Source organism: Streptomyces turgidiscabies Car8, assembly GCF_000331005.1.
Classification (GTDB): Bacteria; Actinomycetota; Actinomycetes; order Streptomycetales; family Streptomycetaceae; genus Streptomyces; species Streptomyces turgidiscabies.
On the sequence record NZ_AEJB01000361.1, the window covers coordinates 458,150 to 573,069 of the forward strand.

Here is a 114,920-nt window from a genome sequence, read left to right on the forward strand (position 1 = left end):
GCTGCTGGTCCGTGAGCTGGGCGCCCTGCCAGCAGGCGATGCCGCGAAGGCGATAGCTCAGGCGGCGGCCCCCGGTGCGAACCCCCTGCAGAATCGTTTGACCACTGGAAGTCGCAGTTACGACGCCACTGCTCCACCGAACGCTCGCTCACCCGCAGCTCCTTGGCGATGTCCGCAGTCCTGGCACCTCGTGCGAACATCTGCCCGACCTCCAGCCGGATCCCTTCACGCGCAGCCCGCCGCTCGGCGGCCAGGCCCCCACCATCCGCGTACCGCATAACAACGGAATACCGCAGGGATCACCCAACGTCACCACTCGAAGGCAAGCCGAAAAACTCAGTAATTGCCTCGTATCGATAGTTTTCGATGGCGCGGAACGACGGCCTGCTCCCCGCACAGCGCTCACTGTGCGGCGCACCAGCTGACACGGCTTCCGAGCTGGACAGCCGAACGGATACGCCCACGCGCCCCGGACCGCAGGGCCCCATGGTCAGCCGGGCGATCAACGCGTCCTTGTCCTCCGGCGTGGCCTTCTCGGCCCGCTTCGCCCGCGAGACCCAGCTCGCCAGCGTCGTCTCGTTGATCCCCAGGTCCTCCACGGCCTCCGGGACCGCTTCCCGGTCTTCGTCACGATGCGTACCGCCCCCTCACGAAACTCCGCCGTGACCTTCCGACGCTTCTCCCTACCCCGGGCGGGAGCACGAGCCGTCACCCGCATCGCTCGCGCCCGCCCCCGGAGATCCACCTGATCCAGGTGATAGCACGACGCCTCACACCCCAGGCGGTATCCGCGAACTCCGGTCGGATGATGCGCATTTCTGTTACGTTGCTCTACTTGCCCGATGGTGGTGGGAGCCGTGCGCGTGGACGCGCGGGCGATCGTCCGACCTGGGTTGCCGCCCGGCGCCAGGGCCACCGCCCCTCCCCCACCGCCGTCGGTTCACCTCCCGCGTCGGACCGGCACGGACCGGACATCCGAACGACGTCCGGTCCCGTTGCGGAGGAACTGTGTGGCATAAGAGGGACACGACCGGCCCCGTCCTGGCCGGTGACGTCACGAAGGAGGGGACAGTCGCCGGTTTCGGCTACGCCCCTTCCTCACAGCCGAAGGCGACGTGCGATCGGCTGCTGCTGAACGGCGACGAGACCCTCGCCGAACCGCCGGACCGGCCCGTCCCGAGGGCTGCGGTTCATCCGGATCGAGGCGTTCGACACCGACGCCGCCGTCACCGCCACCGGACTGCTACGGTTCGGGCACTCCTGGGCCGCCGTCCACGCCATCCACGCCGCGCCCGGCCCTCGGCCGCGCACCCGGCCGAGCGGTTCCTCCTCACGCTGACGCCCAAGGCGTACGCGGGCACCGGCGTCCATGCAGTCCACCCCAGCCAGTAACCGTGCGCCTGCCGAAAAACTCATCCGTCCTGGTGGGGGCTGGTGTACGGGTGGTGTCGAGCGCGGGCGCTCGGGCGGGTGCTCTGAGCGCCTGGTGAGTGCCCCGGCAGGATGATCTGTCGTGCTGCTTCGACTTGCCTGTCTGGGTGTGGCGAACGTGTTCGCCCTGCTGCGGCTGCTGCCGGTGAGCAACCAGGACAAGGACGCGGAGATCCTCGCGCTGCGTCAACAGATCACCGTGCTGAAACGCCGGCTCGGCCGGGATCGGGTGCGGTTCGCCCCGAGTGACCGGGTGTTCCTGGCCGCGCTGCTGCACCGGCTCCCGCGCGGTGTGCTGCGCCGGGCACGGCTGCTGGTGCGCCCGGACACTGTGCTGCACTGGCACCGTGACCTGGTCCCGCGCCGCCACGCGGCCCGTTCCCGGCCGGGCGTCGTCGCGATGATGTGCGGGTTCGCCTGTCGTCGCTTTGCGGACGTGCTACCACTGTCCTATGGCAGACGCAGCAGCGGCCGACGAGCGCTGGGCGAACCGGATCGTATGCCTCGAACGCGAGTCCCTCGCGCGGGAGAGCCGGAACGCGGGCCCCGATCTGGAACGGCTGTTTGACAGGATCCTGCAGGCGGCCAGGGACCGGCTCCCGGTGGCGGAGCTGCTGCGCGACCTGCTCGGCAAGATCGACACCGCCGACGCGCGTAGTGGGCTCTCGCTCCCGGGGCGGCCGGTGATTCCGACCGGAGTGACCGTCTACATATGCCCGCGCGACGCCTGTGACCGGATCAGCGGCCGACAGCGTCCCGGGGCGCCGAAGCAATCGTGCAATGTGCACAATCTCGACCTCAAGCATGCCCGGTTGTCGTGAACGTGTTCCTCGGCGAGGTCGCCAAGCACCTCGCCGGCCACTGGGCGCGGCTCGTCGTGCTCCCTGGCCTGCTCTACATCGCCGTGCTGGTGGCGGCGTACCCCTTGACCCCGTGGCGGAGCGACGTCGCCATGGCGGACGCACTGGACCTGGCGCTGGTGCCTGACCATCTCCGAGCGATCGCGGCGGACATCCGCGGTAGCGGCGCGGCCGCGATGGCCGCGGTCGCAGTGTTCCTCCTGGTGGGCGCGCTGCTGCTGGGGCAGGCAGCCGGAGGCATGGCGACCTTTGTCGAGAGGTTCTGGCTGGGCGTGTGGCCCTCACGGGCGGCGGAGGCGTCGGCACGTCGGCGCCGACAGGCTTGGGCCGCCTACGAGTCCCGGATCCACGCCCTTCTGACGCCGCCGACTTCGCCGATCCGTCTGGCGGCGGTCGCGGCGTACCGCATGCGCCAGTACAAGATCAGTCTGAGCCCACCGCAGCGGCCGACCTGGATGGGTGACCGTATGGCCTCCGTCGAGACGCAGATCGAGGACACGTACTCAGTGCCGCTGCGCTCGTGCTGGCCACATCTGTGGATGGTGATGCCGGACCGGGCGCGCCAGGACCTGCAAACCGCCGCACAGAGATTCCGCGAGCAGGCGGTGGTCGCGGGATGGGGATGCCTGGCGGTCGCCGCGGCTGTGTACTGGTGGCCCGTGGCGATTGTCGTCCCCGGGTTCCTCCTGGTCGCGTGGCGGAGGGGTCGGGACGGCCTCGACCAGTTCGCGCAACTCGTCGAAGCGGCATTCGACCTCTACGCGGCCGAACTCGCTCGCGCGCTCGGGATAGCGGTGCCCGGACAGATGACGGCCACCGAGGGCGCCGAGATGGCGGAGGTCGTGGTGAAGTACGAATGATCTTCCACAGGCCGCCCCGGACCTCGTACGGCTACGACCCGCCGCTCAGGGCGCGCGCGACAGGGTGGGAGTGCCGCCGGGAGGGATGCGGCGTATCCGGGGAGCCCGCTCCGCGCCGCTGGCCTGCGCGATGCCCGGAATGCGGAGAACCGGTCGACCCGGTCTTCGCGGAGCCGTGGTCGAAGGAGGCTCGGATTCGTCGGTGGGAACACGACGCTGTCCACGCGGAAAGAGAGTTCGACCGTCTCCTGAGCGAGGCCCTGCTCGCGGAGCGCGCGTACGAGGACGCCCTGCGAGCCGGAGACGCCGACGCGGAGGACGTCTGCGCGGACTTCGAGGCCGTCCTGAAGCGCATGGAAGCCGCTGGCCACGACACCGGCTATATGCGAGTCTCCTGCCTCTTCACGGTCATCCTGGAGTACGCGGACGCGACGCGCGCCGCGCAGGAACTACTCACCTGGCACCCGCTCATCAAGACGCACAACGTCAACGACGACAACAGCCAACGCACTGCGGCACGCCAGTTCGTCACGGGATGTCAGATGTTCTTGAAACGCTTGGACTCGATCGGCCATGAACACGAGGACGACGTCTGGGACGCGATGCGTGACGTCGCGCATCGGGCAGCCGACGTGATGACAGTCATGCACGAACAACTGGAACGCGAAGTTGCGGAGGCAAGGCAACAAGAGCGGGTGCAAAGCGACTTCGAACGGCAACAGCAGGAAGGCGCGGCGCCCGGGACGCCGACCGGCGAGGCGCGGCGGCGGCGCGGCATCAGAGGATGGCTGTCGCCTGCGGGTCGCCGGGCGCGGGCCGATGTCGGTGCCAATGCGCCACAAACTGCCGACGCAGCGCCGCAGAACGCCGATATCGCTGTACGGATGCGCACCTGGCAGGCCGCGGCACACGACGCGATCGGCTGGCCGGCCGCCGAGCGGATGCACGTGGCGAACGGCTGGGTGGCATGGGCAGTGGCCACTGGCGAACCGCAGTACGCCGCAGAGGCGTACTGGCACCTGATGTCGATAGTCCCCCTGGAAGCCGCAGCCGGCTACACCTCCGCCGACCGGGAGCGCGTGCTGAAGGCGGCGCAGCGGCAAACCGAGGACGCCGGCTACTGGCTGGCGCGTGCCCGGCGCTACCGGGACGCCGTGGTCGCGCTGGAGACCGGGCGAGCCATTGCGCTCAGCGAAGTCACCGGATGGGAGCGTGCCGACATCGCCACCGCGCTCGACCGATGCGACCGCGCTGACGTCGCCCTGGCATACCGTTCCGCGCTGGACGCGCTGCGCGCGGCCGAGCAAGCTTCCGCGGCCGCCCGTCCGAACAAGGGCGAAGCCAGGCTGCGCGCCGCCTGGGACACCCTCCGCGCGGCGCGTGCCGACGTCGTGGCGGCCACCGGGATCGACCCGCTGGAACCTGACATCCGCTACGAAGCCATCACCGCAGCCGCCAAGGACGGCGTGCTCGTGTACATCGCAGCGTCGGACGCGGGCGGCTACGCCCTCATCGTCGCGTCCAAGGGTGATCCTCAGTTCATGCAACTGCCCGGGTTCGACCGGGACAGTGTCGGCACGCTGCTGCTGCCCGACGCGGGCCTTGTGGCGGCAGGAAACCGGACGATGCCCGATGCGGCGATCCTCGACAGCCTCGAATGGCTGTGGAATCAAGGGCTCCGCAACATCTTCCCGTTCTACGTCGGTGGCCCGGTCGTGACACTCATCCCCGTGGGACTGCTGAGTCTGCTGCCGCTGCATGCCGCCGCGGCGCGCATCAAGGTCCCGTCTGGAATCGACGGCGGCGAATGGCTGCATCCCGGCCGCCTGTCGGCCATCCGCTACGCCCCCAACGCCCGTGTGCTGCGCCACTGCGACGAGACCGCGCACGCACTACGCGGTCAGCCGCCGTCCCTGCTGTCAGTGAACGTGCCCGAGACCCCCGGACAGCCGCCGCTCGACCACGTTGTACGCGAAACCGAGGCGATCACCCGTACCTGGCAGGCCGGAGGCCGTTCGGCCCGGATCCTGCCGTCCTGCACGTGGCGGCAGTTCCGGGACGCGCCGGGCGATGAGCAAGTCTGGCACCTGGCGTGCCACGGCTACGCGCTGCCCGCCTCGATCATGGACAGCGCGCTGCTCTTCGCGGACGGTCCGGCCACGCTGCAGCAATTGCAAGAGAGCCTGCACGCACAACCCCGCCGACTGGCCGTCCTGTCAGCCTGCCAATCACACGTGACCGGCAGCGACCTCCCGAACGAGGTCGTCGGGATGCCGTCGGCGCTGCTGCGTCTGGGGTTCGCCGGGGTGATCGCCACGGCCTGGAAGGTCGACGACACAGCCACCGCCTGCCTCATGGCGCGCTTCCATCAACTGTGGTGCCACGACGGGATGGAGCCCGTCGTGGCACTGAACCGCGCACAGGACTGGTTGGCCGGTGCGACGTGTGCCGACCTGGCCCCGTATCTGCCTGACGGGTGGACGGCGCCGAAGAACACCGTCCGTCCGTTCGCCGATCCGCGCTACTGGGCGGCGTTCGCCTACACGGGCGTCTGACCGCGCTGGGGTGCCTCACCAACGCTCGTCGCCGTGTGTCTCCCGCCATCGTTGGAACTCGAACATCGCGAGGCTCTCGGGAGGGAAGCCCCGGTCGCGCTTGAACGCGATCCCACCGTCGATCAGTGCCAGAGCATCCGGCAACCGGCAGTCCAGGCCGAGGAGTTCTGTGGTCAGCCGGGCCGCGCCGTAGGTGGCGAAACCGCCGTCGTCATCGGCGACGAAGGCCCGGAGGTCGGCCAGGAACCCTTCCGGGTCCTGAACCGCGTCGTCGTAGAACGGCAGGAGGCACCTGGAGCTGAGTTCGGTCGGGTCCACGTCCGATCTCGCCGGATCCAGCTGGAACCGGCCCATCATCTCCAGCCGTGCCATCATGTCTGCGGGGAAGCGACCGTGGCGCTTCCGCGAGAACCAACCCATCGTGTGGAACCTCCGCTGTACGCGTGATCGAAATACCGGGCAGGTCCGGCGGTCCACTGTTCAGTCGGCCAACTTCGTGGCGGGTCGCCCTTTCGCACGCCACACCAATTGCGCGTGACCGAGCAGGGAGTCGTACCTCGACACCCAGATCTGCACCTCGGAGCCGCCCTTCCCGGCGGCGATGTCGACCGAGATCGTGGGCGGTCCCCAGCGAGCCCGAGCCCACCTGCCCCTGTGGCTCGACCCGGTGCAGTATTTCGCGCCCAGGCATCCCCGGGAGCATCAGCGCGGTGGTCTCAGTCACTCCCCGACCTTACTCAGATTGAATCCGCGATGTCCGCTGTCTTGATCAGGCCTTCGAGGTCCAGGCCAGTGGTCGGCAGGCAGCCCTCGATCAGGTGCGGCCGGTACTGGATCTTCTTGAGCTTCCGTTTGACTGTTGACGACCCGGGTCAGGTGCACCAGATCAGCGGCGGCGAAGTCGGCCAGGGCGTACTTGAGTAAGCTCCAGATGCCTTCTTGCGGATTGATCTCGGGCGCGTAGGGCGGCAGATGGAAGATGACCAGCCAGTCCTGAAAAACTCATCCGTCCTGGTGGGGGCTGGTGTACGGGTCGTGTCGAGCGCGGGCGCTTGGGCGGGTGCTATGGGCACCTGGTGGTCGCCCCGGCATGATGGCCGGTCGTGCTGCGACTGGCCTGTCTGGGTGTGACGAACGTGTCCGCCCTGCAGCTGCGCCTACCGCCGATGAGCGACCACGACAAGGACGCCGAGATCCTCGCTCTTCGCCATCAGATCGGAGTACTGGAGCGCCAACTCGACGGCCGGAGAGTGCGGTTCGCCCCAGGCGATCGCGCGTTCCTGGCAGCATTGCTGCGCCGGTTGCCGATGGAGGCGCTGCGCGGGGTACGGCTGCACGCGGACACGATCGACGCGACCGTGGTCGGCTTCACCGGCACCGCCCGGCACCCGAAGGCGCTCGCCGTACAGATCCCTGACGGCCACGTGGCCCTGTCCCAGCGGCTGACAACCGGCACTCGCATCCGTCGTCGGCCCGCGGCTGGTCCCCCAGAACGGACAGGCGTTCAAGAAGGCTGGCGACTCCTACGCGCCCGCCGGAGGCGACGCGGTGGTGGAGGTCGTCGCGGGCACGACCCGGCACGCGGTCGTCACTGTGATGCGGTTGCGCTGACCTCCCGCACCGCGTCGGCTGGCGCCATGGGCTGGCGCAGGTCCAGGTAGACGCCTCACGGCGCCAAGCCGTCAAGGGACAGCTGAGAACCTCCTGTAGCTTTGCTGGCTGTTCGATTACGGGCGCGAGGGGGCCTTGGTGGACGTGGTGGAGTCGTTGGCCGAGCAGGGGGTCACGGTTCTGTTCAAGGTTGATGCCGAGCGCATGCGCGACGGGACGAAGCCGTGGACGCTCGTCGCGAGCGGGGCCCCGTTCCACGAGGACCTGCTGGTGCGCATGGACGCCATCTCTGCGGAGGCTTGTCTCGACGTCTGTCTGCCCCGGCTGCGTGAGTTCGGTCTGACCATCCCGGAGTGAGAGTTCTGGTCTTCTCGGCTATGCCGCGGCTGCCTCAAGTCCTTCCGACGGCGGCGGGAAGGCCAGTGTTTCGTCGTAGCGTTCACCGTGCTGCAGGCAGTAATAGATCTGGCCGACCAGGCGGTTGAACAAGTGACGCAGGGCGGCGGCATGCCAATCGCCGTGTTTGTCGCGTCGTCGCCGGTAGTGGACCTTGGCACCCGGCGAGGCGGTCAGGGCAGCGAAGGCCCACAGGTAGGCGGCGTGGTTGAGCCGGTCGTTCTTCACGCGGCGACGGGTGATGCTGGACTTCTTGCCGGAGGCTCTGGTGACGGGTGACGAGCCCGCATATGACTTCAGTCCGCGGGCGTCGGTAAAACGGGTGTGGTCGTCCCCGATCTCGGCCAGCACGCGGGCGCCGAGCTGGATGCCGAGACCCGGGAAACTCAAGATCACTTCAGCGTCCGGGTGCTGAGGGAAAGTCTCTTCCACTCCCTTGGCCAAGTCGTCGGCCGCAGTGCAGGCGGCTTCTAGCTGGACGAGGAGGGCGAGCATCTGCTGGCCGAGTGCGTCCTCGACGAGGGTGGGCTGGTGCGCATACTCGGCGCGGAAGACCTCGCGGAACCGCTCGGCCTCGGCCTCGATGCCCCGCTTGCGGCCAGCTCGCTTGAAGGCAGCGCTGACCTGCGTACGGCTCAGTCGCGCGGCCCTGGCCGGGGTTGGCGCGAGGCGGAGGACTTCGCGGGCTTCGGGGCGGCACAGGCCGTTGGTCCAGGTGGCGACGGCCTCCAGGGCAGCGGGGTAGTACTCGCGGAGCAGAGAGCGGAGCTGGTTGGCCTGCTGCTGCCGGTTCCAGATCGCGTCCTGTTGGGCCCGGGCCAGGACGGCGATGGCACGGGCCAGGTCGGAGTCGTCGGGCAGCGGCCGGTGCGCATGCATGTCGGTGCGCAGGACGTTCGCCAGGACCAGAGCGTCACCTGGGTCGGACTTCTTGCGCGAGACGGAGTGCCGGTCGCGGTAGCGGGCGGCGGCCAGCGGGTTGATCGCGAACACCTTCCGCTTGCCGGTCCGCAGGACCGCGACCAGCAGCCCGCGAGATGTCTCGATCGCGACCGGGATAGGATCTTCTTTGGTGTCGCCGTGCTCGGCGAGCAGGTTCAGCAGGATCTTGTATCCGGCCGCGTCATCGGTGATGTGTCGTTTGGCCAGTAACTGGCCGCTGTCGTCGACTAAGGCGACGTCGTGGGTCTTTTCCGCCCAGTCGATTCCGCAGTAGATCAAGGTGGTTCCCTCCCCAAGGTGCGGGTGTTTGCGCTGGTCACGAGCGCATGCGGGCCACGCGGCTCGCTAATTCAAGGTCTTGAGCACAAGGGTCGGACCGACGCCTCACTAGCCGTCTTCGTGGCACCAGCGCACCACGCGGGCCTCGGTCTATACGAGAGCTCAAAGGGCTCTGCAGCAACGAGAGGTCACCGTGTAGTGGGCTCGTCCCACCAACACCAACGAGGGATCAAGGCGGTCGGTATTGACGCTCACTCGGTGCTGCGCGGTGCCGATCTTCGAATACGCATCAGCGCCGGGCCGGTAAGCAGGCGTACGCCCAGAACCGATGAGCATCAACATCTGCACCGTGGTGGCGGCCGCGAGAACGCCGGGCGCTACCGGTCTACCTAGAGGCATCACAGCCAGCAGCGCAGTAGGCATCCGCCCGACGTCCACGCGACCGCCACCACAGTCAAGCGCGAGGCCCGCCCGCGCTCTAACCAGAGCCTTCACCAGCCCAGCTCTAAGGAGGCGAAACGGACCTCACCGCTCGAACAGCGGCAACCCCACCCGGAGCCGCCACCGTGCTTAGCCTCGCGCTTTCACGAGGTGGTCTGTCCGAGACTTGATCACGAACGCGAGAAGTGCTCCTGACCTGGAACGATAGGACTTGTCGAGGGTCCAGATCGTGCCGTGGAAAGAAGCACTTCTCAGGTGAAGAAGCGTATCGGGTCGTACCCGCGTGTCCGCGTCGAGGGCAGCGGTCGTGGAGTGGTCTCGCAGGCCGGGGCCGTGCTGCTGGTGGAGACGGTCCGCAAGACGGGCCTGGATACTGCGATATCTGCGGCTCTGGCGCCCTGGCGCAAGCCGCGGGCGGTGCACGATCCCGGCAAGATCCTGCTGGACGTGGCGCTCGCGGTCGCCCTCGGTGGCGACTGCCTGGCCGACATCGGCATGCTGCGGGCCGAGCCGGCCGTGTTCGGGCCGGTGGCCTCGGACCCGACAGTCTCCCGGCTGATCGACACGCTCGCAGCGGGCGGCCAACGCGCCCTGAACGCGATCCGCAGTGCCCGCTCCCAAGTGCGCCAACATGTATGGAAGTTGGCTGACACGTCGGCGCCGGATGCGACCGGTTCTGTGACCGTGGACCTGGACGGCGTTTTGGTGATCGCGCACTCCGACAAGGAAGACGCGGCTGCGACCTGGAAGAAGACCTTCGGCCATCACCCGCTGATGGGCTTCGTCGACCACGGCACGGGCGGGTCCGGTGAGCCGGTGGCCGCCCTGCTGCGGCCCGGCAACGCTGGCAGCAACACCGCCGCCGATCACATCACGACCACCCAACTGGCCCTGGCCCAGCTGCCCAAGTCCTATCGGCGCGGGCGCCGGACGCTGATCCGCACGGACTCCGCGGGCGGCACCCACGAGTTCGTGGCCTGGCTCGCGAAACGCGGGCGGTGGCTGTCGTATTCGGTCGGCATGACCATCACCGACGCAATCCACCAGGCCGTACTCACAGTGCCGCTCGCGGCATGGACGCCGGCCGTAGAGCCGGACGGAGAGATCCGCGACGGGGCCTGGGTCGCCGAACTCACCGGCGGCATGCTCGACGGCTGGCCGAAGGGCATGCGGCTGATCGTCCGGAAGGAACGACCGCACCCAGGCGCCCAGTTGAGGATCACGGATGCCGACGGCATGCGGATCACGTGCTTCGCCACCAACACCACCGGCCGGCCCATCGCCGAGCTCGAACTCCGCCACCGCCTGCGGGCACGGGCCGAGGACCGCGTCCGGGCTGCCCGCGCGACCGGCCTGCGGAACCTGCCCCTGCACGACACCGCGCAGAACAGGGTCTGGCTGGAGATCGTCCAGATCGCACTCGACCTGCTGGCCTGGATGCCGATGCTTGCGCTGAACGACCAGGCCCGGCTCTGGGAGCCCCGCCGCCTGCGGCTCCGCTTGTTCAGCTCGGCCGGACAGCTCGTCACCACCGGCCGCCGCCGGATCCTCCGCCTCGCTCACCACTGGCCCTGGGCCCATGTCGTCACCAGCGCCCTCGGACGGCTCGACCATCTGCCCAACCCAGTCTGACCAGTAGTTTTTCCGTCCCTGCGAGCAGCACCACGTCTCCGGAGCAGTGGAACTCCACGCCCACCCGACACGTCAGTCGGGCCACCGGCCTGCCCGCCAATGGCCACAGAACGCGAAACGGCCCGCCGACTCCGTCGGCAGACCGTCACGAAAGATCGAGGTTAGTAAGGAATTACTGACCTTTTCGAATTGGCTTCGGGGGGTCTGAAGCGAGGGTCAGTCCGGTTTCGGTGAGGCAGCCGTCGATGAGCTCGGGATGGCGCTGGATGTGGGCGAGTCCTCGGCGGAGGGTGCGGGTGAGGTGGTCGGGGTCGGTGAATGCGGTGTTGGCCATCGGCCCGCGCCGTAACCACGACCAGATGCCTTCCACGGGGTTCAAGTCCGGGCTGTAGGAGGGAAGTTGGATGATGGTGAGCCATTCGTGGTCGGCCGCGTACTTCCGCATTCCGGCGGCACGGTGGGTGTTCAAGTTGTCCCAGACGACGACGATCGGGGCGCCGAGTTGCAGGTGCGCGCGGACCAGGAGGTCACGGTAGTCCTGCCAGGCGAAACTCTTGCGTGCGCCTTTGAGGAGCAGGTGGAAGCGGGGCCGGTAGATCATCCGGGACCTTTCCCCGGGCCGGTAGCAGCACATCGCGGCGATCGAGATCCGTCGCCGGGACCGTCCCCGCACTCTCACTACGGGAGTCTGCCCGCGTCGACCCCATGTGCGGGCTCGTGGCGGCGTCATCGCGAAGCCGGCCTCGTCCTCGAAGAAGTTCCAGGCATCGAGCGCCGCCGCGGTCCTTCCACCTGCGGCCACACGTCCTTCTTCCAGAGCTCGACCGCGTGTTCGTCGCGTTCCAGTGCGCGACGGGCGGGGCTCTGCCAGGACCAGCCGTGGCGGTGCAGGAGCCGCCACACTCCCGCGATCGAGCAACTGACCTTGAACTGGCGGCCGATCAGCGTTCTGACGCGTTCCAGGGTCCACCGCTGATCTTCCCAGCCGTGCGCGGCCGGCCCTTTGGCCAGCTCCTTTTCCAGCAGGGCGAACCGTTCGTCCGACAGCTTCGGCAGTTTCGCGGGTCCCTTCGACCTCAGACCCTCCATGCCGCCCTCACGCCAGGCCCGGCGCCATTGCTCCACCGAACGCTCGCTCACCCGCAGGTCCTTGGCGATGTCCGACGTCCTGTCACCAAGTGCGAACCTCTGCCCGGCCTCCAGCCGGATCCCTTCACGCACGGCCCGCCGCTCAGCAGTCAGGCCCCCACCATCCGCGTACCGCATAACACCGGCATACCGCAGGGATCACCCACCGTCACCACCCGAAGGCAACCCGAAAAGGTCAGTAGCAGCGCAGCCGTACGCCGGGCTGGCCGACATCCCGCGTCGTCTGCTCCATGATCGACGTCGCCCAGTGTTCGGCGAGCAGTTGCTGAAAGGCGAGCGCGGTGGCGTCGTCTGCGGCCGCGACGTCGACGACAACCAGTCCAGGCTGACTTACGTGCGTCTTGTTGATCGGGTCCATGTACGTCACTACGCCCGGACTCCCAAGGGGAGTTCCGCCGACGCGGCGTCTTCACCCGACTGAGTCGGCCCTGGGCGTGGACCAGTGCGTCAGCCGAAACCAGGCGTGCCCTTACCGGTGCCGGGGTGGCCTGGGCTGCGGCCTCGATCCTCGAGCCACACCGCGGTGGCCACCCGTCAGGTGCCCGCCGGTCAGGGGCTGTCGCCGCCCCAGTCCCAGCGGGCCAGGTCACCGGGTCGCGGGTCGTACAGCGCCCGCCCGCCAGGCCCGAACTGCCCCAGCTCGGTCTGGAGGGAGACGCCGGTGTCGATCTCGTCCTGCGCCCAACCAGTAATGTCCAGCAGCAGCCCGTCCAGCGGGCCGCCGACCAATTCGACGTACCTCTGGCCAGGGCGCGGTCCCGGTTCGGGGTCATCGTGGTCGGTACCGTAGACCCGACCGCGCAACAGCTGCTCATCGTCGCCGTTCATGCGTTCCAGCCTTCCAGCCGCCACTGACATCAACGCACGCTTGCCCAGGAATACCGTGAGCTCGCCCGCGCCGCTGGCGAAACGGCTTACCCAGGTCAGGTCTCGAATTCGTCGTCATGCGGGACACGCTTCGAGCGCACCGACTGACTGTGGTCGGGGCGGGCGCGGCACAGCCGGATCCAATGGTCGGCCTCATGGCCGGACTCGTGGTCGCCCCGACAACGACGGCGCGGGCAGCGCTGGTCTTCTGGTGAGCGCGGCACGGGACGGCATCGCCTGACAGTCCGTGCAAAACGATTCGGCAGACTCAGCGGCGGCGGAGCTCCTCGGACCAGTCCCGGAGCTGGACTTCGAGGGTGAGGTTGTCGCCGCGGCTCACGGTCTGCAGCAGCTGGGCGCACACGGTCGCTTCGGCGGCGAGGCCGGCCGGGCTGCCCAGGACAGGGAAGGCACCGCGGACGCGGGCGGCGACGTCCTCCTGGAGCAGCGAGTAGGCATAGAGGGTGGCACCGTCGAAGCCCTTTGGAGCGCGCCCTCATCCCTCCCAGTCCAAGATCCGCAGAGGCGCACAGAGGTTCGCCCAGTGCACATCCCCATGCGCTGTGCTCCAGCAGGAGACGGCCGGGGCCGGGATGCCCACGAACTCGGGGATGGCCCGGTCCATGTAGTGCTGCCGTACGGCGACGCGGTCGGTGTCGACGGCCGCCACCTTCTCCAGCGTCCCGGTGAGGTCCTCCCACCAGGAGCCCGGCAGTTGGAGGTCGCGCTGGAGGACCGGGGCGTCGGACACGACCGGCTGGTCGACGCGGGCGGACAGCTCCGCCCGGTAGGCGGTGCCGTCGGCGTCGGCGTCGTGGACAGCCAGGAGGGCGGGTCGGCGCCCGTCGAGGTCGCCGAAGGCGTGCTGTGCGTCGAGGGCGCCGTCCCACAGCTTCCCCGACGCCTTGTCCTCCGGGGCGGACACCAGCCGCAGCCACGCCCGTTGCCCGGCAGCGGTGCGGGCCGGGGCACCCAGGGTGCGCCCGGCCCAACCCCAGAACTCCCCGCCCAGCTCGACTCGTACGTCCAGGGCCTTCGCGGCCCGGTCGTGGCGGGCGCGCATGCGCTGTTCGGTGTCCGAGTCAGGGGGAGGCGAGTACACCAGTGGTCTCCCGCAACTGGGCGGCGGTCAGGGAGGGTTGGGCGACGGCGTCCATCGCCTGTGTCACTTCCACGACGGGGTACGGCGCGCGTTGATCTCGGTGAGGCGGAGTGCCACCGTGATGACGAACTGGCGGCAGAAGTCGAACTCTTCCTGGTTGGGGGCGTATCCGGTCTCCACCGAGAAGCGGGGCTCCGGCGAATTGCCCCAGTAGCCGACAGACGGAGTGAGCTCGGTGAACCGCTGGTACTGGTGGAAGTCCACACCCAGCACCATCAGACGCATGCCCTCTTGCAGAGCTCGGGTGACGTCGCGGACCTGCGTGTACTCATCGGCAAGTCCTTGCGCACCGCGCGCGGGCACACCGCGGCGCGAGGCGTGGTCCGGCTGCCGCAGGATCGCGCGGACCTCATCGGTACGCAGGACGCGGCGTGGCAACCGCTCGCCGAAGCCGTAGACCGACAACCGGCGCGGCACGTCCTCGCCGTGGATCTGCGCGTCCATGAGGTCCTCGAACGCAACCGCCAGCGTGCCCATCGCCTCCATGCGGCTGCCCTGCGAGTCGAGTTGGGCCGCCGTCTTCAGATGTTCGCGGGTCCGGCCGTGCTGGACGACCTCGGCCAGGTCGATGTCGTCGAAGGCGAGACCGAACACGCGGGGCGTGTTCTCCTCGAAGAAGTGGGCGGTGTCGGCTTTGACGTCCGTGATGGCCACCGGGCCGGGGAAGCCGGCCGTGTGCTTGAACCCGTTGCGCAGATCGTTCAGACGCTTGATCCCGTACTGCCCCTGGAGTTCGACACCGTCGGCGAAGTTGCTCGGGTGCAGCCCCTCGAAGAACCGTTTGATGAACGGGTCCCGGTCCTTCACGACGGCGCCCAGATGCTCGGCCGTGACGATGAGGAACATCTCCACGGCGTCATGGAAGGTCAGCACCGAGGTGAAGGAGAGCGGCTCGGGCAGAAGCGACTGCTCGATGCCCTGGCGGTGCAACAGCCTGATGAAGGCCAGGTTCTTCATGTTCTGAGGCGAGATCGGCTTGCTGATGGCGGCTCTCCTTGGCATACGGGGACGACGTCCCAGGAGGGATTCTGGCCCGCGCGCCCGCTTCCACGCCCCCGGTTTCAGGCTGCTGCGGAGATTTAGCCCGCAGGGGTCTTCGGTCTTGGCTCGCATACTCATCGGTGGCTCTGAACGTCATCTCTCTCATCGGTGAAGCCACACGATCCCCGTCGGGCGGTGCGGGACGTTCGGGGTGCGCGAGCGGTGAAAGCCGAGCTCGGGCGACCAGCACCACGGGTCGCGCTTGTAGAGGAGCGGGAACTCGGGGGCGACCATGGCCGGTCAGCCGCGTTGCGGTACACGTGCGCGAGGCAATCACACGATGGAGCGGCCGAGTTGGACTGCCCGCCCATCGGCACGGAAGACTGCGGCACCAGGGGCCTCCTGCTGCTCTATGGATTCGACACCTGGGCTGTTCAGGAGGCCCCGTCTTCATGCTCTGGCCACGATAGGATCACCCGACCGGGAATCTGTGTTCGACCGCCACCGCTCAAGATCGAAAAGACACCAGCTACTTACCGGTCTGACTCTGTCGACTGCGCCATCTCGACCGCTCGGCGGAGCCTACGATCGTCGGCATGATCCGAGCCTTGGTCGTGGGAGCCGCAGGTTTCGCTGCGGATGGGACGCCGCGGGAATGGGATCCCGGGTCGGTTGCCGGCTTCTCGCCGCTGCCTTCCGTGCTTCCCGCCGTTCGCGCGCTGGCGCGGGCGCTCTCGCGGTTCGACGACATCGAGCTCGTCGGTGGCTCGCCAGTAGAGAATCCCGACCGGAACACACTGGACGAGCTTTGGCGGGCCCTACGGAGAGGCGGTGGAAAGGCATCGATCGTGTTCTTTACCGGCCACGGTGTCGCGAGGGGAAAGTCGCTGTACCTCCCGGTGTCGGGGACGGACCCGGCACGGCTGCCGGACACCGCGATCCCAGTCGCGCGATGGCTCGACGAAGTCGAGGACACAGACAACGCGGTCCCGACTCTTTTCGTGTTCGACGTCTGCCAGGCGGGTACGGCGGCCCTCTACCAGGCCATGCAGGAGACTTTCGGTCGTGACCGAAAGACGTGGGTCATCGCAGCCTGCGCGCCGGACGAGAACGCGTTCGGGGCTCGGTTCACCACCGCATTCGCCGGAGTGCTCGACCAGCTCCGCACGGGCGTGCTGAACACCTGGCCGCGCGCGGAACACGTTCCACTGTCGACTATCGCGCGGAAAGTCGACCAGGAAATGGCGCGTCTGTCCGGTGGATGCGCTGTGCCGCAGACCGTGTTCCGCACGCCTGAGTACACGACAGACCAGAACCAGCCGTTCTTCCCCGACACCGGCTTCACCGAAGACCGCTACGCGCGGATGCGCCAGCTTATGGACGCGGGTCTCCGCGAGATGACCGACGCGGTGCTTTCTCGGGCTCCAGGGCTGGACCCGGTCCACTTCTTCACCCGGGTCTCGGGCACACCGCCCGGAAAGCCATACTCCGGTTCCTGTTTCTTCACCGGGCGGACGGACGAGTTGCAGACTGTCGCCAGATGGATACGCGAAGGGCCTCCGCTGCTGACCGTTACAGGAAGCCCCGGCACCGGGAAGTCCGCCCTGCTTGGTGTGTTGACGTGTCTCTGCCACCCGCAGATGCGTGAACTCAGTGCCGCGGTGCGGTCCCGTGTCCCGTTCGAGGTCCGCCCGACGGTGGGGTCCGCCCGCTTCGCAGCGGTCCACGCGCGGTTCCGGGAACCGGCCGAGGTGATCGCGTCGCTGGCTGCTCAGCTGGGCTTCGACCACGACAGCAGTTGGACCGTAGAGAAGCTGGCCAAGCAACTTGCCGCTCTCTCCGAACCCGCTGTCTTGGTCATCGACGCGGTCGACGAGTCGTTGGATAGCCGCGGGCTTGTTCAGGACGTGATCCTCCCGCTACTGGACGCGAGCACCGAACCCGACCGGCCAGTGTGCCGGATCGCGATCGGCGTCCGGCCCTGGTGGGACCTGCCCGGATTGCGTCATGTGGCGTCGCGTGGACGGCTGATCGACCTCGACTCGTCGACACCCGCACCGCAGCTTGCCGCGGAACTCGCCACCTACATCAACGACCTCTTGGGCGCGACACCCGGGTACGACCAAACCATCGCCAAAGCCGTTGGCACACGGCTGGCGGAGGCGGACGGACGGTATCTCCTGGCCTCGCTGTTCGTCGACTACCTCGCGCGGAATCCATCGCTGTCCTTCGCGAGGGCGGTGGAACTGTTGCCCGTCGACCTTCCCGAAATGTTCCGTCTGCAGCTCGATTCCAGCTCGAACCCCTGGTTGCGGGCGGTCTTGTCCGTTGTGGCGCAAGCCAAAGGACAGGGCATGCCACTGGAGCTGATCCACCAGTGTGTCCAATCGGCAGAGACGACAGCCACGTTCGACGAGGTGCGTGATGCGCTTGCCGATGCCAGCTTCTACCTCCGCACCGACAACGGCCCCGAGGGCGGACTGCTCTACCGCCTGTACCACCAGAGTCTTGTCGACTACTTCCGTTCGGCGGCGGACAGCAGGTCTCTGCTGACTGGCCTCCTAGCCACGGTTCCCATGGATGGGGGGTGCCGCGCCTGGTGGGAGGCGCACGCCTACCTTCTGCGTCATGTGCTGGACCACGCGGTCGACGCGGGCAGCGCCGCAGCGGACGCACTGATCCTCGACGCGGGTCTCCTGGTGTACGCCGAACCTCGGAGTGCCATCAGGAGCTTGAACGCGATGGTGTCAACCTATGGTCAGCGGCAGGCTTCGATCTACGCGTCCTCCTGCCGCATGACCATCAGCCTGCCTCCAGAACAGCGCAAGCAGGTGCTCGCGCTCGACGCCGTCCGCCAAGGTCGTCGAGACCTCGCGCAGGCATTCTGGGACGTGCCCACCGGTGTCGAGAACCCACCACTCAGATTCCGGTGGGCCACCGGCCCCGAGCGCGTGCCCAATCTGCTGATCAGCATCGATCCGGCGACAGTCGAACACGTGTCGGCGCTAGCGGTCGGCCACAGCGAAGACCTTCCGGTCGTGCTCGTCGGTGGCTCCTGCGGTGTAGTGGACGTCCACGAGACCGTTCACGGCTCCTTACTGTTCAGTCTGCGTGGTCATGACAATCCGATCGTGGCGATCGAGACCGTCGACCTCGACGACATCACGCTCGCAGTGACTGCCAGCGCTGGCAAGGTGTGCGCGTGGAACCTGGCCGACGGGTCGCCGTACAGCGAATACGCCGACGCCGGCCTCGGCTTGACAGCGTTGCAGGTCGGGCAGGACGACGAAGACAACTCCGTAACCGCCTACCTCGCAACGGAATCAGGGGAGTTGCGGTATGTCGACCTCGACACAGGCGACCACCTTCACACCCTGACCGGGCTACGGTCTGACATCCGCGCCATGCACCTGCGCACCCAGGAGACCGAGCAGTACGCGCACTTCGTCTACGAATCCGATTTCACCGCGGAGGCGACGATGACTGCGGTAGCGCTCGGGACCGTGAGGGGGAAAAACGTCGAGATAGTCGGCGACCAGCGAGGCCATGTGTGCGTGTGGGAAAACGGTGGAGGCGAGAAGTTGCTGCATAGCCTTTCGAGTTACGACCGCGGGTACGTCAGGAAGTGGGACCGCTGGCCTACAGAGCAGGGCAGCGATCAGACCGTCAGGATGATCCGCGAACAAGGGAGCGGGATCTCGGCGGTAGCGCTTGGTCGCCTGCGCGGTCTTCCCGTCGCGGTCGCGGCGCAGGACAAAGAATACGTCCACGTCTGGGATATCGGATACAAGTCCATAATTAATCCCGCAGGCGTTGGAACAGAAGAGACTTTGCATTTGACCCGCATCGACGGGCAAGCGGTTGTCGCCGTTGAGGTTGGCGCCCTTAGGCGCCCAACTCTCAACACGCAGAAGAAGCAGTTTGAAATGGTCCGCCAAGAACCGCATGCAGTGGTGTGGGCCCGCGCGGACGGCGCGCTGGTCGAGGCTGACGATGCGCATCTGGCGGAACTGATCGCCCCAGCGGATGCCACGGGTGCGACCACCGGCACGAGACGCAGGGACGACTCTGCGGAGCGCGGCACCCTGGCCTTCTCGGTTTCAGTGACGATGAAGGGTGGCACATCGGTCCAAGTGACTTCCGACTTGGAGGGGATCATCCGTGTGCGGGAGGCGGTATCGGGGGAGCCCGTCGGTGGTCCGTTGTACTTGCCGAGTACCTACCCGCGTCCGGCGCTCTTGACGGCTGATGAGGACGGCTTAGCCGTGTACCGGGCACACGAGATCGCCGTGCTCGATTGGACCGGGGATGCCACCGCCGAAAACCCCGTTCCATCGCCTGAAGTCACACATGTAGTTGCTTGGTTCCCCGGGGATCTTCTCTCCGACTCTCCCGAATTGGAACTGTGGGACGTGCATTCGATGGACGACTGGGTTGCTGGCGAGCATGCGCCACACTACACGATCGGGGCTCCCGTCAATGTGGACCCCAAAGTCCTCGGGCGCCGTGTAGCTCAATTCCTGGATAAGAACGATGCGGACGTCATCGCTCTGGAAAGGAGTACGTACGGAGTACGCTTGGGCAACGGCGATAGCAGAGACCATGAATTTCCCCTTTTTCTCGTGACTACGCTTCCGCGGCCGGAGTCGGTGTGATGAAACCTGTTTTGGCAGTACACGGGATCCGCAACCTACGAGCGGCGGAGGAGCCGGATGTAGCAGCCACCACGCTGGCCGCACCTTGGCAGATGCGTCTCGCTGAGGGATTCCGGGCCGCGGGCCTCGACACCGCGCCGCCGCCAGTCGTGGTCGCCTACTACGCGCACCTGCTAACGGACCAGGAGATCCAGGGATCTCCGCAAAGGAACTTGGAACGTCTGACACCGCTGGAGGCCGTGGTTGTCCGAGAGTGGCTGCGGGCCGTTGGCGTTCCCGAGTCTGACGAGCGACAGGGGTGGAGTACCGCGCCGCTGCGCCAGTGGCTCGACTGGCTCGCGCGGCGGCAGGGCACCACGTTCGACGTGCTGGCCAGGATCGCGGTGGCCATGGCCCGCGAGGTGACCTGCTACCTGACCAGACCGCAACGGCGTCGCGCCGCCCGTGAGGTGGTCGCGTCGGCGATCGAGCGGCACAGACCTGCGGTGGTGGTCGCCCACTCGCTGGGCTCAGTCGTCACTTTCGAGGCGCTGCACGCCTATCCGGAGGTGCAGGTCGATCTGCTCGTGACCGTCGGGTCACCCCTTGGTCTGCCGGTGGCGATCTTCGACGCGTTGGAGCCGGAGCCGGTGCGGGGACAAGGGGCTCGTCCGCCCGGCGTCAAACACTGGATTAATCTGGCCGATCCCGGCGATGTCGTGGCCCTGCCCTTGCGGCTCGGAGACCGCTTCCCGGTTGACCGGCATGAACAGTGCGTTGTCGGCAAAATCGACTTCCACACCCTGGGCGCGTACCTCTCCCACCCGGTAACCGCACGCACCATCGCGTCGGCGACGCCCAGGTGATCAAGCGTGCCAGCGACCACCTCGACATACGACGACGCGACCGCCTCGGCGGCACCCTCCACGACTACCAGCATGTGGCCTGACCTGCACGGACGAGATTCTCGGCAGGAACAGCACTGTCGCGGCGCCGTATGCCTACCGGAACGGCGCCTGGGGCAATTCAGGCATCCTCAACCGTGGTGCCGCCGCTCGGAGATTGGAGGTACACGGTGACAGCGGCCGTTCCCGTGGGACTGCCGACGATGACGGCAGGGGCGGTGCTGCGGTTGGCGGAGCTGGCGGGGAGTACCGCGAGAGAGGTGATCGGTGCGCCGGTGACCAGGCGGAGAACTTCCTGGCCCGTGTGGTGGTCCCACACGCGGATGCTGGTGTCGTCCGAGCAGGCGCTGACGAGCATGTGGCGGTCGATGTCCGGGTGGGGCAAAGCGGCAAGGGCGGTGACGGGGCCCTGGTGCCCGGTCAGCGGTAGATGGGTTTCTGAGCGCGGGGCGAAGGGGTCCCACAGCCGGATCACGCCGTCCGATCCGCCGGTGGCCAAGAGGTGCCCGTCGGCCGTGGTCAGGCAGGTGAGGCTGCGCACGGCGCCGATGCGCTGGGGCAGACCCGTGTGCGGGTCGTGGCCGGGGTGCAGCAGGCGCACGGCACGGGTGGTGGCGATGGCCAGCAGCGGTGATCTGGTGCCGGGTAGGACGGCGAGCGCCCGAACGGTCGCCTCGGCACGCAGCGTCGGCAAGCGGGGGGTGTCGTCGTCGACGCGCAGGTACTCGATGCGGGAGTCGCTGATGGCGGCGGCGAGGAGGGACTGTCCGGTTTCCGGGTGGGGGAAGCGGGCCAGCGCCCGGACTCTGCTGTTGGAGTAGTACGAGGGAAGCAGGACGCGCCGTGCGCCTTCTTCCGTGGTGAGGTCGACGCTTCCATCCGCGTACCCGATGGCGATACGTGCGGTGGTGTCAGGTGTTGGTTCGAGAACGGTCAGTGCGGTGACGTCTTTGTAGGGGCGGTCGTCCGGCGGGGTCAGCACGTGTGTTTCCTGGCCGGTCTGTACGGAGCGCACGGCGATCTCGCCGGCTCGGCCACCGCTGATGAGACTGGGTGGCCCGGATGGATGCGTCAGGAGGGCGACCTGGTCTGCCGAGGGATGATCGGTATCGTCGTCGACGGCCGGCGCCTGGAGGTCCCACAGGCGGATGGTGCGGTCGAACGATGCGGAGGCCAGGAGGGGCTGGCCTTGTGAGCCGGTGAAGACCGTCAGGCCGCGGACCATCTTGGTGTGCTCGGCGGGGAGTTGGCGAACGAGTACACCGGTGTCGGTATCGAAGACGTGCAGAGCGCCGTCGACGCTGCTGCCGGTGACCAGCAGGGGATCGCCATAGGGGCCCGGGTGCAGGGCCAGGGATGCCACGGCCTGCCGGATCGGCTGGTGTGCCTGCTGGACGCGCGTCAGCGGGTTCCAGATGCGCACGGACTTCGTGGAGCGGGACGCAACGATCAGCCTCGGCTCGCCGCGGCGTGTGGCGAAGCCGACGACGGCGGAGGCGCCCCTGCCCGCGCATGGCAGTTCCCCGGCGTCGTCGAACGTCAGGGCATCCACGACGGGGACGTAACTGCCGTCCTGGGCAATGGCGAGCAGTGGACCGGCGCCTGGTACTGGGATGACGGCGAGTGCGTGGACGAGGGGGCCGCGGTACCTCCTGCCGACGTCCTGTTCCCTCTGGAGGCGGCCGATGCTGTCCAGAGGCCGGCGCGTCTGGACGTGGCCGGTCATGGGGTCCACCAGGAGGAGGTCTTCAGTGGTGGCGACGGCGAGGAGCGGCCATCCGTATGCGCTGCGGCGGCCCCGTCGGCGTGCACCATCGCTGAAGGTGGCGACGGCACGGATGCGGCCTTCGAGCAGGGGGGCGGCCTCGCCGGTCTGGGGGTCGCACTGCCACAGCCCTCGGTCGGTTCCGACGATGAGGGAGGGTTCCCCGGGGCGGCGGCCGTCCTCCAGGACGGTCAGGGCGCGGGCGTGGGGTCCCAGACCTTCCAGGGCGGTGCCGAAGGGGCTGCCGGAGAGCGGGTCCCACAGGGTGAGATTTCCCCTCTCGTCCGCCGCTGCCAGCACCGCGGAGTCGTCGGCGGTACGGAAGGCGGCCAGTGCATAGGGGTTGCCGGGGGTGCCCGCAAGGATGTTGGTGGGCAGATGAAGGTGGTTGAATCGCGGGCGCAGTTGTGGGTGCCGCGTCGGGGTGTGCGGCGGCGTGCTGCCGGTGTGCTGGGCAAGGGCCAGGCTGTCGGCGCGGGAGGCGGGGGGTGCGTCGCCGACGAAGGGCTCGATGCGGGCCCATGCTGCCAGGTGCCGGATGCGATCGGTGGTGGTGATGGGCAGGCCAAGGGATCCGCGGACGTTGTCACGGGTGGCCCAGGGCAGGAAGTGGGCTGGGATGTGGTCGTCGTCGACGGCGTTTCCCAGAGCGGCGTGGGTGATCAGGTGGCGACGCAGGTAGGGGTGCGGGGGTTGCTCAGGTGCCCGGTGTAGCAGCCGGGCAAAGGCCTGGGTGAGTTGCCGGTGGACGGGTGTGGTGTCGGCTGTCTCGGCGCCGCCCCCGGCAGGTGTGTCGGTGAGGGTCAGGAGTGTGTGGGGTGCGGTGCGCAGTGTCGCGCTGACGCGTTCGTGGATGGGGCGGTAGACGGTTCTGCCGTCTTCGTGGGCGGTTGTCAGATATCCGGTCAGGCGGCTGCCGCGCACCACTTGACGGATGGCGGCTGCCGCGTCGTCGCAGGGATGGAGGGCGTTCACTGCGGCCGGCCAGATGTCGGCCCAGGGCAGGCCCGCTCCCTGGGCGAAGGCGGTGGCGCGCAGAACGGCCAGGAGTTCTTCGGGAGTTGCGTCGCCGTGCAGGGCCACGTCGGCGAGGTCCTGACGGAGCAGTTCGTACGTTCCCTGCCTCAACTGGAGGCGCCAGCCCAGGTCGGTGGGATGAGGCAGGGCGGTGCGGGCGTGCAGTTGTTGGGCGGCGAGCCGGGCGTCCAGGAATGAGGGGGCCACCTCTTCGGCCACCGCTGTGGCGACTCGGCTGATGCGGTCGTCGTCGCGGTCTAGGAGGCGCGAGCCCTGGGGTTCGGCGTGCAGCAGTGAGGCGGTGTAGGCGGCGATGTCGTCCTGTGCGGTGAGGGCGTCGGTACGCAGTGTCGGGCCGGCGTCGGTTGCCCGCTGCAGCAGGGCCAGGAGATCGCTGCCGGTCGGGCCGGCGGGGTCGGAACCGGAGGGGTCGGGGCCTTCGGTGGTGGAGCTGCGGATGCCGAGGAGGAGTCGGATGAGGGGCTGGCCGTCGTCGGCGCGGAGGCCGGCCAGCGGGCGCAGGACGTCGGTGATGATGCGGCGCGGGTTGCGGGCTTCGTCGATGCCGTCGATCACTACGGTGAGAGGTGTGCCGTTGCGCAGCATGGAGGCGCGGACATGTGCGCGCAGTTCCTCAATCGGATCATGACCGGCCGGTGTCGGGTGGCCGGTGAGGGCCTCGTAGAGCGCGGCGGACAGCTCGTGCGGGTCGGTGTTGCGTGCCAGGACTGCTGCGTCGACAGCCCCTTCAGGGACTTGAAGGTGTTCGGGGATGGCGTCGAGGAGGGGGCGGTAGGCGTCGTCGGCACGGAATCGGGGATCGCTGAGCGTGACCAGGCGGGCCAGGAGGGCGCTCTTCCCGGAGCCGGCGGGCCCGGTCACGATGAGGACGCTGTCCTCACTGTCCAGAAACTCGATCATGCGAGTGATCAAGGCGGCACGTCCGGTGAAGTACCAGCCCGGGCTGCTGGCGGACATCTGGCCGGTGGCCCGGGAGATCCAGTACTCGTCCAGGTCGGCGCGGTTCCAGCCGACCTGGCTACGGGCGTCCTCAAGGAGGGTGGTGTCGGTGTAGCCGGGATTGGGCAGGCAGGGGCTCAGCGCGCGGGCGGCGAGTTGGAGGCTGACGCTGTCGCCCGGGGGCCAAATGCGGTGGATGTCCGCCATGGCGGTGCGGTCCCACACCGCGCCGCTGATGGCATGGAAGTCTTCCCAGCTCAGGTGGGAGCGCGCGTATCCATTGGTCTGGTCTTCGCAGTGCGCGCGGACCGCGGCCAGCAGCGAGGTGAACGCCTGAAGGCGGGGTCTGGCGTCTTCGTTGCCGGCGGTCAGCACCACCAGGGATCCCAACGCCCGGCGGTCCTCATCCAATGCTTTGAGAGTGTCTTGGAGTTCGTCCCTCAGGCGCCCGGAGAAACACGAGTCGACCATCACCAGGACATGCCCGGCACGGGAGTCGAGGACGGTGGCGATCAGTTCGGCCGTGGGGAACGCAGTGCCCAAGGGGCGGTTCTCATCCGTGTCGGGAAGCCGCAGAAAATGCTGCCGTCCGCGGGGGGCGAGACCGTGGCCGGTGATGTAGACGACAAGCGCTTCGTCGTCGTCGGCGTCGGCCAGGTCCTGGTCGATCAGGAAGCACCGCAGATCGTGCACGCCGAGCAGCGGCTTGGGTGGGGCCACAGGGGTGAAGCGCCGCTCGGCTTCGAGCCGTGCGTCAGCCCACCAGTCCTCCACGACCGATACCTGGGCGCTGATGCCGGCGCGGAAGGCCTCCCGGTCGGCCGGGGTGCCGTCGTCGTAGTCGCTGACGGCGACGACGACCAGGCGCCGGTGAAACGTGGACGGGACGTGTTCTTCGGTCATGACCAGTGATGGGTGGCTGCCTGCGCGACCGGGAGGGTACGCAGGTACGCCAAGGCGGCGTGGGGGTCGATGTTGCCGTTGTCGACTTCGACGTCGGTGACGTTGCGGGCGCCCAGGGCCAGACCGGCTGCGCCGGTGACGACATCGTCCGGGTCGTAGACGTTGAGCCACTTGATGTGCGCGGGCATGGCAAGCAGCTCCGGCTCCGGAATGTTCATGGCACGCCGCACGGCGGGGATGCCCAGGGGCGAGCCGCAGGTGACGAAGGTGTGCACGGCGGTGCCGGGAGCGGCGATCTTCTTCTGCCGGATGAGGTCGTAGGCGATCACGCTGCCCAGTGAGTGGCCGATGATGACGGTGGCGGTGTCATCGCTGAAGGCTTTGAGGACGTGATCGTGGACCTGGGAGGCGAGGTTGAGGTGCTTGAGATAGAAGCGGACCTCGCGCAGACCGGTGACCAACTTGCCGACGACGCTGTCAGGGGTGCGTCGGTCGTAGACCATGGCGCGGCGGGTGACGCTGGCCGGCCACAGCTTCGGCGGCCCGAGCGTCGTCGGGTCCAGTTCCGCAGCCAGAGCCCGCTCCTGCGGGGTCAGGAGATCGTCCAGTGCCTCGACGATGAAGGCCTCTTCGTCGGCGGTGAGGGCAGTGGAGTCGTCCGGGAAGAAGTCCGACGGGCCCAGCCGGTCCGCGCCTCGTGCCAGCAGCGAGGACCAGTGCGGAATCTCCAGAGTGGGTGTCAGACGGGGGTCGGTGCGCACCGCGTCCTGCCCGTGCAGGGCGGTGATGCCGCGGTTCAGTGCCTTGTTCCAGTCTTTAATCAGCTCGCGCTGCGACGTACGGCCCTGCTTGATGCCATGCACTCCGACGATGTGCTGCCGCACTCGTTCCCCCACCGCTTGCGCCTGCGTCCCTGCCCAACCACCAGCCTCAGCGGCATGGTTGGGACCCCACTCTACGGTGGGTGGCGCAGCCTCTCCATTCCGGCAGACTCACGGCGCATCGTCCCCATGGGCCCCGCCTCGCGGGCCGGGCGATGTTGCTCAGTCTCCCCCGGCAGCCTGGAGCCGCCTCGAACCTGTGGACGCGACGCCTGCCGGTGGGGGTTTGCGCTCAGGGCTTCCTGGATCGGCCCGCTGCACGCACTGTCAATGGCCTTGAAGTTCGGTTCTGATCCACTTCTTGTGGGCTTCCCCGGCGGCGGCGGACATATCCAACGGGGCGCGAGCAGGCCGTCCGCCGCTGTCCTGGGTGGGCCAGCGTGTCGGTTCAGGTGAGAGACTGCCTGTGGCCTGGTAACTCTCTGTGGCGAAGCCTCGGCGAGGCAACCCCCGTGTACGTACTGGTGCAGATCCGGCCGCCGAGAAGGCGCTGAGACCCTGACCCTTATACAAGCCCCGCGTTTCGCGGCTGCCCGTCGATCGGGAATTTGCTTTCGAGGTACGGCGACGCCGTCCTGACGGACAGCCACCCCGTGCCGACATCGGAAGATCCTCGAATCTGCATTCAACGGTCGGCACCTCAGTCGCTTTATACCGGGCGGGGCGTCATCCGCTGGGTGAGGTCCGAGGCATGGGCCCTCCAACCAGCAGGACGGGGAGCGCATTTGCGGTTGCATATCTCAGAGTGGGGTGTGCGCCGGAGTGTTCGAGGGGCGGAAAGTGTACCTCACGTTGAGGGCGTTTTCGGTGGGTGTTGCCAGGCGTGTGGAGCGGATGCGGCAACGTGCGTCACGGTGTTCGAGGCGCGCCGATTGGCGCGCTGGCCTGCCATATGATGCAGGCTTTGATGTTTTCGTGTCTCAATGTGACCAGTTCTGACAATTTCGCAGAGTCAGTTGAGAGCTGCGCAATTGCATGTACTGATCGCGGACTCCGGGGCATCGACTATTCGTCTTCCCGGACGCAGAAGCTTTGCTTATTGAACTGAACCGGATGGCGGTGGGGCCTAGTGAGGCGCTAGCGTCGCTTGGCATGAGAAGGACCCCGGGCGGCCTGGTAACCAACTCCGGGGTCCCTCATGTGCGTTGACCAATCAAGAGAAAGTGAGGTCTCTCCGTGATTGACCTATATCGCGCCACTGACTGGTTGAAGTCGGCGGCGGGCTACGACGCTAACATTCCGCGTAGTCTGCGCGGTGAAACCCGTACGCTGGTTGCCTGGGCTGTCACCGTGCAGCTCAGCTTCTTCCTGCTGCTGGTGGTCCTGCCCCTCATCCTCGTGACCGAGGCGTGGCAGGCACCGGCCGGCGTCGCGGCAGCGTCTCTGTCATGGGCCGCATCGCGCCACTCCAGCCTGCGCTACCTGCGCGTCCGCCTCGTCTGAATCATCTCGTGCCGGCCGGCGGCAGCAGTCGGGCCGTCGGCCGGCACAGCCTCTCGCACCTCCTGATCAAGATCCGGACTCGCTGGTTCCTCTTCACGGTGTGCCGAAGATCTGCGGTGATCCGGAGAGAAACCCGGACAGTGCGTTCCTGGAGGAACGATGCCATCCAACGGCCCTCAGTACGGCAAGTGCCGGTACTGCAAGCAGCGCTTCGAACGGCCCGATAAGCCTGGCCGGAAGCAGGAGTACTGCAACCCCGGCTGCCGTCGGCGTGCTCAGCGCGAACGCGGCCGCCAGGTCACGGAGCAGGGCAGCCCGCTGCCGCTCGGCCGGAACATCGCCGAGTCCGTGCAGGTGCTGGCGCAGGGGCTGCTGGCAGCGGAGTACGACGAACAGGGTCTCGAGGACCTGCTGCGCCGGGCCGGCGAGCTGACCAAGGAAGTGGAGTACTACGTCTGCGCCGCGGTCCATGACGCACGGATGAGCGGCGCCGGCTGGGAGACGGTGGCGGAAGCGGCCTCGGTGAGCGCCGCGACGGCGCGGGCTCGTTGGGGTGGGAAGACCGTGGAGCGGCGGCTCGAACTGCGGGCGAGTGAACGCGCGTCCGCCCGTCCACGCGAACTCGCGCCTCAGGCAGCGCAACTGCGCGGGGACGGCCAGGAGATCAGGCAGCCGTCCGAGCGCAGCTCGGGCAAGCTCGGTGCCGCCCTGTCACATCTGCACCGCTGCAGCCGGTTGACCATGCGCGAGGTCGCTGAGCAGACCGGGCTCTCGCCGTCCTATGTGTCGCGGATCCTGTCCGGCGACCGCGTGCCGGCCTGGCCGGTGGTGCAGGCGCTCACCGATCTCTTCGGGGGAGACCCTGACGAACTGACCGTGCTGTGGGAGAACGCCCAGGGAATCACCCCGGCTGCACGGCAGCCGATCCCGGATGCCATGGCCCGTCTCAAAACCGCCCTTCGGGGCCTGTACCTCGCGGCAGCCTCACCTCCGCATGCCCGCATCCACAAAGCGAGCGGCGGCGTGCTCAGCGTGGCCGTCGTCAAGGACATCCTCAGCGGCCAGCTCGTTCCGGACTGGAAGACCACGGTCGCCTTCGTCCGCGCGATCGGCGGGACCCCTGCCGATATCCGCCCCCTGTGGGAAGGCGTGCACTACGCCTTTCTGGTCTATATGGATCCGCCGACGGACGAGGACGCCGGACCACCGTCACCGGGACCGGGATGAGACACCGGCAGGCAGCAGAACGATCCGCCCAAGCCAGGACTGAAACACCCCATGAACCGGATCCGCTCAGCACCCGGGAGACCCGCGATGGCCAATCTCTTGGGCCCGCGCCGCAGTACCGCCCGCGCCCGCCCGCGACAGACCCATCAGGCACCGGAGCCGCCACGGCGGCCGGCGGGCCTGGTGATAGACCCGCCCCCGGAGTACACCGCCTTCTGCCTGCTCTACCAGGACAGCTACCTGCGCTACGCCCGGGCCCGCCTGACCGATCCGGGGCTGAGCCGCCGTCTGGTGGAGAGGGCTTTGGGCCTGGTGGCCACCAACTGGGCGAGCGTCCTGGCCAGCCACTGCCCCGCCGCGGAAGCCTGGGACATTCTCGTCTCGGTGATCACAACCGTCGTCCGGCAGCGCCCCGCCACCGGGGCCCGGCCCTGCAACGCTGTCTACCGGATGCTCTCGCCCCTGCAGGCGGATGTCGTCATCCTGCGCCACCGCCTGTCCCTCAACGACGAGCAGGCAGCCGACCTCATGGGCGTTGAGGAACCCGTCGTGGCCAGCCAGCTACGCATGGCGCACCGCAACCTCCCCCAGGGAGTGGCAAATTCACTGCCGGCCGCTCCCGGCGCGAAAACCTGACTCGCGCACGCGAAACCACTCGCCACGACCGCACTTCACACAAGCAGGAAATCTCTCACCATACCGCTCCCACCGCCGATTGCGCCTGATCCTGGCCCGCGGCACCGGTATTTCTCTACGATGGATATTCGTTGACCCGCGTGCCGTGTTGACACGGCAGTGAGGGGCTGGATGAACCACGCAGAGACGCCGCTTTCCCGCACCATCGATGTCACGCGGCCGAGCCTGGCCCGGATGCACAACTACTTGCTCGGCGGCAGGGACAACTACCCTGCGGACAGGGCAGTGTGCGAACAATTGCTCGACCGCGCCCCTGATGCGCAGGTCCTGACCATCGACAACCGCCGCTTCCTCGAACGTGCCGTCCACTGTCTGGCACTGGAGCACGGGGTACGCCAGTTCCTCGACTTCGGATCGGGCCTGCCAGCCCAGGACAACGTCCACGAAATCGCCCAGCGCACCGACGCAGCCTGCCGCGTGGTCTACATCGACAACGACCCCATGGTCCTGGCCTACGGCCGCGTCCTGCTGGAGGACAACGGCCAGACCGTCGTCGTCCAGGCAGACCTGCGCGATCCCGAAGCCATCATGGATACCCCTCGCGTCACCGGCCTCATCAACTTCACTCAGCCCGTGGCCTGCCTGCTCGTCTCCGTCCTGCACTGCATCCCCGACGACGACGACCCGTCCGGCCTGATACGCCGCGTGGCGGCCCGCCTCGCTCCTGGCAGCTTTCTTGTGATCAGCCAACTGGTCAGCCAGGACCGAGCAACCCGCTGCTCCCTCACCGATTTCATGCACGAGAGCACGGAGGGAAACTGGGGACGTGTCCGCAGCCCCGAGGAAACGAGCCGTTTCTTCACCGGCCTGGACGTCCTGGCCCCCGGACTCGGAGACGTGGCGAACTGGCGGGTCGGCGCCCGCTTCGCCTCCCGCCGGCGAACCCGTGAATGGATCGAATACGGAGGCGTCGGCCGTGTCCGCTGAGGCGCTCACATCGCTTCGCCGACAGCACGCTTGTGCCGCACTAGGGCCTGTTCCAGGTTCGGATCATTGGTTTGGGGATTCGCCGGTGCCGGGTGGCTGGGCCTGGTAGTTGTCGAGGGTGGCGCGTGGTGATCTCTCTGATGCCGAGTGGAAGTTGGTCGAGCCGTTCTTGCCGGTGGGCGAGCGCGGCCCGGTCCCTGACCTGCGGCGGCTGTTCAACGCCGTGATGTGGCGGTTCAGGGCCGGGTGTCCCTGGCGGGACGTGCCTGAGGAGTACGGCTCCTGGTCGACCGTCTACGGCGCGTTCCAGCGCTGGGCGGTGGCCGGGACCTTCCGGACGCTGATGGAGGGGATGATCGCCGAGGCGGCGGCCCGCGGACAGGTCGATCTCGACCTGGTCAGCGTGGATTCCACGGTCGCCCGCGCTCATCATCACGCGGCGGGAATGGCCGTCGATCCCGAACTGCTGGACGAGCTGGAGAAGGCCGTCACCGAGGAAAAGGGGCTTCTCGAAAGGGCCGAAGCACGTCGATAGTGCCGCCGGACGAGGACGGCGACGACGTGGTGCGTGAGGAGCGGCGGCGTTTGCGGCGGCGGCGCAGAGCCCGGCTCCGTGCGGCTGAACTGGGCCGTTCCCGGGGCGGACTGACCACCAAGACCCACCTCGCGGCGGAACGCCGGTGCCGGCCACTGTCGTTCATCGTCACACCGGGACAGGCCGCCGACAGCCCCCGCTTCGTCCCGGTCCTGGAGGGCATCAAGGTGCGTGGCCCGGTCGGACGCCCGCGCACCCGGCCCGGCGCCGTCGCGGCGGACAAGGCGTACTCTTCCCGCGCCAACCGCGCCTACCTGCGGCGACGCCGCATCCGCGGTGTCATCCCGGAGAAGACCGACCAGGCCGCCAACCGCAAGAAGAAGGGTTCTCGTGGCGGCCGCCCGGTCGGTCACGATCCGGATCTGTACAAGGACCGCAACACCGTCGAGATGAGCAAGCCTCAGTGCTGTCATACGTGCGGTTCGACGTCATCGCCGTGGCTTCCTTCCTCGTTTCGGATTATCGTCGCCTGCTGGTGGTCGAGCCAGGCTTGTCGTGGTCGGTGGCCGCGGGACTGCTGGTGGAGCTGGCGGAGTCGCTCGACTTCTGCGGGGTCGGCGTGGATGGTCCAGGACCGCCGCTGGTCGGTGAGCTGGTGGGCAGTGACCCAGTCGCGTTTGATCCATCCGAAGAGCGTCACCCGGGGCATGCCGAGCTCGCGGGCGAGGTCGGTCAGCCACCACTCGTGGCGGCCGAGTGGTGCGGCTCCCCGCCGGAGGGCTTGTTCCTGCTGGCTGACGCAGCCCAGTTCCTGCAGCAGCATGCGGACGCCCTGAGTGCCGAAGTGTTCGCGGCGTTTGGGCGGGCGGAAGCCCTCGGAGTTGAGGATTTTCGCGATGGCCGGGGCGGAGTGGCCGGCTTCGGCGAGTTCGCGGGCCCGCGCGGCCAGGCGGGGAAAGTAGCTGAGCTGGTCCAGGCGGGCGACCGGACGGACGAGTTCGCCGGCGGTGCAGTGTCCACCGGCCCAGGTGACCTGGACGGTGACGCGCTCGCTGTCGCCGACGACGGTGACGGCAACCCTCTCGATCAAGTGCCTGGTCAGCTGTTTTCGGTCCGCATCGGTCGTGGTGGGTGCCTGCCAGACGGAGGGGAGGTCGGCGGCCAGGGCCCGGATCTGGTCACGCTCGGTGACGGTGAGGATGCGGGGCCGGGCTGCGATGAAGCGGTCGTACTCCTCACCGAGCCGCCGCCGTTCGGCCAGCGCATGCTCCCACTCCTTCTCCAGTTCCCTCACCACCAGGCGGTTCTCGGGCTCGGCCAACTGATACTGGCGCCGGGCCCGGTCGGCCGCATAGCCCGCTCGTTCCAGACGCTGCTGCCAGATCCGGTCCACCTCTTTGCGCCGGTGCTGGGCCTGCTCGGCCGCCTGCAGCGAGACCTCCAGGGCGGCCGGCGCCATCGCTGCAAGCAGCAGACCGGTCACATAGCGGTCGACGCAGATCCCGGACAACTGCTGGCACAGCTCACCGCCGTAGTCGGCCTTCGCCCGGCTGCACTCGTATTTCGGCCACAGCTTTCCGCCCTGGCCGCGCTGGTAGTGCACGACCATACGGGTGTCGCACCGCCCGCAGAAGACCAGCCCGACCAGCAGGGCCGGCCCGTCGCGCAGGGCGCCCATGCTCTGGGAACGGGCCCGGTTCGCCTCGATCCGCGCAAGGTTGCGGTCATGCCGCTCGGCGCTGATATAGGCAGGCAGGACGTCGGGCAGATAGACCAGCCAGTCCTCGGGCGGCTTGCGGACGCGCCCGGTGAACGGGCGTCCGGCCACACGCCGGCGGGGATCGGTGCGGCTGCGGCCATAGACATAGACCCCGGCATAGGCGGGGTGGCGGAGCATGTTCTGGATCACTATCCGGCTGGGACGCCGCCAGGCCAGCGTCCCGCGTTCGGGGCCCTCCCGCACCCGGATGCCTATCTGGATGCCGTGGTCGACCAGGAACCGCAACACCGCGTTGATCGTGGCGAGTTCGTCGAACAGGTCGAAGACCAGACGGACCACGGCCTGCACCTGCTCGTCCGGATCACGCACGACCTGACCGTCCGGGCGGCGCAGATAGCCCACGGGCAGGGGCACGGCCAGCTCGCCGCGACGGGCCTTGCCGATCCGTCCGTTCCACATCCGCTGCTTGATCAGATGCAGTTCCGCCTCACTGATCGTGCCCTTCAGTCCCAGCAGCATCCGGTCGTTGTGCTCGGCGGGGTCATAGACCCCGTCCGGGTCTGCCAGCAGAGCACCCGACAGCGCGCACAGCTCCAGCAGTTGATGCCATTCGCGGCCGCTGCGGGCCAGACGCGACATTTCCATGCCCAGCACCAGGCCCACATGGTCCAGGCCGACCTCGGAGACCAGACGCTGGAAGCCGGCCCGCTCCACGACGCCGGATGCGGAGTGGCCCAGGTCCTCGTCGATCACCAGGACCCGGGAGGCAGCCCAGCCCAAGTCGACGGCCCGTTGCCTGAGTCCGTACTGCAGCCGGGTGGACTCGGCATGATCGAGGACCTGCTGGGGAGTCGACTGACGGACATAGATCACCGCGAGCCGGTCACGATGCCACGGCTGGATCTTGCCCTCAATCCGATCCCACGGCGCTGCAGCCGTCGTGCTCACCGAGGTCACCCCCGTCCTGCCCGACCGGGTCCGCCGCGGTCACCATCCGTGCAGCCAGCACTGCCAGCAACCGCACCACCAGCTGGCGGTTCAGTTCCGGAACAGCTCCCCACTGCGGAATCTGGGGAGCTCAGCGGCGACATGTCCGTCCACTGACCCTCACCGCCCTCTTCGTCATCAGCCAGCCGCTCACGCAACTGCCGAACAAAAGCAGCGGTGTTGAGCAGGCCATCAACCCCTACGACAGGCCTGTTCCCCGCCTCGGGCACATCTATGTCGGCATTACGGCTTGCTCCTTGAACGCTGCATCAACAAGATCAAGGAGTGGCGGGGCCTTGCCACCCGCTACGACAAGACCGCCACCAGCTACCTCGCTGGACTCCACTTACGCGGTGCCGTGATCTGGATCCGCAGCCTCCAACCCGCAACATGATCCGAACCTGGAACAGGCCCTAGCAGTAGCGGGTGATCGCCTCATGGATCCGCTTCAGCGAGGCTTCCGGGCACTCCGCCGCGTTCAACAGCCCGTCCAGGACCGACCTGTACCGCTCCGTCTCCCTTTCCTTGTCCAGGTAGAGAGCGCCAGACCCATGCTCCAGATACACGATCTCGGGCAGCGACGCCGGGTCGAACCGCAGATGCGTGAACGGAGAGCCGGTCGTGACCCCCTTCGGTGCGTCGGACGGAATGATCTGCACCTGTACGTTGGGCCGCTCGGCCAGCGCCGCCAGGTGCTGCAACTGGCGGTACATCACGGCCCGCTCGGCCACCTGCCGGCCCAGCACCGCCTCCTCCAGCACAGCCCATACCTTCGGCCCGCCGGGGTAGTCCAGGATTTCCTGCCGGGCCAGGCGCAGTTCGACCCGGCGCTCGATCGTCTGCCGGTCCGTCAGCCGGTCATCTCCCTGCACCACGGCCAGCGCGTACTCCGGCGTCTGCAACAGCCCCGGCATGAGCAGCACCTCGTAGGTGCGGATGAGGGACGCCGCCTCCTGCAGGCCGATGAACTTGTCGAACCATTTCGGCAGCACATCGTCGAACTCGTGCCACCAGCCGGACTGGTTGGACTGCCGGACCAGCTCGCGAGACTCGTCGATGTCCTCGACATCGACCCCGTAGAGGTACAGCAGATCGGCGACATCACGCCCCCTGAGCGGGACTTCCCCGCGCTCCAGACGGCTGATCTTGGACGCGGAACAGTCGAGACGTGCACTCGCCTCTTTCGGGCTCAGCCCGGCCTCGGCACGCAACCGCCGCAGCTGCGCGGCCAATATCAGACGCAGCGCCGTGGGATTGTGCCGGTGGGAAGGAAGAAACCGTTCCAGCTTCGGCAGCCTGTTCGGCCGGACAGCGGACATGCGGACTCCTGCAGGGGACCAAGAAACGGAGGCCAGTTTCCCACCACAGAGCCCGCAGTGTGCCCCAAGGGCGTTTTGTCCCCTCAGGGCTCAGCCGGCCAACGCGTCGAACTCGCCGTCCTGCGCCCCTGCGAGGAACGCAGTGAACTCGGCGCGGGTATAGATCAGAGCAGGCCCTTCGGGATCGCGCGAGTTGCGCACCGCGACCTCACCGCCGGGGAGTTCGGCCAGTTCGATACAGTTGCCCTCCACTGCACTGCGCCGGCTCCTGAGCCACGTGACACCCTGGAGTGTGCCGGCGCCGACACCATTGACGATCTGCTGCATTGTCGCCTTCTCTCGCTATCGTGTCCGAACGCTTCCTTGTTGACGATGTGATTGATAGTCACGGTGGGTACATGTGTTCCTTCCCTCCACCGGGGCATGCAATGCCGCGAAGCAATTGCATCGACGGGTGGGCAGCGAGGATACTGGCTTGCAGCAGGCATTCTTGACACCGCCCAACTGGGCATCTCGCGGGGGAGATGAGCAGTGTCGACACAAGTGACCACTACAGCGTGTCACGCAGAAAATGTTGACGATGCACCGGAATCGGTCGAATCTGCAACGGTCGGAGCGGGCCTTCCGGACCTCCCGGACGGCGGCGACTGGGGCCTGATGCTCGGAATCAGCGCAGCCGAATTCGCCGCCCGCAGCTTCAGCGCGGACTCGTCCGGCCTCCAGCATGCACGGAACTTCGCCCGAAATGTCCTGTGCGAATGGGGGCTTACCTCGCATATCGACGACGCGGTCATCGTAATCGGTGAGCTGACCGCCAATGCCGCCCAGCATGCACTGCCGGCACCCGGCCCAGAGGAAACCGCCCCCACTGCCTGGCTCGGGCTCGTCCGCAGGCACCAGGCTGTCATATGCGCCGTGGCAGATCCGAGCCCTTGCCTTCCTCGACCTCAGCAGCCAGAGCAGCTCAGCGAGGGCGGACGCGGACTGAGGATCATCGAAGCACTGAGTTCATCCTGGGGACACTCTCCGCCGCAGAGCTCCGGAAAAATGGTTTGGGCCAGGGTCTCGACCCGGCCGCAGTAGTAGTTCAGGCGACACCCGGATCCCTGTGCTTGCCGGAAACCTCATCCATGCAGGTGAGGGCGGTTCAGGGGGCAAGGTACTCGCGCGACTGGTGGTCGCCCCGGCATGATTGATGGCCGGTCGTGCTGCTGCGACTGGCCTATCTGGGTGTGACGAACGTGTTCGCCCGGCCGTGGGGTCACAGTGACCCAGGGCGCCGGACCACTCGGCAGCATCGGTTTCAACTGGGACTTCACCCCGATGACGGCGTGGACGTCGTGTGCCGTTCGGAAACTCGTCGCTGCTGGTCAGGCCGCGTATCTGTACTCGTTGATCACGCCGCCGAGCACTCGAGTGCGTAGGAGCCGGTGAGCGGTCGGAGCGGTCAGGGGCGCTGGGTGTTCTCGGGCGAGCGGAGGGAGCTGTCCCCTGGCCTGGTGTGAGCGATGACCGTTGTAGTGCCGGGCATAGGCATCGAGGACCTGCCGAGCGTGCGTCTCGTTCCATATCAGCAAGTGGTCGAGGGCCTCGCGGCGCAGGGTGCCGATAACCCGTTCACAGCGCGCGTTCATCCGGGGAGCCCGAGGCGCGGTCCGCACGACCTCGATGCTGTCGGCTGCGAAGACCGCGTCGAAGGACTCGGTGTACTTTCCGTCCCGGTCGCGGAGCAGGAAACGCAGCGACTCGACCCGCACACCCAACACGACGGCAAGATTTCTCGCCTGCTGCACCGCCCACGCCCCCGTGGGATGGGCGGTCACGCCGGCGATGTGCAGCCGGCGTGTGCCGTGCTCGAGGAACACCAGCGCGTACACCCGGCGCAGGTCGACCAAATCGATGTGCAGGAAGTCGCAGGCGATGATCCCTTCAGCCTGCGCGGTCAAGAACTCACGCCACGTCGGCCCGCTGCGTCTCGGGGCCGGATCGATGCCGGCCGCCGTCAGGATCTCCCAGACCGTCGTCGAGCCGACCAAATGCCCGAGCCGAGCCAGTTCGCCCTGGATCCGACGGCAGCCCCACCGCGGATTCTCCTTGGCCAGCCGCACCACCAGCGCCTTCACCGCTCTCGCCGTCGACGGTCTGCCAGACCGGGTCCGGCGCTTGCTGTAGTCCCACTTCCGGGCGATCAGCCTGCGGTGCCACGCCAACAGCGTCGCGGGCGTCACCGGGAGCACCTGCGCCCACCGGCGCCGCGGGATCAGTGAGGACAGTGCCGCGAACCACAGCCGATCCGCCGGCTCGTACCGCACCGGTGCCGATAGCTGTCTGCGCGGCACCGCATTCTCGTGGCGCAACACCAGCAATTCCGCGTCCTTGGCCATGTCCCGGCGCAGCAGCACCGCCGGGACCGCGAGCAGCTTGCGTACCACCCGATAGACCAGTGAAACGATCACCCAGGCAGGGCTCCAGCAGACCGCGATGCCGCGCCAGACCGCCTCCGAGCAGCAGCGATGAGTTTCCGAACGGCACAGGCCCGCCCTTCCCCTCGCCACAGGAATCGCCGTCGCTGGCTGGCGCCGAACCCGCACGACCACCGACACCTACGCCCAACTCCTCGAAGCCACCACCCGCCTCCACCTCACCACCCTCGCCACCCAACTCGGCATCACCCACACCGGTGCCCCCACCCCCGCTCTCGGCGATACCCTCACCCACCACCTCCACACACAACCCCCAGCACCCAACCCTCACTGACAGCCACCAGCATCCGACCCCACACACCGCCGACCAGGACACCGGAGACCGGCTCCCCGGCCTAACCAACATCAACGGCCCACCTGCCTCGCCCCTGCCAGCAGCGTCTGCCAGAAACGTTCAGGGCCCTAACCTCGGATGGAGGGCAGGACCCTTGTGGGCTCGGCGGGAGCCCGGGAGAGTGGGTCAGACGAGGGGACACACCCAAGGGCCCGCGGAATCCGCCAGGCCACCAGGCCCTTGCGCCCGGCATGGCGGATCGTCAGCCGACGCAGGAAATGGCCACGCTCCTGAGACAGAAGCATGGCCATCGGCGTGAGAAAGAGCAGAGAGCCGCAAGCCACAGCGTCGGCATATGACGAGCGTTCTGAAATCCCACAGTCAGCCTACGAGCCGACAGTGACACGGGCACCTCGACGCCGCGTGCGAGCGGGGGCACGCTGGAAAGCCAACAGCTCAGCTCCGAGGGGTGCCGATGGAATGGGTCTCGCTGGCCAGCACCATCGTGGGCGGAGGAATCGCTACTGCATCGGCCGGGATCCTGGATCAGCGCCGATGGAGACGAGAACGAGGCGACCAGAACACCGAAAGTCGCCGTTCGCTGTACGTCTCCTACCTCGCTGCTCTCGCATCGGCTCGACACGCGTGCCGTGTGGCCGTTCGCGAGCCAGATCCCGACCCTCAGCAGCACAGGCGCGCGGTGTGGGAAGCGCTCGAGGCCTGCACCAGCCTGCGATACGAGCTGTCGATCTGCGCGCCGCGCTACGTGGTCGAGAAGTCCGACGATTCGTTCCGGCGACTTCGAGACCTGCGCGATGTGGTTACTGACGGATTCAGCCAGGACAGCAACGAATACGTCACCGGGCGGCGTCGCTACGACCGGGCATACCAGGATCTTAGGGATGCCATGCGTAAAGACCTCGGCGCCGATACCTAAGGGCTTGCAGCTCATTAACACGTTGTCTTGATCATGCTACTGGAGTCGCTGCTCAGGGCTCGAACCCGAGCCTGGAGGGCCGTGAGGGCAGAGGGCGGAGTGGCTGCCGACGGAATGACGATGCTGTGCGCTTTCAGCAGCGTCCTGATCTTCAGCAGGGTGCGGTGCATGGCGGTCCTACTGCTGTCGAACAGCACGGCGCGGGGTTCCGCGGCCAGGGCGACCCGCAGGTGAAGGACGGCTGCCAGGACCTGGTCGGGGAAGGCGAGCCGGGGCGGGCGGCCGCGCTTGACGTCGCTGTGGAGGTCCAAAGTGTCGGTGAGATCGCTCAGTTGCTGCCGGGACATGCCGGCTCGATGAAACCCAGACCGCACACCGCGGACGATCCGTACGCTGGGCAGATGGCAAAGGGCAACAACTACGCAGCGGGCGTTACAGGTTGGCGAGACCTCGGTCCCCTGAACGCAGACCCGAAATCGAACAAGAAGTTCGTCCGGCGCGTTCAACGCCGGACAACCGGCGAAGAAGCGGTCCTCAAGCACCGGTCCGCCGCACCGGAAAGGGCCCGCGGAGCCCGGTTCCATGACGAAGCCACAATGATGCACCGGCTCACACGGGAAAGCGTCACCGGCGTCCTGCCCGTCCTCGACATCGACGCCGGCAGCCAGCCCGCCTGGTACGTCATGCCGAGGGCCCGCCTGCTCCAATCCGTCTTCACGGAGACGACGACACTCCAGGAAATCGTCGGCCACATCCACGCACTGACGAAGACACTGACTGAACTCGCAGCGCGAAAGTACTACCACCGGGACATCAAGCCTGACAACCTCTTCTGGCACGACGGCCGACCCGTCCTCGCCGATTTCGGCATCGCCTACTTCGGCAAGGCCAGCGTCACCGTCGAGGGGGAGAAACTGGGCCCCCTGTGGTTCATGGCCCCCGAGATGCGCAGCGTGACCCAGCAGGAACAGGGCAGCATGGCCGATGTCTACTCCCTGGCACAGACCCTCTCGGCGTTCATCCACCCCCTCGGCGAACTGCCACTCCCGGGAACCTTCCGGGCCGGCGCCACGGACTACGACCTCCACAAAGGCTGGAAGGGAGACGTCGGCTTCGTCCTGGACGGCCTGGCCCACGTTCTCGAAGCAGCCACGAGGAACAACCCCTCCGAGCGCCTCAGCATCGACGGCCTGGAGGAGGAGCTGCGCCTGTGGCTCGCCTCCGCAACCACCTGGCCCCTGACCAGGAACACCGGCTTCCGTAGGGGCTGGGGCCCAGAAGACGACGCTATCCGGGACGAGGCGGCCGTCCGCGCCGCTATTCGCCGGACGATGGACATCCTGATCAATGATTTCGACTTCCACAGCGAATACGAGGAGCATGCTTCCCAGGACGCGCACGCGCCGAACTCACTCGGAACGTATGGATGGGCGCCCAACTCGGACTACGGATTCAACCCCGATGGCACAGTGAAATTCTCGATCCCGTATCCCGATGGCGACCGCAGAATACTGCTCGGGGCGGTCATGCACGGCCGCGAAGTTTCCTTCATCGCCGAGATCCACAAAAAGGCAGACGACTACAGCTGGAACCTCGAACACAGCTGGCCCGAAACTGCCTGGGGCCGGATGCGGCTCCCCTCCGCCACACACGCCCTGCACGGACTCACGCAACGGGTCCGCAGCAGGATCGAGTACTAGGGCCTGTTCCAGGTTCGGATCATTGGTTTGGGGATTCGCCGGTGCCGGGTGGCTGGGCCTGGTAGTTGTCGAGGGTGGCGCGTGGTGATCTCTCTGATGCCGAGTGGAAGTTGGTCGAGCCGTTCTTGCCTGTGGGCGAGCGCGGCCCGGTCCCTGACCTGCGGAGGCTGTTCAACGCCGTGATGTGGCGGTTCAGGGCCGGGTGTCCCTGGCGGGACGTGCCTGAGGAGTACGGCTCCTGGTCGACCGTCTACGGCGCGTTCCAGCGCTGGGCGGTGGCCGGGACCTTCCGGACGCTGATGGAGGGGATGATCGCCGAGGCGGCGGCCCGCGGACAGGTCGATCTCGACCTGGTCAGCGTGGATTCCACGGTCGCCCGCGCTCATCATCACGCGGCGGGAATGGCCGTCGATCCCGAACTGCTGGACGAACTGGAGAAGGCCGTCACCGAGGAAAAGGGGCTTCTCGAAAGGGCCGAAGTACGTCGATAGTGCCGCTGGACGAGGACGGCGACGACGTGGCGCGCGAGGAGCGGCGGCGTTTGCGGCGACGGCGCAGAGCCCGGCTCCGCGCGGCTGAACTGGGCCGTTCCCGGGGCGGACTGACCACCAAGACCCACCTCGCGGCCGAACGCCGGTGCCGGCCGCTGTCGTTCATCGTCACACCGGGACAGGCCGCCGACAGCCCTCGCTTCGTCCCGGTACTGGAGGGCATCAAGGTGCGTGGCCCGGTCGGACGCCCGCGCACCCGGCCAGGCGCCGTCGCGGCGGACAAGGCTTACTCCTCCCGCGCCAACCGCGCCTACCTGCGGCGACGCCGCATCCGCGGCGTCATCCCGGAGAAGACCGACCAGGCCGCCAACCGCAAGAAGAAGGGCTCGCGTGGCGGCCGCCCGGTCGGTCACGATCCGGATCTGTACAAGGACCGCAACACCGTCGAACGCTGCATCAACAAGATCAAGGAGTGGCGGGGCCTTGCCACCCGCTATGACAAGACCGCCACCAGCTACCTCGCTGGACTCCACTTACGCGGTGCCGTGATCTGGATCCGCAGCCTCCAACCCGCAACATGATCCGAACCTAGAACAGGCCCTAGCCCGCTGGCGGCTGGTGCGGCCTGTGCTGCCGCAGCCGTCCACATCCGCCTACGCGCCGCTGCCACTGATCGCGGCCCGGCCGCCGCCGGAGCCCCGGACACCGCAGATCGTCGCTCTGGAGCGGGCCGAGATGACGGCCGCGCCGCCGACCCGGCTCCGGGTTCGGCCCTGCGGCTGACGATCTCTGAGAGGAGGGCCAAGCCCCCCTCCGCCCGCCGGGCCCGCGTCTCCGCAACTGGGGGCGAAGGCCAGACGATAGGATGATGTGGATCAAGAACGTGCGGGTGTGGTTCAAGCATGATGTGGACGTTTATGCGGCCAGCCTCAAAGAATGGGCGCGGTAACCCGCAGCCCCACTCCGTCGATTTCCCCTATCCGCTAGGAAGAGTCCTCGGGCCCTGACTGACTCCTAGTCGCGTGACGCAGGAAACTTGAGTCGACCACGAGGTCACCCGTCAGGTGCCATGCTCGCCGTTCGAAGCCCAGCATCCCAGTGACGGTGAACGGCAGCTTGCGCTGGTACGCGATGACGGCCCAATTGTGATCTTCGCCGGACAGGGTCATGTGGACCCTGCGCAGCTTGCCATGCACGTCGGCGGTCAGCACGACTGACGCAGTCTCTTCGTCATCAGTTGAGGCCTCATCGCGGCTCAGTGTCTTCACCAGCCCCACCAGGGTCCCTTGCCTGGGTGGCTCTTCCTGTCGGACGAGACGTTCCCGGACCCTGGGCAGTTCTGCCATGACGTCGCGATCAAGCACGATCGTGGCCAGCCCCACATCAGGCCGTGGTACGGCGGCAGCCCACTCGAAAGAGAGGTCTACGGAACGGAGGTGCGGCGCAGCGATGTCTTCTAGCGATTCGATCAGACTGGCGCTTACTCCCTGGCTCCCGGGGGCGTCGATCACCCGCTCATCCCACTGTCGGCTTAGCCGTTCGGTGGTCTCTAGTCCACGGGCCAGCGTTTCCATGACTCGCCTAGGAAACCGCTGGAGGCTGTCCGCTGGCTCAACGCCGACCTCGGCGTTGGTCGAGGGAGGGGACTCACCCAATCGAGTGACGATCGTGAAAACGAAGCTTCCGCTCTTGGTGTGCCCAAGTCGCACGTCTTCGTCCAAGAAGTCCGAGACACCAGAGGGCAGTCGGCCACGGTGTGGATGCGAGGGGGATGCAGCGGTGGTCGCTGCCGCCCTCATCATCTTGTACAGCGCTTGGATGGTCTTCTCGGCCTGATGGAACGGGATCGTTCCATCCGTCATGGTTTGGTCAAGCCGGACGAAGAAGAGATCCGCATGAGTACCGATGATGTGCTCGTGAAGCTCTTGAGCGTCCCAGTTGTGGATGTACCCCAGCGACTCCAGGGTCTCCTCGAACCGCTGTTGGAAGTCTGTGTACGCGGTGGCGAGCGGGACCATGATGCGACCTTCGAGGGCGCCGCTACTGGAAGTGAGGCGCCAGATCTCGCGGATCTGTGCCTGCCGAGTCTCAAGTTCCCAGTCGTGGGCCGCCAGGAACTGAGACACCGCGCTAGGCGTAAGCGTCGAGGCGACCTCTCGGTAACTGCTGAGCTCGGTAACGCTCACCTGGCACCTCCCTCGTTGTTCCCGATGTTCTCCATGATGCGGAGCAACTGCTCAACCGTGAACAGGTTACTTCTGGGGAGGTGGACTGTGTGGGTCGACTCCGACGTTGTCTCGCCCGGGAACTCTGACGCTGCCTGCCAGAACATGCGACTCTCGGTGATCAGACGGTTCTCATCGACGTCTACCCACCGAGTCGCGTCTTCTGGAAGTAGTAGCACTCCCAGATAGGCGGGGATGTGCCGTTTTCCGTCGTTCCCCCTCACGAGCTTGCGATAGGGCTTGACCTTCATTGGCCATGCCAGGTGCTCATCCGTGAGGCGACCGTGCTGGATCGTGGCCTTCAGTTGCAGATCAAACTGTGGGCCAAGAATCCTCTTGTACTCCACGGACGACGTGATGGTGAGATCTACGCCCTCGTAGTCCGTGTCGTGCGTTTTGACGGCACAGCCAGCTGCGTACGTGATCATCCGAGTGAACGCGAGGCTGATCTGCTCTTCGCGCGCACTCATGGGCAGCTGCCCGTCTACCAAGTCTCGCGCATCGCTCTTTCGGGCGTCGAGGCGCGCGAGACCTTCTGGGGTCGACGGGTCATCGGCGTCGCCTGCCATCTTCCCCCCCTGCCCTGTGGGGATGAATGTAGCGGGACAGCTGACGTAGGAGGAAGCTACTGGATCGTGTCGGAACTCGGCCGGGCGGATGTAATGCGCGGCGGCCAGTCACCTGGCGTAACCCCGGGGGCTTGCCTGAACCAGCCACTACATGCCGAGGTCCTTCGCGCGCTCCGGCCAGGACGCCTGAGCCGACATCATCGTCTTCGACATCCGTTGCATCGTGCCTGCTGTAGGGATCTGAAGGCAAACCTGCACCGGCCGACCGCGGTCCTGACCACCACTCGGGTCCAGGCCCCCTACTCCAGGTGAGCATTGCATAGATGAACGCAAAGCAAGTGAGAAACCGTATAGAGAATATTCAGGAAGAAATACCCATCGGGGACTCCGCGCGACGGAATCGCGGAAGCACGGCAACACTCTCGGCACCACCGGCCCATCCATGGCCGACCCCGCAGACACGCTCCGGCCCTCAGCCCAGGGACGACACACAGCGTTCGTCAGGACCGTTTCCCCTCCCGACCCTGCGACGCCTGCCGAGCGCCTGAGCAACTCACAGGCTGCAGCCGCGGCCGCTGTCGCCCTCCGTCCGATCCCCGCAACTGCGTGGACTGCGGCGAGCGGTGGCCGAGCCAGGCTTACAGTTCGAACAGAGCCATCGGCTCCTTCGCGTTGTAGAGCTGGCTGGCGATCGTGGACCGGGCCCGGTGGCTGGTGATGTTCCCACGCACATCGGCGGCGGGGGCGCCAGCCCTGCGGCAGAGCATGGGGATGACGGTGTTGTTGGTGTAGGCGGAGGAAAACCTTCCGGGCCCGGGTGGCGAACAGCAGGTCCACCAGCTCGCCGGTGCGGCGGTCGGTGAACTTCGGCTGCTCCGGACGGATCGCCTGCCACGCACCGAGGGCCTGACCGAGGATCGGATCGACCGGCTTGGTGAACGCGGTGCCGGTCTTGTGCATCGGCACGTCCAACAGGCAGACCGCGTCGCGGGCCAGGATCTGGCCAGGGGCACCGGAAGTCCCCCTGCGTCGCCAGATGGCGCAGGGGGGCTGCTATTTTTCCAGCTCACAGCCCTCTCCGCGAGGGTGATGCCAGGGAGTTCTCAGGGGGTGGGAGTCCGACGAGGGAGTTCTCAGGGGGGTCCCGAGCGAAAGACACTGGAACATCGGGAAACACCAAGAAACACGCTCTGGTCCTGTTCACAGCCCCATAAGAAGATCCCACCGCAGCTCAAGCCCGCTCCTTCAGTATGTACAAGAAGTGCGTCGGGCTCTACACCCACGACCCCGCCGTCGTCGTCCAGTTCGTCGCCGTCGAGGACGACGGGACGCGCCGGATCATCCGCAAGTGGGTCGTCGACCGGGAGGTCGTCACCGAGGAGGGCGATCCGCTGTAGAACCCCGCCCGGGCGCCGTCGCCGGGGTCAGCCCGTGAAGGCGAGGTAGGGGCCGACCGTGAGGCCGGAGAACGTCAGGAGCTGACGCGGCTTGAGGAGGGTGAACCCGGCGTGCAGGGTGATGCCTGCCGCGACGGCATACGGCGTGGTCCGCGGGATCAGCAGCACAATGGGCAGCACGATCTCGGCGGCGATGACGGTGACGGCGACCAGGCGCCACAGGCGGATGTCGCGGGGCGTGAGGTTGCCCGTGTGCCGGAGGACGACGCCGGGGATGGCGTTCTGGCGGCGGTACGGAAGCTGGTCCTTCAGCTGGGTGTAGGCATACATCCACTGGGCGAGGTAGAGGCCGGTGCGGAACTGGACGGAGCGGATCTTCTGCACGGCGCTGTTCCAGTAGAGGTCGGCGGTCACGAGCGCGAGAAGGATTTGGGCCGCCGGGATCGGTCGGGCTGCGGAAGCCGGACGCGAGGGCGTCAAAGAACCACACGGCTGTCCCTCACCTCGATGGGCTGCTCGCCGTTGACGGACAGGACCCGGCCGTCTCCCTCGATCCGGTCGTAGCGGCCGGTGCGCATCAGGTGGTCGATGACCGTCTGGAGCTGGGGCGGGGGCAGCAGGAACGGTCCCTGGTGAGAGGAACGCGTACGGATTGACGGACTCGGTCCGGTCGCCCTTGGTACCAGTGAGCGTGACGATCACGAACGTGGCCCGGGAGAACAGCGGGTAGCGCATCCAGCGGCCGGGCCTGCGGGTGAAGCCGGTAGCCATCCCAGCCACCACGGCTGCGGTGACGGCGAGTTGGGCAGCGGACAGTACGTCTGCGGGCATGACAGGGAAACCTCCGGGCGGGAGGGACAAGGTGGTGGCGGGCCGCTACTCGGGCTTGGGGGGCCGCTGCATCAGTGCGGCGGCGGCCTCGCCAAGCGTGGCCTTGCCGTGCAGGACGGCGGTGACCACGGTCGTGATCGGCATGTCGACGCCGTGGGCGCGGGCAAGCTCGAGGATCGCCTCAGCGCTCTTGACGCCCTCGGTGGTCTGCCTGGTCGCGTTGGCGGCCTCGGCGAGGCTCAGGCCGTTGCCGAGGTGGGTGCCGAAGGTGCGGTTGCGGGAGAGCGGTGAGGAGCAGGTGGCCACCAGGTCGCCCATGCCGGACAGCCCGGCGAGGGTGGTGGGCTGCGCGCCCATCGCGGCGGCCAGACGCATGCTCTCCGCGAGCCCCCTGGTCATGATCAGGGCGGTGGCGTTGTGGCCCAGGCCCATGCCGGTGGCGATGCCGACGGCGAGCGCGATGACGTTCTTCAGCGCGCCGCCCATCTCGCAGCCGATCACGTCGGTGGAGGTGTAGGGCCGGAAGTAGGGGGTGTGGCAGGCCGTCTGGAAACGCTGAGCGGCGTCTTCGTCGGAGCAGGCGATGGTGGCGGCCGCGGGCTGTCGGGCCATGATCTCCCGGGCCAGGTTCGGGCCGGACAGCACCACGACCCGCTCGGCGGGCACGCCGGTCACCTCGCGGATGATCTCGCTGGCCCGTAGGTGGGTGTGTGTCTCGATGCCCTTCATCAGCGAGACGATCACCGTCTGGGACTGAAGGTGCGGCGTCCACGTCGCCAGGCACTGGCGCAGGGACTGCGCGGGCACGGACAGCACGAGGAAGTCCGCGCCGTCCAGCGCGGCGGCCGGGTCGGTCGTGGCGGTGAGCGAGGCGGGCAGCTCGATGTCCGGGAAGTAGTCCGGGTTGCGGTGGCCACCGGTGATCGCTGCGGCGATCTCGGCGCGGCGGGCGTGCAGGACGGTGCTGGTGCCGGCGTCGGCGAGGATCGTCGCCGCGGCGGTGCCCCAGGAACCGGCGGAGAACACCGCTGCTCGGGCGGGGTACTGGCTCACGGCTCGGTCCTCTCGTCCATGGCGTGGCCGCCGTTCTGATGGCCGGGCCCGGTCATCGTATCGACGCCGGGCCGTGGTGAACGCTCTTCGGCGGGGCGGCGCAGCGTCAGCAGGACCGCGCGCCGTCCAGGCAGCAGGGGAAGGCTGCGGTGGGCCGTGGCCAGCATGTTCTGTGCCTCGGTGTCGCCGAGCTCGCGGACGAGGGTGGCCGCGTGGCGGATCCACAGCCGGAACACCCGCTCCCAGGTGGCGGGTTCGTCCGGGCGTTCGTCGACGTGTTCCAGGACGAGTCCGGCGGCCCGGGCAAGCCGCTTGTAAGCGGCGTTCTTCTCGTCGGTGAACTGAGAGCGGGACAGCCCATGTGGTCCAGCGTGATCCGGATGTGAGGGCGCATTTCAGCCGGGCGAATATTGTGCCGCCCGCCGCCGGGCGTGACGTAGCGGCCGGGCGTCACCGGGGCGTACGGATGGATCAGCGGTAGATCCTGATCCACCACGTGCAGGGCGGGCAGTCCGCCGTACTCGATGGGTAGGGGCCTGCGATGCCGTTGTGCTCGATTGCCAGGAAATGCGAGTGGGCGACGGCGCGGCGATACGTCGCGGTGAATCCGGTGCGTCTTCGCTCTGTACGTACGTGGGACGGCTCGATGGTGGAGGTCGCTGAGCTGGCCCCGGCGGACGTGCGGACGATGCCGCTGCCAGCGGGCAACCGTTGTTAGTCGGTGCTGCAACGTCCATAGAAGCAGCGATCCAGTCCCCTGTGCGGGCGACGCTAACGATCAGCGCCATGTCCTCGGCGTCTCGCCATTCGCCGATCACTCTCCACCCAGCATCGCTCAGAAGCCGCTCAGCCTCGCGCCTGCCGTCCTCAGGGTCTCCGCCTTTGGCGGCGATCGTGGTGCGCTCGCTGAACGCAGCAGGCGTGTCATAGTCGGGCGACCATGCCCGCTCGTCCCCCGGGTGCTCGCCGGTCAGCTTGTCCTGCCATACCGAAACATCCATGTGTGGCTGAGAGAGGTGACCGGTGCCGTAGGTCATCCAGGCACTGAAGTGTGGGCGGCTCGACCATTCGGCCTCACGCTCGTTCTCCAGGTCCCAACGCTTGAACAGCTCGCCGAGCTGAGCGTAGATATGACGGGCCTGCGTCTCGCTCAGAGTGAGTGTGCCGCCCCGGAGACTGCCGTCTTCGGTGGGGGCAATCGGTGCGTAGTACTCAATGCCTGCGCGGTACCGGGTGATGTCGCCGATGATCAGCTCATGGCGACCATGCAGCGACTGCTCCACCGGCAGCAGATGGTTGAGGTCGGCCTTGTAGTAAGGCGGAAGCTTGCGGACTTCGATGATGTCGCGTTCGGACATAAGGTTCCTCTTTCCTTTTGAGGTACTTTTCAGGTCATGCCTTCTTGTGCCGTGCCTGAGAGCACTTAGGCCAACCCCGGTAATGTCGTGCCATTCGGCGATGGACCGGGTCATTCCGAATGCGGTGAAGACTTCCGAGGGCTTCCTGGTATATATGCTGGGCCCTTCGACTAAATCGGGGGATTGAGTTCCCAAGCCCGACTCGCGCCGGGCTAGGAGACCTTGATGCCCCTCCAGGGCTGCTGGTTAGCGCGGCGCTTCGAACCGCAGCGTTAGTGTGGACGCTCGACCGCCGGTGTACGCATGGTCAGCCTTGTACTCGGTGATGGCAGTACCCCCGATGGTGAAATCATCACCTTCCAGCGGCCATGTGTACCGGCTCGGTGCTGCCTTGGTCGGATTCATCCTCACTTCTGATACACCGACTTCAGCAACGCTCAGTTGCCCCCGGAACTCGTTGGCCTCGTGACTGGTCCAGTGCACGGTCCAGCCCGATTGGACAAGCCCGATCAGTTTTTGGAGCCTTTCCATGTTTCCGGGGAAGATGACGTTTGCACCGGAGACCCTGGCGGATGTCTCTTTGACTCCCGGCTCAGCAAACAGCGGGCGATAGGACACACGACGATCCGGAAATTCCACGCCAGGCGGAATCTGATCGGCGTTCAGTCCCGGTTCGGCATCCCCGAACGGAACCAGAATCGGGGGAGCTGAGACACGCTCCACCTCGTAATGGCCAGCGTGCTTGTGGCCATCTCTGTAGCTGACCCTGGCGAGCCCATACACGGTCTCACCCTTCAAATGGACTCGTACGCGGAGACCCGTGAGAGGCCGCTTTTCGGTTGACATAACAGTTCCCCTTTCCAGATCCTTGCGGTTCAGCGCCCCATAAGGGGATCGAACGGTGTCGCAGATGCCGATGGATGTCAGCCGCAAGCCAGCTCTGTGGCTCGTGACCAACTGCCCATGCGGAAGCGGATGGTGGTGGCCGGCGGAACATCAGACTTCGGATTCGCCGGATCCGTGCGCCAGACCTCGTAGGCCGCCAGCGTCGTGGATCCTGTTTCCAGCAGACACCGACGGATCGCGGCGATCAGCTGCTCCTGGGTCCACTTCGTCGTCGCATCCCGCAGCTGTTCGGGCTGTGCGACCGCGTCGAGGCCCGCGAGCTCCAGCGCGCGGTTCCAGCTGCCGAAGCGGCGCTCGTAGAGCGGAGCCGACGGGTCGGCATCTCTGCGGCGCTGCTCGAACGTGCGACGTCCGAGGGTGCTCTCCCCCTGCGCCAGGCGGATGAGCACGCATAAGAGCTGCCGGTCGGTGTAGACGACCGGACCTGGCTTCATGGGCGCGGGGACGTGCGCAGCATGCATTGTCATGGCCGGTGCTCTCCTTCTGGAAGCGGGCGCGCGTCAGAGCGTGTGCACCTGCAGGAGCTGCTGGTCGCGGGTGATGGACGCGAACACCGCGTTGAAGGTCCGAGGGAACTGGCCGCAGCAGGTCGAGTCGTCCATCTCGACGGCGAGGTACGGCCGTTCCTTGAGCCAGGCTGCGGCCTGCTGGTCGACGTAGACCGGGTTCTCGCCCTCGAAGACGATCGGTACCAGGTCTTCTGGTCGTCACTCACGTGCAGCGTGAGCGTCAACAGGTCGACGTCAGTGGTGGTCCGAGCAGAAGCAAGAGCAGTCATGGCGAGCAGTCCTTCGTGGGGGGAGATGAGAAGCCCACGAACAGCCGCCCGGCAGGGGGCCACCCGCAGCTGACACGCGCACGACGTGTCACAGAGCCCTCCGGATCAACTCCGTTGATCGCCAAGCGCCAAACAGACCCGCAGGCACTCTGCGCGCCCGAGCCCCGCTCTGCCCATCCTCTGCATCCTCTGTCTCATGGCATTCCGACTCACCACAGGATGCCATTCAATAGGTATTCGAATAGGATGCCCTCAGAGACCAGTCGGTGCAATCGGACCGGTCGGCAACAGGAGATGCGAGGTGAGAAGCGATGAAGACCTGGAGGACGAGGAAGGCTGCACCCGCGGCCGCAGCACTCGCTGTGGCGGCGGGCGTTCTGCTCGCCGGATACTCCAGTGGCGACGGCACCACAACGCAGGCGCCGTCTGCGCCGAGTCCGACCACGAGCACCGCCAAGGTCACCGACAAGGCCCTCGACGAGGCGCTGAACAAGCTCGCCTTCCAGGGCACCGGGAGTTCCAGAGAGGACGGCGGGGCTTGCCTAGCCAGCGCAGCGCGGAAGGCGGGAATGCCGGAGGAGTCGCTGGACTACGTCGTCAAGGTCGACAGCGACGACATGGGTGCAGTCATCGACGGACTGAACAAGGTGAGCGAGGACGACGCTGCGCTCCTGGCGTCGCGGTCGCTGCGCGAGGACTTCGACGCGTGCATCGACAAGGCTGTACTTCCGAACGGCAGCAGCCTCAAGACCCAGAGCTACGTGCCGCCAAAGGGAGCCGCGAAGCCTGTAGCCGGTCAGCCGAACCTGGAGCCGGCTTACCCGGTCCGCGCGAATCAGCCGGTCAACTCGTCCATCGAGCTCAGCAAGGGCCTGGTCTCCATGTTCTCCTCCTACGCCCGGGACGAGGGCCAGAGGAAGACCTACGCGGCGGCCGGCCAGTGCCTGTCGACCTTGGTGTACAACGCGGGCTTCAGCCAGGAGGTGCTGCACTTCTTCGCCGGCGGAGCGCCCCTCGGCACCGGGTCGATCGTCGAACACCTGCCGAACGACAAGGACAAGGCGATCTGGCAGTCGCCGAGGTTCACCCAGGGACTCGTCGACTGCACGACGAATGCGACGCCGACTCCCATGCCCGGCCCCTGAGCGGGAGTCCATCAGGCAGACGAAGGGCCCGGTGCGATGTGTCGCACTGGCCCTTTTCTCTTTTCGCCGCCACACGAAGGTGGGTGCGGTCCGCAGCAGGTGGCTCCGTCCGAGAGGAAAGGAATCGAGCAGGGCCACCTGCTGCGGCGATGCGCCGCCAGGGGGGGACTGACTGGGCGCGGCTGCGACTCTACTGGCATTCGCGCCGAAACACAAAGATCGCAGATGGCTTATAGCTTGGCATTGATAAGATGGCTTGATAGATCAGTCGAACAAATCAAGGAGAAGCCGCGCATGACCGTCGCACAGGAGTTGGAGAAGACGACGCAGCCCGTGCGCGGCACGAAGAAGAAGCCGCCGGGCGCGACGCAGAGCAGCAGTAGTGGCCGCCAGGGCATGTTCGTCCGGCTGGATCCGGACGACAAGCAGCGCGCGGAGTACTGGGCTGACAAGCGCGGGTTCTCCTCGGTGAACGAGTACGTGGCCGAGGCGGTGGTCGAGAAGATCCGGCGCGAGAACCTCGACTACGACCTGCCGACCCTGGAGATCGCGCGACTCAACGAGCTTGTCGACCAGGTCGCGGCGCTGGCGAAGAACTCGGCGAACCTCGAACGCGTCGTCACCACAGGCTTCGACTCCCTAATCGGGCTCACCCGCGGCGACAACTACCTCCTGGATGACGAGGACGGTGAGCTCGGATGAGCCGGGACTTCGCAGAGATGCTGGAAGCGGCCACACCCACCGCCGAGGTGATGGAGGTGGACACGTCCTTCCTGGACGCCTACCGACGCGGCGGGAGCGAGGAGCTCAAGCGCGTCCAGGCCCAGGCGGCACAGTCTGAGCCTGGGGTGGCAACGCCCGAGCCGGAGGCGCAGCTTGATGAGGCCGGCGACGCCGACTCTCAACCCGAGGTTGAAGGTCTGCAGGCTGATCTCGATGAGGACGTCGAAGAGGATCGCCTGGACCTGGAGCCGGACTACGAGCCCGGCGCCGGCGACTCCGAGCGGGCCAGCGGATCCAACCTGCGTGGTGGTGGTGACGGTGGTGGACAGGGAGGAACTGCCGGGGTGCTCCCGGGCGGTGCGGCCGATGCTGTTCCGGCTCCCGGGGCACAGCCGGACGTCGAGGACGCTGCCGCGGCGGAAGTCACTTCTCACGACGTTGTCGCCACACCGGATGAATCCGGGCATGTAACGCCCAGCTCGCTCCAGCTCACCGACCATCAGGACGCCGTGCAGAGTGCGGCATCGAAGGGTGGATCGGGCAGCACAGCCGAGACCGCCACGCTCCCCCAGTCGGGCTTCCGGCTCGCCGGCGTGCAGAGCCAGCCGCACATCAAGGCGCTGCCCGAGAGCATCATGAACGCACTGCGGGAGCAGCTGCGAGCAGCCGCAGTCCGTGAGCTGGGCGTGAGCGACGGCGCTGCTCGGGAGTTCAGCCAGCGGCTGAGCCAGGGCACGCTGGTGACGGCGTTTCTGCTGGCGCAGCTCGACTTGCGCCTTGATGCCGACCCGGCCACCGAGCGCGCCGTCGAGCTGTTCCGCTCCCGCGACCCGCTGCTGGGCAGCGTGGTGGCACGCCTGGCGAACATCGAGACCGCTGAACGCGAGCGGGACGGGTTACTGCGCAAGCTGCGCGACGAGTTGGGCGAGGTGCGCCAGACCAGCGCGGTGGTCGAGCAGGCGCTGGCGTACTCCATCGCCGATCGTACGGAGAACTTCCTGCGGGGCTCGCACAACCTCCACGACGCGCCGATCACGCACAAGGAGGCGATCTACCTCCGGGACATGGCCCGCGAGGCGACCAGGAAGCAGCTGAGGCTCGAACGCGAGCGGGAAGGACGGCCGATTCGATGACCACGACGAGCAAGGAGAAGCTCTTCCCCGCCCGGCAGCGCTGCAAGACGTGCGGCAAGGGTCTGGGCCTCCACGCCCAGGACCCGGTGTACCTCGGCCTGTACTGCACTCCGCGGTGTGCGGGTATGGCCGCGCCGGCCTCGCGCCCCGAGGACGCTCCGCGCGGATGCCGGACGCAGCGCGAAGGGACGTGGGCCTTCAAGCGCCGCTACCGGAGTGAGCAGGAGATCCCCGCGAAGCTCCGGGAAGATGCGTCGACGAGCTGGTATTGGTGCGAAGAGAGTTGTGGCGCGATCCATGTCGGCCACACGCGCATGGGCGAGCGGGAGAAGTTCCGGATGTTCGAGGACCTGACCGCGGACCTGCCGGATCTACTGATCAAGCTTAGGGGTGAGGCCACACGCAAGCAGGTCGCCGAGGTGGCCGGCGTGCGGCCCGTCCGACTGAAAGAGCTGGAGGAAGGCCTGAAGCACCCTGAGGGTCTCGAGACGCTCGGCAAGGTGCTGCGGGTGTACCGCGTCCGGCTCGGAGTGGCGATGCCGACTCGGTAGGAGCGCTCGACAGACGACGGCCCCGAGAAGCACAGCTTCTCGGGGTCTTCTCTTTTTTTCACAAGCGGTGATTGCTCGAGCAGCGTGCCGGAGCTGCCTTTCGCTGCATGACGCTCACGCCATTCAAAGCCTTTTAGTGCCCCTTTTGACTCCCATTCGGTATGCCCTTTCAAGTAGGCTCGTACTCGTTTCTGAGTCATGATGAGAAGGAGTCGACATGGTCGCGATCGTGGTCGCAGAGAAGCCGAGCGCAGCGAGGAACATGGCCAGCGCCCTCGGCGGGACGAAGGGCAGCTACAAGGGCACGGCCTACGAGGTGGCGAGCCTCAGGGGTCATCTCTACGAGTTCGCCCAACCGCACGCGATGGTGGACTCCTCGCTCGCGGACGCCTATCTGAAGTGGGACCTGAGCAATCTGCCCTGGGATCCGGATGACCTGACGTGGAAGCGAGAGCCGCAGAAGAACGTCGCGGACGTCATCAAGACTCTGCGTTCTGCGCTCAGCCGCGGCGACGAAATCGTCATCGCCACGGATCTGGATCCGTCCGGTGAGGGTGATCTGCTCTTCTGGGAGGCGATCGACGAACTCGGCTTCCACGGCAAGCGGTTCAGCCGCATGGAGTTCACCGACGAGTCGAAGGCCTCGATCCAGAAGGCGTTCGAACAGCGCCGGCCGGTGAAGTCCATGCAGAACGAGGGCGACTACCGCAAGGCGATGTACCGCTCCCAGTGGGACTTCCTGTCCATGCAGTTCACGCGTATCGCCACGGCGATGGGACGCCAGTCCGGCCAGGACCTCGTGCTGCGCCAGGGCCGGCTGAAGTCGGCGATGGTCTCTCTCGTCGGCGACCAGCAGAAGGCTTATGACGCGTACGTCAAGAAGCCGTTCTTCCAGAACCGCTTCCGCGACGAGAACGACGTCATGTACACGAACCCTGATGAACCGCGGTTCGACCAGAAGGGCCAGGTGCCGCAGCAGTACGGCCCCTCCCCTGTCGTCCTGGACAGCAAGGCGGGCAAGAAGACCGCGCCGCCGAAGCTGCTCGACCTCGCTTCCTTGTCCTCGATGCTCGTCGGCAAGGGTGTGAAGGCGAACCTGACGCTCTCGACCTACCAGAAGATGTACGAGGACCAGGTCGTTTCCTACCCGCGCACGGAGGACAAGACGATCACGCCCGAGCAGTTCAAGGACCTCGCGCCGCTGATCGACAAGATCGCCGCCGTGGTCGGCGTCGACGCTGGGCTTCTGACGCATCGCCAGCCCCGGTCCACACACGTGAAGCCCGAGGGCGCGCACGGCGCGAATCGTCCGGGGCCGAAGGTGCCCTTCTCGCTGGACGAGGTCGAGCACAAGTACGGCAAGGCCGGACGGCTCATCTACGAGATGCTCGCGAAGAACTACCTGGCCATGCTCGCCGAGGACTACCTCTACGAGCAGCAGAAGGGCCACGTGGAGAAGTACCCGGACTTCGTCGGCATCGCCAATGTGCCCAAGAGCCCCGGCTGGCGGGCCGTGTTCGATCCGGACGCCGGCGACGACACGGCCGAAGGCGACGAGAACGAGTCCGGCAAGGGCCTGGGCCAGACCGCGGAGCCGTTCATCTTCGAGGGCGCGAACAAGCGCCCCGAGCATCCGACGATGAAATGGCTGATGAAGCAGCTGGAGAAGCGCGACGTGGGCACGGGCGCGACCCGCACCTCGACGTATTCCGAGGTCACCAACGGCAAGGCGAAGTACCCGCTGCTGACGGAGAAGGGCCGGAAACTCAGGCTGGCGCAGGCCGGCGAGATGAGCTGGCGGCTCCTGCCGGGCACACGCATCGGCGACCTCGGGCTCACCGAGAAGGTCTACGCCGACATGCGCGACATCGCCGCCGGGACGGCGACGGCCGAGGAGCGCCTGGCCGTCGTCGCCGACTGGGTGCGCGAGGACATCGCCACGATGACGAAGAACGCCACCTCTATGCGCGCCGAGCTGGGCCTGAAGAAGCAGGTGGTCGCCGCCCGCGCCGAGGGTGTGTGGCAGGCCGCTCCGGGTGGGCCGAAGAAGGTCGCCTTGAAGAAGATCTGGTCGGGCCACGAGTTCAGTGACGACGAGGTGGCGAAGCTGCTGGCGGGCGAGACGATCTCGTTCGAGGCCACGAACAAGGCGGGCAAGCCCTACACGGCCACCGGAGCGCTCGGCGTCGGCGACTTCAAGGGCCGCAAGTTCGTCGGGTTCCAGCTGGAGGTGCCGGACAAGCCGACGAAGTGGTCCGGCCGGACGTTCACGCCTGCGGAGGTCACGGCACTCTTGGCGGGCCAGGCGCTGGAGATCGACGACTTCGTCAGCGCGAGGACCGGTAAGACCTTCGGCTGCAAGGTCAGCTGGGACGCGAAGGCCAAGAAGATCGTCCCCGACTTCGGCTCCGGCGACGAGCCGCCGCGGTCCTGGTGTCAGGTGACCTTCACCGACGCGCAGCGCAAGGACCTGGCAGCCGGCAAGACCATCCAGGGCACGGGGTTCGTCTCGTCGAAGGGCAAGACCTTTGACGCGAAGGTCGCCTGGAAGGAAGAGGGCGGCAAGAAGAAGATCGTGCCGTTGTTCGGCTGATGCCCGGACAGGCGCTGACGAGCAGCAGCGGGTCCCGGACCTCGGGACCCGCTGCTGCCTTTTCACGACAGCGACAACAGAAGGATGTGATGAGGACGATGAACGACATCGTGCAGCTGGGAGATCAGGTGGGCCTGATCGGCGATGTCCAGGGCGACACCAGGTCCCTGTACGACGTTTGGTTGCGATCGCATCTGTCGCTCTTTTCCCGAGTGCCCGCAGAGCCGTCGTAAAGGCTGTGAGATCAGCCCTTGGGGAGCATGGGGCCACGCGTCATGTGGCTGTGCACGGCGGCTGCCACCGGCTGCTGTTCCAGGTAGCGCCCTGCCGCATGCGGGTCGTCTTGATTGTCCACGGCCACGTCGGTCACGCCTGGTGCGATTGCGGAGAGTCCCACACCGGCGGTGACGGGATCGTTGGGGTCGAAGACGTTCAACCAGCGCACGTTTGAGGGTAGTTGAAGCTCGTCAGATGCGCGTACCCCGAGTTTGCGCCGCAATGGAAGCCATGCCAGGGGCGATCCGCAGGTGATGAGCATGCTCACGCCGCCATCAACGTCCGAGGGAATCCGGCCCCGTTGGAACATGTCGTACACGATGACGCTGCCCAGGGAGTGAGCGATGATCAGGCTGGCGCCGCTCTGTTCCACCGCCTCGCGCACGCGGTCGCGGACGGTGTCCGCCATGCCTTCGTACTTGGATTTGGCGCTGAAGTAGCCGTACACCTCACTGACCCTGCTGAGCAGCGCCTTCCCCACTCCAGGGCCGCATCTGCGGTCGATACGCGCGAGCGCCGCCGTGATGCGGGGCGAGACAGGCGGAGGTGCGCCCAAAGTGCCGGCCGCCGGCCGCTCTCCCAGCACGGGTGGCGTGTGGGCCTCCAAGGCCTGCGCCAGCAGTTCCAGCTGTTCCTCGTCGGTTTCGGCCAACCACTCGGACGGGTCGTCGTCGCCGAGCTGGAAGCGCCCTTTGGGGAAGACGTCGCCGTAGTACGGGGTGATGACCGACGGTGTGGGGGACGTGGGGCCGCAGTGCAGGGATATGCCTTCCGCCAGAGCCAGGTTCCAGTCCTCGGCCAGCTTGAGGGAGTTGGTGTCGCGCTGGCGGATTCCGTGGACTCCCACCACATGCAGATCGCTCACTGGACCGGCCCCCTCTCTCCTCCGCCTCCCCTGGCGGCACGCCGATGATGCTACCGGTGGCCCGCCGCGCCGCGCCGTACGAGCGCGAAGGCGATCGTTCCCGGCGGTAGAGTGCCGCTTTCGAGCCGTAGGACATGGGCAAGCTGGGGGGCTTGATGAGCGGGGTGGCGCGTGCGTCCCGTCGGCTGATCGTCATCGCGGTGGACGACTACGCGGACGGCAACGCCGAGTTCACCAAGGGAATCAACGAGCAAGTGGGCGTCGTCACGGGCTGGTTGGCCGACTCCGCGCTGGGACCGGAGCGGCAGTTCTCGCTCCGGAGACCGGACGTGACGCTGCACTCGGTGCAGCAGGTACACCGGTTCCTGAACGTCCAGGACATCGCCGGTGCCAGGCGCAGGGAAGCGATCGTCATCTACATCACCGGTCACGGTCAGCGGGGACCGTCCTCGGGCCGGCACTACCTGCGCTTCGCCCGCACCGACGACGGCCGGCTTCCGGGCACCGCGCTGACCACCAGCGAGGTCATCAGCGCCGCGCTGGGCAGCTCGGCCGAGCATGTGCTGGTCCTTGTGGACTCCTGCTTCGCTGGGGCACTCGCCAACGATGTCCAGCCCGTACTGCGCGATCTGACATCCCGTCGCAAGCTGGCCTCGCTCGCCGTGGTCACGTCGGGCGACTTCGACGAACAGCCTCTTGTCGGGTCGTTCACCGAACTCCTCAGGCGCACCCTGGAGAAGATCGGAGCCGAGGAGACCGGGTTCGCGAAGCCATATCTGTCGCTTCGTGAGTGGCGGGAGGCCCTGGAGTCCGTACAGCGCGAGGACCACGGGCTGGTCGAAGCCAGGTGGGTGTGGCCGGAGCAGCAGCTCTCCGACGAGGCGAGCCTGTGCCTGCCGAACCCACGTTTCGAGGCTCCGCAGGATCTGGGGACCGCGGTGCGTGAACTGCCCGACGCCGCCGGGCTGTTCGACGGCTACTGGCGTGATCGCGCCTCGGGCCGGATCCACTCGGAGGACATGGGCTGGTACTTCAGCGGGCGCCATCACGAAATGCGCACGCTGACTGAGTTCGTCACCCGCGGCAGTGGTGTGCTCGTGGTGACGGGAGCGGCGGGCTCGGGGAAGTCCGCCCTGCTGGCCCGCCTGGTGACGCTCACTGATCCGGTTTTCCTCGACCAGCCCGACCTGTCCCGAGTGGCGGCGGCGGTCCCCGCGGACGAACGTCCTGCTGCCGGTTCGGTGGACGCCGCCGTCCTGGCGCGGAACAAGACCTCGCTGGGCCTGATCGAGGATCTCCTGCGGGTGCTGGAGGCAGAGGCCGCCCCCGACGGGACAGCGCCCCTCCAGGCTCTGCTGGAGTGCCTCACCGCGCGTGCCCGCGAGAACCGGGTGCCGACCCTCGTCATCGACGCGCTGGACGAGGCCCAGGACAGCCTCGCCTGCCTCAACGACGTCGTCCTGCCGATCGCACGGTTGCGGGTGGAGCGTCATAAGCCGTTGGTGCGGATGGTGGTGGGGGTGCGCAGCTCTCCTCACGACTCGCCCGACGTCGCGGAGCACCTCGTGGACGCGGACGCCGACGAGCTGCTGCATCGGCTGTGCTGGGCATTGGAGGGCGATCGTCTGCCGGTCCCGGTCACCGTGCAGCGCACGGACGGTCCCGGCGTCGCCGACGACATCGCCGCCTACGTCGAGGCCCTGCTCGCCGGAGACGAGGCCGGGCCCTACGCCGACAGGCGCGAGCAGGCCGGGATCGCTGCGCGTGCCGTGGCGCGTGCGGTGGCGCCGTCATTCCTGGACGGGCGGTTGGCCGCGGACCAGTTGCGGACCGCCCAGCATGTTCAGGAGGTGACCGCGCGGACTTGGCAGGAGCGTCTGAGCCGGGGCACGGTGGCGTTGCTCCACGAGGACCTCCACGAAGTGGCCCGTCAGCAGGGTCTGCCGGTGACCGTGCTGGTCAGAGTCCTGCGTGCCACGGCGTTCGGGGCCGGTTCCGGACTGCCCTGGGCGGAGGTCTGGCCCGGTGTCGCCCACGCGCTCGTAGCTCCTGGTGACAGCGGGGCGTCGGTGGAGGAACTTGCCGCCGCCATCCGCACCGTGCAGACGACTCGACTGACCGGCTATCTCGCCAGGAGCGAGGAGGATGGGCGCCTCACGTACCGGCCGGTGCACCAGCAGGTCGCCAAGGTTCTCCTGGAACAGCCCTCCTCTCTCGCCGGTACCTCACCCGTCGCACCCGGCGGTGATGAGGTGCCCCCGCCGCTCGCGGAGGAGCACGCCCGCATCACCCGTGAGCTGGCGCTTCTCCTCCCCGCGGAGCGCGCCACCGCGCACCCCTACGTCCGGCGGCATCTCGTGGCACACGCCACCGCCGGACACGTCCTGGACGACGAACACGTTCCCCTGCGACTGCTGTCCCAGGAGACCTCGCACACCCTGCGCGAACGACTGGGCCTACCGCTGCCCGAGGACCCGGAGGAGACCCACCGGACCCACGTCGCCGCGGCGGCACTGATCGAGCCCTATCTCACGGACGCCGTCGACCCGGCCTCCCGGCACAGCAGCATCGCTCTGCACGCACTGGCACTCCGGCACCGCGAGGAACCGCAGGAGCCGGGCGCCACGGTCTTGAGCCCGCGCATGGTGTGGTGGCGGTCCGCCACCAACGTCCTGGCCACCCCGGGACAGTATGTGCGCGCTCTCCTCACGATCGACGTGTCAACGGGACGCACCCTCGTCGTTGCCGGAACCAAGCAAGGGGCCCACGTCTGGGACGCGGCCGACGGCCAGCACCTGGCGGATCTCCCTGCCGGTCTCGTCGACGACCTGTGCGTCGTACGCGGGAACAGCAGAGCCTTCCTCGCCACCGCCGGACCTCGGGGTGTCGCGATCTGGGACCCGCTGTCCGGACTGCGGATCCACCACTCCAGTACGCCCGCCAGTGCGGTTCACGTCGTCACTGACGGTGAAGACCGGTGGCAGCTTCTCTCACGCTACGGCCACGGCCTCACCCGCTGGAAACCGGACCAGAACCGTTCCGAGACAGTGCCGTTCCCCACGGACGAAGCAGGTGGCCAGCGCCGTCCCGCGCACACCGTAATCCGCGACCGGAGAGGGCGACCGCTGCTCGTGTCGGCGGTCTCGGACGGACTGGTCCTGCAAAGTCTCGACGACGACGCGATCCACTCACGCGCGCGCATCGCTTGCCGTGACGTGCGCAGACTCCTGTGCCTGCGGCGCCCGGGGCGTACGGACATGGTGCTGGTGGCAAGTACCGGCCGCGTCCTGAGCTGGGATCCCGACACGGGGCAGGTGCTGCCGGTGGGCAAGGGGCCTGCCGCGTTTCCCGCACAGTTCGATCTCCCGGACGGCCGCGTGGTCATCGCTCTGGAGAGACGTCGACACCGGAGCGTGGAGGTGTGGGAACTCGGCGAGGGCGGCTGGGACTTGGTCGCCGACGTCACCGTGGGAGAGATCACCGGGCTGACGACGCTGCCGGCGGCGGACCGATGGCTCGTGGCCACGTCCGGCGAGGAAGGTCTGCGCCTGTGGCAGCCAAAACCGGCCACCCCCCGTACGCCGCCCGGAATGTCGGTGGGACCGGTCACCGCGCTGACGGCGCTTCGGATGCCTGCGGCGGACGGCCGGGGCCACCACCGATGGATCGTCGGCAACCTCGCCGGCGCCGTAGCCATGGATCTGGACGGCGGCAACAGCACCGATCTGGCCGTCGGCATGGTCGACGCGCTCCATCCGGTTTCTCCGGGGCGCGTGGCCGTCCGGGCCGGCACCGGCACCGGCACACGGATCTGGCAGCCTTGGACAGCGGGAGACCAGCAGGGTCCGCGGCCCGCCCCGGGAGGAAGCCACCTCGCGGTCTTCCAGCGACGCGAAAGCTCTTCGGACTCGTGTGTCGTCAACTGGCCACCAGGCTCGACCCACTTGGCCCGCGCAAGCTACAGCGGCATTTTTCTGGAGGATGTCGAGGGCGGACCAAGCGAGCTCATCACCAGTGTGGCCTTCCCAAGGTCCCGCGCGGTCGTGGCCCTGCCTGCGAGCGACGGAGTCACTCCGTGGCTTGCGATCGGCACGGACCGTGGTGTCAGCATCTGGGATCTGGAAGGCGCGAGAGAAGTCGTACATCTGCGGGTACGGGGGAGGCGACGCTCGGACACCTTGGCGCTGGCGGTCCTTCGATCGGCCGGCTCCGTTCTCCTGGCCGCGGCCGACCGCGAGGGCATTCACACGTGGGACACGGCCGACTGGGAACCGCGGGCGCGGATCACGACCCCCTGGACCAAGTCGCTGGCTTCCGTCACGCTCTCCCCCACCCGCGATGTACTCGCCAGCGGGAGTGGTCACGCCCTTCACCTGTGGGACCCGGTTTCCGGCGAGCTGTTGCACAGTCTGATCACCGCCGCGCCCGTCGACTCCATCGCCTCGGTGTACGAGGACGGCCAGGTCTCCCTCGCGATCGGCGGACCCGCGGGCCTGGCCGCTTTCCGCGTGAACCTGCCGTCTCCTGAGCCGTGGGCTCGGCGCGAAACAGGGGGAAGCGGAGGGTAGGTGCTCAGGCCCGGCCGGTGGCGCCGGTGTCCGGGTGATGAGTAAGAGGTGTGTGGGTTTCCAGGCTGCTGCGGGCCGGTACAGGGTGCGGTCCGAGGCTGTCGCCCGACTGCAGGGCCACCGGACCATCGGGCACAAGAGCAGCCATCTATTCTTGGTGACCTCACATCAGGAGGCGGCGGCATCGCCTGGCAAGTAGGGTCCGTCGGCGTAGTGACTCGTGGGTGGGTAGGCCGAGTCGGGCCCACTGCGAGGCGATCCCTCAGATGCGCGCGACGGAATTGACAGACGGTACCGACCTGGCGAAGGACTCCGAGCCGGTGACAGTCGGCCAGGAACATCCGCGGCTGCCAGTGCAGCCTCCCGCCGCCATGAGACAGAGCGTGACGGTGTAGCGAGGCCATGAGTAGGGGATGACGGCGAGTACCACGCCGAAGGCGCAGACGCTCCGGGGGTGGTCGTCGAAGCTCCCCAGGAACGTTGTCGCCGCGCTGGACTCTTGATGTTCGACGACATCCAGGGCTGTGCGGGACCGGAGGAACAGGAGGGAGCCGATGACGCAGCTGATCACCTTGACGAGCCGATCGCCGCAAACAAGCTTGGCCTGGGTGCTCAGGTCGTCCCTGGAGTCCGCGGCGTTCACCCATCGCAGTGTCGACTGGCCCAGCACCAGCACGGTGCCGATGAAGATGCCGTAGAGCCAGATCCTCGGTGGCGTGTGCCCGTCCACCATGAACGAGAACGTGGACGGGCCACAGCCGCCCAGAACCGCGGCGACAGCCACCGTAGTCGCCGTACGGCGCAGCCTGCAGCCCAGGTTGGCCAGGATGAGGGTTTCACGGCTCGGTGTTCGGGGCGAGGCAGGCAGTCCCGTGCGGAGGAGCACCATGAGCGACGTGAATCCGAGCCAGACGAGCGCGGAGAAGAAGACGTCCCACCTGAGCAGGTCGGGAAAGAGCGCCCACACGGACCCCGCGACTCCCACCAGCCCGCCGCAGGTACGCGCGACCGCCGCCGCAAGGACAGCGTGCTCCCTACACCACGTCCTGGCGCCGAGCCAGGCCGCGGCAAGGTGCATGACGATCAGAGCCACCACCCAGGGAAAGTCGAACCACAGGAACGCATTGGCGTAGGCCCGCAGGGGGACGCCGGAGGTGACCGCCCACGGTGCGCCGCCGAGGACGTAGAGCAGGCACGCGACGGTTCCCCACAGCAGGGACCCTGCCCACGGACGGGCGAGCGGCTGACACCAGCGGCAGAGCTGCCACCAGGCGAGATCATGCGTGCCCAGGCGGCGCAGGTCGCAGGCGAGGTGTGTGAGGCACCGGTGGGCGTCGTCCGGATCCAGCGGCCCGCGGACGGATCATGCCAGCCGCTCAGACGACACCCGATAACCCGGACTCGCCAGTCCGAGCCATCGAACGTCTCCATTCAAGCCCCTTTCATTCTCGATTCAAATGACCTATCTGAGATAGGATGCCATCTACACACCTCACGTATGAGGACTTTTCGATAGAACGAGCAATGGCCATTAAGGCTGCAGGGGGGAGATGAGAGATTCATGGCGAAACTGTCCTATAAGGTGCCGAGTTCGCTGAACAGGAGCTTCCTCGACCACGAGATCACGCTGAGCAAGGGAGGGTGGGCGGCCAAGCCCTCCCCGATCAAGCAACTGCTCTTCTTCGGCGGCGGCATCCTCGCCCTGCTGTGGTTCAGCACGTCGACGTTCGTCGCGAGCTCGGGCCCAGTCGCCATCACGTTCTTCGTCCTCTGGGGACTGGCGGCGATCGCCTACTTCGGCGGGCTGATGAAGACGAAGGAGCTGCGCATCATGCGCGTACCAGCCTTCCTGGCTTACCTGCCGCTGAAGGCCCGCCATGTCTTCACCCGTCGCGGCTCGAACCCCACGGACTTCTACTCGATCGTCGGCATCGACGGGATCGACGAGGACGGGCTGATCCACTTCTCCGACGGCGGCGAAGGTCGGGTCTACCTGGTCGTCGGCTCGGCTAGCTACCTGCTCTTCGACGAGGACCGGGTCGGGATCCTCGATCGGGTCGACTCCTTCTGGCGCAAGGTCGAGACGGCCTGCGAGCACAGCTTCATCACGACAAAGGAGCCGCAGCGGGTCTACCACCAGGTGGCGAACCTGGAACGGCGCAACCAGGCCCTGCAGGTCCGCGATCCCGATCTGATCGAGCTGCAGAACGAGCAATACGACATTCTCACGCAGCACGTGGGCGGGAAGTTCACCTCGATCCACCAGTACCTGCTGCTCAAGGGCAAGAACACCGACGCACTGCGCAAGGGGCACCAGGTCCTCCAGGCCGAGGTCGGCGGCTCGACTCTGATGATCAAGGAAGCCACGATGCTCGACCGCGAGGAGGCCCTGCCGATGCTCCGGGTCTTCTACCAGGGCATCGACGACGAACTGCTCGATCTCAAGGCGTCGCTGAACTGACCAGCGCCAGGCCAGCCACCACGACGAGGAACGAACGAAGGACACCATGGCGCTGATGACGAAAGTCCGGGCACAGCTCGGCATTCCGGGAAAGAAGCCTGACGAGACGAATGAGACCGCGGAGCTTGTGGTCGATGATCTGCGCGCGGACGGTGCTGCTCAGGCTGAGGGCGTGCAGGACGCTGCGCCGGCGGACGGCGCAGCCGATGAGGCCGCCGAGCCGAAGAAGAACTGGTGGCAGCGCCGCCGGGAGGTGAAGCACCTCCAGGGTACGTTCGACGCCTACCCTCACCTGCTCGCGCTGAAGCCGAAGGAGAAGTACCTCTTCCGCTCCGACTACTTCGAGGTCGACGGCTCGGTCGCCTGCATCCTGGCGTACTTCCACGACGACGCCGCGCACGACAACTTCGCCGCCTTCTGGGGTATCGACCGGATCCCGGACGGCCTGGACGAGCGGGTCACCGCCGTCGTGCTTGAGCAGGTCAAGCGGATGGATGAGAAGTGGATCGACTCGTACACCAAGCAGTCGGAGAAGCTGGACCGGCTGGATGCGAACGAGCAGGAGGAGACGGGCACGACCTCCTCCAAGCGCAAGGCCGCGAAGATCTCCGGTGACCTCGGGATCACGATCGGCGAGATCCAGGACGGTGCGAGCTACCTCTCGGTGCACAACCGGCTCTTCCTCAAGGCCCCCGATCTGGCGACCCTGGACGACACGATCGACCGGGTCACGCGTCTGTACATCGACCGATTCGGCACGCTGAAGGCTGCGCCCTACGCCGGCGAGCAGCGTCAGGAGCTCTCGGGCCTTTGGAAGAACAACGAGAAGAAGAAGGGCAAGGGCTTCCACTTCACCTCGACCGAGCTGGCCGGCTCGTACTCGCTGGTGACCAACGGCCTGAACGACAAGGGCGGCGAGTACGTCGGCTACATGGTCGGCGACGTCAACAACAGCGCCGTGCTCATGGACGTCAACGCCTACGACCACCACGCGATCGTCGCCGATGCCACGCTCAGCGAGTACCTCGACCGCCAGCGGGTGGCCAATATGTGGTGCTCGAAGATCTCTCAGGCGGCGCTGCTGAACAACGGCCAGGTCGTCCACCTCATCCTCGACGGGGCGAACCTCGACAAGCTCGGCCCGAAGTTCGAGCGGCTCACCTCGCGCGTGGACCTGAATCAGGGTGATGTGAACATGTTCGAGATGTTCGGCGAGGAGGAGGACGAGCTCATGGTCTTCTCCGCCCAGATGGAGAAGCTCAAGCTGATGTTCGAGCAGCTCTACGAGACCAGCGACGGAGCGATCGGTTCGATCATCCGCAGCGCCCTCGAAGACACCGCGACCGACTTCTACATCGAGCAGGGCATGTGGCGGCACAACGCCAAGGAGCAGCGTTACCGCCTGCGCGTGGTGAACATCCCGCACACCCAGGTGCCGCGTCTTCAGATGTTCGTCTCCTACTTGGCAACCGCGCACAAGGCACTGCTGAACTCCAGCAAGACCGACCCGGACCAGCTGCGCGCCTACAACGTGCTCAGGGGCATCGCCAACGCGATGCTGAGCACCAACGGCGACCTGTTCAACAACCACACGGCCTCGGCCGTGGACGGGGTCCGGGATTCGCGGCGCGTGGTCTACGACTTCTCGCGGCTCATGCGCCGCGGCAAGGGCGTGGCGATGGCGCAACTGGTGAACATCGTCGGCTTCGCCGTTGGCAAGCTGGGGCTCGGCGACACGGTGATCATCCACGGCACCGAGCACATCGACGACCGGGTGAAGAAGTACATCAAGGACCAGTTCGACCATATGTACGAGCGTGGCGGCCGGGTGGTCTACAGCTACAACGACGTCGACACGATGCTGGCCGACAGCGACTTCAACAAGTTCGACGCCGCGGACTACACGCTCTTCGGCCCGATGCGCGACGGCACGGTGGCGGAGTACCAGAAGCAGCTGCACCAGCGGATTCCACCGGATCTCGCCCAGCTCATCACGACCAAGGGCGAGAACCTCACGTATCTGCGCCGGGGCGTCTCCAACGTGGTCTTCCACCTGGACCTGGCACTGGGGATCAACCCTTACCGCGAGGCCCAGCGCAGGCAGGTCCGCCTGGAGGCGGCAAGGACCGAAGAGGCGGCGCGGATGGACGCGATCATGCACGACAAGCCTGCACCGGGCGCGAACCTCACCAGCATCCGGAAGCACAGCGAGGGCGGCGACGGCGAGCCTGACGCGGGCCAGAGCGACGGGGGCAAGCGCCGCGACGGCAAGAAGAGCCTGCAGGAGCCTGAGGGCGGCGCAAGGCGGCCAGCGAGGAAGCCAAAGCCCAAGAAGCTGGTCAAGGCATGAACGAGGTCAGCGCTGATACGAAGGCGAGGAGCAGGGGAGAGACGATGAACGGGACGATCACGGCGGTGGCGCGGATGCGTGCCTGGGCCGGCCCCGGCGGTGGCGGAGCCCGCCAGGGCAGGCTCGCGCGCGGGCTCGCCCTCGTGCTCCTGGCCGCGCTGTTCGTGCCGGTCCTCATGATGGCTGCCTCTTCGCCAGCGTCCGCGGACGACCAGAAGGAGCGCGACAACTACAGCCTCTACCAGCTGGCTTCGAATGCGAGCTCGTACTTCAGCGAGGAGAACTCGCCGTCGAACGACAAGGGCATGCACGACAAGTGGAAGCCGGTCGTCGGCAGTCCGGCCTCGGGCGGCTCCATGCTCGGCTACGCCGACCCGGATTTCAGCTTGGGCAACATCGTGGGCTGGTTCTTCGCCGAGGTCTCGGGGTCCTCCCAGACCGTCACGTACGAGACTCTGGCCGCGAAAGACGACAAGGGCAACGCGAAGTACTCGGGCATGCTCGACTACGCGCACTTCGGGGCCGCGAACAACGACCTCGGCCTGGACACGATGTCCTCGGGCATCGGCGGCCAGATCGTCAGCGTGATCGGAGGCTCCATCATCTGGGTCCTCTACGCCCTGGCGCTGGCGGTCGGCACGCTGTTCTACGTCGTCCTCCAGTTCCTGAAGCTCATCAACCCCTTCATGTGGTTCTACGAGGCGGTCAGGGCGGTCAATCCGACCTTCGCCGACGGGATGACGGGAGGTGACACCGGAGGCGGCGCGCTCTCGGGCCTCCAGCACTGGATCAGTGGCTGGTATGGCCTGCTTGTCGATATCTCGTGGCAAGTGCTGGTGCCGATCTTCATCGGCTTCCTGCTCCTCGGCCTGGTCATGTTCAAGAAGATGGACCGGGGTTCGGCGATCAAGAAGCTCATCGTGCGCGTCGTCTTCATCGGCGTCGGTCTGCCGCTCATCGGTTCGATGTACACCAGCGTGCTCGACAAGTTCGACAACTCGGTTCTCGGCCAGCATGCCGGTCCGACGCGCGTCGTGCTGAGCACATACGTCGACTTCGAGGCGTGGATGATGAACGACCGCCTCGGGATCCCGGACCAGGCCACTGTCTCCTGGAACGGCGACCAAGCGAGCTCTGACGCGATGATGTCGGTGCGCACGAGCGCGCTGGCGATCAACAAGCAGTCCCACGGAGCGACGTTCAACGGCATCAGCATCGGCACGAAGGCCAACGACGCCGAGTCGGCCTGGAAGGACGGCACGGTCTCCGTCGGCACCGGTGCGTCGGACGACTTCAAGGCGGTGTTCTCGACCTTCGGGATCATCGGCAAGTACATCGGCAGCAACGAGATCGCAGCTTCCGACTTCGAGTCGGGGATCAAGAGCTCGATCACGCAGCTGGACGAGAGCGCGGATGTCAAGAAGAGCTGGTTCGTCGACAAGGACAGCTACGGCGACGTGGAGGATTTCGGTGAGGAGAAGGGGCCGAAGCCGGTGGATCACCCGGTGATCTCGACTGACGGCACGGGCCTGACCTCCTCTCGTCCCGGCAAGGACTCGACGGTCTTCACGACGACGGGGACCAAGGCCGGCTGCGGCTTCACGGTGGGCAAGACGCCCTCCTCGTGCAACCTGTCTCCCCTGGCGGCGTACAACTACCTCAACACCGGGTTCAGCCCCAGCTCGCTGAACATGTACAGCTCGAACAACGCCACGTCCGGCTTCACCCGCGAGAACCACATGGCCGTCAGCCAGGTGGGCACGGGGCCGGCGAAGTTCATGTACTGGTCCAACGCAGCCACGGTCCTGGGCTCCATCGTCCTGCTCGGCTTCTGGTACGCCATCGGCATGCTGGCCGGCTCGGTCAAGCGGATTTTCGGCCTCGTAGCGGCCGTGCCGTTCGCGACGCTGGGCGCGATGGCCGCGATCGCCAAGGTAATCGTCTACTCCATGGCGCTGATCCTGGAGGTCCTCGTCACGCTGTTCATCTACCAGTTCGTCTCGGAGTTCCTGATCTCGGTCCCGGACATCATGGCCGGGCCCGTGTCGAGCTTCATGAGCCCGGCCGGCCTGTGGGGCAGCGCTGCGCTCGGCGGGACCATCGTGGTGATCCTGACACTCATCTCCTCGCTGATGATCATGGGCATCACCTTCGCTCTGCTGCGGGTCCGCAAGACGGTGCTGCAGGCGATGGACGAGGTGGTCACCAAGCTCGTGGACAAGTTCCTGGAGACCAACTCCGCGCCGAAGCCGGACAAGGGTGGGCTGATGCCTGCTCTGGCCACAGGTGCAGGGGCCGGCGCGGGTATGGCCATGGGCAACAAGCTCGCCAACGGGTTCAACAGCAAGACCAGCGGCCCGGCGTCTCCGAGCACGGGCAAGTCCGCGGGCAAGACGGCGTCGACGAACGCCGGAGGTACGAACGGCGACCCGACGGCGCTGACCGCGGGCAACCAGGCGCTGGCCCTGGAGGGCGGCGGCGAGGGTGGCCCGGGCGATCCGAACAGCCCGGCACTGGACGGTGGTCCTGGCAGCGGTGGCGGCGGCGGTGACGCCAAGGCTCTGCCGGGCGGCAGCGGTCCTGCTGGTGCCCTGGGCGCGTCCGGCCAGAGTGACGGCCCCGACGACAAGGGTGGCCCGCTGCAGCTGACGAGTGGTGGAGCGGGCAGCTCGCACTCTGACAAGCAGACGGCGCTGGGCCTGAGCAACCAGGGCGGCCTGTCGAACCTCGGGTACACCTCGGACGGCAACAAGGTCATCCCCGGCGAGGTTCTGGCCTCGTCGACGGAGCCGTCGAGCTCTCGCGGTGGTGCTCAGGGGCAGAGAAGCGCTGGTTCTATTCCAACCAGCGGAGGCCGTAGGACCGTCGCTGGTCAGACGGGCCCGGCGCAGTTCGGCATGGGTGCCCAGGGTGCGCAGAGGCAGCAGGGCAGCAACCAGCAGGCTGCACCGCAGCGCTTCAGCGGCGGAGCTACTCCTGGTCTTGTGCCTGTCCCTGCTTCCGAGCAGCCAGCCTCGCCGAGCACGCGTCCGACGCGCTCCGCTCAGGGCACCCCGGCTCCGAGGCAGCTGGGAGCCGGAACGTCGGCTCCTCGTCCCGTGGCCGCTCCGGTTTCGGGTCAGACTCCGGCTGCGCCTGGTGCGCGGACTCCGGCTCGGACGCAGGCAGCGCGTCAGCCGGGTGCGATCCAGGCGGCGACGCCGACGCCGCGCCAGGCGCCCGCCCCGCGGGCTCAGACTCCGCGGACGTCGGCTCCTGCACCGGCTTCTTCGCCACGGCAGGCTCCGGTTCCGCGCCCTCGTCCCCGTCCGCGCCGGGTTGCCGATCCGGCTCCTCAGAGCGTGGAGACTCCGGAGCCGCAGCAGCGGCCGGCTGGTGGTCTTCGCCGGGGCCGACGCGAGAAGCCGCAGGACTGATCGGGCGAGCGTGGAGGGCTGACGCACCCGGTGAGGATGATCGCAATGGTCGTCCTCACCGGGTGCGTCGTCTTTGCGCGGCAGGAGGAGAAGGGGAAGAGCATGAGGCTGGGATCGAGGCTTCGCGGCGTTTTCCCGCGCGGCTGGTGTCGCTCGGCGCGATGGTGGATCACCGGGATCCGCGAACTGGCATTGAGCACTGCGGCGGCTGTGGCCACCGTGGTGTTCGTCGGCGAGATGATGCGCGCTGTGCGGCATCGCGACGAGCCGCGGACTCTGGCGCACCTGTCCGGCACGTTCGAGGGGTACGTGGCCAGCCTCTTGGGCAACAGCGCAGGCTTGGTCGTTCTGGTCACCATGGCGATCGAGGACGGTCTGCCTGTGGTGCTGACGGCGTTGCTGGCTGGGTGGTGTCTGCTCAACATCGCCATCAGTGCCACGGTGTTCGTCGTGGTCGCCCGGTCGAGGATCCGGCAGTCGGCAGCGTGGGCTGAGCTGGATTTCGCCGAGCAGCACGCGCCGAAGTACGGCCGGCCACCGGAGACGATTGAGGAGTACCGGGCGCAGCAGCTCCAGAAGTAGGTGTCAGAGAAAAGACAGAACCCCGTGGACGTGATGTCCAGGGGGTTCTGTGCTGCCTGGGGTGGTGCGGCAATCAGCTGTGCTGGTTGCAGTCCTTGGCCATCAAGGCCTTCGCCTGGTCGCTGTCGGCGGGGATGAGCTGGACCTGGTCGATCGAGTAGGCGAAGGTGTACCCGAGCGTGATCATGCTGTTCGACATCGAGATCGAGCCGGATCCCGGGTCAGTGCCTGTCTGGTCGGAGCCGTTGTCGTCGTCCCAGAGCACACTGGTCCGGCTGTCGTTGATCGTGCCGGTTGAGAGAACCTGGTACTGACCCTTGTCGGTCTTGCCGTCCTTGACGATCGAGCCGTGCTTGACGTCGTCGAGGGCCTTCGTGGTCAGCTGGCACTGCTGGTCGCCAGCGGTGACGTTGATGTACGTGATCTTGTGGCCGTCGATTGCGGCGATGCCGCCGCGCGCCCCGTCGGTGATGGAGATGTAGGCACCGTCGAAGCTGGAGGCCTGGCTGCTGCTGGGGCTCTGCGAGGAAGCAGCATTGCTGCTCCCGCTGCAGGCGGTGAGCATGAGAGCACCCGCGGCCAGGGCCGCGGCGGACACGGCGATCCTGGTCCGCGTCGCACGTGCGGTCCTGGTGGAGTTCATGGGGTTCTTCCTTCATTCGTTCTGGACAGTCGGTTTGGTTCAGCTCTGCGGAGGTTGGACCGGCGGCATGCTCGGCATCGGCGGAACCGCAGAGGCCTGACGCGGCGACAGCAGGATGAGGACTGCAGCAGCCAGCATCACGACCGACAGCAGCGCCAGGAGCACCACGCCCGCTCCGACGGAGGCGTAGCGGGTGCCGCTGACGGAGCCCATGGTCCCGAAGCCGTCGATCATGCCGATCAGGCCGGCGACGATGGACTCCGGCGGTGACGCGGGACCAGTTCGTCTTGCGGATGACTGCCACGACAGAGGCGGCGATGGCCACGAGCATGGTGAAGAGCAGGAAGCCGCCCTCGCCGCCGGCCTCGTCGCTGAAGTAGTTGACCGAGAAGCCCATGGCTGAAGCGACCGGCATGAACAGCGAGATGATCGCCAGGAACGCCGCGGCGGGAAGGACGAAGGTGGCCAGCCCTCTCAGCTTGGCCAGTCCGGGACGCGAGGTGCTCTGCTGCATCGAGCGCGCGGCGCTTTGCGCGGCGGGGGCAACGCGGTTGCTGAGGAACTCCTTGGCTCCAGAGTTCTCGACGGCCGGCGCGACCTTGGTGTTGAAGAAGTCCCGGGCACCGTTGACGACCTGCTTGGCTCCGTTGGTCATCTGCTGCATCGACGGATCACGGGGCCGGTGCTCGGGAGCGATCAGTCCAGCCTGAACGGCGGCCTGGTACTCGGGCATCGTCGGCTCGCGGAGATGCGTCTGCCGGAACCCGGCGGCCCACTGCTCGGCCGTGACAACTGGCGGAACCTGCGGTCGCGGCGGCACGGCCTGTGATGCTGTTGCGTGGCCCTGTGTCGGCTGCTCGGGTAACTGAGGCTGATCCTCAGTCATAATCGCCCCCGTTTTCTCTCGTTCAGTTCTGCGTGTCCAGGCGGTGCCATCTTCACAGGGACCAGCGTCTCGGCTCCGCAGTTCCACACTGCATCCCCGAGACCCCGATCCCGACCACGCCCGGGAGTCGAAGCTGGCCCCCTTGAGGACCACCCGACCGATTTCCGAGCTTTCTTCTCGTACATGAGCACTTGCGAAGGCATTCACAAGCGCACTGTCAGTATTGCAGATTGATGTACCAGATGTACCACCTAACGACAGACAGCCAGTCAAAGTCGCCTATAGATAGGTGACTTTGACTGGCCAGGACTTAGGCTGTCAGGCGCCTTCTCGGAGGTTGTCGAGTCGATGCTCAGTCAGCGCCAGTGCGACTTCGGACTGGTTGAGCGCGTGCTCGCCGTCCTGGATGCGCCACCGAAGACGCTGCACAGGCGGGGCGTCAGCTTCCTGGAGCGCCAGGTCACCGAGCTCGCGCAGCTCCGCGTACGCGCCCTGCAGCTGCTCCTCGTGGTGCGCCGACCGGACCCTGAGGCGGGCGACCCGCTCTTTCCACCAGCCCACCCGCGACTCGCGGTCGAGCGAGGTCTTCCCCTCGAGCCAGGCACGGAGCTCGGTCTGGTCGACGTCGCTCGGGAGCCCGGTAGCGAGGGGCCCTTCGGGTTCCGGCATGTCGATGGGGATGTGCGACAGCAGCACCGCGGGGGTCGTGTCGAGAGCGTAGGCGATCGCGACGAGGTCGTCGACGGTCACGGGGCGAGCACATCGCTCCATCTCCGCGAGGGCATCGGCTGAGATCGGGTGATCGAGCATCCGGAGCACATAGGCCAGCTCGTCGACGGTCAGCTCGCGCAGCTGGCGGTAGTGGGTGATGGCGTCGGACACAGCAAGGGACGTGGGAAGGGACGACGGCATGCACCGATCATAGGCACGCTCGGCGCGGTCCCCAGGTGGGTTGTCACATTACTCCCGGGCGTCGTCACACAGACCCGTAACCGGTCCCGAGAGAGGTGTTATCCGCGCCCCCTCGGGCCGAGGGCAGGCGCCAGAAGAGGCGCACCTGGCGAAGAAGTTCAGGTCGGTCTTGTCGTCGCAGCCAGTACTGCAGATGTCCCGCGCAGTGGCGCTCATCGAGTCGCAGTCGATCGCCTATTGAATGGCATTCCAAGTCGTGTTTCAATAGAGCGCAATAGGCACTCGGTCCACTCTATACAAGGCGGGCAACATGTTCGGGCGCGACTCTTCCGCTGATTGCGGTGTGGTTGCGACCGTGCGTGCCTCCTCGGCGAGTCGAGTGCGAGTCTCCACTGCCGCGTCTCGCGCAGTCTCGCTTCGCCCGATTCCCATGGAGGCCATTCAGGTCGGAGTCACTGCCGCTGCATCCATTGCCTTGCGGCGCGATGCCATGACGACAACTCAGGCCTCGGTCGCGCGCCGGAGGAAGGCCGCATAGAACCGCCGGCGCCTCGGACAGCCATGCCCACCGTCCATGCACTGACAGCGGCCCGTGCGGCCGGTGGGGCGTCTCGCCCCATCACCCATGTCACCCCATGAATTGAAGGGATCCCATGCGACTTCGTGCTCCCGCTCGAATTGCCGCCACGGCCATGCTTGCCCTGTCGGTGACCGCCGGCCTGGCCGCGACCACCGCCCCGGCCGCCACTGCGGCCGAGATGCCGTGCAAGCCGCGCGTCTACTACGAGATCAACACCAACGCGGTGAACTTCAGGACGGGGCCGTCGACCGCCTACAAGTCCAAGGGCCTGCTCTACAAGGGCGACTGGGGCAAGAAGGTCGCCACCAAGGGCTCCTGGATCAAGCTCAAGCTCGGCCAGAAGTCCAGGACCGGGCTGGCCAAGAACACCACCGGCTGGGTCGCCAAGAAGTACGCCTACGACTGCGTCCCCATGCAGCTCGACTGAGCCGGCCGCGGCTCGCCGATCCACGCCGGGCAACTCAAGGCGTCATCAGGCAGACATACGCCCCGCATCACTCACCAACGCACCACTCCGCACCCCCACACAGCGCCCAGCACCGGACGCGCCTCTTCCCATGCCCGACAGGGCGGCCTCACGCCGCACTTCTGACGCAGGGGCCCCGAGCAGTGGCTACGCCCTGGCCGGGGACGGGGCGACGCCGTGCCCCCTCCTCCCTTTCGGAAGGTTGTTTCCCGATGATCCGCAATCTCGCCCTCCGGTCGGTTGCGCCCGCCGCCCTCGCACTCGCGGCCGCTGCCACCCTGACCGTGGCCTCCGCTCCCGCCGCGCACGCCGTCGGTGAGAACAGCAAGTGCACCGTCAACTGGCCGAACTACGGCGCCACCGTGGCCAAGGCCGGCTGGAACTACCGCACAGGCCCATCCACCGCTTACGCCAGCCGCGGCCTCCTGTACCGGGGCGACAAGTTGACCGTGCTGTGCAGCCGCGGCAACTGGGACTACAGCCAGCTCACCCAGCGCTCCAAGTCCGGCATCCCCAAGGGGACCCGAGGCTGGGTGCGCGACGACGGCCTCTACCAGCTGGCCGGCTGACCGGCCCGGCCCCTCGCTTCCATCCCCTGGGGCGACATCCCCGCGTCCTTCCGGCGCGGGCGCTGGCCCGGCTGCTCAGTGGGGGCGTCGTCCGCCCACGGCGACGCCCCCACGCGCCGCCCTTCCCGTCCGGCGCCCGAACCAGCTGACGCCGGCCGCCCCACCAGGAACGTCTCGCCCCTGCTTTCCCCGGAGCGTCCGTGTCAGCCACCACCATGCCCGTCTCCTCCGCCAAGGACGCCGAACCGTCCCGACCGCGGCCCTGGCCGCCGACGATCTGGGCACTGCTCGTCATCACCCTGGTGGCGCGCGGCTTCGGCTTCGCCTATCCCTTCCTCAGCTATCACCTCAAGGACCTGGGCTACACCACCGCCGCTGTCGGCCAGGCCCTCGCGGTCTTCGGCATCGGATGGCTCGTCGGCCAGCTGCTCACCGGCTGGGCCGCCGACCGGCTCGGCCGGCGCCGCACCCTCGTGGCCGCCATGCTCACAGCCGCCGTCTGCCTGCCCGTGATGTCCCAGGCACACGCGTTCGCCGCCGTGTGCACCGGAGCCCTGATCGCGGGCATCGTATACGACGCGCCGAGGCCGGTTGTCTCCGCGGCCATCGCCGACCTCATCGCCGACGACGGACAGCGCGCCGCCGTCAACGGCTGGCGCCACGGGGCCGTGAACATCGGCGCGGCGATCACGGGCGCGGTAGGCGGCCTGCTGGCCGGACAGCTTGGCTTCCCGGTGCTGTTCTGGTTCAACGCCGCCGCCTGCGCGGCCTGTGCCCTGCTCGCCCACCGCTACCTCGACGACGACACCCCGGCCGCCTCCGCCCGCCCCAGCGAGCCCGCCGCGCGCACCCCGCTGCGCTCGGCCGTGCGCGACGCCCGCCTGTGGCTGCTGTGGATGGCCAGTGTGGCCGCCCTGACCTGCGCTGCCGGCATGTTCACCGTGCTGCCGCTGCTGATGGAGGACGACGGGCTCGCCGCCGACGCCTACGGATGGACACAGGTCGCCAACGCCGGCGCCGTCGTCGTGCTCACCCCGCTGCTCAACCCGTGGCTGCGGCGCCGCTGCGACGGGTCCCAGCCAGTCACCGGCCTGCTCGCCGTCGGATCGCTCCTGCTTGGCGCGGGCATGGGCAGCGCAGGCCTCGCCGACACCACGGCGGGCTACAGCCTCGCCGTGGCGGCGGCCGTCCCCGGGGAGATCGTCTTCTTCATCGCCGCCAACGACATCGTCACCAAGATCTCGCCCGTACACGCCCGTGGTCTGTACGCCGGGATCTGGGGTTCAACCCTCGCCGTCGCCGTGATCATCGCCCCGGTTCTCGCGGCCGTGTCCCTGACCTCGGGCGGTGGGGTTCTCGCCGCGCTTACCACCCTTGCCGCCGGTGCCATGGGCGCAGCCCTGTGCCTGCCGCTCGCGGGCCTCACCCAGCGCCGCACCGCCTCCCGTGTGACCGCCGTCCCTGTCCCCGCCGCTACCTGACCGCCGAACCGGAGAACCGGACCATGAGACACAGCACCACATGCCCGAACTCGTGGGCAGCACTGCACAGATGGCCTCCTGTTTCGACAACCCGGCCCACGCCCGCGCCGGGGGCAGGCCGATGACTGCGATCGCTCCGGCCGAGCAGTCCGCACCGCCGAGGGGCGACCGACGGCTGCTGCTCGGTGTCTTCGCCGTGATGGGCCTCGTCATGGCGGTCTGGGGCACGAGGATGCCCTCAGTGCAGAGGGTGGCCAACCTTGGGACGGGCCATCTGTCACTCGTTCTTCTCGGCGCCGCAGCCGGCATGGTCGCCGGGCTCCAGCTCGGCGGGCGCCTGGCCGACCGGCACGGTCCCTCCCGACTGCTGGTCGTCCCCGCCGTCGTCTTCGGCCTCGCCCTGGCTCTCCTCGGCCAGTGCCGCACGCTGCCGACCCTGATCGCGGCTGCCGTCGTCTTCGGCTTCGCACACGGGCTGCTTGACGTCGGCTGCAACGTATCTGCCGTTCACTGCGAGATCGCCTTCCAGCGGTCGATCATGTCCGGGCTGCACGCCGCCTACTCGATCGGTGCTCTGTGCGGGGCCGCGCTCGCAGCCGTGACCACCTGGATGTCCCACGAGGTGCTGTTCGCGATGGTCGGTGCCTTCACGGTGCTCGCCGCTGCCACCGCCGTTCCGGCCGTACGAACGGCCACCTCCCTCGACCACGCACCCGAGCGTCCCGAAGCGGTTCCGGACGAGGCAAAGCCGGCGCAGACCTCCCACACCAAGGTGTGGCTGCTCGGTGCCCTGGCCGCTGCGTGCCTGCTAGCCGAGGGCGCCGCCGCCGACTGGTCGGCAGTGCACCTGCACTCCCTCAACAGCTCCGAGGCAACAGCGGCGGCCGCCTACGCCCTCTACAGCGCCGCCATGGCCGTAGGCCGGCTCGCGGGCGACCGGCTGACCGGCCGCTACGGAGCACCCGCCCTGGTATGCGCCGGCGCCACCCTCGCCGCCGCCGGACTCGGCGCTGCACTGATCGCCGGCAGCGCCCCGGCCGCCCTGCTCGGCTGGATGGCCCTCGGAGCCGGCCTGTCCACGGCCATGCCGGCCCTCATCACAGCCGCCGGACGGGGAGGACCACGCGCCGTGGGCACCGTCGCCACCATCGGCTACCTCGGCCTGCTCGCCGGACCGGCCGCCATCGGGGCGATCGCCTCGTTCACCAGCCTGACCACCGCGCTGGCCCTGCTCGTCGTTCTGACCGCGACCGTCGCTGTCGTCTCCCACCGAGCCCTGGAGTCCCGTTGACCTCTTCCCAGCCCACCACCCCCAGCGGCGCCGGCCTCGAGGCCGTGATCCTCGACTACAACGGGGTCATCGGCCGCCAGCCCGGCCCGCCCCAGTGGGCCCGGCTCGCCGAACTCGCGGGCTGGCACCCCCAGGAGACCCACGCCTTCCAACAGTCCTTCTGGCAGCGGCGGGAGCCCTACGACCAGGGCACCGCCACCACCCACACGTTCTGGAGCGGACTGCTGCGCAACGGGTGCACCGCGCCTGCGGGCAGCACCCTCCTGGCCGCCCTCGCAAGCGCCGACCTCGGCATGTGGACCGCCACGGACCCCGCCGTGCTGGACCTCCTGCACACAGCCCACGCCACCGGGCTGCGCCTCGTACTCCTGTCCAACGCGCCCAAGCCGCTGGCAAACGCCCTCGACGACGCCGAATGGTGCGCCACCTTGTTCAGCCGGACCGTCTACTCCGCCCGCATCGGAGTGAACAAGCCCCACAAACGGGCCTACGAGGCCGCGCTCGAGGCCGCCGGAAGGCCCCACCCCGCAAAGACCCTGTTCGTCGACGACCGGCTGGACAACGTCGAAGCCGCCGAGCAGCTCGGCCTGCAGGGCCTGCACTACACCGGCGACCCGGCCGCACTCGCCCGCCGGCTTCCCCGGCCGCCCGCCGTCACACGCCCGGGCGTCCTCGCTACGAGCGCATGACCGCCCTCGCGACGCCGTCTCACCGGACCGGCACCCGCCGCATCCCGATCACCGAACCGGAGATCCGACCATGAGTCTGACCGCCCTGCGCCCCAACTCCCGTGCCGTGACAAGCACATGGCACTCCTCGGGATCACCGCTGCTCGTCCTCATCGGCGCTGGAAGCCGCATCTGGCGCGGATACGGACTGCAGCACATCGCCGCCCGCCACCGCGTCGCCCTCCTCGACGAGCAACCTCCCGCCTGGGCCAACGACCACGCGGCTGTCTCCATGGCCGTCGACCTGGCGGACACCGAGGCCGTCGCCCAGGCCGTTGCCGCGCTGGCCGCTGACCAGGGCGTTTCCGGGGTGCTCACCTACATGGAGCAGCACGTGGCCCTCACCGCCCGGATCGCGGAGCGGTTCATGCTGCCCGGCAACACCCCCAGCGCCGTCGAGGCTTGCCGGGACAAGTACCTCAGCCGCTCCCTGCTCGCCGCGGCCAACGTGCCCTCGGCCCGCTCCTACCTCGTCCCGGACGCCGAGACCGCCGTCGAGTACGCGGTTCTCCTGGGCGGCCCTGTCGTCCTCAAGCCGCGGTCGATGGGCGGCAGCGCCGGCGTGCGCCGCGCCGACACGGCCGATCAAGTCCGCGACGCCTACCAGGCGGCCCGCGGCGCGACCCTCTTCGGGCTGGAGAACACCGGGACCGGGGGCGTGCTGATCGAGGAGTACCTCGATGGTCCGGAGATCAGCGTGGAGTGCGTCGTCCTGGGCCACGAGACCGTCCACATCGCCGCGATCACCCGCAAGTATCTCGGCGACGAACCGGACTTCCAGGAGACCGGCCACCTCGTCGACACCACCGACCCTCTCCTGGCCGACCCCCGCATCCACGAGGTGGCCCTCGCTGCCCTGAACACGGTCGGCATCACGTGCGGTGTCATGCACGTCGAGATGCGCCTGACCCAGCAGGGCCCGCGCATCGTCGAGATCAATGCCCGGCTCGGCGGAGACCTCATCCCGCACTTGGTCCACCTGGCCACCGGCCTCAATCTGCCGCAGATCGCGGCCGACCTCGCCGTCGGCGCCGACCCCGAGCTGGTCCCCAGCTGGCACCAGAGCGCCGCCGTCCGCTTCCTCTACCCGCCCGTCACCGGTCACGTCACGGCACGGCACACCGGCGTGTTCGCCGCCTGGCTCGACCGTTTCGAGTGGATCGCCGCACCCCGCAGCCACGTCAACGCTCCGCCCCGCGCCACGCTGCTGGACCGTCTGGCACTGGCCGTGGTCACCGGGCCCGACCCCGACACCTGCCACCGGCGACTGCAGCTGGTCGAAGAACGCAGCGGCATCCACATCCAGCCCGACAACGCCACCACCGCCTGCGTCGCCTGACCCGCACGGCACCGATACACACAGGAGACCCGACCATGGCCCTCGCCGCACCCCTCCACGCGGCGGCCGCGCCCGCGTACCGCACCGGCACCGCCGCCGTCATCGCTCCCGCTGATGCCGGCGACCGGTACGTGCCCGCGCTGGCCCGGCACGGCTGGAACTCCGTCGCGGTCACCGAACCCGCTCACCATCCGGACGACAACACCGGCTACTTCCGGCACGTCACCCACCGCACGAGCCTGCGCCGCACCGCCGCCCACCTCGACCGCCTCGGAGTCCAAGCCGTCCTCGCCGGCTCACCAGCCGGTACCGAACTCGCCGACCTGCTCGCCGCCCGACTCCACCTGCCTGGCAACGCCCTCGACACCGCGGACATCCGCCGCGATGCCGGTCTCACCAGCGCAGCGCTACTCGACGCGGGTATCACCGCGCCCCGCAGCATCCGCACGGCCCGCCTCTCCAACGCCCTCGAATGGGCCACCTACACGCAGAAAGCCGAACTCGTCCTCCAGCACCCCGACCCCACCCACCCCCACCCTTCCTCCGTCTGCCGCACCGAAGACGACATCCGCTTCGCCTGGCACCGCCTCCACCACTCCAGCACCCAGCCGCTGGTCCTGCGCGAGCACCTCGCCGGCACCCACTACCGCATCCACACCCTCACTAGCCCTGGCCCCGACGGATCCACCGACCACAGCATTACCGCGATCTGGTCCGAGACCCGCACTGCCGACCAACAGGTATGCCGCGCCGACCTCCTGAGCCGCCACGGGCTCCTGGCCCGCGCCCTGGCCCTCTACACGATGCGCGCGCTCACTGCCCTCGGCGTCCGCTACGGCCCCGCCCACGCCACGGTCACCTTCATCCCCGACCGTGGACCCGCCCTGCTGTCCCTGCGTACCGACCCCTACGCAGACTTCGCCACCGACGTGCTGCGCCAGGCCACCGGCCACGACCCCATCCGTGACACCGCGCTGCTGCTCACCACCGGCAGCCGCCCCGCGGCCCGCCACCGACCCCACGCCCACGTCACGAAGATCGCCCTGCTGCCGCGGCACGACGGCGCACTGGATCACGCTCTGCTGCGCACCATCACCGCGCTGCCCACCGTCGCCGCCACCACCGAGCTCACCGCCGACACCCCGGTGCGAGCCGACGAGACCACGGGATGGCTCCTCCTTGTCGCGGACGACAGCCGCGCTATCAACCAAGACCACCAGGTCATCCGAGCCGCCGAGAACCTCGGCCTGTACGGGAGGCCGGTATGCACTCGCCCCTCATGACCGTCCCGCCTTCGGCCTCGCGGGTCCAGGCCGCTTGCCAGGGCCTCCCCAATCTGTTCGCGGTGGTGGTTGTCGACCCCCTGCCCCTGTGGAGCGCACCGCAGGCGGGGCGGACTCTGCCCGAACGCAACCGCGAAGGCCATGACTTGCTGGTCCTGCGCTGGCACGGCCCCCCGGACATCGACGCCGAGGTCCTCACCGCCCTCGAATCGGCCGCCGACCGGGCACCGACCCCGCCCGTGAGCACCGCCGAACTCGCCCACTACCAGGACTCTCTCCCCGACCACCTGCACCTGGTGGCCGTTCCGGCCAGCAGCGTCCTCGGCCCCTGGTCCCACAGCTGACAAGCCAGTCAGCCCCCCGGCGCCGGGCCGAAGGAGCCCGTCCGCCCCCCACCTGGATCCCTTCCTTCCCGGTGCCATCCCATCAGTCCTCAGGAGACCCTGTGCAGACCGCCCCCGCCAAGGCCGACAGGCCACTGCGCGCTGTCACCTATCGCAGCGTGCTGCGGGTGCCCCATGCCGCCCGGCTGCTGATCGGCACGCTTATAGGACGCCTGCCATCGGGAATGGCGCCCCTCGCCATCGTCCTGATCGGCACCGAGAACGGCGGGTTGCAGACGGGGAGCGGACTGGCTGCCGTGTACTTGCTGGCCAACGCCGTGGGCGGGCCCTTGCTCGGCCGCCTGGTCGACCGGCACGGGCAGACAGGAGTGCTGACGACGAGCGCGGCCACCGCGGCCGCCGGACTCCTTCTGCTCACGGCGGACGGCGCCTCATGGGGGGTCGTGCTTACAGCGGTGGCCCTGGCCGGACTGGCCAAGCCCCCGCTCGACGCGACGTTGCGTGCCTTGTGGAGCCCACTGATGCCGGACCGCGAGCACGAGCGGGTCGCTGTCTCTTTGGACGCCGCCGTGCAAGAGTTGATCTTCATCGTCGGGCCCTTGCTGGTGGCCGCCCTGGCCTACACGTCGTCGGCTCGCTGGGCCGTGGTGGCGACGGCAGCTGTCGGGTTGGCGGGCACGCTCCTAGTCGTCACCGCACCCCCGTCGCGGTCGTGGACGGCGCAGCCTCGCGAAGTGGACTGGCTGGGCCCGCTGCGGTCTCAGCAACTGCGCGTTCTCTACACGGCCATGCTGTTCATCGGCGTACCCATGGGGGCCCTCACTCCGCTCGCGGTCACCTTCGCCGACCAGTTCCAGTACGCCGGTCTATCGGGCGCACTGCCCGCCGCCGTCTCCGCCGGTGCCCTGGTCGGCGGGCTCCTGTACGGGGCACGCTCGTGGCCCGGCCCGACGGCAGTGCATCTGGTGGTCCTCTGCGCTGGCTTCGCGACGGGCTGGATCCCCCTGTTGGCGGCTGGGAACTCCCTTCTCGCGGTCGCGGCGTGCTTGCTCCCGGGCCTCGTCATGGCCCCGTTGCTCAGCGCGGCCTATCTCCTCACCGTCCGCTTGGCGCCGGCCGGCACGGTCACCGAGGCAAGCGCCGTGCTGGTTGCGGCTCTCGACCTCGGATGCGCCGTGGGCACCGGGGCCGCAGGACTCTCCTTCGCCCGCGTGCTCCTGCCGGCTGGCGGGGCCGCGGCCCTCGTCGTGCTCTGGGCCGCCCGCGGACTGAGACGTCCTCGGGTCCTTCCCCCCGCCGTCGCCGAACCCCAGCACGTGACCACGTGAACACCGTCCCCATCCGCGCCACCTCACTTGTTTAAAGGACTTCGCGATGACCGCACCCGCTCTGCCCGCCGTGACCTCGCCCGCACCGGATCACCTTGCTGAACTGCGCACAGACGTCGTACGGGGGTTCGCCGCGTCCCCGAAACAGCTCTCGCCGAAGTGGCTGTATGACGCGGACGGGACCCGGCTGTTCGACGAGATCACCCGGCTGCCGGAGTACTACCCGTTCAGGACGGAGCAGGCGATCATCGCCGACTCCTGCACCACCATCGCCTGGCTCACCTGCGCCAGAACCTTGATCGAGCTGGGTTCCGGTTCGTGCTCGGCCAAGACACGTCTGCTGCTCGATGCCCTGAGCGGCCCGCTCACCACCTACGTGCCGGTCGACGTGAGCTCCAGCGCCCTGGCCCAGGCCTCAGCCTCCATCGCGGCGGAGTACCCCGGCCTGACGGTGAAACCCCTCCTTGCCGACTTCACGGCCGCGGTCGACCTTCCGCCCACCGACGGGCCCCGCCTGTTCGCCTTCCTCGGCGGGACCTTCGGCAACTTCCTTCCCCCCGAGCAAGCGGCATTCCTGGCCACCCTCACCTCCCGCCTGGCCCCCGGCGACCGCCTGCTCCTCGGCGTGGACCTGGTCAAGGACCCAGCCGTCATCATTCGCGCCTACAACGACGCTGCAGGCGTGACCGCCCGGTTCAATCTCGGCCTGCTGCATCGCCTCAATCGGGAACTGGACGCCGACTTCGACGTGGCCGCCTTCGAGCACGTGGCCGTCTGGGACGCGGACCACAAGTGGATCGAGATGCGTCTGCGGTCCCGCCGGGACCAGACCGTCACCCTGCGCGGTGTCGACCTGGTCGTGCCCTTCGCCGCGGGAGAGGAACTGCGCACCGAGGTCAGCGCAAAGTTCCATCCTCACGGCCTTGCCGCGCAGCTCAACGCCGCTGGCCTGGAGCTGAGCCACTGGTGGACCGACCCCGCCCGCCTCTACGGACTGGCCATGATCGCACGCGCCGACGACATCACCCCGGCGGCCTGATGCCCGTCTCCGCCGATCCCTCGCACACATCCACCCGGCGTCGGGCTTTCCATGTCAACCGAAGGACGATGATGCGCCCCACCGACGGCTCAGCGCACGCTGCATGCGCCCTCGCGTGCCCGGGCGCGCACGCCCTTCCGTCCCTCGGCCACCCGACGCAGGCCCACGTGCCTGTTCGTCGGCCCGCGCCCATCGGCGATGAGTCACGGACCGCCGAGGCGAATGACCACGGCAGCCGGACCCGGCGGCACACGAGTCTGCACCGCGGAGCGCACACATGAGCGCGGTCGACACACCCCCCGCCCCCATCGTCCGCGCCGCGCCGACGCACCACACCCAGCAGCGCCCCGTGCACTGGGGCACCGTGCTGCGGCTGCCGTACGCAGCGCGCCTGTTGACCGCCACGCTCGTGAGCCGGTTGCCGCTGGGCATGACGCCTGTCGCGCTGCTGATCGCTGCGCGGGCGAACGGCCACGGATACGGCGTTGGGGCTGCGCTCGCCTCCCTGTACGGGCTCGCGGTAGCGGTCGGGCAGCCGCTGCTCGGCCGCCTGGTCGACCGGCGGGGACAGACCCGCACACTCATGGCCGGCGCGATCACGTCGGCGGCCGCACTCCTCATCCTTGCGGCCGCCGAAACGCTCAACCTGCTGATTGCAGCCGCCGCCGTCGCCGTCGCGGGAGCAACAGCCCCGCCGATGGAGGGGGTCCTGAGGGCACTGTGGCCCGCGATCACCCCCACGCGGCGGCATTTGCGTGCGGCGCTGGCCCTCGACAGCGGAAGCCAGGAACTTGTCTACGCCGCCGGTCCTCTCACCGCTGTCGCCGCTGCAGCGGTGGCACCGCCCGGCCTCACCTTCGCCGTGGCCGCCGGCCTCGGGCTGGGAGGGGCTCTCGCCGTCGCGGCATCGGCTCCTTCCCGCAGGTGGCGACCCGCGCAAGTGCGAAGCGGAGCCCTCGGTGCCCTGCGCTCGGTCGGCATGCGATGGATGCTGCTCGTCCTCACCGTGGTCGGCGGGACACTCGGCGCGCTGTCGGTGGCCGCCCTGACCGCGAGCGAACGGCATTCCGCTCAGTGGCTGGCAGGCGTCCTGCCCGCCGGGGTGTCGATCGGTGCGCTCCTGGGGACCGCCGCCTGGACCGCGCTGCCGCTGCCCGCTTCCCTCAGCAGGCAACTCGCGTTGACCGCCGCAGTATTCGCGGCCGTCTGGGTGCCGCTGAGCCTCGACCCGCCACCGTTCGCCGCCCTCGCGCTGACGGTGCCGCCCGGCATGGCCTTCGGAGCGCTGCTGACGTGCGCGTATCAGGTGGTCGCAGAGCTTGCCCCGCCCGGCACGCTCATCGAGGCGTACGGCTGGCTCATCGCAGCCTTCGGGCTGGGCCAGTCCCTGGGGACAGCGGCCGCCGGCGTGCTCGAGGGCCCCTGGGCCCTCCCGGCAGGCACGGCCACGCTCGCCCTCGTCCTCTCCGCCCCAGTCTGCCGGCGCCTCGCGGTGCGCACGGCAGCCGCCCCTTCCCCTTGCCCGTCGCCCGAGAGGCCGTCATGAACAACTCCACGTCGCCGTCCTGGCCGCCCGCCGACCGCCTCGACCGGGCCCTTGCCGTCAGCCACGCGAAGGGGCGGGCCGCGCTCGGCCTCTACCTGCCACTCGGCTACCCCACCCCCACAGCCAGCCTGGACGCGCTGCATTCGATGGCCCAGTCCGCCGACGTGCTGGAGATCGGCGTCCCGCACCACGACCCGGTCATGGACGGCCCCCTGATCCGGGAAGCCTCCGCCCAGGCACTGGCCGCTGGCTTCCAGATGCACGATGTCTTCACGGCCACATCCGAACTGACTGCGTCCACACCTGCCGCGCTGCTGGTCATGTCGTACTGGGCCCCGATCGCGCAGTACGGCATCGAGCCCTTTGCGCGTCGGCTGGCCGCTGCGGGCGGCGCGGGGGTACTCATCCCTGACCTTCCCCCGCCAGCGGCGGAGGCATGGAGAGCAGCAGCAGCCTCGGCCGGCCTGCACACCATCCCCCTCATCCAGTCCCGCGCCTCCACGGCACAACTGGCGGCGATCGGCGCTTCCCACAGCGGCATGGTCTACGCCCCCGCGACCCCCGGCCTCACGGGCTCCCAACACCCGCTCAGCCCCGACCTGCCGAGGCTGGTCCACCGCCTGCGCACCACAACCCACCTGCCGGTCGCGGTCGGCATCGGCATCAGCACACCGGGCCAGGCCGCACAGGCGTCCGCGTACGCGGACGCCGTCGTGGTCGGCTCGGCTGTCATCCGGCGCATGCGAGACGAGCCCAACACGCCCGCCACCGCCGCCGACGAGATCGCTCGCGACTTCGCCGCCGGAGTCCGCCGCGCCCGGCGCTCCGCAGCCTGACCCGTCCCCAGTTCCTGAAGGAGGAACCACCATGCCCCATTCCTCGACCTCGATCCCGCGCCCGCGCCCGCGCCACCTGACCGTGCTCGCCGTCGGCGTCGCCACGGCCCTCACCCTCACCGCCTGCGGCGCACACTCGGACACCGGCGCGACCAGGGAGAAATCTGCCTCGACGACCAGCGCGGGCAAAGAGAAGACGACGTTCAAGCTGGGTGAGGCCAGCCCGGTCCAAGAGAGCCAGATGCAGCGCTCCCGAGGGGCCACCCACACGATCACGCCCACCAAGGTGGTCGTCGGCAGCAAGGCCGACATGGACAACTCCGGGCTTGAGCAGGACAAGGAAGACGGCCCCCAGGTGCCCGTGTACGTCTGGTCGACGCTCACCCACAAGAGCGGCAAGCCGATGGCGCTGGGCGACATGGATGACGATCTGGTTGTCAGAACGGATACAGGCCAGCGCACCCGCGCCCTCATCGTGCTGCTCGGCCAGGCGCAGTGGCCCAACTGCCCGGCGTTCGACTCCGACAAGAAGCTCGTCGCAGGCCAGTCGCAGCGCATTTGCACCGCCTTCCTCATCCCACAGGGCCAGAAGGCCGCCGCAGTCCAGCTCAGCCAGGGCTTCTACAGCAAGCCCCTGGAGTGGCCCGTGAAGAGCTGACCGGACGCCGCTCCAACCACCCTCACCGCGAGAGCGGACGCGGGGACCGTCCGACCGCCGCCCCCACAGCACTGATACCCGCCCGCCGGAGCGGAGCACCCCTTCCCTCGCTCGATTCCACCAGGAGTGATCCAGATGCCCTCCCCCCAACAGCACCCGTCCCCACCCCGTATGCGTGCCGGTGCCGCAGCCCTGGGCGCAGCGGCGGCGCTGTGTCTCACCGCCTGTGGACCAGGCTCGGACACCGGCTCGGCCCCCACCTCGAGCGCGAGCCCCGCTCCGAAGGGGGTCGTCGACCACAAGACTGCCGGGTCCATCCTCGACCACTACCAGGAGATCAACAACAAGGCGAACAAGACGCGCGACGCGAGCCTCCTCTCCACCGTGGAAGCCGGCCAGCTCTACGCCCGCAGCAAGGCCGACTATGAGCAGTTCGACACCCTGAGCGCGAAGGAGAAGAAGGACTACGGCACCCCGTTCTACTTCACCCGGCGCTCCTTCTACATCCCGCCCACCGGCAACTGGTTCGCGGCCGAGGCCTCCACCAACGGCACGAACCACACATTCATGATCTTCGAGAAGTCCGCCGACACCGGCGGCACCTGGAAGAAGGTCATCTCCCTGTTCCCGCAGCAACCGCTCCCGACCCCCCGGACCAAGCGCGGCCTGGCCGTCCCCGCCGACGCGGACACCCCGGTCGGCAGCCTCGCACCCAGCGGCGTCACCATCGCCGTCGAAGACCTCTTCGCCAGCGGCGGCACCAAGGACGGCAGCAAACTCTCCCACGCCAACGACAACGCCAAGGCCATCCTCAAGACCTACAAGGAACGCGGCGACCACCTCGGGTCCCAAGCCACGGTGAACTTCTTCCCGATCACGCCGACCCACGACAAGACCTACACCCTGACCACCTCCTCCGGCGTCCTGGCGATCACCTCTCTCGCCCACAAGGCAGAGACCCTCGTCACCAACGCCGGCCTGCAGATCACCCCCGGCAAGACCGAGTCGGTCTACAACAAGACGCCACGTGCCGTGGTGGTGAACAGCTTCCAGGGCGAGGCCGTCGTCCACCTGCCCCGCCACGGCAAGCCCGAGATCCTCGACTACCGCTACGCCCTGGTCGACTCCCGCTGACGGCCCACCCCACCCCATCCAGCCACGACCGAGGAAGACCACCATGCCCCTGGGCCCGTCACTCACCGCCGACATCCACGAGACGATCATCGTCCTTCCCGGCGGCGGCATCCACGCCCAGGGGCTGCGGCAAGACGGCCACCCCGACCAGGCCGAGGCCCTCATCGAGCGCGTCCGCGGCCCCCTGCGCGCCGCGGCCCAGCGACACGGCCGACCGATCCTGCTGTCCATCGGCCACCCCTACGGGCACATCGACCAGCAGCAGATCGCCGCCGACGGCACGGTTCACCTCGGCCAGGACCCGCCCGCCAACACCCAGCCCGTCGACCCGATATGGAACCAGGGCATCCCCGAGGACACCGGCCTGCTCGAGACCCCGCGCGCAGCTCAGCGCGCGGGGCACTGGCGTGCCGCACAACAGGCCGCCCACCGCGCCACCCAGCACCTCATCGCCCGCCACGGCCACGACCACCCGTACGCAGCGATGGGCACCGAACTCCAGGCGTACTTCGCCGTGATGGCCCAGGACCGCGCCGCCGCTGCCTCTCTCTACACCGAGGCCGCCGTCGCGATACACCGGCTCGGCGGCCCGCCAGAACAAAGCCGCCGCACCCTGGTGAACGCCATCGCCGCCTGGCTCCACTCCGACCGCGACACCAGCCCCGGCGGAGCAGGCTTCGCCGCCGCCCACGCACTGATCCGCATCACCCCCTACGACCACACCACCCTCGCAGCCCTGCTGCACCGACTGACCAGGGACCGCGCATGACAACCCTCTCCCCGCCGCGCCCCGCCACCCACCCGCACGACCGCAATCTCACCGGCCGCGGACGGGCGTACCGGGCACGGCCCGTCCGCCAGGCCCCGCGCACACCGCCGGACGCCCTGAAGCCGCGTTTCTCGCACGCCGCCGCGCTGCCGCCCCGCCTCGTGCTGCGGGCTCCGCGGCCCACTTCCACCCCGTTCACCGAGCCCGCCCACGAGCCGGTCACGGCTCCTGTCACCGCCGCTGCGAGGCCGGCGGGCAGTGACTGGCTCAGCAGCTCCTTCAGCACAGCGCGGCGGCGATCTTCTTGAACGTCAGCAGGGGCTTGCCGCTGCGGGTGCTGGTGGAGCGGGCGGCCAGCAGCAGGGCGGCCTCCGGGGCTCCTAGCTGCTTCGGTTTTCGTCATCGGGCTTCATTGTTTCTCAACTCCCCTCCCTTGCCGCTGCGTTGTCGGTGATGGCTGCCGAATCGCGTGTTGGCTGCTCAGTGGTTCATACGGAAGGGAGTCCACGGGGCCTCGGCGCCTTCGCGAAGGCCGTGCAGGCGGAGGCGGACCTGTTCTGCGAGACCGGGGCTACTGTCGAGGACCGGCAGGACAGCAGTGAGGACCTTGAGTTCCCTCAGCCGGCGGAGAACGGGCCAGCCAGACCAGGTCCGCATGTCGGCACCGTAGAGCTGGCACAGGAGGTCGTAGTCGGCTATGGGGCGTCGGTACCGGATGCAGGCCACCAACTCCGGGATGAGATCCCACTCGGCGGGGCCGCGGCACAAGGAGTCCAGGTCGCACAACACAGGTTCGCCATGGGGGCCACGGAGCAGGTTTCCGATGTAGGCGTCACCGTGGATGACACCACCCCGGTGCGGGAGTAGGTAGGTGAGATCCCGGAGCTGCTCGTCGAGTTCTTGGACGCTGTCGCCGAGCCACGCCTGGTCCCCGGGAGGGAGGATCGACGAATCGGCCAGACGTTCGCGCATCTCTTGGATGGGCTCCCACTGGGGAAGGCCGAACTCCAGCGTGGGCAGGGCGTGCAACTGGAGCAGTGGGCCAGCGAGTTCGTAGGCACGCGGCGTCGGGCGGCCGTCTTGCGGCAGGTAGAGCCAGAACGTGACGATGTGGTCGGTTTCGTTGATGAGTAGCGGCTGAGGGATCTCGGGCAGCAGACGGACGGCGGGGAAGTCGACGGCTTCGAGCCAGCGCGCGACCTGAACGAGACGTTCGGTGTCCACCAGGAGAGTGGCAGACGGGGCGATACGGACGATGACCGGATCGCCGGGGATCTTGAAGAGCGCGTTCATCGTGACATGTATCAACTCCGGTTTATTTGTCTGCGGCAATCCGGCGTGCTGGCACGCGAGTTGGACCGTGCGGTTGAGTCGGTGTTGGGCGAAGGGGCCACGAGACGTCGCCAAGGGAGCCACCCGCCCATTTCACCGGCCGGTCGCGCGGGGCAGCAAGATGCCCTCTCTATAAGCGGTCACCTCATCGATGGCCGCCCGTCCGATGGGGGCCTCGCCGAACCGCCCGCGCAAAAGGTTAAGGACCCGAGCGCAGCGGACGTTGACGCTTGCGACGCGCAGGTGAGGTGGCAGCCCATCATTGCCGCTGGCACTGACAGCGCCTATTTCCGGTCGGGATCTATCCCGGTGGCCGGTTTGTGGTGCATGGTGTGCGGACGGCCCCTCACCCCCAGGTGGAGGCCCCTCGGGCCCTGCCGCTTCCCCCCGTGGCGGCGGGGCCCGCCGCGCCTCCCGGCTCCCCACGGGAGGCCTCGCGGCTGCCCGCGCGCGTCGGCTTCTCGCGGGTACGGGGCCACGGCGTCACAGGTCGCCGGTATCCAGCCCGAGGTCGGTCATGGGCTGGGTGGTGGTGACGACGTCGACAGGGTGGGTGCGGGAGTAGGCAGTGAGCGCCAGGGACAGCTTCGGTTCACTCGCGGAACGCGCGCGAACGACGACGCGATCCCGACGGGGCCCGGGTCAGGACGATAGCTGGCGACCGAGGCAGGAGCCCGGGCACCGTGTCGGCCGCGAAGAACAGGTTCGTCTCCTTCGCCAGGTGCCGGTCGGGTCCGTGCAGGTCGCGCAGCGCACACACCAGCTGGTGCCAGCCCAGCCCGGCCTCGTGCAGGATCGGCGGGAACTGCTGCCGGAAGGGCTCGCATAGTTCGTCCCCTCATTCATCCGTGTTTGCCGAGAGTGGGCAGTCCACCCGAGATCGTTCGGACGCTGCGTCCGCGCCGGGAGGATCGTTTGGCCAGCAGCAGTTGGCGGGCCATCGTGCCCCACTGTGCGGCGTCGTCTTGGTTCCCCGCGGCTCTCTGCTCACGGCCGGCCGCGAGCATGGCGGCTCGGGTCTTCCCGTACAGCGGCTCAGCGATCGAGGACACGGCTCCGCTGATTCCGACCGCACCTTCCCAACCCCGCTGGCAGAGCACCAGACGGTGGTCCGCGCCGTCCTCCGCTAGGCGCACGGCGTACATGCCGGCACGGCTGTTGCCGAGCGAGATCTTCCCGAGCTGTATCAGGAGTTCCGGAGAGCACGGCAGCAGGACTTGATCCGTTGTGGTGCCGCGTGCGGGCGCTAGCGACACGAGGTCGAGACGCTCGCCTTCCCATCGAACCCACATGCCGAGCGTGGGCCAGGCGATGGCAGGGTCGAGCGCGGGGTGTGGCGCCCTCGCGTCCATGCGAGGGTCTCCCGGTCCTTGAGCTCTGTCTCGCGGCTGATCGGTCATGACGCGTTCGGTCGCTGGCCGAGCCAGAAGGCGGCGACGGAGGGCTGGTCGATACCGGCGGTCGAGCCGTCGTGAGCAAGGAACTCGGTCGGAGCGATGTAGCCGTCGCCCGGATCGAGGCGGATGCGCAGGCAGCGCAGCGGGTGTCCTGCGGTGACGTACCGGCGGATGTCCTCGGTGTGGGGGTGGTGCCGGTCCGGGTCGGCGTGGAGCGTGCGGCAGATCTGCTGAATGTCGTGGTCGCCGATGAGCAGGTAGCGCGGGCCAGGGCCGAGATTGAGGCAGAGCCGTCGGCGACCCTGGTGGCGTCGGGCGTACGGCAGTCGGTCGAAGTTGTCGACGTGCAGTCCGATCCGGCGACCGGTGGTGGAGTCCTCTGTGGTGGTGGTCCAGTGGCCGGGGCTGGCGGCGCAGCCCCGGAGGGTGGTGGGCCAGAGGCCGTTGAGGGGGTCGAGGCGGGCGGCGGTTTCGAGGCGGCCGGCCAAGTCGTCGGAATCGAGGTCCGGCAGCGGTCGGTGTACGAGTTCGATCCGGATGCTGTCCGGCACCGAGTCATCGGCACGATGCTGCTCGGCGTCGGCCGCGGTGATCGATTTCCAGTTCTCGTCGGGGACGATAGCGCCGTCGTCGTAATCGGACTCGCTGGTGGTCTGCCGGACCGGTGCGGTGTCGCACCGGCCGCGTAGGTCGTCGAAGGAGTGGAATACGAGCTGTGGGCCCATGGCCGTGCCTCCCCAGGGCAGGTGCGGGGCTACTTGTCGTCGAGGTCTTCACCGAAGGTGACGTCCAGCTCGACGGCGAGGGCCTCAGCGAGCTGGAGTGTCTGGGCGTGGTCGATGACGATCTGCTTGAGCGAGGCCAGGCCGCGGAGCTGGGAGAGGTCGTTACCCCGGAGGTCCAGGCCGCGGTTCTTCCCGCCGTCGAACTCGGTCAGCCGTAGATCGCAGCCATCGATCAGGGCGGCGCCGAGGTCAGCGGCGGCGAAGGTGGTCTCGCGTAGAGAGCACTTGGCGAAGATCACCGGGCCGGTGGCCCGGACGCGGGTGAGGGTGCTGTAGTCGAACTTGCAGTTCTCGAACAGGACTGCTGGAGACCACGACGGTCACCACGATCCATCAACGGCTGCGGGACGAGGGCAAGTTGAAGGTGTCCTTGTCAACGTTCCGCCGCTGGGTGCACGAGAACCTGCCCGACGAGGCGGCCCGCTCGAAGGTCACGGTGCTGCGTGACGAGGTCGAGCCGGGCTCGGAAGCCCAGATCGACTACGGCTTCCTGGGACAGTGGATCAACCCGACTACCGGGAAACGGCACCGGATCTGGGCGTTCGTGATGGTGCTTCCCGCCTCGCGGCACATGTTCGTCCGCCCCGTGGTGCACATGGACCAGCACGCCTGGACGCTCGCGCATGCGGAAGCCTTCCGCTTCTTCGGCGGTGTCCCGCGGCGCCTGGTCCCGGACAACCTGAAGACCGGGGTGGACAAGCCGGACCTCTACGACCCGCAGATCAACAAGTCGTACGCCGAACTCGCCTCCTACTACGGGTCGTTGGTGGATCCTGCCCGCGCGTCGAAGCCGAAGGACAAACCTGTGTCATCACACTGCACCTCATCGGGTCGTTGCGGAGTGTTCGGGGTCCAGGACGTGTCGGCGTGGCCGGCCGATGACGGGCCGGACCAGGTTGGGGCCGGGCAGGGGGTAGAGGTACTCGCCCTTGTCGTTGGCCAGGACGCCGGTGATGATGCCGTCGCGGCGCCAGTGCTTGACGGTCTGGAAGTGGACGCCGAGGTGGCGGGCGAGTTCGGAGACGGTCAGCATCCCGGCGTCGAGCAGGCGTTGGCGGTGGCTGCGTAGCTGGTAGGCGTTGCGCAGGTGGACGATCATGCCGCGGGTGAAGGGTCGGCCCATGCCGCTGGGCAGGCCGCGCTCGTTGAGGATGTCGGCGCTCTGGGCGTCGGTGTGCTCTTCGAGGAGTTCGTCGAGGGCTGTGACGACAGTGGGGTCGGTCTGGCGAAGTTCCCAGGCGGTCAGCGGGCGGGGCAGGGTGAGCTGGTGGCTCTGGCCGCCGCGCAGGACGACACCGACGGTGATGTGGTCGGTCTTGGTGAGGGTGACGTCGGTGACCAGGAGCCGGAGCATGCGCTTGCGTTCCCGCATCGGGGTGGCCGGGTCGTTCCAGAGCCGGGGGAAGTCGGCGGCCAGCGCGGTGATCTTTGCGCGGGTCTCGGGCGAGAGCGGGCCAATGGCGGTGTTCTTCGCGTGCTCGTACTCGTCGGTGGCATCGGCGAGTTCGCGTAAGGCGTCGTTCCAGTCGGCTTCGAGTGTGTCGGCGACCAGCCGGTTGGCGGGATCGACGGCCAGGTAGCGGCGCCTGGCGAGGTCGGCGCGGTAGCGGGCGCGTTCGACGCAGGATGCGCGGAGCCGGTCGGCTTCCTCGGCGCGGGCGGCCAGCTCATCACTCACCCGCAGGGCGACTTCGAGGGTGAGCGGGGTGAGGGTGGTCAGCAGCAGCTCGCCGACGGCGGCGTCGATCTGGTCGCCGACCATGGTCTGGCAGATCGGGGCCGCGTTGCGGATCCCTTCGAACTGGCAGAGGTAGATCGGTTTTCCGGTGCCTTTGTAGTGCTGGTAGCGCACGGTCATCCGGCGGCCGCACTTGCCGCAGGAGACCATGCCCTGCAGCAGCGCGGTGCCTTCCCGCGGTGGGGAGGCTTTGCGGTCGGTGCCGTGGGCGGCGGCGAGTTCCGCGAGCCGGGTCTGGTTGGCCTCGAACTCCGGCCAGGTCAGGTAGCCCGGATGGGCATCGGTGATCAGCACCGTCCACTCCTCGCGCGGCAGGACGTGGCTGATGGTCTTGCCGCCCGGACCGCGGCGTTGATGTCGGCGTCCGTAGAAGAACGCGCCGGCATAGCGCGGGTTGTGCAGGATCTGCAGGACCCGGTGGTGCTGCAGGATGCCCCAGGTCAGCTCGTCCTTGTTCGGGCCGGTGCGGATCCGGCGGGGGAACTTCAGGCCCTCGTCGGCGAACGTCTTGACGACGGCATAGGCGGAGCCGGTCGCGGCGAACGTGGCCAGCAGATGCCGGATGGCCTGCTGGATGGAGGCGTCCGGGTCCAGCACCACCCGCTCGGCGTGGTCATAGACGAGGCCAACGGGCAGCGGCTGGACCAGCTCTCCGCGCCTCGCTTTGGACAGTACTCCGCCTCGAAGGCGGGCCTTGAGCAGGTGCAACTCCGCTTCTGACATGGTCCCCTTGAGGCCGAGGAGCAACCTGTCGTTGAAGTTCCCGGGGTCATAGAGGCCGTCTTCGTCCAGGATCAGCGTGCCGGCCAGCGCGCAGATCTCCAGCAACCGGTGCCAGTCGGTGTTGTTGCGGGCGAGGCGGGACACTTCCAGGCCGAGGACGATCCCGGCGTGTCCCATGCCGACCTCGGCGACCAGCCGCTGAAAGCCGTCCCGGCCCTCGGCGGAAGCGCCGGACTGTCCCTGGTCAGTGTCGATCACGACGATCTGGGAATGTTCCCAGCCCAGCGCGACGGCCCGGCCCCGCAGGGCGTACTGCCGCTGGGTGGACTCGGTGTTGTTGATTACCTGTTTGAGGGTGGACTGCCGGATATAGAGGTAGGCGTCACGCTGCAGATGTTCGCGGGTCACCTTGCCCGCCGCGGCCGTCGCGTCCATGGATGCCGTCCGCTCCTCGTGCTTCTCGTGTCGTTCGTTGCGTGCGTTCTTCGGGCGGGTGGAGATGTGCCAGGGCCATCGCGGCCAGGACCCGGACGAGTTCGTCGCCGTCGCGGGCCAAGCCGGCCGGCGCCTGCCTCTCGTGGCCGGGTCGGCCCCGAGGCTCGGGCAGGGACCGCCAGGCCGCGGCCCAGGCGGCCATGCCCTTGCCGACGAGCACGCCCCAGCCCAGCCGCCAGCCGCCGCCCGTGCCGTCGGCCGCCGCGGTCCGCAGTTCCTCATAACGGGCTGTGGCCGCTGCGGCGTCCGCGGGTCCCGTAGTCGCAGGGCTGTCAGCTGCAGCTTTTGGAGGACTCCTGAGTGCGTGCGGCCGCGCGTCGGGCCAGGGCCCGCTCGATGGAGCGCGGGTGGACACTCAGGCCGTACTCGCCGGCGACGGCGACGGCCAGGTCCCCCGAGCGCAGAGACGGCTCGGCGGCCAGCCGTGTTTCGACGTACTCCATCACTTCGTCGGTGAGTTTGCGCGGCCCCTTCGGGCCGGGCTTGCCCGGCACCAGCGCGGCCGGACCGCCCGCGTCGAGTGCGGCCACGGCGTCGTAGTAGACCTGCCGGGAGAACCCGAACTCCCGCACCGCCCGGGCCGCAGGCACCTTGTCCACCCGCACCCGGCGCACCATCTCGTACTTCACCTGCACCAGATCCCGCGGATCGCAGAACGGCGAGGCGGTGAACACCACATCGACCACGGCCTCCGGCCGCGGGTTCAGCGTCCGCGTCGCCCTCAGCGCGTCCTCTTTCGGATCGCTCGTCGCGTTGCCGGCCATGCCGCCTCCCTTGCTCGCCTGCTGCCTCAAGAATTGCGTCGCGGCCGACCACAGCCAAGAGCGCACAGAGGCACCGGATCACGTATCTGTGCAGGCCAGTTGGTATGGCGTGCGCTGTCTCGCTCACCGTGCGCCGGACACGCCCCCACCACTGCGGCGTGAATCCCAAGGCAGTCACGGCGTCATCTCCTGGGCACTCGCACCGCGGCCGTCGAGATGGTCGATCAGGTCGGACAGGGCAAGAAGATCCTCGGTGCGGAACGGGCTGCGGCCCGCCGCGAGGACGACGAAGGGGTCCTCGCCGCCCGCATCGGTCCACGCCGTCGGCGCGGACAGCACCTCTCCCGCCTCGTCGCGGAAGTACACGCGGTCCTCGCCCCAGTTCTTGCGCCGCACGACGAACGCGTACGACCGGCCGTGCCACGGATGGAACGGGTGCGTGACCGTCACAAGTCGCTCCGCACCATGCGGATCAGGAGCATTTGACGGTTCGGGATAAGCCCAGAGTGGAGCGGCCCATGCCCTATGTCCGCGACTCGTTCTGGAGCGGACGGACGTTCACCTCACTGGAGCACATGCAGGCCGAGGCCCTGCTCTGGGCGACGAATGTCGCAGGCCAGCGGCAGTGCCGGCCGCTGGGCGGCGCGAAGCCGCTGTCGGTGTTCGAGGCGGTGGAGGCCGAGGCCCTCCTGCCCCTGCCCGAGACGCCGTTCGTGCTGGCGAGATGGTCAACTGCCCTGGTGGGGCCGGACATTCACGTCAAGGTCGGCCGCACGCTCTACTCGGTGCCCTGGAAACTCATTGGCCGCCGGGTCGATGTCCGCTCCACCGCCACCATGGTCCAGATCTTCCACGAGGGCACGCTGGTCAAGACCCACGCCGCCCTGGAGCAGGGCAAACGCACCGACAAGAACGACTACCCGCCCGAGAAGATCGCCTTCCAGATGCGGACGCCGATCTGGTGCCGCGGCCAAGCCTCGCAGGTCGGCGATGCCTGCCGGGAGGTCATCGACCAACTGCTGGAGGTCAACGCTCTCTACCGGCTCCGCGCGGCCCAGGGAGTACTCGGACTGCGCAAGAAGTACGGCGACGCCCGGCTGGAAGCCGCATGCAGAAAGGCGATCACGGTCGGCGACCCGTCCTACCGCACCGTCAAGGGGATCCTGGTCGCCGGCACCGAGACCGATCCGGAACCGGAGACCGGCGACGCCGGCGCCGCGGCCTTCCTGCACGGCCCCGAGGGCCTGTTCGCCGCCGTCCCCACTCAGATGCCCGGCGACGTCCACGACGACCAGGACCGCGGTGACGCCGAGGAGGCCGAACGATGAGTGTGATGACCACCGCCCTGCGTGACTCGCTCAAAACCCTGCGGCTTTCGGGGATGCTGGAAACGCTCGACGCCCGACTCACCCAGGCCCAGAAGGGCGAACTCGGCCACCTCGACTTCCTCCAGGTCCTCTGCCAGGACGAGATCACCCGCCGTGAGTCCGTCGCCCTCGAACGGCGCCTGCGCAGAGCGAAGTTCGAGCAACAGGCCACCTTGGAGGGCTTCGACTTCAACGCCTCCCCGAAGCTGCCCGCCGCCCAGATCCGTGATCTCGCGGCCCTGCGCTGGCTCCACTCCGGCGAGTCCGTCATTCTGTTCGGACCCGTCGGGGTCGGGAAGACACACGTCGCCCAGGCCCTCGGCCACCAGGCCGTCCGCCAGGGCGCCAACGCCCGCTTCGCCAAGACCAGCCGCATCCTGGCCGAGCTCGCCGGCGGCCACGCGGACCGCACCTGGGACAAGCGCATGCGCGAACTCATCCGCCCCGACGTGCTCATCCTCGACGACTTCGCGATGCGTCAGCTGTCCCCGTCCCAGGCCGATGACCTCTACGAACTCGTCTCCGAGCGGCAAGGTCGGTCCTTGATCATCACCAGCAACCGGGCGCCCAGCGACTGGTATCCGCTCTTCCCCAACCCGGTCGTCGCCGAGTCGCTCCTGGACCGACTCATCAACGCCAGCCACCAAGTCATCATGAACGGTCCCAGCTACCGCCCCAACAAACGACCGAAGGGACCCACCGACAAGCCGTCGGCCACCTGACGCCCCGCCCAGTTGTCCGCGTTCCCTCCTGCGGCACAAACTCCCTCCCCCGCACCGGGGTTGACGTGCTAGCAGGAGGGGTGACGGCCGAGGGCTACCTCCTGGGTGGGCACGGCTGACCAGGCCAGCCCGGGTTCACAGCCACCGCTTGGCTGCTTCGACACTGTCGCCACCGCTGGTGTTGAACGCGATCGCAGCCTTCCGCGCATGCCGTCGGACCAGGTTCACGACCTGCTCGAAGAGCGGCAGAAGAGGTTCCGGCTTGCGGATCCCGCCACCGATGACGACGACGTCCCAATCACGCTCGGACAGTGCCGCGATCATCGCGGGCTCTGCTGACTCGTCCAGCGCAATCAGCGTCATGGATGCATCGATGGCATAGTCACCGAAACGTGCCAGTTCCTGGTCGAGAGCAGCGCGGATCACGTCCCCGTCCATGCCAGGCACTGTGTTCGGATCGACTCCAAGAATGAGAACGGAAGGCATGTCCGGGAAGACGATCAGCCGCCTTCGCTGGTTCCCGAGGCGCAACACTGCCGTCTGAGCACCGAGGCCGCTGCGAGGGCGGACGGCCGCCTGGGGAATTACGTGAAGTTAGCCCTGGGGAATTACGTGATCGTCCACAACGAGGAAGTACAGCAGCCGCGGGCTTCCGCCGGCCTCCTCGACGAGCTTCTTCCACTCGTCGCGGGCGGCACGCGTCCACAGTCCGTGGTCCAGCACCACGTCCTGCCCGGTGGCGACCCGCTCGACCAGCTCCTCGCGGACCTCGGCGACCACCGGGGTCTCCAGGGCGAAGTAGTCCCGCTCCGGGTAGTCCACGCCGTAGCGGCCGTGCCGGGCGTGCACCCGCTCGTCCACGGACAGCCGCACCGCCCCGGACGGCTCCAGCCGCCGCCTGGTGTACGTGGTCTTGCCCGACCCGGTCAGCCCGACCAGCAGATACACCACCGGCCCGCTCTGGCGGCCTGCCGCCTTCACCCCTGCTCCTCCTCACCCGCTGGGACTCCCTCCGCCCAGCCTGCCACCCTCCGCCCCGCCGCGCGGCCGATCCGGCCGCACCTTCACCCGGGAGGTCAGCCGTGATCCCCTGGGTCCTCAGACCTGTCGGTGCTCAGCCTTGCCGAGCGCCGACAGCACGCGCGTTGGATTCCCGATCAGGTCGAGCAGGGCGCTGGTCCGACGCGCCCACCGAGCTGGATCGTCGCCCTCGGCGAACGCTGCGGTCGACTTGAATTGATCCCGGAGGTTGACCGGCAGACGGCCAGCCAGCGCCGCCGCGAGCTCACGGCCCAGGACAGCTCGCGGCGAGGCCGGCCGTATGAAGCGGGCCAGCTTGCCGGTCGCCGAGACGGGGGCGTCGGAAGCGGTCTCGAGGGCCGCGACGGCCTCTCTCACCCAGTCGGCGTCCCAGGCATCCGGGAGCGGAACTGTGACCTGCTGAACGCTGGCGATCGCTTCCCGCCCCAGCGCCAGGGAGAGCCCGCCGGGGTCCTCGTGGTAGTTGAGGTAGCGGGCAACGTCGACGCCTGGAGGGCAGACCTGGTCGAGGACGACGTCGCCGACGAAGTCGCTGGGATCGATGAGCCAGCCCTCGCGAACCACGACGGACGGATTCAGATGGATTCGGTACAGGTAAAATTGGTTGCCCCGGTCGGCCTGGTCGCGGATCCGCCTGAGCATGTTGTGGACCGCGGCCTCGTACGTGCCGATGTGGAGCGCCTTCGCCCGCTGGCGTGCGGCCCAGGCGGCCACAGGCTCGTCGCCGCCCATCATCCTGCGGGTCTCGGGCGCGAGGACGGCGGCCGGATCGAAGTCCCTCGTCGGCCAGTCCGGCTGCGTGCTCGTGTGGTACCAGGAGACGGTCGCAACCCGGTCGTCGTCGAGCGCCGGGTCGTCGGGATCGACCGTCACCCGGGGCGCGTCCTCGTGCTCGCACGTCAGGCCGCAGCCGGGGCACTTCTCTCCGCCCTGCTCCCATCGGTCGATCCAGTCCAGATCGACGACGAGGCGACGGTCGCAGCCGCCGCACAGCATCAGCCGGTCGCGCGAGAAGTCGATCAGTCGTTCCATGGCTCCATTCTCCGGGAGCGCTCCGCGGGCCGGCCAGACCCGGCACATGTCGAGCGGACGACCTGTCGTCGTTGGTGCTCGCGCTGCTCACCCGCCGCGTCGCCGCAGCACACCCCACGCCGACAAGTACAAGGCCCCATCATCTCCAGGCGCGCTTTCCGACGACGCCTCCTCTGCCATACGAGAGGCTGAACAGCACGTCCGCCACTGCTGGCAGCAGCTCCAATCACGGGTCGACCCGCCCGAGTGACCTGAGTGAGACAAAGAGGTAGCCAGCGTGGCGATCTGACCAGACCTGACGGGGTACCCCGCGGAGTCGTCCGGACGGATCTCCGAGAACGTCAACGTCCCGTTTGCCCGCCCTGTTAAGGGGGTGGGTCTGGGGTCACTGGGTCGTGCTCGGGATGCCCAAGACGTCGTACAGGTGCTGGCCGTGGGCCCACTTCTTCAGTTCGGGACGGCCCATGAGGATGAGGTCGTGGTGCGCGGCGAAGTCGATCGCAGGCTGGGTGAAGCCGTTGAGTCCGATCATGATCGGCACATCGGCTCCATGATGAAGGCGGGCCGTTCCGTTGAATTTCTGCACGTGCCCCGAGCCGACCGGCGCCGCGTACTGCTTGCATTGCAAGATCAGGAGCCGGTCGTCGTGGTCCCGGGCGCTGACGTCCACCCCGAGGTCGCCGGCTCCTCCCACCCGCCGTGTGCTGCGGAACCCGTCACGGGCCAGAAGATCGGCGCACGCCTGCTCGAAGCCCGCCGCGCTCATCGCGGCCAGCTGCTTCATCTTGAAGGTCAGCACATCCGGATCTACCGCCTCCCTCGGCGGAGGGCTGGAGGCGTAGTCCTCGTCCTGATCGACGTAGGCGTACGTGTCGGCGCTGAACAGGAACGAGAGCAGCTTCGCGAGGAGGATGAGCGAGGCTAGTGCGCCGACGACGATGAAGCCGGTCCACCAGGGATGATCGGCGATCAGCCCCCACAGATCCACGGTGATCCACCGGCTGACGTCTTCCGTGAGCCACTCCCACAGCATCTTGCCGATCGCCAGCGCGAGGACGGCGTACAGCAGGAACTTCAGCAGCGGGTCGAGGGACCCGTCTTCGTCGAACACCGCACCTCCAGAACGTCGATGATGGGGAAGTGCCTGTCAGGCAGCACGCTTGAGCCGGCCGCGACGGGCGGGTGCCGGGAGCCCGATTAGCTCGTGCAGCGCCGTACCGGTCTCCGCCCAGCGCCGAAGCTTGTCCCGGTCGACCCAGTGGACGCTGTGCCGGTGGCCCCAGGCCATGACGTCTCGGGTGAAGGCGCCGTTGGTGACGACGACAGCGTGATCGGCTCGGTGGGCCGGTCCCGCCGTCCCCTTCACCGCGTACATGACCGAGGGCCCCACTTTCCCGCCTACGTGTGTGTGCGGGGGCTGCATCCGTCGGGCCGGGCGCGGCGGCCAGCGCGTGACGGAGAGGGATGCGCTCATCCTCGGGCGGTGATGCGCTCGCCGAGTTCGGCAGCGGCCGGGCTGTCGGGAAGGCCGGGCAGACGGGCGGCGATGTTGGTCAGTCCGTCGTTGATGCGGACGGACTGTACGCCGTCGGCGCAGTCGAAGAACTCGCTCCAGGTCGCCAGAGCCTGGGCAATGTTGCCGCGCTTGAGCTGGACGTGGCCGAGGTCAGCGAGCACGATCGCCCGGGTGCGTTTGCGGTCGAGGCCGTGGATGTCGAGCGCCAGGTGCAGGTGTTCCTCAGCGGCGGCGAGGCTACCCATCTGCGCATGGATCATGCCGGCCTCATGGGCCCACCGGCCGTGGCTGTAGTGGCTGGCCCACGACTGGCCCGGCTGGGTGGGGGCGCGCTCGATTGCGGTCTGGGCGAAGGTCAGTAGCTTCGCGGCGGTGGTGTGGTCGCCGTCGGCGGCTGCCGCGCGAGCGAACGTGTTGCGGTAATACGCCAGCGCCTTGGGGTTGGTCAGCTTCCGGCCGCGCTGTTCGCATGCCTCGGCGAGCCGTACGGCCGTGGGGATGTGGCCGAGGTCGATGGCCTGGTCCGCCAGTCCGCGCAGGGCGGTGGCGGCGAGTTCGTTCTCGCCGGCCTCGGCGGCGAGCCGGTAGCTGTAGAGGTTGTACTGCTGGCTCAGGCCGTGGTTGCCCTCATCTCGGGCCATCCAGCCGATCAGGTGCACGAGTTCGCTGGTGGCGGCGAACAGCTCACGGCCGACTTTGTCGGCGTAGCGGCCGTCCAGCCAGCGCTTGACGTCGATGGTGAGGTAGCGGACGGCCAGGTGGCGGGCGTGCCCGCCACCGAGTTCGGAGGCGACGTCGCCCAGGGTGGTGGTCATGGTGCGGACGGCCGCCACCTCGCCCATGCCCACCGCGACGGGGCCGGGTCGGTTCGCGCGGCGGGTGACTGCCTCGGCGTCGGGCAGGTCGAGTGCGGCAAGCCCGACGGCAGCGGACGCTGTGAGGAACTGCCGTCGGTCCAACACGTCCCTGCCTCCCAAGCACATGACTGAGGCCACGGTATCGGCGAACGGCGCCTCATTCTCCCCGGATAGATCAAGCTGGAGGACCTGTTCGATGAACGGGAGCCATTCCGTGGGCACCCGTCGCTCGGTCTCCCACCGGTAGACCTGCTGCCGGTCGAGAAACCCGGCCTTCCCCCAGCGCGCCACCGACAGCTCGTCTGCGAGCTTCGCCTGGCTGCACCTGGGGCGTCTGGCTTGGCGTGCCGCGCGGATGCGCTCCCCGAGAGTCATGTCCGGCCGATCGTTGGTCCTGGTTCACAACGGGCCTACAACTGGCAGACATTGTGGCAGCTGTCCACGCTGCGCGTCTGCATGTTGACTCATCGTCATGGGGGCTTCCGGCAATGCCAACGGCGAGACCAATCAACCGGGCCTCTCCAGCGCCCTGCTACCCGCACCCCTTCTTCTCCCGCGGTCGGCGGGAGGAGCGTCACATCAGGCACCACCTCACTGCGAGGAGTCACTGCTGTGGTTGAAACCAGGTACGTAGAAATCCCGCCGCCCGCCAGTCCGCTGGACCTGGGCCGTCCTCACTTCGTGGGGATCTGCGGGGCAGGCATGTCCGCGCTGGCCCACCTGCTCGCCGGCCGCGGCGCGCAGGTCACCGGCTCGGATCTGCGGATGGGCGAGGCTGCGGCCGCGCTGGAGGAGGCGGGCTGCCGGGTGCGCTTCGGGCACGACGCCGCGAACACCGCCGGGGCGTCGGTGGTCGTGTGGTCCAGCGTCATCGACGCCGCCAACCCGGAGATCGTCGCGGCGCGGGCGGCAGGTGTGCCCGTGGCGCACCGCTCCCACGTCCTGGCGCAGCTCGTGGTCGAGGCGGACCGGTCGGTGGTCGTGGCCGGGACGCACGGGAAGTCGACGGCCACAATGATGCTGGCCGACGCCGTGGGGCATCTGCTCCCGTCGTGGGTGGCCGGTGCCACGCCCGTCGGCTCCGTCAACGGGCACACCGGTTCGAGCCTCCTGATCGCGGAAGGCGACGAGTCCGACCGGAGCGTGGCGCAGTACCGGCCGGACGTCGCGGTCGTGCTCAACGCCGACGACGACCACCCCGAGACCTTCGCCGGTACCGGGGACGTGGTGGGGACGCTGACGGACTTCGCGGTCGGCGCCAAGGCCCTGGTGGTGTGCGCCGACGACGCCGGGGCCCGCAAGGTGACCAGCCGGGTCCGCAGCCACGGCGGCGTGCAGGTGGTGACCTTCGGCGAGACTGCCGGCGCCGACGTCAGGCTGCTGTCCGCGGAGCCTTCTCAGAAAGGCAGCGCGGTCACCGTGCTCGACCTGGACGGCACGCGGGTGTCGTGGACGGTGCGCACTCCCGGCCGTCCGGCGGTGCTCGCGTCGCTCGCCGCGTACACGGCGGGCCGGGTCCTGGGCGAGCGGCCCGAGTCGCTGGCGGCTGGACTGTCTGGCTTCCGGGGTGTGCGGCGCCGGATGCAGCTGGTCGGCGAGCGGCGGGGCGTGCGGGTGGTGGACTCCTTCGCCCACCACCCCACCGCGATCGCCGCGGACATCACCACCGCGCGCGAGCTGGCCGGAGGCCGGGTGATCGTCGCGTTCGAGCCGTGCGGGTCGACGCGGGTGCGGGTCCTGGGGGCGCGGATGGGCGTGGCGCTCGCGGCCGCGGACGAGGTGGTGCTCCTGCCCGTCCGCGACGCCGTGTCCTCGTCGGCCAGCCTGGCGTCCCGGGGCGCGATGGAGGAAGCGGCCGTGGGGGCCGGAGCTCGCGTCCGCCAGGTCGGCGGCCTGGCCGAGGCCGCGGATGTGGTCGCCGCCCTCGCCGCGCCCGGTGATGTGGTCCTGACGATGGGCGTGGGCGAGGTGGCCGGTCTGGGGGCGTTGCTGCTGGCGCCAGCGGACCGGCCCCTTACCTTCGTCTAGCGGTCTCCGGCCATGGTGTCGGGCTGGGCCAGGCGCACGGCCGTGTGCTCCAGCTCGACGCTGTGAGAGCCCTTGACCAGGACGATGTCCCCCGGCTGGATCAGATCACGGGCCAGGGTCAGGGCGTGGTTCCTGTCGTCGGCGCCCACGACCTTCAGCTGCGGGTTGTCCTGCTGGGCAGCTTCGGCCATGGCCCGCGCGTCGTCGCCGCCGACTGCGATCAGCACGTCGATGCCGGCGGTGGCGACGAGACGGCCGACTTGCCGGTGCTCCTCGCCGCCGTCGGCGCCTAGTTCCTTCATCTCGCCGAGGACGGCGATGGTCCGGCGGTCGTCCTTCATGGCCGTAAGGGCGGTGAAGGCTGCCTTCATCGACTCGGGGTTCGCGTTGAACGCGTCGTTGATGATCCGGATCCCGTCGGGCCGGTCGGTGACCTCCATGCGCCCGGATGCGACCAGGACCGCGCGGGACAGCGCGGCCGCCGTCTTCTCCACGTCGGCGCCCAGCCCGATCGCGACGGCGGCGGCAGCCAGTGCGTTCGACACGTGGTGCACGCCGTGAAGGGAGAGAGCGACTCGCGCCTTGGTGCCGGCTGCCGCAAGGGTGAACGAGGCCCGGCCGGAGGCGTCGACGGTGACGGCCAGGGCCCGGACGTCGGCGTCGTTGTCGACACCGAAGGTCAGCACCCGGGCGGAGGTACGGGAGGCCATGGCGGCGACCAGCGGGTCGTCAGCGTTGAGGATCGCCAGGCCGGCCGTAGGGAGCGCCTCGACGAGCTCGCCCTTGGCCTGCGCGATCTGCTCTCGGCCGCCGAACTCGCCGACGTGGGCGGTTCCCACGTTGAGGACCAGGCCGACCGACGGCGGGGCGATGCGGGTCAGGTGGGTGATGTGGCCGATGCCGCGGGCGCCCATCTCGAGCACGATGTAGCGCACGTCCTGACCAAGGTGGGTCACCGCCAGCGGCATGCCGATCTCGCCGTTGAACGACTTCACCGTGGCGATCGTCGGCCCGAGCTCGGGGAGGACCTGCGCGATCAGGTCCTTGGTGCTGGTCTTGCCCGCCGAGCCGGTCAGCCCGATCACCGTCGCCTCCGGCACTTCGGCCAGCACGGTGCGGGCCAGTGCGGCGAGCGCGTCCAGCACGTCGTCGACTACTACGGCCGGGACACCGACGGGACGGGCGGCCAGGACCGCCACCGCCCCGGCTTTCACCGCGTTCGCCGCGAAGGCGTGCCCGTCGGTGTGCTCACCGGGCAGTGCAGCAAACAGACCGCCGGGCTCGACGGTGCGCGAGTCGACGACGGCGGGCGCGGTCATCAGCGCGGACGGGTCCGGCACGTCGCACAGACGGCCGCCGACAGCGGACGCGACGGCTTCGAGCGAAAGGGGGATCACGAGAAACGCACTCCGAATCAGCAGGGCTCGCCCGGCACGGCCAAGCGCCCGCCGGTTCAGTCCATCCGACCGTAGCGCCTGCAAGTGCCGGCGCATCTGAGACCGGCCACAGCCCCGAGGAACAGGAGTACAACCTGATGACGATGCAGTCTCTTCAGCCCGGCCGGATCGCCGTCGTCTCCGGCGGCAGGTCCACCGAGCGGGAGCGGTCCTTGATGTCCGGCCGCGCCGCCCTGGAGTCCCTTGACCGGCAGGGCTACACCACGGCGTTTCTCGACTCCGCCGACAAGGACTTCACTGACCAGATCCGGGGCGCGGATGTGGCCTTCCTGGCCATCGCCGGGCAGTACGCCGAGGACGGCAAGCTCCAGGGGTTACTGGAATGCCTGAACATCCCCTACACCGGCTCCGGTGTGGCGGCCTCCGCCGTCGGAATGCACAAGGTCCGCGCCAAGACCCTCGCTGCGGCCGCCGGGGTGGCAGTCCTGCCCAGCGTCACCCTCCCGGCTCGCGACGGTGACGTGAGCACGCAGGCCATCACCGGCATGATCTCGTTCCCGCTGATCCTCAAGCCGCTGTCCGAAGGCGGCTCGATCGGGATGACGGTCTGCCGCGACACCGACCAGCTCACCGTCGCCCTGCGCACGATCGACCCGGCCGACGGCTGGTTCGCCGAGCCGTTCACCACCGGCACCCCGGTGAGCTGCGGGGTCCTGGAGATCGACGGCTTGCCCGTCGCCCTGCCGCCGTTGTCGACGATCCCCTCCGACGCCGACTTCTACGACTACGCCACCAAGCGGGACAAGACCAAGTACCGCTATGAGTGCCCGGCCGACCTCCCCGACTCCGCCCTCGAAGCGATCACTACCGCCTCGCTCACCGCGCACGACGCCCTGGGCTGCTCGGGCTACTCCCGATCCGACTTCATCGTCTCCCCGGACGACCGCCCGTTCTGGCTGGAGATCAACACCCTGCCCGGCCTCTCGCACACCGGGAACCTCGCCACCATGGCGGCTGCGGCGAACATCGACTACGACCAGCTCATCCACCTGATCCTCGCCACCGCCACGACCAGCGGGGGGTACCGGCCGTGACCGAGCTGACCGCCCGCGACGTCCAGGACGCCGCCGCCAACCTCGAGCCGGTCGCCGCCCGCACCCCGGCCCTCTCCGCGCTCTCCCTCGACCAGGCTGCCGGCTGGCCGGTCGTGTGCAAGGCCGAAAGCCTCCAGCGCACCGGATCCTTCAAGTTCCGCGGCGCCTACCACCACGCCTCCTCCCTCCCCGCCAAGGAACGCGCCCGCGGCCTGGTCGGCGCCTCCTCCGGAAACCACGCTCAGGCTCTCGCGCTCGCTGGCAGACTCCTCGAAGTGCCGGCCACCGTCGTTATCCCCGCTGACGCCCCGGCCCCGAAGGTCGAGGGCATCCGCGCGCTGGGCGGCAGGGTCGTCACCTACCACCGGGACTCCGAGAACCGGGACGCCCTCGTGGCCGAGATCGCCGCCCGTGACGGACTGGCCGTCGTCCCCTCGGCGAACTCCCGGCACATCATGGCCGGCGCCGGGACCGCCGCCCTGGAACTGCTCACCGACCACCCCGAGATCGAGACCCTCGTCGTGCCGGTCGGCGGCGGCGGCCTCGCCGCCGGGACCGCCACGATCGCCAAGCACCTCTACCCCGGTATCAAGGTCATCGGCGTGGAACCGGAGGAAGGCGCCGACACCCTGTTGTCGATGCGCTGCGGTCAGCGCATCGCCCTGCCCGAGGTCCCCGCAACCATCGCCGATGGCCTGGGGCACACCAGCCCCTCACCGATGACGTGGGCCGTGAACTCCCGGCTGCTCGACGCCGTCGTGACGGTGACCGACCTGGACATCACCACCGCCATGGCCTTCGCTTTCCGGCACCTGAAGGTCGTAGCCGAACCGAGTGGAGCTTGCGCCCTGGCCGCTGTCCTCGCCAGCCACGTCCCTCACGAGTCGGGAATGATCGGGGTGGTGATCTCTGGCGGCGGCGTGGACCTGCCCACCTTCCACCGGCTGATCAGCCAGGCCACGCACCGGAAGGAACCCTTACGTGTCTGACCACCAGTTCGACACCGTCACGCAGTACGCCAGCCCGGATCTGATCGCCGCCTTCGCCTACGAGGGCCGCGCTCACGACGACGATCCCCGCTGGGCCGAGTCGGGCGCCCCCGACCTCGAGACCTACGGCCGGTGGTCCGGCCACCTGTGCGGCATCGCCTGCCTGCGCATGGCGCTCCTCGCCCGTACCGGCAACGCGCCCACCATGTTCGAGCTCCTCGACGGCGCCCGGAAGTACGGGGCGTACACCGAGGATGCGGACACCGGCGCGATCCGCGGCCTGATCTACGCCCCGTTCGTCCAGTACGTCCTCGACGTACACCCGCTGGACGCTGAGGTGCACCGCACTCTGACCATGCCCGACCTCCTCGCCCTGCTCGACGGCGGGCGGCTGGTCATGGCCTCGGTGCACAAGGAAATCCGCCGCCCCGAGAACCCTGCCCCCGGCAAGGGCGGCCACCTCGTGCTCGTCACCGGCCGGCAGGGCGACACCGTCCACTTCCGTAACCCGTCCGGCCACACCCACCAGGCCCGCACTGCGAGCCTGCCCGTTGCTACGTTCGCCGCCTTCTTCGGCGGCCGCGGAGTGACCCTGACCTGACACTGATGCCTCCGGGCCGAGCCACACCCCGGTGGCTCGGCCTGCTCCCGATTCGGTTGACCTACCGGTTGAGCGCGCTTTTCGGGCATCCCTCCACGTACCGGCATGGTTCATCAAGGGTTTCGAAGTTCTCCGGCGGGAAAGTTGTAGCTACCAGGAAGTAGGCCTCTAAGGTTCCGCCCAGCACATCAACTTGTTGACCCGCTCGTGGACGAGCACACACAGGAGCGGACCGCATGCTCGCAATGCGCCCGGCTACGCCGGAAGACCAATCCCGCCTCGCCCTGATGATCCAGGCCCGCTCCGACTGGATGAAGGACAAGCAGCTCCCGAGCTGGCGCAGCTGGGGAAAACACGTCCACGAGCTGGCCGGCAACTGCACCAGGCACCCGAGCGAGATGTGGGTCCTCACCGAAGATGACCGGATCCTGGGCTGCACTACGGTCCTCCGAACCGCGGCACCCTGGACCTGGACCGCCGACGAAGCGGCCGAGACTGCCTACTATCTGAACGGCACCGTCACCGACCCCGCTGTACGGCACCGCAAACTCGGCACACTCATTGCCGATTGGGCCGTCGACCACGCAGCCCGTGCAGGCATCAGCCACGTCCGCCGCGACTGCAGCTCTGCAGCCCTCGCCGCGTACTACCAGCAGCAGAACTTTCGACTCATCCGTAGTGTGGCGACCCTCGGCGGCCACACTACGTACGCTCTAGAGCGGAAGGCCGAGCGAGTACCCTCTCTCGCCGGATGGCTCATCACCAGCGAATCTTCAGCCGTGATTTCCAGGAGTCTGCGAAATGCCCTATCAGGGGCTGCGCGATCAAATGCTGCCGAGGCCCGGCGGCTCTTCACGAATTCGCTTCGCCGGCCAGCCGAGGCGCCAGCCATTATCTAGACTGCGCGAGTCCTGAAATTTCGCCGCGCATGGGCTCCCGTTAGTCAGTCCTGCCGTGCAGCATGAACGGCCTTTCTCCCTCAGGACCGTCGGCGCCGGGGCCTGGGGGGGCGGCCCGACCAACAAGACGACCCCTATCGCTATCGAACACACCAAAGCGGCGGGTCGCCCGACCGGAACGAGCCCGCCGCTGTCGCCACAGTTCTGCGTCGACCTTCTCAGCGTCCGATTTGTAGCGTGATCGCCTGGAAGTTGGGGTCTACAAGCCGAGCAGGAAGTCGAACTCACCGTCCTTCGCCCCCAGCAGCCAGGCCTTGGCCTCGCCGGGGGTGTAGACGTGCGGGAGGCGATCCGGGTTCTTCGAATCGCCCACCAGGACGAACCCGTCCTGCGTGCCGACCCTGACGCAGTCGCCCCCGCCACCGCTGTGCGAGGACACCACCCACTCCACGGCCGACAGGTCGAACTCGGAGGGGGCGGGCTTGCTCTTGCTCACTACTTCTCCTTGATCATTTCCTCGATGAGGACGCGCGTGTCAGCAGGGCTCAGAGCCCGCTTCCATAGATCGGTGAATACCTCGTCGTAGTAGGCCACGTCATCGGGTTGGTCGAAGTAGACCGACCTCTTCGCGAGCTCGCACCAGACAACGTCCCTGGACGCCTCGTCGAACCCCATTAGAACGAACGGCCCAGCAAGGCCTGGGTGGCTCCCGATACTGTCCGGCAGCACGCGGATTTCAATCTTCTCCTCCTGCGACACACGCAGGAGGCGCTCGAGCTGCCCGTGCCGGACCTCTTCGTCGCCCACCTTGCGACGCAACGCCCCCTGTTCGAGCAATGCCTGGAACTCGCGAAGCGGACTCCCGCCGAAGACCTGCTGTTGCCGATCCATACGGACGTCGACGAGACCGCGGACATCCGCTGCACTGAGTTCGGGGCGCATGCTCGCGATGGCATGTCGTGCGTAGAGATCAGTTTGGACAAGACCCGGCGTCAGGTGCGGTTGATAGTTCCGGATCCGCGACGCGCGCCGCTCCAGTTGGAGGTACCCCTCGAACTTCATCGGTCCGAGTAACGCTGCGTGGCGTCGCCAAAGCGCCGGCCGACGTCGGCGACCGGCTGGAGTCGTGTCCACGCTCAGCAAGCCGAGCACATACCGTCGCGTCTCGGGTTCGGCCCCGTACAGGTCGAGCAGGCCCTCTACGAGGTCGCTCGGCAGTGTCTTCTGCCTGCCGTTCTCGATCTTGCTCAACGTGGAGACGTTGGTCCTGATGCTGCGTTCTCGCATGAGGAGTTCGACGGTCGCGCCCTGCGTCAGGTCGCGGCGCTCTCTCAACTCCTCCAGCCGACTGCCCACTTCGCTGTGCGTGAGTGACCAGGGGGCCTCGTTCGCATCCGCCATGGTGGCCAGTGTGGCGGTCGGTCCGGCTTGCGACAACCAATTCTATGAAGAAAATTTCTAGGTTGTGTTGCGCAGGACACAGATGGAGGAGCATCCTGACCGAGGTCACGATCTGTGTTGTTGGTGTCGCGCCGTGTGGGATGTGTCCGCTCCACCGTGAGAGCCGCGCTCCGTAGCTGTTCGAGGAGGGCCGTGTTGATGCCCCACCCCAGCTTGTTCCACGTCATGCTCGTGGAGCGCCGGTGGGACCAGTGGAGCGCGTTCTGTCTTCAGTTCGAGCGCGCAGCCCGTGATCTGGCGGGGGAGCTGGGCAAACCGAGGCTGGCCAGTGTCACGGTGTCGCGGAAGAGTTTCCACCGGTGGGCAAAGGGCGACTGGTATGGACGGCCCTGGCCCGACACCGCTCTGATCCTCGAACATCTCTTCAAGGTCCCGGCAGCCGATCTGTTCAGCCCAGCACCGGCTCTCATCCCATCAAGCGCTTCCGTGCCCGAGGGCGAGGCTCTGCGCGCCTCCGTGTTCGTCGCAGAGCAGTGGCCCACGAGCCGGTTCTTCATGGCGCCCGGTGAAACGGTCGGCGGGTGGGAACTGGCCGGTCGGCAGACACTGGACGGCACGACAGCGGCTGTCGCCTTCCGCGCCGCCACTGGTGAAGGTTGCCTCGCCCACCTCGACGCTGGCGACGCGGGAGCCTTGTACGAATTCCTCCGACCAGCCCGTCGCGGCTTCCTCATCGGCGTTGACGACCGGGAGTCGCCGCAGCTCTTCGTCGTCGACGCCGCGATCGCCCGCCGTGACAGAGCGGCATCGGCCGGGCAAGGCGCGTTAGCCCTGCCGAAAGGTCACTTACTGGATGACCTCACGTACGGCTTGGTGTGGTCCCTCGTGCAGTTGGACGACGGACTCCTGGCCGACGACTTCGCTCTTGAGCAGGAGCAGAAGGTACTGGAGACGTACCTCGATCTCCCGCGATCGGCTCCCAGTCGCAGGACCGTTCCTGACCTCACGAAGGCAGGTGCCCAATGGCTCGGATCCACCTACTGTGCCCGCCACATCATGCGGCGGCTGGAGGGCCTGACGGAACCCCCGGCGTTCTGGACCCGTGAGCAGACGGGCGAGCAAGCCGCCGCGTGGCTGTGGCTCAGGCACAAGACTGACTACCTCCAGACCATCTCGGCGCGCTATGCCGGCTCCGCCCCGCTCTCCCGCGCCTTCTGCATTCCCGAGACCGAGGTGAGCCGCAGCGGCAGGTACGAGCGGATCCTTCTGCTGCTGGCCATCGCGCTAATGGAACTGCACGGGGTTCGTGTGGATGTGCTGTCCAAGCCTGAGTACTCCCACGTCGACGGCTTCGCCTTGGTCCCGGGGCAGCGAGCCGTGGTGGCCAACTGGGCGCGGACAGACGAGGAGATCTGGGCTGTCGACACCGTCACACGGCGGCCAGCCCTGCGGGAGTACAGCGAGGCCCTCGGCGAAGCGCGGGAGCACAGCGTGATGCAGGGCCCCGACCCGGAAGTCCGGCTCCGCTCCATGGCCGGATACCTGGACATCGACTGGGTGTGGCTGGTCGAGCGGTCCCGTGAGATGCGCGAATGCGGCACGGCGAGCATCGTCCGCCCGCGCAGCCGGCACCTGACCGCGGAATCCCTCGACGAGGTGTTCGCCTTCCTCGCCTCTCTTGCCCCGGACCGCTGAGAAGTCCGACGCTGCTTCCGCACTCCTTGATCCGCTTCTTCGAAAGGTAGCCCTCATGGACCCCAGCCCTCGGGCCCAGCTCCCCTCCGCTCTGGTTCTCTCCCTTGGCGGCACTATCGCGATGGCGGCCCCGGGAGCAGGACACGGCGGCGTAGCGCCCCGGTTGACCGCCGAGGACCTCGTCGCCGCGGTTCCGGAGCTCGCCGAGGAGGCCGAGCTGGAGCTGCGGGACTTCCGAAAGATCCCCGGAGCGTGGCTGGAGATCGACGACATCGCCGCTGTCGCCGAGCTGCTCAACAAGCAGGCCGCGGAAGGGACGACCGGATTTGTGATCACCCAAGGGACCGACACCCTGGAGGAGGTTGCCTACCTTCTCGACCTGCTGTACGAGGGGGCGGCGCCCGTCGTGGTTACCGGCGCCATGCGCCACGCGCAGATGGCCGGGGCCGACGGTCCGGCCAACGTCCTCGCCGCGGTGCGCACCGCCGTCAGCCCCCAAGCGCGCGAGATGGGTGTCCTCGTCGCCTTCGCCGACGAACTGCACGCCGCCCGCCACGTCCAGAAGATTCACAGCACCAGCCCGTCGGCCTTCTCCTCGCCCGGGGCTGGCCCGGTCGGATTCCTGATCGAAGGCCGGCCGCGGTTCCAGTTCGCCCTGCCGCGACAGCCGCGCGTCGAGCTGCCCCTGATCCGCCCCGCCTCCGTCGAGGTGATCGAAGCCACGCTCGGAAGTGAGGGCGCCTTCCTCGACGCAGCGAGCTCCCTGGACGGCCTGGTCGTCGCGGCCTTCGGCGCTGGCCACGTACCCCGGACGTGGGCTCCGCGGCTGGGCAACTTGGCCTCCCGTTTCCCGGTCGTCCTCACCTCAAGGACGGGGGCGGGGAGCGTCCTTACCGGCACTTACGACTTCGGCCCGGGCTCCGAGACCGACCTCCTGGGCCGTGGCCTGATCAACGGCGGCCGGCTTGAGCCGCGTAAGGCCCGGCTGCTTCTGCTGGCGCTGCTGCGCTCCGGCGCCGATCAGACCACGATCCAGGCCGCTTTCGCGGCGCACCGCTGACCCACCGAGACCCACGATCGGATCATCATGCGCGCCACCGAGATCACCGTCGGCCGGACGTTCGCCGTCGTCTTCGAGCACGGTGAGGACTTCTACGAGTCCCTGGACCGCTTCTGTCGCGAGGCCGGCGTCCGGGCGGGCCACCTCACCTTCATCGGCGGCTTCAGTCATGCCCGGCTGGTGGGGACCTGCGAGCCCTTGGAGCACCCAGAGCGCCCGCTGTGGAAAGAGGTCGAAGTCGAGACCCTGGAGGTCCTCGGGAGCGGGACGCTCGCCTGGGACCCCGACCAGGAGCGAGTCGCCCCACACATCCACATCTCGGCAGGGCTCAAGGCGGACTCCGCCGACGGACGCACCAGCCATCTGCAAGGCGGGACAGTGCAGTTCCTTGCCGAGGTCGTCATCGAAGAGTGGACTGCCCCGGAGGTAACCCGCCCACGTGACCCCGGCCTGTACGACGTGCCCCTGCTCACGTTCGGCCGGACGGACTGACGCCCTGGCCGACGCGGCCAGTACGCCAGGACCTGGCCAGCGGAGCACATGCATTCATCCGGAGCCCACCTGAAGGGGACGGCAGGTGCACACCACCACACGATTCGCCCTCCTGGTGCAAGAACGGCACTGGGACTCGTACGAGGTCTTCTGCATCCGCTTCGCCAAAGCGGCGGCGCGAGCGGCCGAGAAGGAGAACAACCCGCGGCTCGCACGCACCGACATTGCCCGCAGTACCTACGCCCGCTGGATGGGGCGCAAGGGTGCGATCTCAAGCACCCCCCGCCGTGATGCCGCCCTCGTCCTTCAGCACATGTTCAACATGTCGCCCGAGCGGCTCTTCGAACCCATCGACGCCAGCTCCTGGAGCTCAGGGCACCGCAGCACCGCCCCTGTCGCGCCTGCGGATCCCCCCGGATTCGACGACCCTCTGACCATCGTGAGCCAGACTCACAGGCTGACCAGCTCCAACGCCGACGACCCCGTCCTCGGCATGGTGAGGGGAACGATCGCCAGCATCGTGGCCCGGTACGAAACGCTCGGGCCCCAGCATCTGGCAGGGGAAGCCAGGATCATCCGCGAGACGCTGCACGGCATCCTCGCCGGCCACCAACCGCCCCGTACGAGGACGGAACTCTTCCGGCTTGCATCACAGGCCTCGGGACTTCTCGGATACATGGCCGTCAACGCCGGCGCCCGCTACGAGGTGGTCGACGCCTACTGCTCGGAAGCGGAGACCTTGGCCCGGGAGGTCGGCGAGGTGGCCATGGAGATGTGGGCGAACGGCACCCGCTCGCTCGGCCTCTACTACCAGAAGCGTTATGCGGACGCTGACGACGCCGCTTCCGCGGGTATCGCCCTCGCCCCGGGCCACCCCCAGGCCATCAGACTGCTGGTCAACGGCCGTGCCCGG

Annotated in this window: 98 protein-coding genes and 7 pseudogenes (1 of these 105 cut by a window edge); 57 read left to right on the top strand and 48 right to left on the bottom strand. The window is 68.1% G+C overall.

The features are described from left to right. Positions 1-119: 119 nt before the first annotated feature. The 3 genes and pseudogenes from STRTUCAR8_RS55810 to STRTUCAR8_RS52750 all read right to left on the bottom strand — a co-directional run. Positions 120-278: pseudogene (locus STRTUCAR8_RS55810) on the bottom strand (helix-turn-helix domain-containing protein); the annotation flags it as partial. Between the two features lie 21 nt (positions 279-299). Continuing rightward, a complete protein-coding gene (locus STRTUCAR8_RS26085) occupies positions 300-599 on the bottom strand; it encodes a hypothetical protein (RefSeq protein WP_044472836.1) in 300 nt (99 codons plus the stop codon). A gap of 499 nt (positions 600-1,098) precedes the next feature. Beyond that, positions 1,099-1,371: a hypothetical protein gene (locus tag STRTUCAR8_RS52750; RefSeq protein ID WP_158697462.1), complete on the bottom strand. Its 273-nt coding sequence runs from the start codon at positions 1,369-1,371 to the stop codon at positions 1,099-1,101. A 142-nt stretch (positions 1,372-1,513) separates the two neighbouring features. Between STRTUCAR8_RS52750 and STRTUCAR8_RS54520 the strand changes: the two genes are divergently transcribed. From STRTUCAR8_RS54520 to STRTUCAR8_RS26100, 4 genes are all read left to right on the top strand, one after another. Continuing rightward, complete coding sequence (locus STRTUCAR8_RS54520) at positions 1,514-1,999, top strand: hypothetical protein (protein WP_006378791.1); 486 nt, start codon at positions 1,514-1,516, stop codon at positions 1,997-1,999. A gap of 34 nt (positions 2,000-2,033) precedes the next feature. Further along, positions 2,034-2,252 (top strand): hypothetical protein, encoded by a 219-nt coding sequence (locus STRTUCAR8_RS50190; protein WP_006379217.1) that lies wholly within the window; start codon positions 2,034-2,036, stop codon positions 2,250-2,252. After that, positions 2,249-3,151, top strand: coding sequence for a hypothetical protein (locus STRTUCAR8_RS51875; RefSeq protein WP_006379140.1), 903 nt, complete (start codon positions 2,249-2,251; stop codon positions 3,149-3,151). Before STRTUCAR8_RS50190 ends, STRTUCAR8_RS51875 begins: the two co-directional genes overlap by 4 nt. Before the next feature lie 353 nt (positions 3,152-3,504). Continuing rightward, entirely contained in the window at positions 3,505-5,706 is a 2,202-nt protein-coding gene (locus tag STRTUCAR8_RS26100; protein ID WP_158697463.1) for a CHAT domain-containing protein, read from the top strand. 15 nt (positions 5,707-5,721) lie between these two features. On the opposite strand, the gene STRTUCAR8_RS26105 is transcribed toward STRTUCAR8_RS26100, so the two are convergent. Both STRTUCAR8_RS26105 and STRTUCAR8_RS55420 read right to left on the bottom strand, forming a co-directional pair. After that, positions 5,722-6,081: a hypothetical protein gene (locus STRTUCAR8_RS26105; protein ID WP_006378602.1), complete on the bottom strand. Its 360-nt coding sequence runs from the start codon at positions 6,079-6,081 to the stop codon at positions 5,722-5,724. Between the two features lie 362 nt (positions 6,082-6,443). Then, positions 6,444-6,702 (bottom strand): annotated as a pseudogene (locus tag STRTUCAR8_RS55420) (hypothetical protein); the annotation flags it as partial. A 107-nt stretch (positions 6,703-6,809) separates the two neighbouring features. Between STRTUCAR8_RS55420 and STRTUCAR8_RS54525 the strand changes: the two are divergent. Together STRTUCAR8_RS54525 and STRTUCAR8_RS26115 are read left to right on the top strand one after the other, a co-directional pair. Further along, positions 6,810-7,367 carry a hypothetical protein gene (locus STRTUCAR8_RS54525; protein WP_006378890.1) on the top strand — a complete coding sequence of 186 codons (558 nt, stop codon included), beginning with the start codon at positions 6,810-6,812 and terminating at the stop codon, positions 7,365-7,367. 88 nt (positions 7,368-7,455) lie between these two features. After that, positions 7,456-7,674, top strand: a complete 219-nt coding sequence (locus STRTUCAR8_RS26115; protein ID WP_006378789.1) for a hypothetical protein — start codon at positions 7,456-7,458, stop codon at positions 7,672-7,674. A gap of 18 nt (positions 7,675-7,692) precedes the next feature. Here STRTUCAR8_RS26115 and STRTUCAR8_RS26120 read toward each other — a convergent pair whose 3' ends face one another. After that, a complete protein-coding gene (locus STRTUCAR8_RS26120; RefSeq protein WP_006379116.1) occupies positions 7,693-8,934 on the bottom strand; it encodes an IS110 family RNA-guided transposase in 1,242 nt (413 codons plus the stop codon). A gap of 696 nt (positions 8,935-9,630) precedes the next feature. Between STRTUCAR8_RS26120 and STRTUCAR8_RS26125 the strand changes: the two genes are divergently transcribed. Beyond that, positions 9,631-11,007 carry an IS1380 family transposase gene (locus STRTUCAR8_RS26125; RefSeq protein WP_044472826.1) on the top strand — a complete coding sequence of 459 codons (1,377 nt, stop codon included), beginning with the start codon at positions 9,631-9,633 and terminating at the stop codon, positions 11,005-11,007. Positions 11,008-11,179: 172 nt separating this feature from the next. Here the strand turns inward: STRTUCAR8_RS26125 and STRTUCAR8_RS55815 are convergent. From STRTUCAR8_RS55815 to STRTUCAR8_RS26155, 5 genes are all read right to left on the bottom strand, one after another. Continuing rightward, a protein-coding gene (locus tag STRTUCAR8_RS55815) for an IS630 family transposase (RefSeq protein WP_422081040.1) occupies positions 11,180-12,273 on the bottom strand; the annotation gives its coding sequence in 2 pieces (ribosomal slippage) (positions 11,180-11,817 and positions 11,817-12,273; 1,095 coding nt in all). Between the two features lie 58 nt (positions 12,274-12,331). Further along, a complete protein-coding gene (locus STRTUCAR8_RS52755) occupies positions 12,332-12,514 on the bottom strand; it encodes a DUF6207 family protein (protein WP_044472934.1) in 183 nt (60 codons plus the stop codon). Positions 12,515-12,705: 191 nt separating this feature from the next. After that, on the bottom strand, positions 12,706-12,984 hold the full coding sequence (locus STRTUCAR8_RS26145; protein WP_006379231.1) for a hypothetical protein: 279 nt from the start codon (positions 12,982-12,984) through the stop codon (positions 12,706-12,708). Positions 12,985-13,519: 535 nt separating this feature from the next. Next, positions 13,520-14,125: a hypothetical protein gene (locus STRTUCAR8_RS26150; RefSeq protein ID WP_006378813.1), complete on the bottom strand. Its 606-nt coding sequence runs from the start codon at positions 14,123-14,125 to the stop codon at positions 13,520-13,522. A 63-nt stretch (positions 14,126-14,188) separates the two neighbouring features. Beyond that, entirely contained in the window at positions 14,189-15,142 is a 954-nt protein-coding gene (locus STRTUCAR8_RS26155) for a hypothetical protein (protein ID WP_044472842.1), read from the bottom strand. 620 nt (positions 15,143-15,762) lie between these two features. Here STRTUCAR8_RS26155 and STRTUCAR8_RS26160 point away from each other — a divergent pair. Both STRTUCAR8_RS26160 and STRTUCAR8_RS26165 read left to right on the top strand, forming a co-directional pair. Then, positions 15,763-19,821 (top strand): ATP-binding protein, encoded by a 4,059-nt coding sequence (locus STRTUCAR8_RS26160; RefSeq protein ID WP_158697464.1) that lies wholly within the window; start codon positions 15,763-15,765, stop codon positions 19,819-19,821. Next, complete coding sequence (locus tag STRTUCAR8_RS26165) at positions 19,821-20,666, top strand: hypothetical protein (RefSeq protein WP_044472935.1); 846 nt, start codon at positions 19,821-19,823, stop codon at positions 20,664-20,666. Before STRTUCAR8_RS26160 ends, STRTUCAR8_RS26165 begins: the two co-directional genes overlap by 1 nt. A gap of 160 nt (positions 20,667-20,826) precedes the next feature. Here STRTUCAR8_RS26165 and STRTUCAR8_RS26170 read toward each other — a convergent pair whose 3' ends face one another. After that, entirely contained in the window at positions 20,827-25,350 is a 4,524-nt protein-coding gene (locus STRTUCAR8_RS26170) for an AAA family ATPase (protein ID WP_006378749.1), read from the bottom strand. Beyond that, entirely contained in the window at positions 25,347-26,234 is an 888-nt protein-coding gene (locus STRTUCAR8_RS26175) for a hypothetical protein (RefSeq protein WP_006378597.1), read from the bottom strand. The genes STRTUCAR8_RS26170 and STRTUCAR8_RS26175 overlap by 4 nt, the downstream gene beginning before the upstream one ends. Before the next feature lie 1,173 nt (positions 26,235-27,407). Between STRTUCAR8_RS26175 and STRTUCAR8_RS52760 the strand changes: the two genes are divergently transcribed. The 5 genes and pseudogenes from STRTUCAR8_RS52760 to STRTUCAR8_RS54530 form a co-directional block, all read left to right on the top strand. Further along, positions 27,408-27,674: a hypothetical protein gene (locus STRTUCAR8_RS52760; RefSeq protein ID WP_006379085.1), complete on the top strand. Its 267-nt coding sequence runs from the start codon at positions 27,408-27,410 to the stop codon at positions 27,672-27,674. Positions 27,675-27,833: 159 nt separating this feature from the next. Further along, a complete protein-coding gene (locus tag STRTUCAR8_RS26180; protein WP_006379150.1) occupies positions 27,834-28,901 on the top strand; it encodes a helix-turn-helix domain-containing protein in 1,068 nt (355 codons plus the stop codon). Between the two features lie 87 nt (positions 28,902-28,988). Continuing rightward, positions 28,989-29,537, top strand: coding sequence for a hypothetical protein (locus tag STRTUCAR8_RS26185; RefSeq protein ID WP_158697465.1), 549 nt, complete (start codon positions 28,989-28,991; stop codon positions 29,535-29,537). A 171-nt stretch (positions 29,538-29,708) separates the two neighbouring features. Then, a complete protein-coding gene (locus STRTUCAR8_RS26190; RefSeq protein WP_006378933.1) occupies positions 29,709-30,524 on the top strand; it encodes an SAM-dependent methyltransferase in 816 nt (271 codons plus the stop codon). Between the two features lie 118 nt (positions 30,525-30,642). After that, positions 30,643-31,508, top strand: a pseudogene (locus STRTUCAR8_RS54530) (transposase); the annotation flags it as partial. A 20-nt stretch (positions 31,509-31,528) separates the two neighbouring features. Here STRTUCAR8_RS54530 and STRTUCAR8_RS26200 read toward each other — a convergent pair. The 3 genes from STRTUCAR8_RS26200 to STRTUCAR8_RS26210 all read right to left on the bottom strand — a co-directional run bounded on the left by STRTUCAR8_RS26200 (position 31,529) and on the right by STRTUCAR8_RS26210 (position 35,412). Then, the gene (locus STRTUCAR8_RS26200; protein WP_006379131.1) at positions 31,529-33,727 is read right to left on the bottom strand and encodes a recombinase family protein; all 2,199 of its coding nucleotides are present in this window, start codon (positions 33,725-33,727) and stop codon (positions 31,529-31,531) included. A gap of 452 nt (positions 33,728-34,179) precedes the next feature. Further along, positions 34,180-35,085, bottom strand: a complete 906-nt coding sequence (locus STRTUCAR8_RS26205) for a helix-turn-helix domain-containing protein (RefSeq protein ID WP_006378581.1) — start codon at positions 35,083-35,085, stop codon at positions 34,180-34,182. A gap of 90 nt (positions 35,086-35,175) precedes the next feature. Next, positions 35,176-35,412, bottom strand: a complete 237-nt coding sequence (locus tag STRTUCAR8_RS26210) for a DUF397 domain-containing protein (protein WP_006378571.1) — start codon at positions 35,410-35,412, stop codon at positions 35,176-35,178. A gap of 330 nt (positions 35,413-35,742) precedes the next feature. On the opposite strand from STRTUCAR8_RS26210, the gene STRTUCAR8_RS55820 reads away from it, so the two are divergent. Continuing rightward, positions 35,743-36,168 carry an ATP-binding protein gene (locus tag STRTUCAR8_RS55820; protein WP_078507321.1) on the top strand — a complete coding sequence of 142 codons (426 nt, stop codon included), beginning with the start codon at positions 35,743-35,745 and terminating at the stop codon, positions 36,166-36,168. 287 nt (positions 36,169-36,455) lie between these two features. On the opposite strand, the gene STRTUCAR8_RS26215 is transcribed toward STRTUCAR8_RS55820, so the two are convergent. After that, entirely contained in the window at positions 36,456-37,541 is a 1,086-nt protein-coding gene (locus STRTUCAR8_RS26215; protein ID WP_044472844.1) for an integrase core domain-containing protein, read from the bottom strand. Positions 37,542-38,317: 776 nt separating this feature from the next. Between STRTUCAR8_RS26215 and STRTUCAR8_RS52775 the strand changes: the two genes are divergently transcribed. Beyond that, on the top strand, positions 38,318-38,779 hold the full coding sequence (locus tag STRTUCAR8_RS52775; RefSeq protein WP_006378827.1) for a hypothetical protein: 462 nt from the start codon (positions 38,318-38,320) through the stop codon (positions 38,777-38,779). A gap of 14 nt (positions 38,780-38,793) precedes the next feature. Here the strand turns inward: STRTUCAR8_RS52775 and STRTUCAR8_RS26225 are convergent. Beyond that, positions 38,794-39,129 (bottom strand): annotated as a pseudogene (locus STRTUCAR8_RS26225) (ISAzo13 family transposase); the annotation flags it as partial. A 51-nt stretch (positions 39,130-39,180) separates the two neighbouring features. On the opposite strand from STRTUCAR8_RS26225, the gene STRTUCAR8_RS26230 reads away from it, so the two are divergent. Together STRTUCAR8_RS26230 and STRTUCAR8_RS50215 are read left to right on the top strand one after the other, a co-directional pair. Continuing rightward, a complete protein-coding gene (locus STRTUCAR8_RS26230; protein ID WP_158697467.1) occupies positions 39,181-40,479 on the top strand; it encodes a protein kinase domain-containing protein in 1,299 nt (432 codons plus the stop codon). Positions 40,480-40,553: 74 nt separating this feature from the next. After that, positions 40,554-41,551 (top strand): annotated as a pseudogene (locus tag STRTUCAR8_RS50215) (IS5 family transposase). Positions 41,552-41,953: 402 nt separating this feature from the next. Here STRTUCAR8_RS50215 and STRTUCAR8_RS26245 read toward each other — a convergent pair. The 3 genes from STRTUCAR8_RS26245 to STRTUCAR8_RS55180 all read right to left on the bottom strand — a co-directional run bounded on the left by STRTUCAR8_RS26245 (position 41,954) and on the right by STRTUCAR8_RS55180 (position 44,531). Beyond that, positions 41,954-43,156, bottom strand: a complete 1,203-nt coding sequence (locus STRTUCAR8_RS26245; protein ID WP_044472848.1) for a hypothetical protein — start codon at positions 43,154-43,156, stop codon at positions 41,954-41,956. Continuing rightward, on the bottom strand, positions 43,153-43,764 hold the full coding sequence (locus STRTUCAR8_RS26250) for a DUF4365 domain-containing protein (protein ID WP_006378783.1): 612 nt from the start codon (positions 43,762-43,764) through the stop codon (positions 43,153-43,155). The genes STRTUCAR8_RS26245 and STRTUCAR8_RS26250 overlap by 4 nt, the downstream gene beginning before the upstream one ends. Before the next feature lie 638 nt (positions 43,765-44,402). After that, positions 44,403-44,531, bottom strand: a complete 129-nt coding sequence (locus STRTUCAR8_RS55180) for a hypothetical protein (RefSeq protein WP_267889082.1) — start codon at positions 44,529-44,531, stop codon at positions 44,403-44,405. 483 nt (positions 44,532-45,014) lie between these two features. Between STRTUCAR8_RS55180 and STRTUCAR8_RS52780 the strand changes: the two genes are divergently transcribed. After that, positions 45,015-45,161, top strand: coding sequence for a hypothetical protein (locus STRTUCAR8_RS52780; RefSeq protein WP_158697468.1), 147 nt, complete (start codon positions 45,015-45,017; stop codon positions 45,159-45,161). 27 nt (positions 45,162-45,188) lie between these two features. Here STRTUCAR8_RS52780 and STRTUCAR8_RS26255 read toward each other — a convergent pair whose 3' ends face one another. The 6 genes from STRTUCAR8_RS26255 to STRTUCAR8_RS26280 form a co-directional block, all read right to left on the bottom strand. Then, on the bottom strand, positions 45,189-45,575 hold the full coding sequence (locus STRTUCAR8_RS26255; RefSeq protein ID WP_199791710.1) for a hypothetical protein: 387 nt from the start codon (positions 45,573-45,575) through the stop codon (positions 45,189-45,191). 462 nt (positions 45,576-46,037) lie between these two features. Beyond that, positions 46,038-47,045 carry an NAD(P)H-dependent glycerol-3-phosphate dehydrogenase gene (locus tag STRTUCAR8_RS26265; RefSeq protein WP_006378632.1) on the bottom strand — a complete coding sequence of 336 codons (1,008 nt, stop codon included), beginning with the start codon at positions 47,043-47,045 and terminating at the stop codon, positions 46,038-46,040. 106 nt (positions 47,046-47,151) lie between these two features. After that, positions 47,152-47,541, bottom strand: a complete 390-nt coding sequence (locus tag STRTUCAR8_RS54535; RefSeq protein WP_319355183.1) for a DUF6420 family protein — start codon at positions 47,539-47,541, stop codon at positions 47,152-47,154. Continuing rightward, positions 47,441-48,403: a hypothetical protein gene (locus STRTUCAR8_RS52790; RefSeq protein ID WP_006379077.1), complete on the bottom strand. Its 963-nt coding sequence runs from the start codon at positions 48,401-48,403 to the stop codon at positions 47,441-47,443. Before STRTUCAR8_RS52790 ends, STRTUCAR8_RS54535 begins: the two co-directional genes overlap by 101 nt. Before the next feature lie 246 nt (positions 48,404-48,649). Continuing rightward, positions 48,650-49,186 (bottom strand): hypothetical protein, encoded by a 537-nt coding sequence (locus tag STRTUCAR8_RS52795; protein WP_158697469.1) that lies wholly within the window; start codon positions 49,184-49,186, stop codon positions 48,650-48,652. A 140-nt stretch (positions 49,187-49,326) separates the two neighbouring features. After that, entirely contained in the window at positions 49,327-49,776 is a 450-nt protein-coding gene (locus tag STRTUCAR8_RS26280) for a homing endonuclease associated repeat-containing protein (RefSeq protein WP_006378593.1), read from the bottom strand. Between the two features lie 622 nt (positions 49,777-50,398). On the opposite strand from STRTUCAR8_RS26280, the gene STRTUCAR8_RS26285 reads away from it, so the two are divergent. From STRTUCAR8_RS26285 to STRTUCAR8_RS26305, 5 genes are all read left to right on the top strand, one after another. Beyond that, positions 50,399-51,232 carry a hypothetical protein gene (locus tag STRTUCAR8_RS26285; RefSeq protein WP_006378760.1) on the top strand — a complete coding sequence of 278 codons (834 nt, stop codon included), beginning with the start codon at positions 50,399-50,401 and terminating at the stop codon, positions 51,230-51,232. A 294-nt stretch (positions 51,233-51,526) separates the two neighbouring features. Continuing rightward, positions 51,527-51,934 carry a hypothetical protein gene (locus tag STRTUCAR8_RS26290; RefSeq protein ID WP_006378868.1) on the top strand — a complete coding sequence of 136 codons (408 nt, stop codon included), beginning with the start codon at positions 51,527-51,529 and terminating at the stop codon, positions 51,932-51,934. Between the two features lie 17 nt (positions 51,935-51,951). After that, positions 51,952-53,088: a hypothetical protein gene (locus STRTUCAR8_RS26295; RefSeq protein WP_241784706.1), complete on the top strand. Its 1,137-nt coding sequence runs from the start codon at positions 51,952-51,954 to the stop codon at positions 53,086-53,088. Continuing rightward, positions 53,085-53,639 carry a helix-turn-helix domain-containing protein gene (locus STRTUCAR8_RS26300; protein ID WP_006379184.1) on the top strand — a complete coding sequence of 185 codons (555 nt, stop codon included), beginning with the start codon at positions 53,085-53,087 and terminating at the stop codon, positions 53,637-53,639. The genes STRTUCAR8_RS26295 and STRTUCAR8_RS26300 overlap by 4 nt, the downstream gene beginning before the upstream one ends. Before the next feature lie 217 nt (positions 53,640-53,856). Continuing rightward, entirely contained in the window at positions 53,857-56,232 is a 2,376-nt protein-coding gene (locus STRTUCAR8_RS26305) for a DNA topoisomerase (RefSeq protein ID WP_006379259.1), read from the top strand. A 244-nt stretch (positions 56,233-56,476) separates the two neighbouring features. Here STRTUCAR8_RS26305 and STRTUCAR8_RS26310 read toward each other — a convergent pair whose 3' ends face one another. Then, positions 56,477-57,373 carry a hypothetical protein gene (locus STRTUCAR8_RS26310; RefSeq protein ID WP_048818822.1) on the bottom strand — a complete coding sequence of 299 codons (897 nt, stop codon included), beginning with the start codon at positions 57,371-57,373 and terminating at the stop codon, positions 56,477-56,479. 134 nt (positions 57,374-57,507) lie between these two features. Between STRTUCAR8_RS26310 and STRTUCAR8_RS26315 the strand changes: the two genes are divergently transcribed. Continuing rightward, on the top strand, positions 57,508-61,941 hold the full coding sequence (locus STRTUCAR8_RS26315; RefSeq protein WP_059073245.1) for an AAA family ATPase: 4,434 nt from the start codon (positions 57,508-57,510) through the stop codon (positions 61,939-61,941). Positions 61,942-62,203: 262 nt separating this feature from the next. Here STRTUCAR8_RS26315 and STRTUCAR8_RS26320 read toward each other — a convergent pair whose 3' ends face one another. After that, the gene (locus STRTUCAR8_RS26320; protein ID WP_059073244.1) at positions 62,204-63,037 is read right to left on the bottom strand and encodes a hypothetical protein; all 834 of its coding nucleotides are present in this window, start codon (positions 63,035-63,037) and stop codon (positions 62,204-62,206) included. A 465-nt stretch (positions 63,038-63,502) separates the two neighbouring features. On the opposite strand from STRTUCAR8_RS26320, the gene STRTUCAR8_RS26325 reads away from it, so the two are divergent. From STRTUCAR8_RS26325 to STRTUCAR8_RS26340, 4 genes are read left to right on the top strand one after another with little or no spacing between them, the layout of a single operon-like run. Next, positions 63,503-64,402, top strand: a complete 900-nt coding sequence (locus STRTUCAR8_RS26325; RefSeq protein WP_006379211.1) for a hypothetical protein — start codon at positions 63,503-63,505, stop codon at positions 64,400-64,402. 55 nt (positions 64,403-64,457) lie between these two features. Next, the gene (locus tag STRTUCAR8_RS26330; protein ID WP_241784707.1) at positions 64,458-66,752 is read left to right on the top strand and encodes a hypothetical protein; all 2,295 of its coding nucleotides are present in this window, start codon (positions 64,458-64,460) and stop codon (positions 66,750-66,752) included. A gap of 44 nt (positions 66,753-66,796) precedes the next feature. After that, positions 66,797-70,168, top strand: coding sequence for a hypothetical protein (locus tag STRTUCAR8_RS26335; RefSeq protein WP_044472851.1), 3,372 nt, complete (start codon positions 66,797-66,799; stop codon positions 70,166-70,168). Between the two features lie 45 nt (positions 70,169-70,213). Beyond that, entirely contained in the window at positions 70,214-70,750 is a 537-nt protein-coding gene (locus STRTUCAR8_RS26340) for a hypothetical protein (RefSeq protein ID WP_006378681.1), read from the top strand. Positions 70,751-70,823: 73 nt separating this feature from the next. Here STRTUCAR8_RS26340 and STRTUCAR8_RS26345 read toward each other — a convergent pair whose 3' ends face one another. The 3 genes from STRTUCAR8_RS26345 to STRTUCAR8_RS48445 form a co-directional block, all read right to left on the bottom strand. After that, entirely contained in the window at positions 70,824-71,393 is a 570-nt protein-coding gene (locus STRTUCAR8_RS26345) for a hypothetical protein (protein WP_006379202.1), read from the bottom strand. Between the two features lie 39 nt (positions 71,394-71,432). Further along, a complete protein-coding gene (locus tag STRTUCAR8_RS26350; RefSeq protein WP_006378834.1) occupies positions 71,433-71,627 on the bottom strand; it encodes a hypothetical protein in 195 nt (64 codons plus the stop codon). Between the two features lie 970 nt (positions 71,628-72,597). After that, positions 72,598-73,191, bottom strand: a complete 594-nt coding sequence (locus STRTUCAR8_RS48445; RefSeq protein WP_234372776.1) for a DNA-binding protein — start codon at positions 73,189-73,191, stop codon at positions 72,598-72,600. 653 nt (positions 73,192-73,844) lie between these two features. Between STRTUCAR8_RS48445 and STRTUCAR8_RS26360 the strand changes: the two genes are divergently transcribed. The 16 genes from STRTUCAR8_RS26360 to STRTUCAR8_RS52805 all read left to right on the top strand — a co-directional run bounded on the left by STRTUCAR8_RS26360 (position 73,845) and on the right by STRTUCAR8_RS52805 (position 88,890). Beyond that, positions 73,845-74,198: an SH3 domain-containing protein gene (locus STRTUCAR8_RS26360; RefSeq protein ID WP_006378823.1), complete on the top strand. Its 354-nt coding sequence runs from the start codon at positions 73,845-73,847 to the stop codon at positions 74,196-74,198. A gap of 251 nt (positions 74,199-74,449) precedes the next feature. Next, positions 74,450-74,806, top strand: a complete 357-nt coding sequence (locus tag STRTUCAR8_RS26365) for an SH3 domain-containing protein (RefSeq protein WP_006378930.1) — start codon at positions 74,450-74,452, stop codon at positions 74,804-74,806. 200 nt (positions 74,807-75,006) lie between these two features. After that, entirely contained in the window at positions 75,007-76,287 is a 1,281-nt protein-coding gene (locus STRTUCAR8_RS26370; protein WP_006379033.1) for an MFS transporter, read from the top strand. Positions 76,288-76,408: 121 nt separating this feature from the next. Continuing rightward, entirely contained in the window at positions 76,409-77,578 is a 1,170-nt protein-coding gene (locus STRTUCAR8_RS26375) for an MFS transporter (protein WP_044472941.1), read from the top strand. Next, positions 77,575-78,267, top strand: coding sequence for an HAD-IA family hydrolase (locus STRTUCAR8_RS26380; protein WP_006379181.1), 693 nt, complete (start codon positions 77,575-77,577; stop codon positions 78,265-78,267). Before STRTUCAR8_RS26375 ends, STRTUCAR8_RS26380 begins: the two co-directional genes overlap by 4 nt. 70 nt (positions 78,268-78,337) lie before the next feature. Next, complete coding sequence (locus tag STRTUCAR8_RS26385; protein ID WP_006378889.1) at positions 78,338-79,645, top strand: ATP-grasp domain-containing protein; 1,308 nt, start codon at positions 78,338-78,340, stop codon at positions 79,643-79,645. 35 nt (positions 79,646-79,680) lie between these two features. After that, positions 79,681-80,928 (top strand): hypothetical protein, encoded by a 1,248-nt coding sequence (locus tag STRTUCAR8_RS26390; RefSeq protein WP_006379064.1) that lies wholly within the window; start codon positions 79,681-79,683, stop codon positions 80,926-80,928. Further along, positions 80,910-81,272 (top strand): hypothetical protein, encoded by a 363-nt coding sequence (locus STRTUCAR8_RS26395; RefSeq protein WP_006379141.1) that lies wholly within the window; start codon positions 80,910-80,912, stop codon positions 81,270-81,272. Before STRTUCAR8_RS26390 ends, STRTUCAR8_RS26395 begins: the two co-directional genes overlap by 19 nt. 101 nt (positions 81,273-81,373) lie before the next feature. Then, positions 81,374-82,600 (top strand): MFS transporter, encoded by a 1,227-nt coding sequence (locus tag STRTUCAR8_RS26400; RefSeq protein WP_006379270.1) that lies wholly within the window; start codon positions 81,374-81,376, stop codon positions 82,598-82,600. 46 nt (positions 82,601-82,646) lie between these two features. Then, positions 82,647-83,639, top strand: coding sequence for an L-histidine N(alpha)-methyltransferase (gene egtD / locus STRTUCAR8_RS26405; RefSeq protein WP_006379245.1), 993 nt, complete (start codon positions 82,647-82,649; stop codon positions 83,637-83,639). Between the two features lie 277 nt (positions 83,640-83,916). Then, positions 83,917-85,185, top strand: a complete 1,269-nt coding sequence (locus STRTUCAR8_RS26410) for an MFS transporter (RefSeq protein WP_006378603.1) — start codon at positions 83,917-83,919, stop codon at positions 85,183-85,185. Then, positions 85,182-86,021: a tryptophan synthase subunit alpha gene (gene trpA, locus STRTUCAR8_RS26415; protein WP_006378704.1), complete on the top strand. Its 840-nt coding sequence runs from the start codon at positions 85,182-85,184 to the stop codon at positions 86,019-86,021. Before STRTUCAR8_RS26410 ends, trpA begins: the two co-directional genes overlap by 4 nt. A gap of 31 nt (positions 86,022-86,052) precedes the next feature. Next, the gene (locus tag STRTUCAR8_RS26420) at positions 86,053-86,679 is read left to right on the top strand and encodes a hypothetical protein (protein WP_006378923.1); all 627 of its coding nucleotides are present in this window, start codon (positions 86,053-86,055) and stop codon (positions 86,677-86,679) included. A gap of 135 nt (positions 86,680-86,814) precedes the next feature. Beyond that, complete coding sequence (locus STRTUCAR8_RS26425) at positions 86,815-87,813, top strand: DUF8094 domain-containing protein (protein WP_199791711.1); 999 nt, start codon at positions 86,815-86,817, stop codon at positions 87,811-87,813. A gap of 43 nt (positions 87,814-87,856) precedes the next feature. Further along, positions 87,857-88,582, top strand: a complete 726-nt coding sequence (locus STRTUCAR8_RS26430; RefSeq protein ID WP_006378983.1) for a hypothetical protein — start codon at positions 87,857-87,859, stop codon at positions 88,580-88,582. Beyond that, positions 88,579-88,890 (top strand): hypothetical protein, encoded by a 312-nt coding sequence (locus STRTUCAR8_RS52805; protein WP_158697471.1) that lies wholly within the window; start codon positions 88,579-88,581, stop codon positions 88,888-88,890. Before STRTUCAR8_RS26430 ends, STRTUCAR8_RS52805 begins: the two co-directional genes overlap by 4 nt. 172 nt (positions 88,891-89,062) lie before the next feature. Here STRTUCAR8_RS52805 and STRTUCAR8_RS26435 read toward each other — a convergent pair whose 3' ends face one another. The 4 genes from STRTUCAR8_RS26435 to STRTUCAR8_RS26450 form a co-directional block, all read right to left on the bottom strand. Further along, the gene (locus tag STRTUCAR8_RS26435; RefSeq protein ID WP_044472853.1) at positions 89,063-89,875 is read right to left on the bottom strand and encodes a phosphotransferase family protein; all 813 of its coding nucleotides are present in this window, start codon (positions 89,873-89,875) and stop codon (positions 89,063-89,065) included. Between the two features lie 881 nt (positions 89,876-90,756). Then, positions 90,757-91,266, bottom strand: coding sequence for a hypothetical protein (locus tag STRTUCAR8_RS26440; protein ID WP_006378591.1), 510 nt, complete (start codon positions 91,264-91,266; stop codon positions 90,757-90,759). 44 nt (positions 91,267-91,310) lie between these two features. After that, a complete protein-coding gene (locus tag STRTUCAR8_RS26445; RefSeq protein ID WP_006378771.1) occupies positions 91,311-92,036 on the bottom strand; it encodes a hypothetical protein in 726 nt (241 codons plus the stop codon). Positions 92,037-92,065: 29 nt separating this feature from the next. Further along, a complete protein-coding gene (locus STRTUCAR8_RS26450) occupies positions 92,066-92,335 on the bottom strand; it encodes a hypothetical protein (RefSeq protein WP_006379042.1) in 270 nt (89 codons plus the stop codon). A 77-nt stretch (positions 92,336-92,412) separates the two neighbouring features. Between STRTUCAR8_RS26450 and STRTUCAR8_RS50230 the strand changes: the two are divergent. Then, a pseudogene (locus STRTUCAR8_RS50230) lies at positions 92,413-92,901 on the top strand (DDE-type integrase/transposase/recombinase); the annotation flags it as partial. An 18-nt stretch (positions 92,902-92,919) separates the two neighbouring features. On the opposite strand, the gene STRTUCAR8_RS26455 reads toward STRTUCAR8_RS50230, so the two are convergent. From STRTUCAR8_RS26455 to STRTUCAR8_RS26465, 3 genes are all read right to left on the bottom strand, one after another. Further along, entirely contained in the window at positions 92,920-94,992 is a 2,073-nt protein-coding gene (locus STRTUCAR8_RS26455; RefSeq protein WP_006374406.1) for a recombinase family protein, read from the bottom strand. Between the two features lie 332 nt (positions 94,993-95,324). Continuing rightward, entirely contained in the window at positions 95,325-95,816 is a 492-nt protein-coding gene (locus tag STRTUCAR8_RS26460) for a helix-turn-helix domain-containing protein (RefSeq protein ID WP_006374402.1), read from the bottom strand. Positions 95,817-95,990: 174 nt separating this feature from the next. Then, positions 95,991-96,266 (bottom strand): DUF5372 family protein, encoded by a 276-nt coding sequence (locus tag STRTUCAR8_RS26465; RefSeq protein WP_006374419.1) that lies wholly within the window; start codon positions 96,264-96,266, stop codon positions 95,991-95,993. A gap of 68 nt (positions 96,267-96,334) precedes the next feature. On the opposite strand from STRTUCAR8_RS26465, the gene STRTUCAR8_RS26470 reads away from it, so the two are divergent. Together STRTUCAR8_RS26470 and istB are read left to right on the top strand one after the other, a co-directional pair. Then, positions 96,335-97,144: a Mu transposase domain-containing protein gene (locus STRTUCAR8_RS26470; protein WP_234372659.1), complete on the top strand. Its 810-nt coding sequence runs from the start codon at positions 96,335-96,337 to the stop codon at positions 97,142-97,144. After that, positions 97,141-97,905: an IS21-like element helper ATPase IstB gene (istB, locus tag STRTUCAR8_RS26475; RefSeq protein WP_006378616.1), complete on the top strand. Its 765-nt coding sequence runs from the start codon at positions 97,141-97,143 to the stop codon at positions 97,903-97,905. Before STRTUCAR8_RS26470 ends, istB begins: the two co-directional genes overlap by 4 nt. Before the next feature lie 135 nt (positions 97,906-98,040). Here the strand turns inward: istB and STRTUCAR8_RS26480 are convergent, their stop codons facing one another. From STRTUCAR8_RS26480 to STRTUCAR8_RS26505, 6 genes and pseudogenes are all read right to left on the bottom strand, one after another. Then, positions 98,041-98,391 (bottom strand): hypothetical protein, encoded by a 351-nt coding sequence (locus tag STRTUCAR8_RS26480; protein ID WP_044472854.1) that lies wholly within the window; start codon positions 98,389-98,391, stop codon positions 98,041-98,043. 108 nt (positions 98,392-98,499) lie between these two features. After that, positions 98,500-98,886: a P-loop nucleotide/nucleoside kinase family protein gene (locus tag STRTUCAR8_RS26485; protein ID WP_006378780.1), complete on the bottom strand. Its 387-nt coding sequence runs from the start codon at positions 98,884-98,886 to the stop codon at positions 98,500-98,502. Positions 98,887-99,003: 117 nt separating this feature from the next. Beyond that, positions 99,004-99,978, bottom strand: a complete 975-nt coding sequence (locus tag STRTUCAR8_RS26490) for a hypothetical protein (protein ID WP_006378873.1) — start codon at positions 99,976-99,978, stop codon at positions 99,004-99,006. Between the two features lie 385 nt (positions 99,979-100,363). Continuing rightward, on the bottom strand, positions 100,364-101,089 hold the full coding sequence (locus STRTUCAR8_RS26495; RefSeq protein WP_006378590.1) for a restriction endonuclease: 726 nt from the start codon (positions 101,087-101,089) through the stop codon (positions 100,364-100,366). 36 nt (positions 101,090-101,125) lie between these two features. Then, positions 101,126-101,401, bottom strand: a pseudogene (locus STRTUCAR8_RS26500) (restriction endonuclease); the annotation flags it as partial. A 47-nt stretch (positions 101,402-101,448) separates the two neighbouring features. Then, positions 101,449-102,453 carry an NsdA family TPR-like regulatory protein gene (locus tag STRTUCAR8_RS26505; protein WP_407705499.1) on the bottom strand — a complete coding sequence of 335 codons (1,005 nt, stop codon included), beginning with the start codon at positions 102,451-102,453 and terminating at the stop codon, positions 101,449-101,451. Between the two features lie 510 nt (positions 102,454-102,963). Between STRTUCAR8_RS26505 and STRTUCAR8_RS26510 the strand changes: the two genes are divergently transcribed. After that, entirely contained in the window at positions 102,964-104,379 is a 1,416-nt protein-coding gene (locus tag STRTUCAR8_RS26510; RefSeq protein WP_158697472.1) for a UDP-N-acetylmuramate--L-alanine ligase, read from the top strand. Here the strand turns inward: STRTUCAR8_RS26510 and STRTUCAR8_RS26515 are convergent. Continuing rightward, on the bottom strand, positions 104,376-105,776 hold the full coding sequence (locus STRTUCAR8_RS26515; protein ID WP_006379049.1) for a UDP-N-acetylmuramoyl-tripeptide--D-alanyl-D-alanine ligase: 1,401 nt from the start codon (positions 105,774-105,776) through the stop codon (positions 104,376-104,378). The two genes, STRTUCAR8_RS26510 and STRTUCAR8_RS26515, sit on opposite strands and share 4 nt — an antisense overlap. Positions 105,777-105,913: 137 nt before the next feature. On the opposite strand from STRTUCAR8_RS26515, the gene STRTUCAR8_RS26520 reads away from it, so the two are divergent. From STRTUCAR8_RS26520 to STRTUCAR8_RS26535, 4 genes are all read left to right on the top strand, one after another. Further along, entirely contained in the window at positions 105,914-106,870 is a 957-nt protein-coding gene (locus STRTUCAR8_RS26520; RefSeq protein WP_006378809.1) for a D-alanine--D-alanine ligase family protein, read from the top strand. Then, positions 106,867-107,859 carry a threonine ammonia-lyase gene (locus STRTUCAR8_RS26525; protein ID WP_006378697.1) on the top strand — a complete coding sequence of 331 codons (993 nt, stop codon included), beginning with the start codon at positions 106,867-106,869 and terminating at the stop codon, positions 107,857-107,859. Before STRTUCAR8_RS26520 ends, STRTUCAR8_RS26525 begins: the two co-directional genes overlap by 4 nt. Continuing rightward, positions 107,852-108,460 carry a C39 family peptidase gene (locus STRTUCAR8_RS26530; RefSeq protein ID WP_006379056.1) on the top strand — a complete coding sequence of 203 codons (609 nt, stop codon included), beginning with the start codon at positions 107,852-107,854 and terminating at the stop codon, positions 108,458-108,460. Before STRTUCAR8_RS26525 ends, STRTUCAR8_RS26530 begins: the two co-directional genes overlap by 8 nt. Positions 108,461-108,696: 236 nt before the next feature. Next, positions 108,697-109,359 carry a GNAT family N-acetyltransferase gene (locus tag STRTUCAR8_RS26535; protein ID WP_006378892.1) on the top strand — a complete coding sequence of 221 codons (663 nt, stop codon included), beginning with the start codon at positions 108,697-108,699 and terminating at the stop codon, positions 109,357-109,359. Between the two features lie 259 nt (positions 109,360-109,618). Here the strand turns inward: STRTUCAR8_RS26535 and STRTUCAR8_RS26540 are convergent, their stop codons facing one another. Further along, positions 109,619-109,855 carry a DUF397 domain-containing protein gene (locus STRTUCAR8_RS26540; protein WP_006379209.1) on the bottom strand — a complete coding sequence of 79 codons (237 nt, stop codon included), beginning with the start codon at positions 109,853-109,855 and terminating at the stop codon, positions 109,619-109,621. Beyond that, on the bottom strand, positions 109,855-110,760 hold the full coding sequence (locus STRTUCAR8_RS26545; RefSeq protein WP_006379119.1) for a helix-turn-helix domain-containing protein: 906 nt from the start codon (positions 110,758-110,760) through the stop codon (positions 109,855-109,857). The genes STRTUCAR8_RS26540 and STRTUCAR8_RS26545 overlap by 1 nt, the downstream gene beginning before the upstream one ends. A 198-nt stretch (positions 110,761-110,958) precedes the next feature. Between STRTUCAR8_RS26545 and STRTUCAR8_RS26550 the strand changes: the two genes are divergently transcribed. The 4 genes from STRTUCAR8_RS26550 to STRTUCAR8_RS26565 form a co-directional block, all read left to right on the top strand. After that, the gene (locus STRTUCAR8_RS26550) at positions 110,959-112,455 is read left to right on the top strand and encodes a hypothetical protein (protein WP_044472949.1); all 1,497 of its coding nucleotides are present in this window, start codon (positions 110,959-110,961) and stop codon (positions 112,453-112,455) included. 55 nt (positions 112,456-112,510) lie between these two features. Continuing rightward, positions 112,511-113,515, top strand: a complete 1,005-nt coding sequence (locus tag STRTUCAR8_RS26555; protein ID WP_044472856.1) for an asparaginase — start codon at positions 112,511-112,513, stop codon at positions 113,513-113,515. 27 nt (positions 113,516-113,542) lie between these two features. Next, on the top strand, positions 113,543-114,007 hold the full coding sequence (locus STRTUCAR8_RS26560; protein WP_006378560.1) for a PPC domain-containing DNA-binding protein: 465 nt from the start codon (positions 113,543-113,545) through the stop codon (positions 114,005-114,007). A gap of 85 nt (positions 114,008-114,092) precedes the next feature. Then, positions 114,093-114,920, top strand: partial view of an NsdA family TPR-like regulatory protein gene (locus STRTUCAR8_RS26565; RefSeq protein ID WP_006378694.1) — the 5' portion only. 522 nt of this gene lie beyond the right edge of the window; only the first 828 of its 1,350 coding nucleotides appear in the window; the start codon lies at positions 114,093-114,095; its stop codon lies beyond the right edge, outside the window.

Bases quoted from the DNA above. Each gene is read 5' to 3' on its own strand.
- STRTUCAR8_RS26305 (WP_006379259.1), top strand. From the start codon at position 53,857: ATGGTCGCGATCGTGGTCGCAGAGAAGCCGAGCGCAGCGAGGAACATG.
- STRTUCAR8_RS26360 (WP_006378823.1), top strand. From the start codon at position 73,845: ATGCGACTTCGTGCTCCCGCTCGAATTGCCGCCACGGCCATGCTTGCC.
- STRTUCAR8_RS26435 (WP_044472853.1), bottom strand. From the start codon at position 89,875: ATGAACGCGCTCTTCAAGATCCCCGGCGATCCGGTCATCGTCCGTATC.
- istB (WP_006378616.1), top strand. From the start codon at position 97,141: ATGAGTGTGATGACCACCGCCCTGCGTGACTCGCTCAAAACCCTGCGG.
- STRTUCAR8_RS26170 (WP_006378749.1), bottom strand. From the start codon at position 25,350: ATGACCGAAGAACACGTCCCGTCCACGTTTCACCGGCGCCTGGTCGTC.
- STRTUCAR8_RS26205 (WP_006378581.1), bottom strand. From the start codon at position 35,085: ATGTCCGCTGTCCGGCCGAACAGGCTGCCGAAGCTGGAACGGTTTCTT.
- STRTUCAR8_RS26340 (WP_006378681.1), top strand. From the start codon at position 70,214: ATGGTCGTCCTCACCGGGTGCGTCGTCTTTGCGCGGCAGGAGGAGAAG.
- STRTUCAR8_RS26440 (WP_006378591.1), bottom strand. From the start codon at position 91,266: ATGGACGCGAGGGCGCCACACCCCGCGCTCGACCCTGCCATCGCCTGG.
- egtD (WP_006379245.1), top strand. From the start codon at position 82,647: ATGACCGCACCCGCTCTGCCCGCCGTGACCTCGCCCGCACCGGATCAC.
- STRTUCAR8_RS26335 (WP_044472851.1), top strand. From the start codon at position 66,797: ATGAACGGGACGATCACGGCGGTGGCGCGGATGCGTGCCTGGGCCGGC.
- STRTUCAR8_RS26555 (WP_044472856.1), top strand. From the start codon at position 112,511: ATGGACCCCAGCCCTCGGGCCCAGCTCCCCTCCGCTCTGGTTCTCTCC.
- trpA (WP_006378704.1), top strand. From the start codon at position 85,182: ATGAACAACTCCACGTCGCCGTCCTGGCCGCCCGCCGACCGCCTCGAC.
- STRTUCAR8_RS26105 (WP_006378602.1), bottom strand. From the start codon at position 6,081: ATGATGGCACGGCTGGAGATGATGGGCCGGTTCCAGCTGGATCCGGCG.
- STRTUCAR8_RS26345 (WP_006379202.1), bottom strand. From the start codon at position 71,393: ATGAACTCCACCAGGACCGCACGTGCGACGCGGACCAGGATCGCCGTG.
- STRTUCAR8_RS52750 (WP_158697462.1), bottom strand. From the start codon at position 1,371: ATGGACGCCGGTGCCCGCGTACGCCTTGGGCGTCAGCGTGAGGAGGAA.
- STRTUCAR8_RS52805 (WP_158697471.1), top strand. From the start codon at position 88,579: ATGACAACCCTCTCCCCGCCGCGCCCCGCCACCCACCCGCACGACCGC.
- STRTUCAR8_RS26390 (WP_006379064.1), top strand. From the start codon at position 79,681: ATGGCCCTCGCCGCACCCCTCCACGCGGCGGCCGCGCCCGCGTACCGC.
- STRTUCAR8_RS26325 (WP_006379211.1), top strand. From the start codon at position 63,503: ATGGCGAAACTGTCCTATAAGGTGCCGAGTTCGCTGAACAGGAGCTTC.
- STRTUCAR8_RS26375 (WP_044472941.1), top strand. From the start codon at position 76,409: ATGACTGCGATCGCTCCGGCCGAGCAGTCCGCACCGCCGAGGGGCGAC.
- STRTUCAR8_RS26470 (WP_234372659.1), top strand. From the start codon at position 96,335: ATGCCCTATGTCCGCGACTCGTTCTGGAGCGGACGGACGTTCACCTCA.
- STRTUCAR8_RS26250 (WP_006378783.1), bottom strand. From the start codon at position 43,764: ATGGCAGGCGACGCCGATGACCCGTCGACCCCAGAAGGTCTCGCGCGC.
- STRTUCAR8_RS26425 (WP_199791711.1), top strand. From the start codon at position 86,815: ATGCCCTCCCCCCAACAGCACCCGTCCCCACCCCGTATGCGTGCCGGT.
- STRTUCAR8_RS26190 (WP_006378933.1), top strand. From the start codon at position 29,709: ATGAACCACGCAGAGACGCCGCTTTCCCGCACCATCGATGTCACGCGG.
- STRTUCAR8_RS26480 (WP_044472854.1), bottom strand. From the start codon at position 98,391: ATGCCTTCCGTTCTCATTCTTGGAGTCGATCCGAACACAGTGCCTGGC.
- STRTUCAR8_RS26100 (WP_158697463.1), top strand. From the start codon at position 3,505: ATGGAAGCCGCTGGCCACGACACCGGCTATATGCGAGTCTCCTGCCTC.
- STRTUCAR8_RS26185 (WP_158697465.1), top strand. From the start codon at position 28,989: ATGGCCAATCTCTTGGGCCCGCGCCGCAGTACCGCCCGCGCCCGCCCG.
- STRTUCAR8_RS26545 (WP_006379119.1), bottom strand. From the start codon at position 110,760: ATGGCGGATGCGAACGAGGCCCCCTGGTCACTCACGCACAGCGAAGTG.
- STRTUCAR8_RS26420 (WP_006378923.1), top strand. From the start codon at position 86,053: ATGCCCCATTCCTCGACCTCGATCCCGCGCCCGCGCCCGCGCCACCTG.
- STRTUCAR8_RS26295 (WP_241784706.1), top strand. From the start codon at position 51,952: ATGCTGGAAGCGGCCACACCCACCGCCGAGGTGATGGAGGTGGACACG.
- STRTUCAR8_RS26455 (WP_006374406.1), bottom strand. From the start codon at position 94,992: ATGGACGCGACGGCCGCGGCGGGCAAGGTGACCCGCGAACATCTGCAG.
- STRTUCAR8_RS26550 (WP_044472949.1), top strand. From the start codon at position 110,959: ATGCCCCACCCCAGCTTGTTCCACGTCATGCTCGTGGAGCGCCGGTGG.
- STRTUCAR8_RS26285 (WP_006378760.1), top strand. From the start codon at position 50,399: ATGAAGACCTGGAGGACGAGGAAGGCTGCACCCGCGGCCGCAGCACTC.
- STRTUCAR8_RS26330 (WP_241784707.1), top strand. From the start codon at position 64,458: ATGACGAAAGTCCGGGCACAGCTCGGCATTCCGGGAAAGAAGCCTGAC.
- STRTUCAR8_RS26180 (WP_006379150.1), top strand. From the start codon at position 27,834: ATGCCATCCAACGGCCCTCAGTACGGCAAGTGCCGGTACTGCAAGCAG.
- STRTUCAR8_RS26535 (WP_006378892.1), top strand. From the start codon at position 108,697: ATGCTCGCAATGCGCCCGGCTACGCCGGAAGACCAATCCCGCCTCGCC.
- STRTUCAR8_RS26445 (WP_006378771.1), bottom strand. From the start codon at position 92,036: ATGGGCCCACAGCTCGTATTCCACTCCTTCGACGACCTACGCGGCCGG.
- STRTUCAR8_RS26365 (WP_006378930.1), top strand. From the start codon at position 74,450: ATGATCCGCAATCTCGCCCTCCGGTCGGTTGCGCCCGCCGCCCTCGCA.
- STRTUCAR8_RS26160 (WP_158697464.1), top strand. From the start codon at position 15,763: ATGATCCGAGCCTTGGTCGTGGGAGCCGCAGGTTTCGCTGCGGATGGG.
- STRTUCAR8_RS26230 (WP_158697467.1), top strand. From the start codon at position 39,181: ATGGCAAAGGGCAACAACTACGCAGCGGGCGTTACAGGTTGGCGAGAC.
- STRTUCAR8_RS55180 (WP_267889082.1), bottom strand. From the start codon at position 44,531: ATGCTCTGCCGCAGGGCTGGCGCCCCCGCCGCCGATGTGCGTGGGAAC.
- STRTUCAR8_RS26520 (WP_006378809.1), top strand. From the start codon at position 105,914: ATGACGATGCAGTCTCTTCAGCCCGGCCGGATCGCCGTCGTCTCCGGC.
- STRTUCAR8_RS26460 (WP_006374402.1), bottom strand. From the start codon at position 95,816: ATGGCCGGCAACGCGACGAGCGATCCGAAAGAGGACGCGCTGAGGGCG.
- STRTUCAR8_RS26560 (WP_006378560.1), top strand. From the start codon at position 113,543: ATGCGCGCCACCGAGATCACCGTCGGCCGGACGTTCGCCGTCGTCTTC.
- STRTUCAR8_RS26290 (WP_006378868.1), top strand. From the start codon at position 51,527: ATGACCGTCGCACAGGAGTTGGAGAAGACGACGCAGCCCGTGCGCGGC.
- STRTUCAR8_RS52790 (WP_006379077.1), bottom strand. From the start codon at position 48,403: ATGTCCGAACGCGACATCATCGAAGTCCGCAAGCTTCCGCCTTACTAC.
- STRTUCAR8_RS26280 (WP_006378593.1), bottom strand. From the start codon at position 49,776: ATGACAATGCATGCTGCGCACGTCCCCGCGCCCATGAAGCCAGGTCCG.
- STRTUCAR8_RS52780 (WP_158697468.1), top strand. From the start codon at position 45,015: ATGTACAAGAAGTGCGTCGGGCTCTACACCCACGACCCCGCCGTCGTC.
- STRTUCAR8_RS48445 (WP_234372776.1), bottom strand. From the start codon at position 73,191: ATGCCGTCGTCCCTTCCCACGTCCCTTGCTGTGTCCGACGCCATCACC.
- STRTUCAR8_RS26300 (WP_006379184.1), top strand. From the start codon at position 53,085: ATGACCACGACGAGCAAGGAGAAGCTCTTCCCCGCCCGGCAGCGCTGC.
- STRTUCAR8_RS26350 (WP_006378834.1), bottom strand. From the start codon at position 71,627: ATGATCGACGGCTTCGGGACCATGGGCTCCGTCAGCGGCACCCGCTAC.
- STRTUCAR8_RS26430 (WP_006378983.1), top strand. From the start codon at position 87,857: ATGCCCCTGGGCCCGTCACTCACCGCCGACATCCACGAGACGATCATC.
- STRTUCAR8_RS26410 (WP_006378603.1), top strand. From the start codon at position 83,917: ATGAGCGCGGTCGACACACCCCCCGCCCCCATCGTCCGCGCCGCGCCG.
- STRTUCAR8_RS26385 (WP_006378889.1), top strand. From the start codon at position 78,338: ATGAGTCTGACCGCCCTGCGCCCCAACTCCCGTGCCGTGACAAGCACA.
- STRTUCAR8_RS55820 (WP_078507321.1), top strand. From the start codon at position 35,743: ATGCTCGGAATCAGCGCAGCCGAATTCGCCGCCCGCAGCTTCAGCGCG.
- STRTUCAR8_RS26395 (WP_006379141.1), top strand. From the start codon at position 80,910: ATGCACTCGCCCCTCATGACCGTCCCGCCTTCGGCCTCGCGGGTCCAG.
- STRTUCAR8_RS26315 (WP_059073245.1), top strand. From the start codon at position 57,508: ATGGGCAAGCTGGGGGGCTTGATGAGCGGGGTGGCGCGTGCGTCCCGT.
- STRTUCAR8_RS26210 (WP_006378571.1), bottom strand. From the start codon at position 35,412: ATGCAGCAGATCGTCAATGGTGTCGGCGCCGGCACACTCCAGGGTGTC.
- STRTUCAR8_RS26145 (WP_006379231.1), bottom strand. From the start codon at position 12,984: ATGAACGGCGACGATGAGCAGCTGTTGCGCGGTCGGGTCTACGGTACC.
- STRTUCAR8_RS26165 (WP_044472935.1), top strand. From the start codon at position 19,821: ATGAAACCTGTTTTGGCAGTACACGGGATCCGCAACCTACGAGCGGCG.
- STRTUCAR8_RS52775 (WP_006378827.1), top strand. From the start codon at position 38,318: ATGGAATGGGTCTCGCTGGCCAGCACCATCGTGGGCGGAGGAATCGCT.
- STRTUCAR8_RS52755 (WP_044472934.1), bottom strand. From the start codon at position 12,514: ATGGACCCGATCAACAAGACGCACGTAAGTCAGCCTGGACTGGTTGTC.
- STRTUCAR8_RS26155 (WP_044472842.1), bottom strand. From the start codon at position 15,142: ATGAAGAACCTGGCCTTCATCAGGCTGTTGCACCGCCAGGGCATCGAG.
- STRTUCAR8_RS26490 (WP_006378873.1), bottom strand. From the start codon at position 99,978: ATGGAACGACTGATCGACTTCTCGCGCGACCGGCTGATGCTGTGCGGC.